Origin of the sequence: Pseudomonas sp. TWR1-1-4, from assembly GCF_049897165.1 — a bacterium.
GTDB lineage: Bacteria > Pseudomonadota > Gammaproteobacteria > Pseudomonadales > Pseudomonadaceae > Aquipseudomonas > Aquipseudomonas canadensis.
In genome coordinates this window covers 56,483-171,825 of the sequence record NZ_JAFCVS010000006.1, presented here as the reverse complement: position 1 = coordinate 171,825, position 115,343 = coordinate 56,483, and the positions used below count along the sequence as shown (strand labels likewise).

Sequence of the window (115,343 nt, the reverse complement as noted above, 5' to 3'; positions counted from 1 at the left end):
CAACCTGCTGTACCTGCCGCTGGACAAGATGATCGAAGGTGGTCGTAGCAGCACCAGCGCACCGTCCACCGGTTCCAATGCCGCTGCCAACGAAGCGAGCGCCCGTGCGGCCGCTGACTTGCTGCAACAGCAAACACGTACCAGGGAGAGTCGTTGATGAGCAATAAATCGCTGACCGCCCTGATTGTGGGCGTCGTCGTGGTCATCGCTGCCTGGAACTGCTTCTACATCGTGGCTCAGACCGAGCGTGCGGTGCTGCTGCAATTCGGTCGCGTGGTCCAGGCGGATGTCCAGCCGGGCCTGCATGTGAAAGTCCCCTACGTCAACCAGGTGCGCAAGTTCGACGCCCGCCTGATGACCCTGGATGCACCGACACAGCGCTTCCTGACCCTGGAAAAGAAAGCCGTGATGGTTGACGCCTACGCCAAGTGGCGCGTCAAGGATGCCGAGCGCTTCTACACCGCGACCTCCGGCCTCAAGCAGATTGCCGACGAGCGTTTGTCGCGCCGTCTGGAGTCGGGTCTGCGTGACCAGTTTGGTAAGCGCACCCTGCATGAGGTGGTATCCGGTGAGCGCGACGCGCTGATGGCTGACATCACGCGTTCGTTGAATACGATGGCGGAAAAAGAGCTGGGCATCGAAGTGGTTGATGTCCGGGTCAAGGCGATCGACCTGCCGAAGGAAGTGAACCGCAGCGTGTTCGAGCGTATGAGCACCGAGCGTGAGCGTGAAGCCCGTGAGCACCGCGCCAAGGGTAACGAGCTGGCAGAAGGTATCCGTGCGGATGCCGACCGTCAGCGCCGTGTACTGTTGGCCGAAGCTTATCGCGAGTCTGAAGAGGCCCGTGGTGATGGCGATGCTCAAGCTGCAGCGATCTACGCCAAGGCCTACGGCCAGGACCAGGAGTTCTACGCGTTCTACCGTAGCCTGCGCGCCTACCGTGAAAGCTTCGCGAACAAAACCGACGTCATGGTGTTGGACCCAAGCAGCGACTTCTTCCGCTATCTGGAAAAGTCCAAGTAACCGGCCTGTGATTCTGTAGGTTTCACTCCCGTCGGGCGGCTAAAACGCCTGGCGGGGTGATCCTTTCAGAAAACGGGTGTATGATGCGGCAGCCGGGAAATTCCCGGCTTTTTTGCGTCTGCATGTTTGATTCGGCAGGCGTGACAGGTTTTTCGAGGAAAGTGCCCGACGAGGCCGATTACAGGCCGTTCGTCACGTCGCTCTTGCGCGTGGTTTATGCAGGGGGCGGGTGTTTTCTGCTTCACTCAAGGCTCGGCCGAGGGCTGGCCGCCCGGATCAAAGGGGAATGGCGTAATGGCAACGGTAGACCGCTGGCTGCTGCCAGATGGCATCGAAGAAGTACTGCCACCAGAAGCTGCGCGCATTGAAGTAGCGCGCCGCCAGGTGTTGGATCTGTTCCAGAGCTGGGGTTACGAGTTTGTCGTGACCCCCCATATCGAGTACCTGGAATCGCTGCTGACAGGCGCGGGCCAGGACCTGGATCTGCGCACCTTCAAGGTCATCGACCCGCAATCGGGCCGGCAAATGGGTTTCCGTGCCGACATCACGCCGCAAGTGGCGCGCATCGATGCGCACACCCTGCGCCGAGAAGGTCCGAGCCGCCTGTGCTACGCCGGCAGTGTGCTGCATGCACAGCCGCGTGCCTTGTCGTCGTCCCGTAGCCCGATTCAACTGGGCGCTGAGTTGTACGGCGATGCCAGCCCGAGCAGCGACGTTGAAGTGATCAGCTTGATGCTGGCCATGCTGCAACTGGCCGACGTGCCGGATGTCCACATGGATCTGGGTCACGTCGGTATCTACCGTGGCCTGGCCCGTGCGGCCGGTTTGTCCGGTGAAGTGGAACAACAGCTGTTCGATGCCCTGCAACGCAAGGCCATCGATGAAGTGATTGCCCTGACGGCGGGTGTGCCTGCCGATCTGGCTGACATGCTGCGTGCACTGGTCGACCTGTGCGGCGGCCGTGAAGTGCTGGTGGCTGCCCGTGAGCGCCTGGCCAAGGCGCCGGCGCCGGTGCTGGCTGCACTGGACGACGTGCTGGCGATTGCCGAGCAGTTGTCGGCGCGCTTCCCGGAGCTGCCGCTGTACTTTGACCTGGGTGAGTTGCGCGGCTACCACTACCACACCGGTGTGGTGTTCGCTGTATTTGTACCGGGTGTTGGCCAAGCCATCGCCCAGGGTGGTCGTTATGACGATATCGGCGCCGACTTTGGTCGTGCGCGTCCGGCCACTGGTTTCTCCACCGATTTGAAAACCCTGGTGACCCTGGGGCGTGCTGAGGTCGAGCTACCGTCTGGTGGCATTTGGATGCCCGACAGTACGGACGCAGCACTCTGGCAGCAGGTTTGCCAGTTGCGCAGTGAGGGTCAGCGTGTCGTCCAGGCTTTGCCTGGGCAGCCATTGGCCGCCGCCCGTGATGCGGACTGCGACCGGCAATTGATTCTGCAGAACGGGCTTTGGCAAGTATCGCCACTGGCTTCTTGAGTTTTCCTGCCGGCCATCGCCGGCACCAAGTTTGCGCGAATGAGGACAAGTGTTATGGGTAAGAATGTCGTAGTCCTGGGCACCCAATGGGGTGATGAGGGCAAAGGCAAGATCGTTGATCTGCTGACCGAACATGCTGCCGCCGTAGTGCGCTACCAAGGTGGCCACAACGCTGGCCACACCCTGGTCATCGATGGCGAAAAAACCGTCTTGCACCTGATCCCATCGGGCGTACTGCGCGAAGGCGTGCAGTGCCTGATCGGCAACGGCGTGGTGGTTGCACCTGACGCTTTGCTGCGTGAGATCACCAAGCTGGAAGAGAAAGGCGTACCGGTGCGCGAGCGCCTGCGTATCAGCCCGTCCTGCCCGCTGATCCTGTCGTTCCACGTTGCGCTGGACCAGGCCCGTGAAAAGGCCCGTGGCGAGCTGAAGATCGGCACCACCGGTCGTGGCATCGGCCCAGCCTACGAAGACAAGGTTGCACGTCGTGGCCTGCGTGTGGGCGACCTGCTCAACATGCCGCGCTTTGAAGACAAGCTGCGTGAATTGGTGGATTACCACAACTTCATGCTGGTCGGTTACTACAAAGAGCCAGCCATCGAGTTCGAAAAGACCCTGGCCGAGTGCAAGGAATACGCTGAGCTGCTCAAGCCACTCATGCTGGACGTGACTGCCGAGCTGCACGACCTGCGTCGTGCCGGCAAAGACATCATGTTCGAAGGCGCCCAAGGCTCCCTGCTGGACATCGACCACGGCACCTATCCGTACGTGACCAGCTCCAACACCACCGCTGGCGGCGTTGCGACCGGTTCGGGCGTTGGCCCGATGTTCCTGGACTACATTCTGGGCATCACCAAGGCTTACACCACTCGCGTAGGTTCGGGTCCGTTTCCGACTGAACTGTTCGACGACGTCGGCGCTCACCTGGCCAAGCAAGGTCACGAATTCGGCGCGACCACCGGCCGTGCTCGTCGTTGCGGCTGGTTCGACGCCGTCATCCTGCGTCGCGCTATCGATGTGAACAGCATCTCGGGCATCTGCCTGACCAAGCTGGACGTACTCGACGGCCTGGAAACCATCAATATCTGCATCGGCTACAAAGATGCCGAAGGCAAGGACGTTGCTCCGACCGACGCCGACAGCTACGTAGGTCTGCAGCCAGTGTACGAAGAAGTGCCGGGCTGGACCGAATCGACCGTGGGCGCCAAGACCCTGGAAGAGCTGCCAGCTAACGCCCGTGCCTACATCAAGCGAGTTGAAGAGCTGATCGGTGCGCCGATCGACATTATTTCGACAGGTCCGGACCGCAACGAAACCATCGTTCTGCGTCACCCGTTCGCTTAATAAGCTGTTGATGTGAAAAGCAAAGGGCTCCTTCGGGAGCCCTTTGTCGTTTCTGTCGCCTGGGCGGCACGACCCTTGCTTTGGTTCTTTCTTTCGCGGTGCTATCAAATTAATGGCACCCGTGGTGGAGGGATTCCCGATGTCTGCCGTTCTCTCATTGTTACAAAGCCGTCTGTTGCGGCCGGTGTTCGTTACCCTAGGTATCGCCCTTTTGGTGCAAGTGCTGGTTGCCGTCGCCCTGACGCGAAGCACCGTCACAGCGTTGGAAGCTGATTTGGGTAATCGCCTGGGTATCGATAGCCAGAAACTGTCGGGTGAATTGGCCCAGGCCGGTAAAGAAGTCACGTCCAGCCTGGACAGCTTGTCGACGAGTACCCGTCAGCGTCTGACCGCGGGGCTTTCAACCCGCCTGCAGGAAGAGCAGAAGCAACTGCGTGCGACCCTGGAAAAGGACCTGAAAGACTCTGCCAATGACATGGCGCAACTGCTGGCCTCGGTGGCGCCCCGTGCTATGTGGGACAGCGACGTGCCGACGCTGTCGGAGTTCGCCCGGCGTGCCCAGCGCAACCCCAACGTGCTGTTCGTGGTCTACGACGACGCGGCGGGTGAGCATCTGACCCGCTACCTCAACCGTGAAAACCCGATTAACCAGGCGCTGTTGGAAAAAGGCAAGGGTGACCGCGCCCTGGATAAAGTGTTGGATGCGGCGAAAGATGACCCTTCGGTGTTTTATGTTGAAGCGTCCATCAGCCCCAACGGCGTGGAGATCGGTAAGGTGCGCATGGGGGTTTCCACGACCGCAGTGGAGGCTGATCTGGCCGCGCTGGATAAGCGCTTCGCCGCACTGATCGCCAGCGGTGACCAGTTGGTGGGCGACAGCCTCAAGGGCGCAGCGGCCGATAGCGCTGCCGCCATGGGCGCGCGCCTGCAATCCGCGCAAGCCACCGCTACACAGATGACCGCCAACACCACCAGCGCCGTCCAGGACGCTGCCGGCACCTTGCGCTGGCGCATCGGCATGGGCCTGGCGCTGGTCGGTCTGGGCGTGTTGCTGTTGATCGCCATCGTGCTCGGGCGCCGCGTGGTCAATCGCCTGAAGCTGCTGATCGCGGCCATGGACGACTTGGCGGCGGGTGAGGGTGATCTCACCAAGCGTGTGCAAATCAGCAGCAAGGATGAAATCGGCGACATGGCTTCGGCGGTCAATCGCTTTGTGGATAAGTTGCAGCCCATCGTGCGCGAGGCGGGGGATGTAGCCCAGCGTACTGGCGTGGAAATCGGCGCCATGACCTTGCGCAATGCCGGTGCTGACGCTGCGGCCGGTTTACAGCGCGATGAAGTGGCCGAGAGCTTGCGCGCACTGTCGCAGATGGCCGACGAAGCGCAGGCCGAGAGCCATGCGATGCAGGCGGCGTTGCAGCAGGTGGTGGATATTCGCCAGGCCACGGATGAGAACTCGCGGACCTCGGCTGAGGTCGGCAGTTTGATCGAGGCGCTGGCGGGCCAAGTACAAGCGGGCTCCACGGTCATCGAGCGCCTGGCCCAGCAAAGCCAGCAGATCGAGGTGGTGCTGACCGTGATTCACGGCATCGCCGAGCAGACCAATCTGTTGGCGCTCAACGCGGCCATCGAGGCGGCGCGTGCTGGTGAGACCGGTCGCGGCTTTGCGGTGGTGGCGGATGAAGTGCGTGCGCTGGCCAGCAAGACGCAAAGCTCCACGGGCGATATTCAGGCGCATATCGTGGCGCTGCAGCAAGGCGCGCGGGAGGCGGTGGAAACCATCGGCAAGGCCGGGCGCCAGGCCAGTGAAGGTTTGCTGGTGTTGCGCGACAGCGTGCGCCTGCAACAGACGGTGCAGGCCTCGGTGGAGCAAGTGCATGCGGCGATTGGCTTGGCGACGCGCGCGGCTGAGCATCAGGCCCAGGGTGCCCATGCGGTGCGTGGGCGGGTCGAGGTAATCCATGCTCAGGCCGAACGTGCCGCCCAGGCGGTGGTTGAGACCACCGCCAGTGGCAAGGTGCTGGATGGGTTGGCGGCGCAGTTGAAGGCGAGCCTGGGGCAGTTCAGGGCTTAGTGGCCTCATCGCTGACAAGCCAGCTCCTGCAGGTTATGCGCAACCCTTGTAGGAGCCGGCTTGCCGGCGATGATGTCCTAGCGACTCAGATACATCCGAGTCGTGAGCAAATACACTGGCAACCCCGACACTAGAATTAACAGCGCCGCATAAGGCGCCGCCGCCGCAAACTCTACATTCGAGGTATGCGCCCACACCGCCGTCGCCAATGTATTCAACCCTGTCGGGCTAAGCAGCAACGTCGCGGTCAATTCCTTCATCGCATCCAGGAATACCAATGCAAATGCAGCGCCGAGCGCCGGGAAAATAATCGGTAAGGTGACCCGACAAAACGCACTGAACGACGAAGCCCCCAGCGTGCGCGCAGCTTCTTCAAGCTGCGGCGCTGCCTTGTTCAGCGCGGTGCGAATCGGCGCCTGAGCCAGCGGCAGAAACAACAGCGCGTAAGCAATCAACAACAACGCTGACGTCTGGTACAGCGCCGGCACGTAGTGCAGGGCGAAATACACCAGGGTCAGCGCAATCACCAAGCCGGGCAGTGCGTGCAGCAGGTACGGCAGGCGTTCGGCCCAGATTGCCAGTTGGCCTTTGTAGCGTACCACCAGCAGACCGACCGGCACCGCCAGCACCAGGCAAAGCGCGGCGCCTCCGAGGGACAGCGCGAGCGAGGACAGCAACGCTTCACCGATCTCTGCTACTGGGAAGGCAGCAGAAGATCCCACTGCCAACCAATAACCGAGCATTCCCAGCGGAATCCCGCTGCCGATGATCGCAAGCGCCAGGCAATAAACCTGACCCAATGGCGTCCACTTCCCCAGTCGAACCTGCTCCGCATGCCGCGCCGCGCCCTGGCCGATACGCACATGCCGGCCCTTGCCGCGCACGCGCAACTCCAGCCACAGCAATGTCAGGCACATCACCAGCAGCACTGCCGAGAGCATAGCGGCATTCGCGTTGCTGAACTCAAGCTCGAACTGTTGGTAGATCGCGGTGGTAAAGGTCTGCAAACCGATGATCGACAGCGCGCCAAACTCCACCAGCATATGCAGCGCAATCAACAATGCTCCGGCCAGCAGTGAAGGCCACAGCAGCGGCAAGGTGATGCGAAAGAACACGCCCCAGCGATTCAGTCCGAGGGTGCGGGCCGACTCTTCCAGGGACGGGTCAAGATTGCGCAGGGTCGCTGCCACCGGCAGAAACACCAGCGGGTATTTCGACAGGCTCATCACCAGGATGGCCCCGCCAAGCCCTTCGAAACTGGCGCTCAGCGATACCCAGGTAAAGCTGCTGACAAACGCCGGCACCGCAAACGGCAGGCACAGGATCACGCCCCAGATACGTCGTCCCGGCAGATTGCTGCGCTCCAGCAGCCAGGCCAGGGACAGGCCGATCACGCCACACGTCAGCGTCACCCCGATCATCAGCGCCAAGGTATTGCGCAGCAACCCGAACACATATGGCCGCCACAGCAGGTGCACCGCCTCCGCCCAACCGGCTTGCCACGCCTTGAGCCCGACATAGGCCAGCGGCAGCAAGCTCAAGCCGACCAGCAACAGTACGGGCAGCAACAGCCAGATCGACGGGCGCTTGCGCCTTGGGCTGAAACCCCCGCGCAGGGCGGGGGCGGGTAGCGATGGGTTCATCAGTTCAAGCCAACATCGCGTTCCAGGTCCAGGGCTTCTTCGGCGTTGCCAAGGTCCGCAGGGGTGACTTTCGGCGGTTGCAGCTCGCTGAACGGCTTGAGACCACGGCTGGATTCCATGCCTTTACGCAGCGGGTATTCAGCCGAGGTGTTGGTGATGACGCGCTGGCCCTCTTCACTGGCCATGAACGCCAGCAGTTGCTGGGCTTCTTTCGGATGCTTGCTGGATTTCAGCGCCGCCGCCGAAGATACGGTGATCAAGCCACCGGCATCGCCATCGGTGAAGTAATGCAGTTGGGAGTCCAGGTTGGTTTTTTCTTTCTTCAGGGCGAACCAGTAGTAGTTGTTCACCAGCACGGTAGCCACTTCGCCATTTTCAACGGCTTTGAGGGCGACCATGTTGTTGCTGTAGACCTTGCCGAAGGCACGCAGGCCGGTCAGCCATTCTTCGGCGGCTTCACGCCCGTGCAGCTTGATGATCGCCACGGCCTGCTCCTGGAAGGCGCCGCTGGTAGGTACGAAGCCGACCTTGCCTTGCCATTCGGGGCCGGCAAAATCCAGCACCGATTTCGGCAGGTCTTTTTCCGCGATCAATTTCGGATTGAACGCCACGACGCGGGTGCGCGCAGTCACGCCCATCCAGTCGCCATTGGCGCCGACATAATCCTTGGGCAATACGTCGAGGGTGCTGGCGTCGATCTTGGCCAGCAGGCCTTGTTCGCCGAGTTTGTTCAATGGTGGCGATTCTTCGGTGTAGATCACGTCGGCAGGCGAGCGGTCGCCTTCTTCCACGACTTGGCTTGCGAGCTGGTTGCTGCTGCCTTTGCGCACGTTGACGTGAATACCGGTCTTGGCTTCGAAGGCCTTGGCCAGTTCATCGCCGACTTCTTTATGCTGGCCGTTGTACAGGGTCAGGGAAACCTTGTCGGCGGAGTAGGCGGTGGGCGAGAGCAGGGTCAGGCCGAGCAGAGTGATGGTCAGGCCGCGCAGAAGGGATGTCTTGAGATGGGTATCGCGGATCATCATCCGGGTTGTTCCTCACTTGTATGCAACAAATACTTACAAGGATAAACGATAAAGTTTCTCAGGTGCGGGCGAGGGGCAAATCGCTGGGAAAGATTCAGGTCAGGTTTTTCAAACCCTGGAAACGAAAAAACCCGCTTTCGCGGGTTTGATCTGAATTTGGTGCCCAGGAGAAGACTCGAACTTCCACGACCTTGCGATCACCAGCACCTGAAGCTGGCGTGTCTACCAATTTCACCACCTGGGCATTATCAGCAGCGCTTGCGCTGTTGATGGGACGAACTATACGGAGGGCTTTTTGATCTGTAAACCCCTGATTAGAAAAAATAAATCAAGTTTTCCGTTAAAAATCAAAGGCCTGAAACGAAAAAACCCGCTTTCGCGGGTTTGATCTGAATTTGGTGCCCAGGAGAAGACTCGAACTTCCACGACCTTGCGATCACCAGCACCTGAAGCTGGCGTGTCTACCAATTTCACCACCTGGGCATTATCAGACAACGTTGCCGTCGTCGATGGCGCGCACTATACGGAGGGGATTTTAAGCTGTAAAGCCCTGCCATGAAAAAAGCCTGGAAAATTTCGCCAATGGTCGTGCAAGGTGTCCGCCGGGGGCTGCAAAGGGCTTTAAAAGGCTTGTTGGCGTCTGAAATTTCCCGTTTCAATACGCGTATGCCAAACTAACCCGCATATAGACAAGGTGAAAACTCTCTAATGGCCGATTGGCAGTCCCTCGATCCCGAGGCCGCTCGTGAAGCGGAAAAATATGAAAACCCTATTCCTAGCCGCGAACTGATCCTGGCGCACCTCGCTGATCGGGGTTCGCCTGCTAGCCGCGAGCAGTTGGTTGAAGAGTTCGGTCTGACCACCGAAGACCAACTCGAAGCCCTGCGCCGCCGTTTGCGTGCCATGGAGCGTGATGCTCAACTGATCTACACCCGCCGTGGCACTTACGCGCCTGTGGATAAGCTCGACCTGATCCTGGGCCGCATTGCCGGCCATCGTGACGGTTTCGGCTTCCTGATCCCGGACGACGGCAGCGATGACCTGTTCATGAGCCCGGCGCAAATGCGCCTGGTGTTCGATGGCGATCGTGCCCTGGCGCGCGTTTCCGGCCTGGACCGTCGCGGTCGCCGTGAAGGCGTGATCGTCGAAGTGGTGTCCCGTGCCCATGAGTCCATCGTCGGCCGTTACTTCGAGGAAGGCGGCATTGGCTTTGTCGTGCCGGATAACCCGAAGGTCCAGCAGGAAGTGCTGATCACCCCGGGCCGCAATGGCGCCGCCAAGGTCGGCCAGTTCGTCGAGGTGAAGATCACTCACTGGCCAACGGCGCGCTTCCAGCCCCAGGGCGATATCGTTGAAGTGGTCGGCAACTACATGGCGCCGGGCATGGAAATCGACGTTGCGTTGCGCACCTACGATATTCCTCACGTCTGGCCTGAAGCTGTGCTCAAAGAAGCCGGCAAGCTCAAGCCTGAAGTGGAAGAGAAAGACAAAGAAAAACGCATCGACCTGCGCCATCTGCCGTTCGTCACCATTGACGGCGAAGATGCCCGCGACTTCGACGATGCGGTCTACTGCGAAGCCAAGCCGGGCAAGCTGCGCCTGTTCTCCGGTGGCTGGAAGTTGTTCGTCGCGATTGCCGACGTATCCAGCTACGTGAAGATCGGTTCGGCCCTGGATAACGAGGCCCAAGTGCGCGGCAACTCTGTGTACTTCCCGGAGCGCGTGATCCCGATGCTGCCTGAGCAGCTGTCCAACGGCCTGTGCTCCCTGAACCCGAAAGTCGACCGTTTGGCCATGGTGTGCGAGATGACCATCTCGAAAACCGGCGAAATGACCGACTACCAGTTCTACGAAGCGGTGATCCACTCCCAGGCGCGCCTGACCTACAACAAGGTCAGCACTATCCTGGAAGCGCCGAAGACCAGCGAAGCCAAGGCCCTGCGTACTGAATACGCTGGCGTGGTGCCGCACCTCAAGCAGCTTTATGCGCTATACAAGGTGTTGCTGGGCGCTCGTCACGTGCGTGGCGCTATCGATTTTGAAACCCAGGAAACCCGGATTGTCTTTGGTTCCGAGCGCAAGATCGCTGCGATCACCCCGACCACGCGTAACGATGCGCACAAACTGATCGAGGAATGCATGCTGGCGGCCAACGTGGCTACCGCGGAATTCCTGAAGAAGCATGAGATTCCTGCGCTTTATCGCGTTCACGATGGCCCGCCGCCGGAGCGTCTGGAAAAACTGCGCGCCTTCCTCGGCGAGCTCGGCCTGTCCCTGCACAAAGGCAAGGACGGCCCGACGCCGAAGGACTATCAGGCGCTGCTCGCTAGCATCAAGGACCGTCCGGATTACCACGTGATCCAGACCGTCATGCTGCGCTCATTGAGCCAGGCGGTGTACAGCGCCGACAATCAGGGCCACTTCGGTCTTAATTACGAGGCTTACACCCACTTCACCTCGCCGATCCGTCGTTACCCGGACCTGCTCACGCACCGCGCAATCCGCAGCGTGATCCACTCCAAGCAGAACACCCCGCACGTCAAGCGCGCCGGTGCCATGACCATTCCGAAAGCACGGATCTATCCGTACGACGAAGCGGCCTTGGAACAGCTGGGCGAGCAGTGCTCCATGAGCGAGCGCCGTGCCGACGAAGCCACGCGTGACGTGGTGAACTGGCTCAAGTGCGAGTTCATGAAGGATCGCGTAGGCGAGACTTTCCCTGGCGTGATCACTGCCGTGACCGGTTTTGGCCTGTTTGTCGAATTGACCGACATCTACGTCGAAGGCCTGGTGCACGTCACCGCCTTGCCGGGTGACTACTACCACTTCGACCCTGTGCACCACCGCCTGGCGGGCGAGCGCACCGGTCGCAGCTTCCGTTTGGGCGATACCGTGGAAGTGCAGGTCATGCGCGTCGATCTCGACGAGCGCAAGATCGACTTCGGCATGTCCGACAAGCCAGCCGAATCGCCGGGCAGCCGTAAAAAACGTGGCAGCGAACCTGCCGGCAAAGGCAAAGCCGCGCCTGCGAAAGCAGCGACCGCCGAGCCTGCGCCAGCCAAAACTGGCCGTCGCTCGACAACCAAGGAAAAGGCCCCTGAAGCCTACCGCCCAAGCGACGCTGCGGCGAAAAACGCCGAGCTGCGCAAGAGCCGCGAGTTGAAGCAGCAGTTGCTCAACGAAGCCAAAAGCGGTGGTAAAGCGGCGTCTGGGGGAAAGTCCCACGGGGCGGAAAAGCCGTCGAGCAAACCAAGTAAACACCGTAAAGGCCCGCCAAAAGCGGGTTCGGGCCCTGCCAAGAGCGGCGGGTCGCGCAAACCTAAGGCCAAGTCATGAGTCTGGAAAAAATCTACGGCGTCCACGCCGTAGAAGCACTGCTGCGTCACCACCCGAAACGCGTCAAGCAAGTGTGGCTGGCCGAAGGCCGCAGCGAGCCGCGCGTACAGGCGCTGGTTGAACTGGCGACCCAAAACAAGGTTGCCATCGGCCAGGCCGAGCGTCGCGAAATGGACGTGTGGGTCGAAGGCGTGCACCAGGGCGTGGTCGCGGACGTCAGCCCGAGCCAAGTTTGGGGCGAAGCGATGCTCGACGAGCTGCTCGACCGTACCGAAGGTGCGCCGTTGCTGCTGGTGCTGGACGGCGTGACCGATCCGCACAACCTCGGCGCTTGCCTGCGTTCGGCTGACGCTGCCGGCGCGCTGGCGGTGATCGTGCCTAAAGATAAGTCCGCGACCTTGACGCCGGTCGTGCGTAAAGTCGCCTGTGGCGCGGCGGAAGTGATTCCGCTGGTGGCCGTGACCAACTTGGCGCGCACCCTGGAGAAACTCCAGCAGCGTGGTCTGTGGGTGGTGGGTACGGCAGGCGAGGCCGAGGTCAGCATTTATGACCAGGACCTCACCGGCCCGACCATCCTGATCATGGGCGCCGAAGGCAAAGGTATGCGTCGCCTGACCCGCGAACATTGCGATTACCTGGTACATCTGCCGATGGCCGGTAGCGTCAGCAGCCTCAACGTGTCGGTTGCCACCGGCGTGTGCCTGTTTGAAGCCCAGCGTCAGCGTGGCGCCAAGGCCAAGACCAAGAAGTAAACCTCTCGACTGTAGGAGCCGGCTTGCCGGCGATAGCGATCTTCCGGACGCCATCGCTGGCAAGCCGGCTCCTACAATTGGTTTGTGGTGTTTGGGAGGTTGTTCAAATAATCACCAATCCACCTTGCACGCTTCCTCCCCCTTCTCTACAATTGCGCCCCTTGCCTTCCTGGCAGGCACCGATGTGCCTCCCTGCGGCAAGATCCATAAGTGTCATTCACTCCTTGTCTGACCGTTTTTGAGCGGCAGGCTACAACCCGTAAGGAGCATTCATGCGTCATTACGAAATCATCTTTTTGGTCCACCCGGATCAAAGCGAGCAAGTCGGCGGCATGGTTGAGCGTTACACCAAGCTGATCGAAGAAGACGGCGGCAAAATCCACCGTCTGGAAGATTGGGGCCGTCGTCAACTGGCCTACGCAATCAACAATGTTCACAAGGCTCACTACGTGATGCTGAACGTTGAGTGCACTGGCAAGGCCCTGGCCGAGCTGGAAGACAACTTCCGCTACAACGATGCTGTGATCCGTAACCTGGTCATCCGTCGCGAAGAAGCCGTTACCGGCCAATCCGAGATGCTCAAGGCTGAAGAAAACCGCAGTGAGCGCCGTGAGCGTCGCGACCGTCCTGAGCACGAAGGCGCTGATAGCGCTGATAGTGATGACAGCGACAACAGCGATAACGCTGACGAGTAATCCACGGACCTTTTAAGGAGCCTATCAAATGGCACGTTTCTTCCGTCGTCGTAAATTCTGCCGCTTCACCGCTGAAGACGTGAAAGAGATCGATTACAAAGATCTCAACACTCTGAAAGCCTACGTATCCGAGACCGGCAAAATCGTTCCAAGCCGTATCACCGGTACCAAAGCACGTTATCAGCGTCAGCTGGCCACCGCTATCAAGCGCGCCCGCTTCCTGGCCCTGCTGGCCTACACCGACAGCCACGGCCGCTGAGACCGGGCAGTCGACAAGTAGTAAGGGATTGAATGCATGCGCGCCTTAGCTGAGTTCATCATGCGCGGTCGTGTGCAGGCCACTCTGGTAGTGGCTGGATGTGCAGCATTGCCGTTGTTGTATTGGTTGGCTGCTGCCGCTGGATGCCTTGTGCTTCTGCGGCGCGGTTTGCAGGATGCCGTTGGCATCCTGGCCCTGGGAGTCGTAGCCGCCTTGATCTGGTGGTTGCAACTGGGCGAACCCAAAGTGCTTCTGGTGCTGCTGGGGTCGTCGAGCCTTGCGTTGGTTTTGCGCGCAAGTGAGTCCTGGGTCCGCACGCTGCTGGTCAGCGTGGCGTTGGGGTTGGTGTTTTCGGTGTTGATTGACGCGGCTTTCCGCCCGCAGATCGAGGCGCTGTCGCAAGAGATCGTCAAGATCCTGCCGATGGCCCTCGGGGAACTCTACCAACAGCTGTCGGTAGAAGAGCGAGCGCGACTGGCAACGCTGATTGCACCGGCCCTGATCGGCCTGATGGCGGTAATGATGCAGATCGTCAGTTTGCTGAGCCTGATGCTTGGGCGTTATTGGCAGGCGTTGTTGTACAACCCGGGTGGTTTTGGTCGCGAATTTCGCAGTATCAGAATCCCCGTGGGCCCGGCGATGTTGCTGCTGGCACTCATGGTGGTCGGACCGTACTTCGGTTCACAAGCCACCTTGCTGATGCTGTTTTGCAGCGTACCGCTGGTGTTTTCCGGACTGGCCCTGATTCATGGGCTGGTCGCGCAGAAGCGCCTGGCCAAGTTCTGGCTGGTGGGGATGTACGTAACGATGCTGGTGTTCATGCAACTGATCTATCCGTTACTCGTGGTTTTGGCCATTGTCGACGGCCTGATTGATTTTCGCGGTCGTCTGGCGCCGAAAGACGCCGATAACGCGAACGGTGAAGGTTAAAAGTTAGAGGATTTTCACATGCAACTGATCCTTCTGGAAAAAGTCGCCAACCTGGGCAACCTGGGCGACAAAGTGAACGTTAAGGCCGGTTACGGTCGTAACTACCTGCTGCCATACGGCAAAGCCACCGCTGCAACCGCTGCCAACCTGGCTGCGTTTGAAGAGCGTCGTGCTGAGCTGGAACAAGCAGCAGCAGACAAAAAAGCTTCGGCCGAAACTCGCGCTGCCCAACTGGCTGAGCTGGAAGTGACTATCACTGCCACCGCCGGTGACGAAGGCAAGCTGTTCGGTTCGATCGGCACGCACGACATCGCTGATGCACTGACCGCCTCCGGCGTTGAAGTGCAGAAGAGCGAAGTTCGTCTGCCGAACGGCACCATCCGTAACGTAGGTGAATTCGACGTAGCCGTGCACCTGCACGCCGAAGTTGAAGCCACCGTACGCGTTATCGTGGTAGCAGCTTAAGCAGCACCTAACTGACTGGCACCTCGCGTGTCAGCCAGTTAACATCGGGCACGATCCTGTTTACAGGTCGTGCCTTTTGTTTTTCTACACACCCCAAATTCCAAGTGGCCATGAACGATATTTCAGCTCCTGAGCAATACGATCTGCAAACCGCTGCCCTGAAGGTGCCGCCGCATTCCATCGAGGCCGAACAGGCTGTGCTCGGTGGTTTGATGCTGGACAACAACGCCTGGGAACGCGTGCTGGATCAAGTCTCGGACGGTGACTTCTATCGCCATGACCACCGCCTGATCTTCCGTGCCATCGCCAAGCTGGCCGACCAGAACTCACCGATCGACGTGGTGACCCTGGCCGAGCAGCTAGACAAGGAAGGCCAGACCTCCCAGGTCGGCGGCCTCGGCTACCTTGGTGAACTGGCGAAGAACACGCCGTCCGTCGCCAACATCAAGGCCTATGCCCAGATTGTTCGCCAGCGGGCCACGCTGCGCCAACTGATCGGTATCAGCACCGAGATCGCCGACAGCGCCTTCAACCCGGAAGGGCGTACCGCCGAAGAGATCCTCGACGAAGCCGAACGCCAGATCTTCCAGATCGCCGAGGCCCGCCCGAAAACCGGCGGCCCGGTAGGCGTCAACGAGCTGTTGACCAAGGCCATCGACCGTATCGACACGCTGTTCAACACCGACGCGGCCATCACCGGTATTTCCACCGGCTATGCCGACCTCGACGAGAAGACCAGCGGCCTGCAGCCGTCCGACTTGATCATCGTCGCCGGTCGTCCCTCCATGGGTAAGACCACCTTCGCGATGAACCTGGTCGAAAACGCCGTGTTGCGCAGCGACAAGACCGTCCTGGTGTACTCCCTGGAGATGCCCGGTGAATCGCTGATCATGCGGATGCTCTCGTCCCTAGGCCGTATCGACCAGACCAAGGTGCGTTCCGGCCAGCTGGAAGATGACGACTGGCCGCGGCTGACCTCGGCGGTCAACCTGCTCAATGACCGCAAGCTGTTCATCGACGACACTGCGGGCATCAGCCCCTCGGAGATGCGTGCACGCACCCGCCGCCTGGTGCGTGAACACGGCGATATTGCCTTGATCATGATCGACTACCTGCAGTTGATGCAGATCCCGGGTTCCAGCGGTGACAGCCGGACCAACGAGATTTCCGAGATTTCCCGGTCCTTGAAAGCCCTGGCCAAGGAATTCAACTGCCCGGTGGTGGCGCTGTCCCAGCTCAACCGTTCCCTGGAACAACGTCCCAACAAGCGCCCGGTGAACTCCGACTTGCGGGAATCGGGTGCGATCGAGCAGGACGCCGACGTGATCATGTTCGTGTACCGCGACGAGGTATACCACCCCGAGACCGAGCACAAAGGCATCGCCGAGATCATCATCGGCAAGCAGCGGAACGGGCCGATCGGTTTTATCCGCCTGGCGTTTATCGGCAAGTACACCCGCTTCGAAAACCTCGCGCCAGGCAGCTACAACTTCGACGACGACGAATAACTCGTCTGCTCAATTCCGACCATTACCGTCGGAATTGGTCAAAATTTGTGCTATATTCCGCGCCCGCGATTTTCCATCTCAACACCGGTCACCGTCATGCAAACAGCCAAGCCGTTATTTGACTATCCCAAGTACTGGGCCGAATGTTTCGGTCCCGCGCCATTCCTGCCGATGAGCAGGGAGGAGATGGATCAGCTTGGCTGGGATTCCTGCGACATCATCATCGTCACCGGTGATGCGTATGTTGACCATCCGTCGTTCGGCATGGCGATCATCGGCCGGCTGCTGGAGTCCCAGGGCTTCCGCGTCGGGATCATTGCCCAGCCGAACTGGCAGTCCAAAGACGACTTCATGAAGCTCGGCGAGCCGAACCTGTTCTTCGGCGTCGCGGCCGGCAACATGGATTCGATGATCAACCGCTACACCGCCGACAAGAAAATCCGTTCCGACGACGCCTACACCCCCGGCGGCATGGCCGGCAAACGCCCGGACCGCGCGAGCCTGGTGTACAGCCAGCGTTGCAAGGAAGCCTATAAGAACGTGCCGATCGTACTTGGCGGCATCGAAGCCTCCCTGCGCCGCATCGCCCACTACGACTACTGGCAGGACCGCGTGCGTAACTCGATCCTGATCGACGCTACCGCCGATATCCTGCTGTACGGCAACGCCGAGCGTGCGATTGTCGAAGTCGCCCAGCGCCTGTCGTGGGGCCACAAGATCGAAGACATCACTGACGTGCGCGGCACCGCGTTCATTCGCCGCGACACGCCGGTGGGCTGGTACGAAGTGGACTCCACGCGTATCGACCGTCCAGGCAAGATCGACAAGATCATCAACCCGTACGTCAACACTCAAGACACCCAGGCTTGCGCTATCGAGCAAGAGAAGGGGCCGGTGGATGACCCGGAAGAAGCCAAGGTCGTCCAGATCCTGGCCAGCCCGCGCATGACCCGCGACAAGACCGTGATCCGTCTGCCTTCGGTAGAGAAGGTCCGTGGCGACGCCGTGCTCTACGCCCACGCCAACCGCGTGTTGCACCTGGAAACCAACCCAGGCAACGCCCGTGCCCTGGTGCAGAAGCACGGTGAGGTGGACGTGTGGTTCAACCCGCCGCCCATTCCGATGACTACCGAAGAAATGGACTACGTGTTCGGCATGCCTTACGCCCGTGTCCCGCACCCGGCGTATGGCAAGGAAAAAATTCCGGCCTACGACATGATCCGTTTCTCGGTGAACATCATGCGTGGCTGCTTTGGTGGCTGCACCTTCTGCTCGATCACCGAGCACGAAGGGCGCATCATCCAGAACCGTTCCGAAGAGTCGATCATCCGCGAGATCGAAGAGATCCGCGACAAAGTGCCGGGCTTTACCGGCGTGATCTCCGACCTCGGCGGCCCGACCGCGAACATGTACCGCATCGCCTGCAAGAGCCCGGAAATCGAATCTGCGTGCCGCAAGCCATCGTGCGTATTCCCCGGTATCTGCCCGAACCTGAACACTGATCACTCGTCGTTGATCCAGCTGTATCGCAGCGCGCGTGCATTGCCGGGTGTGAAGAAGATCCTGATCGCTTCCGGCCTGCGCTATGACCTGGCCGTCGAATCGCCGGAATATGTCAAAGAGCTGGTGACCCACCACGTCGGTGGCTACCTCAAGATCGCCCCGGAACACACCGAGGAAGGTCCGCTCAACCAGATGATGAAACCGGGCATTGGCAGCTATGACAAGTTCAAGCGCATGTTCGAGAAGTACACCAAGGAAGCGGGCAAGGAGCAGTACCTGATTCCTTACTTCATTGCCGCCCACCCGGGCACCACCGATGAAGACATGATGAACCTGGCCCTGTGGCTCAAGGGCAACGGCTTCCGCGCCGACCAGGTGCAGGCGTTCTACCCGTCGCCGATGGCCACCGCCACCGCGATGTACCACTCGGGCAAGAACCCGCTGCGCAAGGTCACCTACAAGAGCGATGCAGTGACCATCGTCAAGAGCGAAGAGCAGCGCCGTCTGCACAAGGCGTTCCTGCGTTACCACGACCCGAAAGGCTGGCCAATGCTGCGTGAAGCACTGACCCGCATGGGCCGTGCCGACTTGATCGGGCCAGGCAAGGACCAACTGATCCCGCTGCACCAGCCGAGCACCGACAGCTACCAGAGCGCGCGTCGCAAGAACTCGACGCCGGCCGGCAGCCATAAGGTCGCGAAGGAAACCACCACGAAGATCCTCACCCAGCACACCGGACTGCCGCCGCGTGGCAGCGACGGCAGCAACCCGTGGGACAAGCGTGAGCAAGCCAAGGCCGCGGCCCAGGCGCGTAACAAGCAGGCCGCCAAGGAGCGCGCCGATGCGGCCAAGGGCAAGGGCGGCAAGCCTGCGCGCAAGCCGGTAGTGCCGCGTTGATCGCAGCCTGAACATGTAAAACGCCAGCCTTGTGCTGGCGTTTTGCTTTCTATTCGGTGGCGAGCCTGTTTGTTAAGGTGGCGACCATTAAATCGCCTTCGCGAGCAAGCCCGCTCCCACACTTGAATGTATTCGCAAATCAAAATGTGGGAGCGGGCTTGCTCGCGAAGGCGTCAGTTCAGTCACCACCCATTTCAAGGAAGAACACCCCATGGGCAACCCCCTGGCCGGCATCGGCATGGACTCCAACCGCTCGCAGTTCATGGCGCGCCAGCGTATTGAAAGCCAGATCAACCTGCCGCGCCTGTTCGCAGCTATCGACGCCGATCCCGGGATTGTCGGCGCAGGCGTCGTATACATCGACGCTGACTTCAACATCATTACCCTGCGCGAATTCAAGCCCATCTGCAGCATCAAGCCTAAGCGCATCATTTTGCGTGAAGCGCAGAAGTACATTGCGCCAACGCAGTTTGCTCAACATGTCGTGAGCAATCCTCGAGAGTCGCGACTGATTGGCGAAGCCGTGAATACCGGAGTCTCCTGCTTGGGGGCGGTCATCAGTTGGGCTGCGATTGCCAGTGGAACCATTCTGGTGCCTTTCAGCGCTGGCGCCAGTTCCGTCATCGTTGTAGTGGGGTATGCGGCTGCCGGCGCGAGTACGCTTCAGTGCTTTAACGGCATTGCCCGAACAGCGCTGGAAGTCGCCAAACCTGAGGTCAAGGATTCGCTCGACAGTGAAGGCTGGTACCAGAATGCGTCCATCGTGCTGGACGCCGTATCACTGGCAGGTGTGGGCGCTTCGGCCCTGACGACGGTCAAGCTGGTCAGGGCCGCCAAAGCATCGACGGGCAAGAGCCTGCGTGATGTGCTTCGCGGTTTGAATCGCCAGGAAAGAGCCAAGCTGACGAAAGAGCTGCTGAGCATCAACCATCCCAGCTTGACCGCGAAGATGATCAAATTGAGGCAGGCGTCGGGCGAACTCACCAAGCGTTTCACCCCTACGCAGCTCAAGCACAGCACCACTACCCAGATCAAAGACGTCCTCGGCGCAACCATTGGATTTGGCGGGAGTGCGTACTCCGGAAACGTCAATACCATCGCGATTGGACTCTACGAGGAGGTAAGCGAATGAACGAGTTAATGACGCTACGCGACTTTTTCAGGCAATACTTTCTGACGTTTATGGGCGGCGTATTTGCTGCGTGTTTTTCTTTGGCGTTGGCTGTGGCGCTGGCGTTTATCACCTATTTTCGTGATGCGCCCATTGCTCAAGTGGGGCTCAAGATCATGTCTGCCGGGGCGCTGCTCATTCTGTTGACGGTCCATAGCAACTTTATGATTTTGCGGGGCCGCCCCTCCTGGGCGTGGGTGATGGTCGGCATCTACGTCGCCTGTCTACTGTTTGTCGTCCCAATGCTTCAGTACCAGCCTCATAAAGTTCTCTATGGGTTGGCGCTGTTATTCCCGTTCCTTGGATTGTTGATACTTAACAGCAAGGTTCAACGAGAGATGCGTGCAAAACTGGTGGGAATCCGTCGCATTCGGCAATCTGTCAAATCAACCGTTGGGTCGAGTAGCCGCATGTGAAGGAGTCGCCGTCGATACCCGGTTTTTTCGCGCGCTATTTCCCCGTGTTCATGGGCACGATTTTCATGGCGATCTTTTCCGGCTCCGCTGCGGTTTCCACGGCGGGCGTAACCTATTTGCGCGACACTGATCCCGCGCTTAAATCCAGCTGTTCGGGCGCTGCGATCCTGATGCTGGTCGCGGTGCTGGTATTTGGCAACGTCATGATCGCGCGCGGCTATCCGTGGGCGACGAAACTGGTGGCGGGCTATCTCGGCGCTTGCCTGTTGTTCGTACTGCCAATGATTCAATACGACCTGCACACGCTGGTCTATGGCTCGGCTGTGCTCTTCCCGCTGCTTGGATTGTTGCTGCTCAACAGCAAGCGCCATCGCGAAATGCGCCAGAAGCTGCTTGAGATCCGCCACCTGCGCCAAGCCGCGATCGCCAAGCGCAAAACCGGCTGATTGGGTAGATTCCCCACCCACCCTCACATCCGCGCCACAAATATGTGCGTCACATGCACCATGGCGCCCCCGTTGGCGCCGTTTTGGTGCTGTACTGCACCGGGTCTTACGATAAAGCGCAATGACCGCCGCTCTGGCATAAGTCTTGCGCGCTTTGTTCCCATGCCCTGGCTCGCAGGAGGCCGCCGTGTCGATTCATGTCGCGTTGCACCACGTTACGCATTACCGCTACGACCGCGCTGTCGAACTCGGCCCACAGATCGTGCGGTTGCGCCCGGCAGCCCATAGCCGCACGCGGATTTTGTCCTACGCGCTGAAAGTGCTGCCTGAGCAGCATTTCATCAACTGGCAGCAGGACCCCCAGGGCAATTACCTGGCGCGGTTGGTGTTCCCGGAAAAGACTGACGAGCTGCGCATCGAAGTCGACCTGGTCGCTGAAATGGCGGTGTTCAACCCCTTCGACTTTTTCCTCGAGCCCTATGCCGAGAAAATCCCCTTCAGCTACGCCGCCGACGAGCAGCGTGAGCTGGCGCCGTACCTGGAAACCCTGCCGCTGACGCCGAAGTTCGCCGCGTACCTGGCGGGTATCGACCGCACACCCTTGCCGGCCGTGGACTTTCTGGTGGGCCTCAATCAGCGCTTGGCGGCCGATATCGGCTACCTGATCCGCATGGAGCCAGGCGTGCAAACCCCAGAGTTCACCCTGGAAAACGCCTCTGGCTCATGCCGCGACTCGGCCTGGTTGCTGGTGCAGATTCTGCGCAATCTGGGGCTGGCAGCACGTTTCGTGTCCGGTTACCTGATTCAGCTCACAGCCGACGTCAAAGCCCTCGATGGGCCCTCCGGCACCGAAGTGGACTTCACCGACCTGCACGCCTGGTGCGAAGTGTATTTGCCCGGCGCCGGCTGGATTGGCCTGGATGCCACCTCCGGGCTGTTCGCCGGTGAAGGCCATATTCCGTTGGCGTGTAGTCCCGATCCATCGTCCGCCGCACCGATCAGTGGGTTGGTGGAGCCTTGCGAGTGCGAATTCACCCACGAAATGTCGGTTGAGCGGATTTGGGAAGCCCCACGTGTCACCAAGCCTTACACCGAAGAACAATGGCTGGCGATCCAGGCCTTGGGCCGTCAGATCGATGGCGACCTGCTCAAGGACGATGTGCGCCTGACCATGGGCGGCGAGCCGACCTTCGTTTCCATCGACGATCCCGACGGCGCCGAGTGGAACACCGCCGCCTTAGGTCCGGACAAGCGCCGACTGTCTGCCGAGCTGTTCCAGCGCATGCGCAAGCACTACGCACCCAAGGGGTTGGTGCACTTCGGCCAGGGCAAGTGGTACCCCGGCGAGCAACTGCCGCGTTGGTCGCTCAACTGCTACTGGCGCCGCGACGGTGTGCCGATCTGGCACAACAGCGCGTTGATTGCCGATGAGCAGGCGGACTACGGCGCTGACGGTGCGCTGGCCGGACGTTTCCTGGCCAGCGTCGCAGAGCGCCTCAAATTACCGGCGCGCTTTGTGTTCCCGGCGTTCGAAGACAACTTCTACTACCTGTGGCGCGAGGGTGCGCTGCCGCAGAACGTCACCGCCCAAGATCCGCGGCTGAGCGACGATCTGGAGCGCGAACGCCTGCGCAAAGTGTTCAGCCAGGGCCTGGATAAAGTCATCGGCCAAGTGCTGCCGTTGGCGCGCACGGCAGCCAATGACCGCTGGCAAAGCGGGCGCTGGTATTTGCGCGACAACCACTGCCGCCTGGTGCCGGGGGATTCGCCGCTGGGTTATCGCCTGCCATTGGCCTCGCAGCCATGGGTGACGGCGGCGGAGTATCCGTTTGTGCACCCGACTGACCCGAATCAGGATCAGCCGGAGCTGCCGTCCACTAGGCAACTGCAACACCATGATGAGGCCGCGCCGAGCGAGGAGCGTGTGCCCAAGGTGGACGAGTCCGCCGACTGGCTGACTCGCACCGCTCTGTGCGCTGAGGCGCGTGAAGGGCGCCTCTATCTGTTCATGCCGCCCCTGGAGCGCGTCGAAGACTATCTGGAACTGGTGGCAGCCATTGAAGCCACCGCCGAAGAGCTGCACTGCCCGGTATTGCTGGAAGGCTACGAGCCGCCGGCCGACACGCGGCTGAGTAACTTCCGCGTCACGCCGGACCCGGGTGTGATTGAGGTCAACGTGCAGCCGTCCGCCACTTGGGACGAATTGGTGGAACGCACCGAATTTCTCTACGAAGAGGCGCGGCAAACGCGATTGACCACCGAAAAATTCATGATCGACGGGCGTCACACCGGTACCGGCGGCGGTAATCACTTTGTACTCGGTGGTGCAACGCCCAAGGACTCACCGTTTCTGCGCCGACCCGATCTGCTGCGCAGTCTGATCAGCTACTGGCACAACCATCCGTCATTGTCCTACCTGTTTTCCGGCCTGTTCATCGGCCCGACTTCCCAGGCTCCACGGGTGGACGAGGCGCGTAATGACGCGTTGTACGAACTGGAAATCGCCTTCGCACAAATGCCAGAGCCCGGTGAGGAATGCCCGCCGTGGTTGGTGGACCGCCTGCTGCGCAATCTGCTGATCGACGTGACTGGCAACACTCACCGCGCCGAATTCTGCATCGACAAACTCTACTCGCCGGACGGCGCCACTGGCCGCCTCGGCCTGCTGGAACTGCGCGCGTTTGAAATGCCGCCCCATGCGCGCATGAGCCTGACCCAGCAATTGCTGTTGCGCGCCTTGGTCGCGCGATTCTGGCGCGAACCCTACGCGCCGCCGAAGCTGGCACGTTGGGGCACAGAGCTGCACGACCGTTTCCTGCTGCCGCATTTCATCGAGCAAGACTTTGCCGACGTGATCGTCGAACTCAACAGCGCCGGCTATCCGCTGCGCGCCGAGTGGTTTGCCGCGCACCTGGAATTCCGTTTCCCCAAAGTGGGTGACTACGCCGTCAGCGGGATCGAGCTGGAGCTGCGTCAGGCTCTGGAACCCTGGCACGTCCTGGGCGAGGAGGGCGCGGTCGGCGGCACAGTGCGTTATGTGGATTCATCCCTTGAGCGCCTGCAAGTCAAATTGACCGGGCTGCCCCCGCAGCGCTACCTGCTGACCTGCAATGGCGTCCCGGTGCCGCTGCAACCGACTGGGCGAGTCGGTGAGTTCGTCGCTGGCGTGCGTTATCGCGCCTGGCAACCGGCCAACTGCCTGCAACCGACCATCCCGGTGCATGCGCCGCTGGTGTTCGATCTGCTGGACACTTGGATGCAGCGTTCGCTGGGCGGCTGCCAGTACCATGTCGCCCATCCGGGTGGGCGCAATTACGACAGCCTTCCGGTGAATGCCAATGAGGCAGAGAGCCGGCGAATGGCGCGGTTCTTCCGGTTGGGGCATAGCCCAGGGAAGCAATCAGTGCCGACGGTAGTGGTGAACGATGAATTACCCATGACCCTCGATCTACGGCGTTTCCCCAATAAAAATGACTGAACGCGATCCTCTGTGGACGCTAGCTTTTGTGGTGAGCGAGCTTGCCTCGCGCGGGGCAAGCCCGCTCACCACAAAAGCCCGCGGCTACAGGGGATTTGCAGTGTTTGTTGAGTTAATCTGAGCCCCCTTGCCTCTGCCGAGCGTTCCATGTCCGATTTGCTCGACCGTTACCCGCTGACCGCGGGCACTTATCACGAACTGCTGGATGACAGCGGCGCGGTGCGTGCCCATTGGCGGCGCTTGCTGGATCACCTGCAACGCAGCACGCCCGCGCAACTGGCCCAGCGCCAGGCGCTGTTGACCCGGCAGATCCAGGAAAACGGCGTGACCTACAACGTCTACGCCGACCCCAAGGGCGCCGACCGCCCGTGGGAGCTGGACCTACTGCCCCATGTGTTGGCCGCTGATGAATGGCAGCACCTGTCGGCGGGTATCGCGCAACGTGCACGCCTGCTCAATGCCGTACTGGCCGATCTCTATGGCCCGCAACGCCTGATCAAGGAAGGCTTGCTGCCGGCTGAGCTGGTATTTGGGCATAACAATTTCCTGTGGCCGTGCCAGGGCATCCAGCCGCCGGACGGTGCGTTCCTGCACCTCTATGCCGTGGACCTGGCACGCACGCCGGATGGTCGCTGGTGGGTCACCGCCGACCGTACCCAGGCGCCGTCCGGTGCCGGATATGCGTTGGAAAACCGCACCATCGTGTCCCGCGCCTTCCCGGATCTTTACCGTGACTTGCAGGTGCAGCACCTCACCGGGTTCTTCCGCACCTTGCAGGAAACCCTGGCCCGCCAGGCGCCCGGTGATGACCAGCCGCCGCTGATCGTGCTGCTGACGCCCGGCCGGTTCAACGAAAGTTACTTCGAGCATCTTTACCTCGCCCGCCAGCTCGGCTACCCGCTGGTGGAGGGCGGCGACCTCACCGTGCGCGACAGCACTGTGTTCCTGAAAACCCTCAGCGGCCTACGCCGGGTGCACGCGATCATGCGTCGCCTCGACGATGATTTCTGCGACCCGCTGGAGCTGCGCACTGACTCGGCCCTCGGCGTACCGGGTTTGCTGGATGCCGTGCGCCAAGGCAATGTGCTGGTGGCCAATGCCCTGGGCAGCGGCGTGCTGGAATCCCCCGGTTTGCTGGGGTTTCTGCCGAAGATCAACGAATTCCTGTTTGGTGAAAAACTGATTCTGCCGTCCATCGCCACCTGGTGGTGCGGTGAGGCGCCGGTGCTGGCCGAAGCGCTGGAGAAACTGCCGGAGTTGCTGATCAAACCCGCGTTTCCGTCGCAGAGTTTTGCGCCGGTATTCGGCCGCGACCTCAACGACGAACAACGCCAGGCCCTGGCCGAGCGCATGCGCGCGCGGCCCTACGCCTACGTCGCCCAGGAGTTGGCTCAATTGTCCCAAGCGCCGGTATGGCACACCGTGGATGACCACCTGCAACACCGCGCCATCGGCATGCGCGTATACGCCGTGGCCAGTGACGACGGTTACCGTGTGCTTCCCGGCGGCCTGACGCGCGTAGCGGCCGAAGCCGATGCCGAAGTGGTGTCGATGCAACGCGGCGGTGCCAGCAAGGACACCTGGGTACTCGGCGAGCGCGCCGCCGGTGGCGAACACTGGCGTGCCCAACGCGCGATTGGCGCCCATGACCTGGTGCGCCGCGATCCCTATCTGCCGTCCCGCGTGGTGGAAAATCTGTTCTGGTTCGGCCGTTACTGCGAACGCTGCGACGACAGCGCGCGTTGGCTGCGTATCGTGCTGGCGCGTTATGTGGATGGCGACGACCCGCTGGCCCTGCAGGCGGCTGTCGAGCTGGGCGAAAACCTGCGTCTGCTGCCGGAGGAGGGCGAATTGCCCGAACGCCTGCTGGCGGCGCTGCTCGGAGACGACTGGCCGTCGAGCCTGCGCGCCAACCTACAACGCTTGCAGTGGGCGGCGTCGCAGGTACGCGGCAAGCTGTCTCGGGAGAACTGGCAGGCCTTGGTGGAGCTGCAGCGCGAAGCCATGGAGCTGGAAAGCGAGTCACCGGATTTTGGCGAGTTGCTGGACTTCCTCAACCGCCTGGTGATGTCCCTGGCGGCGTTGTCCGGGTTTGCCCTGGACGACATGACCCGTGACGAAGGCTGGCGCTTTTTGATGATGGGCCGGCGTATCGAGCGTCTGCAATTCCTGAGCAGCAGCCTGGCGGCGTTCCTGCGCGGCGTGGCGGTGTTCGATCAGGCCGGGTTGGAGTGGTTGCTGGAATTGGGCAACAGCAGCATCACCTACCGTTCGCGTTACCTGGCGGTGCCGCAGTTGATCCCGGTGCTCGACTTGCTGCTGCTGGACGAGCAGAACCCCCACGCGGTGTTGTTCCAGCTCAAGTTGGTGAGCCGCACGCTGCGACGCCTCAACGATGATTTTGGTGTGCCTCGGGAAACCGGCCTTGGCCCATTGGTGGAGCGCCTGGCGCGCTTCGACCTGGGTTGCCTGGAGAACCCATTGTTCGGCGAATCCAGCGTACGTGCCGCGCTGGACGGCCTGGCCGACCTGCTGCAAGCAGTGGCCGATGAGAGTGGGCTAGTGTCGGACCGCCTGGCCTTGCGTCACTTTGCCCATGTGGATGATGTCAGCCAACAAACGGTGTCGGTGTGATGAGTGCGCGCTACCAGATTTTCCACGATACCCATTACCACTATGACAGCCCGGTGTCCCTGGCCCAGCAGTTGGCGCATTTATGGCCACGGCCGTGCGCCTGGCAGCGTTGCAGCTTGCAGCAACTGGATATCAGCCCGGAACCGACCTCGCGCCGCGATGAGCTGGACGTGTTTGGCAACCCGATCACGCGCCTGGCATTCGAGCGGCCTCATGATGAATTGCTGGTGAACGCCGGGCTGAGCGTGGAAGTGCTGGCGCGGCCGGCGCTGGATTTCCAGCAGTCGCCCGCCTGGGACCAGACCCGCGACAGCCTGACCTACAGCAGCCAGCCGATGTCCGGTGAATTGATCGAAGCCTGCCGCTACCGCTTCGAATCGCCCTACGTGCACTTGAAGAAAACCTTCGTCGAATTTTCCGAAAGCTGCTTTCCTCCCGGCAAACCGCTGCTGCTGGGCGTGCAGGCGCTGATGGAAAAGATCTTCAGCGAGTTTACCTTCGACGCCGAGGCCACCCAAGTCGCCACGCCGCTGGTGGAAGTGCTGGAGCGCCGTCGCGGCGTGTGCCAGGACTTCGCCCACCTGATGCTCGCCTGCCTACGCTCGCGGGGTCTCGCGGCACGCTATATCAGCGGCTACCTGCTCACCCAGCCACCGCCCGGCCAGCCACGGCTGATCGGCGCCGATGCGTCCCACGCGTGGGTCTCGGTGTATTGCCCGGTTTCGGGCTGGGTGGATTTCGATCCGACGAACAATGTGCAGCCGGCACTGGAGCACATCACCCTGGCCTGGGGCCGGGACTTTTCCGATGTGTCGCCGTTGCGAGGGGTGATTCTGGGGGGAGGGAGCCATGATCCGGAGGTGAGGGTAACGGTGATGCCGCTGGAATAACGAGCTTGTTGTAGTGAGCGGGCTTGCCCCGCGCTGGGGCGCGAAGCGGCCCTCAAGCCTGACACCACGGTCTTTCAGGTGTTCTGGTGGGCGCGTAATGGGGCTGCTTCGCAGCCCAGCGCGGGGCAAGCCCGCTCACCACAGCAAGCCCGCTCACCACAGTGCACCGGCTCAGCACAAAGGAATTTATTCAGCCGGATCTTTTGGTGTTTCGGTCTCGTCGCTCGTTTCTTCACCATCAACATCGGCGTTCAGCCCATTGGCCTCTTCTTCTGCAGCGGCTTTCTTGCGTTGCAGTTTTTCCTCTTTCTTCTGCTCCTTGGCCAAGTCTCTCTGACGTTTGGCGAAGGAGTAATTAGGTTTGGCCATGGGCGATCCTCTAGGGTCGAAGGTGAGGGTGGCGGCGCGCAGCTGCCTTGGGACGACATGGTAGCAGCTTCAGGGTGCGCTTGGCCTTCACTTACCGCAGGCGTAGGCGGCCAGAAGGCCGTTGAACAGTTGGTTGAGGTGCATGGCTCGGACTCCGATGGGTGATGAGTCGATCATAGTCAGGAGGTTGTACTTTGGCTGGTAGATTGTGTTGATAAGTCTGATAGCCTAAAGTTGTATACAATCTGTTGATTCAGATCATAAGAATTCCTGCCTGATTCAGGCACCCTTGTCGCAATACGCGTTTTTTAAACCCTGCCTTGGAGATTCACATGTTTGCCAAACTCGTTGCTGTTTCCCTGCTGACTCTGGCGAGCGGCCAGTTGCTTGCTGCAGAGTGCAAGGTCACTGTCGACTCCACCGACCAAATGTCCTTCAACACCAAAGCCATTGAAATCGACAAGAGCTGCAAGACGTTCACCGTTGAGCTGACTCACTCCGGCAACCTGCCGAAAAACGTCATGGGCCACAACTGGGTGCTGACCAGCGCCGCTGACATGCAGCCGGTTGCCACCGACGGCATGGCTGCCGGTATTGACAAGGACTACCTGAAAGAAGGCGACGCACGCATCATCGCCCACACCAAGATCATCGGTGCTGGCGAGAAAGATTCGGTGACCTTCGATGTGTCGAAGCTGAAGGCGGGCACTGACTACGCATTCTTCTGCTCGTTCCCAGGCCACATCTCGATGATGAAAGGCACTGTGACCCTGAAGTAACACCGCGTTATCGTTCATCGCCGGCAAGCCGGCTCCTACAGGGGAATGGGTTCCAATTGTAGGAGCCGGCTTGCCGGCGATAGCGGTCTACCTCACGGCGCAAACGGCATGACCCGCTTGTGCTCGGTCTTGCGGTAGGTGTCGCAGATAATCTTGAACGCTTCCTCGCGCACCGGCTCGCCGTGCAGGAACGCATCGATCTCCGCGTAGGTCACGCCATGTGACGCTTCGTCCGGCTTGCCCGGCGACAGGTCTTCCAGGTCCGCCGTAGGCACTTTTTCCACCAACGATTCCGGCGCCCCGAAGTGCCGCGCAATCGCACGCACCTGGTTCTTCACCAGGCCGCTCAACGGCGCCAAATCGCACGCGCCATCACCGAACTTGGTGAAAAAGCCCATCACCGCTTCCGCTGCATGGTCGGTGCCGATCACCAGGCCACCGGCTGCGCCGGCGATGGTGTACTGCGCCACCATGCGCATGCGCGCCTTGGTGTTGCCCAGCACGAAATCCCGGGATACCGCAGCCTTGCCCTCAAACGCTGCCACTTCATTGGCCAGCGCCTTGACCGCCGGGCCGATGTTTACGGTGTGGCGCTCGTCCGGCTTGATAAAGTCCACCGAGGCGGTGGCATCGATTTCGTCGAACTGGGTTTCGTAAGGCAGACGCACCGCGATAAAGCGGTAAGCCTGATCACCGCTGTTCTCACGCAGCTCTTTTACTGCACGTTGGGCCAAGAGGCCTGCGGTCAGGGAGTCGACGCCACCGCTGATGCCCAGCACCAGCGTCTTGAGCCCGGAATTGCGCAGGCAGTCCTGGATAAAGGTCACGCGGCGGGCAACCTCGGCCTCAAGGGCGGCTTGGTCGTTGAACGGCGCTTGGACCTTGAGCTGTTCAGCAATCTCACGCTGTACGGCTTGCATGATTCACTCCTTGCTAGAGATGGCAGGTACTTTGAAAACATGACGCAAATAGGCGACGAAATTCGGGTCGGTGCAGTGGGTCTTGCCCGCTTCATCGGAGATCTTCGCGACGGGTTGGCCATTGCAGGCGGTCATTTTAAGCACGATGCTCATTGGCTCAACACCTGGAATGTCGCAGGTCAGGTTGGTGCCGATGCCGAAGCTCACATTAATGCGACCACGCAGGGCGCGGAATATCTCCAGGGCCTTGGGCAACGACAGGCTGTCGGAGAACACCAACGTCTTGCTCATCGGCTCGATGCCGAGCTTGTGGTAGTGGGCGATGGCTTTTTCTGCCCATTGCACGGGATCGCCGGAGTCATGGCGCAGGCCGTCGAACAGCTTGGCGAAGTACAGGTCGAAGTCGCCCAGGAACGCGTCGGTGGTGATGCAGTCGGTCAGGGCGATGCCCAGCAGGCCGCGGTATTCGCGGACCCAGCAGTCGAGCGCGGCGATCTGGCTGTCGATCAGGCGCGGTCCGAGTTGCTGGTGGGCCATGATCCATTCGTGGGCCATGGTGCCCAGCGGCTTCATATCGAACTCGCGGGCCAGGTGCACGTTGCTGGTGCCGACGAAACGACCGGGGAAGTCGTGCTTGAGCACGCTGACCACTTCTTCCTGCACCCGGTACGAAAAGCGCCGACGCGTGCCGAAGTCGGCCACCTGCAGCTCCGACAGTTCATCGCTGCTGGCGTTGGCGGTCAGCCAGTCGAACTTGCGGTACAGCTGCTCCCGCGCCTGTTCGAGGATCACGGTCTGGTACCGGTAGCGGTTACGCACTTCGCTGACGATGGCCAGCATCGGCACTTCAAACAGAATCACATGCAGCCACGGCCCGCGCAGGCGGATGAACAGTTCGCCGTTCTCGATGCCAGTCTGCACGTAGCGCAGGTTGAAGCGGAACAGCCCGAGGAAGCGCAAAAAGTCCGGCTTCATGAAGCTGATGCGTTCCAGGAAACCCAACTGGTCGGGGCTCAGGCTCAGCTCGGCGAGGCGTTCGATCTGGTAGCGGATCTCCGCCAGGTAAGGGCGCAGATCTTCGCTGTTACGGCAGCGGAACTCCCATTCAACTTCCACGTTGGGGTAGTTGTGCAGCACCGCCTGCATCATGGTCAGCTTGTAGAAGTCGGTGTCGAGCAAGTTCTGCACGATGCGATCGGCAAACACACTCTCGCTCATAACGGGAATCTCCAGACGGGTCGGCGATGGGCGCCGACCTTTACGCACAATTAAGGAAGGGGGCTAGTGGCGCATAGACCTGTAGGGTTTTGCCAGTGATTTTTTGCGCTGGAGCCACCGACGCCTTCGCGAGCAAGCCCGCTCCCACCTTTGGAATGCATTTCAAGTGTGGGAGCGGGCTTGCTCGCGAAGGCGATATTTCAGGCGCTAAATCACCTGCTCCATCATCCACTTCACAAAATCGCGCACCTTGGGCACCTCCGCCGAATGCTCCGGGTACGCCAGGTAATACGCATCCTGACTGGGCATCGCATGCTGCCAGGGGATCACCAGCTTGCCGTCGGCCAGTTCCTCTTCCACCAGAAAACGCGGCAGCAGCGCCACCCCACAACCCACCTGCGCGGCACGGATGCACATATAAAAGGTGTCGAACCGCGGCCCGTGATAGCTGTGCTCGGTCTGGTAGCCCTGGCTGGCGAACCAGTCATGCCAGCCCTGGGGGCGCGAGGCGTTTTGCAGCAGCACCAGGTTGCTCAATTGCGTGGGGTCGGAGAATGGCTGCGCCGGCAGGCTCTCCGGCGCGCACACCGGTACAAGCTCTTCGCTGAACAGTTTCAGGCTCTCGGTGCCGGGGCGTGAACCCTGGCCGAAGTAGAACGCCATGTCGGCCTTGCCTTGCAGCAACTCATCCGGCTCCTGTTCATTGCACAGGTCCAAGTGGATCTGCGGGTGACGCAGTCGCCAGCCCTTCAGACGCGGCACCAGCCAGCGCGCGCCGAAGGTGTAGGGCGTGGAGACCCGCAGCACTTCGGTTTCGCCACCGTAGGAGCGCAGGTAGTGAGTCGACATCTCCACCTGCGTGAGGATCTTGCGCACCTCCACCAGGTACAAGTCACCCGCTGGGGTCATCTGCAATCGCCGGCGCACGCGGCGAAACAGCAAGTGCTGTAGCAACTCTTCCAACTGCGCCACCTGCTTGCTCACCGCGCTCTGCGTGAGGTTCAGCTCCTCGGCGGCGCGGGTGAAGCTCAGGTGGCGGGTGGCGGCTTCGAAGCACTGCAAGGCGGTGATCGAGGGCAAATGTCTTTTGTTCAGCACGGCACGCCTCTTTTTATTCTTTGCATGAATAAACGGAATGATATCTCGCCTAATCGTCGTTTGTTGGCAAGTCTTGGGCCAGCTACAAATAAGCTCTGGATCGCCGTGTCGCCAGCGGCGCGAATTTTCTGTTTGAGATTGAAGGAGTGACCCATGGTTGCCGCATTGCTTGATCGTCTCGGGGTAAACCCGGCGCTGTACCAGTCGGGCAAGCAGCCCGTGCATTCGCCGATTGATGGCAGCCGCATCGGCAGTGTGCACTGGGAAGGTGCCGCCGAGGTGGAGCAACAGGTCAGTCGCGCCGAGCATGCATTCGAGGCCTGGCGCAAAGTGCCGGCACCGCGCCGTGGCGAACTGGTGCGCCAGTTCGGTGACGTATTGCGCGAATACAAGGCCGATCTGGGCGAGCTGGTGTCCTGGGAAGCCGGCAAGATCACCCAGGAAGGCCTGGGCGAAGTGCAGGAAATGATCGACATCTGCGACTTCGCCGTGGGCCTGTCGCGCCAGTTGTACGGCTTGACCATCGCCTCCGAGCGCCCAGGCCACCATATGCGTGAAACCTGGCATCCGCTGGGCGTGGTTGGCGTGATCAGCGCGTTCAACTTCCCGGTCGCCGTGTGGGCGTGGAACACCACCCTGGCGCTGGTGTGCGGCAATGCCGTGATCTGGAAACCCTCGGAAAAGACCCCGCTCACTGCGCTGGCCTGCCAGGCATTGTTCGAGCGCGTGCTGAAGAAATTCGACGGCGCCCCGGAATACCTGAGCCAAGTGATCATCGGCGGCCGCGATGCCGGTGCTGCACTGGTGGACGACCCGCGTGTCGCCCTGATCAGTGCCACCGGCAGCACCCGCATGGGCCGCGAAGTGGCGCCGAAAGTCGCCGCACGTTTTGCCCGCAGCATCCTCGAACTGGGCGGCAACAACGCGATGATCCTCGGCCCGAGCGCCGATCTGGACATGGCCGTGCGCGCCATCCTGTTCAGCGCCGTCGGCACTGCCGGCCAACGGTGCACCACCCTGCGTCGGCTGATCGCCCATGAGTCGGTGAAAGAAGAAATCGTCACCCGCCTCAAGGCCGCCTATTCCAAAGTGCGCATCGGCCACCCGCTGGAAGGCAACCTGATCGGCCCGCTGATCGACAAGCACGGCTTCGACAACATGCAGGACGCCCTGGAGCAAGCCCTGAGCGAAGGCGGCAAGGTGTTCGGCGGTAAACGCCAACTGGAAGACACGTTTCCGAATGCCTACTACGTGTCGCCAGCGATTGTGGAAATGCCCGAGCAAAGCGACGTGGTGTGCACCGAGACCTTCGCGCCGATCCTCTATGTGATCGGCTACACCGACTTCAACGAAGCCCTGCGCCTGAACAACGCCGTGCCTCAAGGCCTGTCATCGTGCATCTTCACCACTGACGTGCGTGAAGCCGAGCAATTCATGTCGGCAGTGGGCAGCGACTGTGGCATCGCCAACGTCAACATCGGCCCGAGCGGCGCGGAAATCGGCGGCGCGTTTGGCGGCGAGAAAGAGACCGGCGGCGGGCGTGAATCGGGTTCGGACGCGTGGCGTGGGTACATGCGTCGCCAGACCAATACTGTGAACTACTCGCTGGAGTTGCCGCTGGCACAGGGCATTACCTTCGACTGATTCCTCAAGTCGAAGCGCGGTCAATGTGGGAGCTGGCTTGCCTGCGATAGCATCACCATGGGGTACCTGATACACCGAGGTGCCTGCATCGCCGGCAAGCCAGCTCCCACATTTGATTGGGTTTGCAATTCAAAATAACAGTTGTTTGTTAGGTTTCATCCCGGAGTCTGGCAATGGCACTACGCGAAACATGTTTGTGGGAGCACCTCACCCCTGGCCGGCCGGATCGTGCGGCGCTCAAGGGTGAGGTCAAGGTCGATGTGTGTGTGATCGGTGCCGGGATCACGGGCCTTTCGGCAGCCATTCATTTGCTGGAACAAGGCAAAAGCGTCGCCGTGCTGGAGGCCCATCGCACCGGCCATGGTGGTTCGGGGCGTAACGTGGGGCTGGTCAATGCCGGCATGTGGATCCCGCCGGACGAGATCGAAGCCGGTTTCGGCGAGGCGGTGGGCAGCCAACTCAACCGCATGTTGGGTGCGGCGCCGTCCCTGGTGTTCAGCCTGATCGACAAATACTCCATCGATTGCCAATTGCGCCGTGAAGGCACCTTGCACATGGCGCACAACGCCCGTGGCGAGGAGGATTTGCGCAGTCGTGAAGCGCAATGGAAACGCCGGGGCGCGCCAGTGGAGCTGCTCACCGGTCAGGCTTGCGAACAGGCCACCGGTACCAAAAAGATCGCCGCCGCCTTGTTGGACCGGCGCGCGGGCACCTTGAACCCGATGGCCTACACCAGTGGCTTGGCCAATGCTGCTGCCGGGCTTGGCGGGCAGTTGTTTGATCACTCACCGGTCACTCAGCTTGAGCGCCAAGGTTCGCACTGGTCGGTGCAGACCGCTCAGGGTTCAGTGCAGGCTGCACAGGTGGTGATCGCCTCCAACGCCTACACCGAGGGCGAATGGACCGAGTTGCGGCGCAATTTTTTCCCCGGCTATTACTATCAGGTCGCGTCGGCTCCGCTCACGGGCGACGCCGCCCAACAGATCCTGCCCGGTGGCCAGGGTTCATGGGATACGCGCCAGGTGCTGAGCAGCATTCGCCGCGATGCCGATGGCCGTCTGTTACTCGGCAGCCTGGGCAACGGCAATCAGAAACCCGCCTGGTTCCTCAAGGCGTGGGCCGATCGGGTGCAGCAGCACTACTTCCCGTACCTCAAATCGGTGCAGTGGGAGTTCACCTGGACCGGCTGTATCGCCTTCACCCCAGACCATTTGATGCGCCTGTTCGAACCAGCGCCCGGCCTCGTAGCAGTGACGGGCTATAACGGCCGCGGCGTAACCACTGGCAGTGTGGTCGGCAAGGCATTTGCCGACTACCTGTGTCACCAGAATCCCCAGGCGCTGCCGATTCCCTTCGCTCCCATGCAACCGCTGGCCGGAGTGGGCCTGCGCAGCTGTCTGTATGAAGCCGGCTTCTCGCTGTATCACGCCGGCCAATGTCTGAGGATCGTGATCTGATCAGCGAAATACCGCTCAAAAGCCTGCATTTTCTTAGCAGGCTACTAATCTGTATTGGTGCAAGTCGTAGCAATCACGCACTGTAAATGTGCAGTTCCGTTACGCCGTTTGTTACAGCGCCAGGAACTGTCGTTTATAGGCTTGGTTGCAGGTGCGACCTGTCGCGGTTGTACTTTTCGGATCCATTGGTTGCACCTACAGACGCTAGAGGGTTGCACGTCCTGGCGAATGGAGCCGAAACACCTGCAATAACAATGACACCGTGTCTTTTTGAAGAATAAAAACGTAATGGCACGCGCCTTGCTCTGGGCTTTCAGTGAAAGGTTTGAATGCAAGTTGTCGTGCCAAAAATCAAAAATATCGGAGCACCACTCATGTCCCAGACGTTTTACAAGAAAGGTTTTCTGGCCCTCGCCGTTGCAGCGGCGCTGGGTGTTTCTACGTTTGTTCAAGCTGATGTGAAGATCGGCGTCGCGGGGCCTATGACGGGCGCCAACGCCGCTTTCGGTGAGCAGTACATGAAGGGTGCCCAGGCGGCAGCCGATGTGATCAACAAGGCCGGCGGCATCAACGGCGAAAAAATCGTGCTGGTGGCCGGTGACGATGCTTGCGAACCCAAACAAGCCGTGGCCGTGGCCAACCGTCTGGCTGACCAGGACAAAGTGATCGGCGTGGTCGGGCACTTCTGTTCTTCCAACACCATCCCGGCCTCCGAGGTGTATGACGAAGCCGGCATCATCGCCATCACCCCAGGCTCCACCAACCCACAAGTGACCGAACGCGGCCTGGGCGCCATGTTCCGCATGTGCGGGCGTGACGACCAGCAAGGCATCGTCGCCGGTGACTACATCGTTGACGTGCTCAAGGGCAAGAAAGTCGCCGTCATCAACGACAAGGACACCTACGGCAAAGGCCTGGCTGACGCCACCGCTGCCCAGTTGACCAAGCGCGGCGTCAAGCCGGTGCTGGAAGAAGGCCTGACCCGTGGCGAGAAAGACTTCAGCGCCCTGGTCACCAAGATCCGCTCCACCGGTGCTGACGTCGTGTACTTCGGCGGCCTGCACCCGGAAGCCGGTCCACTGGTTCGCCAGATCCGTGAAGCCGGTTTGAAAGACGTGAAGTTCATGTCCGATGACGGCGTAGTAACCGACGAACTGGTTGCCACCGCTGGCGGTGCGCAGTACGTAGATGGCGTGTACATGACCTTCGGCGCCGACCCGCGCCTGCTGCCAGACAGCAAGGCCGTGGTGGAAGAGTTCCGCAAAAACGGCACCGAGCCGGAAGGCTACACCCTGTACGCCTACGCGTCGGTCCAGGCCCTGGCCGCCGGCTTCAACGGCGCCAAGTCCAACAAAGGCGAAGACGCCGCCAAGTGGCTCAAGGCTCACCCGGTAAAAACCGTCATGGGCGAAAAAGCCTGGGATTCGAAGGGTGACCTGAAGATCTCCGACTACGTGGTTTACCAGTGGGATAAAGACGGCAAATACCATCAGCTGGAAAAACAGAAGTAAGCATTAACGCGACCACGCAGGCACCACAGAGCCACTGTGGGAGCCGGGCTTGCCCGCGATGACGGACTGACAGTCGACACCTGTGTTGAATGTGAAACCGCTATCGCAGGCAAGCCAGCTCCCACAGGGGATCGAGGTTGCCAACTGCATCGTGTCCAGCAACGACTCTGTTTTTTCCTCCAGAAGTGCCGCACACCCACCGGTGTGCAGGTGCTCACCGCGTGAGATTGCGTTATGGATGGTATTTTCCTGCAGCAACTGGTCAACGGCCTGACCCTCGGGTCGGTCTATGGCCTGATCGCCATCGGCTACACAATGGTCTATGGCATCATTGGCATGATCAACTTCGCCCACGGCGAGGTTTATATGATTTCCGCTTACCTCGCGGCGATCAGTCTGGCACTGCTGGCTTACTTCGGCATCGAATCCTTCCCGCTGCTCATTCTCGGCACCTTGATCTTCACCGTCGTCGTCACTGGCGTATACGGCTGGGTCATCGAGCGTGTCGCCTACAAACCACTGCGCAACTCCACCCGACTGGCACCGCTGATCAGCGCCATCGGTATCTCGCTGATCCTGCAGAACTACGCGCAGATCGCCCAGGGCGCCAAGCAACAAGGCATTCCCACCCTGCTGGCCGGGGCCTGGCGTGTCGATATCGGCACAGGCTTCGTTCAGTTGACGTACACCAAGGTGTTCATCCTCGTGGCGGCGTTTGCCGGCATGGCGTTGCTCACTTACATCATCAAATACACCAAGCTCGGCCGCATGTGCCGCGCCACCCAGCAAGACCGCAAGATGGCGTCGATCCTCGGCATCAACACCGACCGGGTGATCTCCTATGTGTTCGTCATCGGCGCCGCCATGGCGGCATTGGCTGGCGTGTTGATCACCCTCAACTACGGCACCTTCGACTTCTATGCCGGCTTTATCATCGGCATCAAGGCGTTTACCGCAGCGGTACTCGGCGGCATCGGCTCCCTGCCTGGGGCGATGTTGGGCGGGATCATCCTCGGTATCTCCGAGTCGTTGTTCTCGGGGTTGATCAACTCTGATTACAAAGACGTGTTCAGTTTCTCCCTGCTGGTGGTGATTCTGATTTTCCGTCCCCAGGGCCTGCTTGGTCGCCCACTTGTGGCGAAGGTGTAAACATGTCTGCTGCCAAACCCATCGATATCAAGAAAAGTGTGGTCGATACAGTCCTCGCCGGGCTGATTTCACTGGTCGTGTTCGGTCCGATCGTCGGCGTGGTCCTCGACGGCTACAGCTTCAACCTGGAACCGGCCCGCGTGGCCCTGTTGGTGGCCATCGTGATGGTAGGCCGCTTTGCCATGAGCTTGTTCCTGCAAACCCCCAAGGGCCTGAAGATCCTGCAGGGCTTCGAGAGCACCGGCTCTGGCGTGCATGTGCTGGCGCCGGACTACAAGTCGCGGTTGCGCTGGATCATCCCGGCACTGATCGTGATCGCCATCGTGTTCCCGATCTTCGCCAACAAGTACCTGCTCACCGTGGTGATCCTCGGGCTGATCTATGTGTTGCTCGGCCTGGGCCTCAACATCGTGGTCGGCCTGGCAGGCCTGCTCGACCTGGGTTACGTGGCGTTCTACGCCATCGGCGCCTACGGCCTGGCACTGGGTTATCAATACCTGGGCCTGGGTTTCTGGACGGTGCTGCCGCTGGCGGCCATCGCCGCAGCGTTGGCGGGGTGCATACTCGGGTTCCCGGTGCTACGAATGCACGGTGACTATCTGGCAATCGTGACCCTGGGCTTTGGTGAAATCATCCGTCTGGTGCTCAACAACTGGCTGTCGTTTACCGGCGGCCCCAACGGCATGCCGGTGCCCTCGCCGACCTTCCTCGGCCTGGAGTTCGGCAAGCGCGCGAAGGATGGCGGGGTTCCCTTCCATGAGTTCTTCGGCATCGACTACAACCCCAACATCAAATTCCTGTTCATCTACATCGTGCTGTTCCTGGTGGTGCTGGCCGTGCTGTACATCAAGCATCGCCTGACCCGCATGCCGGTCGGCCGCGCCTGGGAAGCCTTGCGCGAAGATGAAATCGCCTGCCGCTCCATGGGCCTGAACCACGTGTTGGTCAAGCTTTCGGCGTTCACCATCGGTGCATCGACGGCGGGTTTGGCCGGGGTGTTCTTTGCCAGCTACCAGGGCTTCGTCAACCCATCGTCGTTCACCTTTTTCGAGTCGGCGCTGATCCTGGCCATCGTGGTCCTGGGCGGCATGGGCTCGACGGTGGGCGTGGTGATCGCGGCCTTCGTATTGACCGTCGCCCCGGAGCTGCTGCGCAGTTTCTCCGAATACCGCGTGCTGCTGTTTGGCGTGTTGATGGTAGTGATGATGATCTGGCGACCGCGCGGCCTGATCCGGATCAGCCGCACCGGTGTGACGCCACGTAAGGGGGTAGCGCCATGAGCAAGGAAGTCGTGCTCTCCGTGGAACACCTGATGATGCACTTCGGTGGCATCAAGGCCTTGAGCGACGTGAGCCTCAAGGTCGAACGCAACTCTATCTTCGCCTTGATCGGCCCCAACGGCGCCGGCAAGACCACGGTGTTCAACTGCCTCACCGGCTTCTACAAAGCCAGCGGCGGCAAGATCCAACTCAACCTTCGCGGCAAGCAGACCGACGTGATCCAGTTGCTCGGCGAGCGCTTCCAGCCCACCGACTTCGTGTCGCCCAAAAGCTTTCTCAGCCGGGTGTACTACAAGATGTTCGGCGGCACCCACCTGGTGAACCGCGCCGGCCTGGCGCGGACGTTCCAGAACATTCGCCTGTTCAAGGAAATGTCGGTGGTGGAAAACCTGCTGGTGGCCCAGCACATGTGGGTCAACCGCAACATGCTCGCGGGCATCCTCAATACCAAGGGCTACCGCAAGGCCGAAAGCGACGCGTTGGACCACGCGTTCTACTGGCTCGAAGTGGTGGACCTGGTGGACTGCGCCAACCGCTTGGCCGGTGAACTCTCCTACGGCCAGCAGCGCCGCCTGGAGATCGCCCGCGCCATGTGCACGCGGCCGCAGATCATCTGTCTGGACGAACCCGCTGCGGGCCTCAACCCCCAGGAAACCGAAGCCCTCAGCGCGATGATTCGCCTGCTGCGCGATGAACACGACCTCACGGTGGTGCTGATCGAGCACGACATGGGCATGGTAATGAGTATTTCCGACCACATCGTGGTGCTGGACCACGGCAACGTGATCGCCGAGGGTGGCCCGGATGCGATCCGCAACGACCCGAAAGTGATTGCCGCCTATCTGGGCGCTGACGAAGAGGAGTTGGTATGAGTGCACCTATCCTCGAAATGAAGGACCTGGACGTGTATTACGGCCCGATCCAGGCCCTGAAAAAAGTCTCGCTGCACATCAATGAAGGCGAAACTGTCAGCCTGATTGGCTCCAACGGCGCGGGCAAATCCACGCTGCTGATGTCGATCTTCGGCCAGCCGCGTGCCGAGTCGGGGCAGATTCTCTACAACGGTGTCGACATTACCCACAAGTCGTCGCACTACATCGCGTCCAACGGCATCGCGCAGTCGCCGGAAGGGCGGCGGGTGTTCCCCGACATGACCGTCGAGGAAAACCTGTTGATGGGCACCATCCCTATTGGCGACAAGTTTGCCCAGGAAGACATGCAGCGCATGTTCGAGCTGTTCCCACGGCTCAAGGAGCGGCGTAACCAGCGCGCCATGACCATGTCTGGCGGCGAGCAGCAAATGCTCGCCATTGCCCGCGCGCTGATGAGCCGGCCCAAGCTGTTGCTGCTGGATGAACCGAGCCTGGGCCTGGCGCCGATTGTGGTGAAGCAGATCTTCTCGACGTTGCGCGAGCTGGCCTCCACCGGGATGACCATCTTCCTGGTGGAACAGAACGCCAACCATGCGCTGCGCTTGTCGGACCGCGCGTATGTGATGGTCAACGGCGAGATTCGCCTGACCGGCACCGGCAAGGAATTGCTGGTGAACGAGGAAGTGCGCAACGCCTACCTCGGCGGTCACTGATCTAGACAACGACGCGTAAACCTTGTGGGAGGGGGCTTGCCCCCGATGGCGGTGTATCAGTCAGAACACCTGATACTGACTCACCGCCATCGGGGGCAAGCCCCCTCCCACATTTGTTTTTTGTGTTGTCTATAGGCACCTCGCCAAATTGTGGAAAACAAATTCGGCTACCTCCCAAAGCGCGACATATAGCCGCCGCAAATCGCTGTTTTGTCACAGTTTTGACTTGTCCCCATCCGCTGTGGAACCGGCTGTGGGTAACGTGGGTGTAGCTGGCTGTACGCCAATAAATACGTGGCTTGTAGCGCAATGGTCGTTTTTTGAACAGGCGGTTTTTAGCGACCGCCCCAGCACCTTGTCAACCTGTTTAAAGACACAGGTATATGACCGAAAAATGTCCATCCAGCCTGTGGATAAGTCTGTGACTAAACTCTGGAAAGACGGCCGCAGAGGCCGGAATGACTGGCCTGGAGCCATCGTTCCGATTTCCCGTTCTTCCTGGGGCCTACATACGCTCCCGCCAAGGTCAAGCAAAAAACTTTCTAAAACCGGCTGAAACCCTTGTGTATAGAGGCCTGAGGCATTTTGCACTTGCCCCCAAAGACTGTGGGCGCAGCTGTGGATAACCTGCGCGCATATAGCTGCAAGCCACGGTTTATATGGCGTTGCTCATCATGGTTAAAAAATGATCAGGCGTGCGTGAAGTTGTGTGCATAGCGGTTGCCGCCATCGCGGCGTACGGGCATTCTGCTGGCTGATTTTTTCCCCGATGCCCGCAAGGAGAACACCATGTCCGACACGCTGTTTATTACTGGCGCAACCTCAGGTTTCGGCGAAGCCTGCGCCCGTCGTTTTGCCGAAGCCGGCTGGAAACTGGTGCTCACCGGTCGTCGTGCCGACCGCCTGAATGCGCTGGTCGAAGAGCTTTCCAAGCAGACTGAAGTGCATGGCCTGGTCGTGGATGTGCGGGATCGCAAAGGCATGGAAGATGCCATCGCCAATCTGCCTCCGTCGTTCGCCAAGCTGCGCGGGCTGATCAACAACGCCGGCTTGGCCGTGGGCACCGACCCTGCGCCCAAATGCAACCTCGACGATTGGGAAACCATGGTCGACACCAACATCAAGGGCCTGCTGACCACCACCAACTTGCTGCTGCCACGCCTGATCGCTCACGGTCGTGGTGCGGGCATCATCAACCTGGGTTCCATCGCGGGTAACTACCCTTATCCGGGCAGCCACGTGTATGGCGGTTCCAAGGCATTCGTAAAGCAGTTTTCGCTGAACCTGCGTTGCGACCTGCAAGGCACAGGCGTGCGCGTGACCAACATCGAACCGGGCCTGTGCGAGAGCGAGTTCTCGTTGGTGCGCTTTGGCGGTGACCAGGCGCGGTATGACGCGACTTATGCGGGTGCCGAGCCGATCCAGCCGCAGGATATTGCCGACACGATCTTCTGGGTCATGAATACGCCGGCGCATGTGAATATCAATCGGTTGGAGCTGATGCCGGTGAGCCAGACTTGGGCTGGGTTTGCTATCGAGCGTGGCGCCAAGGGCTGACGCTCCGTCCTGCTGGTTTTTGTGGTGAGCGAGCTTGCCTCGCGCGGGGCAAGCCCGCTCACCACAGGATCAGGTTTTTACCGGTAATCATGCGTCAAATCGGCCAAAACACGACATAAGGTACACTCCACCCGATAAAACCCCTCCGCACCGTGCGGATTTGAGGTTTTGACGGGAGGAAATGTGAGTAACCGAGGTGAGCAGGCACTGCTCAAACAATCGACCATCCTGATGTTCGCCGTAGCGATCGCCGGGATTGTCACGGGTGTGATTTCTGGCGCCCAATCCATTCTGTTCGACGGCTTTTTCTCGCTGATCGCCACCGCCATCAAGGTGTTGATGCTGATCACGGCAAAGCTGATCGCCAAGAAAAGCAACGAGCGTTTCCAGTTCGGCTATTGGCACTTGGAGCCGATGGTGCTGCTGATCGAAGGCAGTTTCCTCTTGCTGATCGCCATCTATGCGTTCCTCAACGGCGTGTTCGGCATTATCAATGGCGGCCGCGAGATCGAGTTGGGGTTGGTGATCATCTACGCGGCGGTGTTTACCGTCGTCGAGTTCGCCTACTTCTTCTACGTGCGTTATCGCAATCGCCGGCTGAAATCATCGCTGATCCAGTTCGACAACATCAGTTGGCTGGTGGACGCGATGTTGTCGGTGGGCTTGCTGATCAGCTTCCTGGCGGCGCTGTTGCTCAAGTCCCAGGGCTACGGCGAGTGGGCGGTGTATGTCGACCCATTGATCCTGATCCTGCTGGCCCTGAGCATGCTGGCACCGGCGTTCAAGATCCTGCGCCCAGCGTTGCGCGAGGTGCTGGGAATCGCGCCGGACCAGTTGGACGACAAAGTGCGCGAAGTGATGGAAGCGGCGCAGGCCAAACATGGTTTCGACGACTACGTGTCGTACGTGCAAAAGCACGGGCGGGCGCGGTTTATCGAGATTCATGTGGTGTTGCCGGCGGATTACCCGGTGGATAACGTCGCGACGCTGGACCGTCTGCGCGAAGAGATATCCACAGGGCTCGGTGCGCCGGATGCGGCGCGTTGGCTGACGATCAGCTTTACCGGAGATCGCAAGTGGATTGCGTGAGGTCAGTGAGACCGAGTTGACGCCTTCGCGAGCAAGCCCGCTCCCACATTTCGACCGTGTTTCAAGGATGTACTCGGTCAAACTGTGGGAGCGGGCTTGCTCGCGAAGAGGCCCTGGCATTCACCCAAGATGCTGGATCAGACCCTGGTAGCAAGTCGCCAAATGATAAGGGGTAGTCGAAGGCATATCCCACCGACTCACCACACCTTGGGCATCCAGGCATTCATTCCAGCCTTTTGCATGCAGAAAATGTTGTTGCAGCGCCAGCAATTGGCGGTGCAGCACCGCTTCGCTGTTGGGTCGCAAGGTCAGTGCCCGCAGGTATTCGGCCTGTGCCCAGATGCGTTGGGTGCCGTCGCGCACCGTACCGTCCAGCGCCAGCATGCCGCTGACTGCACCGCTGAGGTTATCCACACCCTTGAGTTCTGCGTAGGCGAAAGCCCGGGTCAGCGACGCATGCAGCGGCGTACCGCGCAGCACATCCGAAGACTCCAGCAAAAAGAACCATTCGAACTGGTGCCCCGGCTCGAACCAGTTATCCACAGCGTCCAGCGGTTTTTCCATCATCACGCCGTGCTGGCGGTCGATGAAACGCTGCTGCATGGCCGTCGCCAGCGCCAGCAAGGCGGCTTGCACGCTGGCGTCTTCACGCACCGCGAGGGTGGCAAGGAAACCTTCGGCCAGGTGCATCAGCGGGTTTTGCAGCGGGCCTGACTTGAGCGATGACCAGTTGCGTTCCAGCACGGCTTCGTACAGGCCGTCGCCTGTGGAAAATCGCTCGGCGACCACTTCCAGGGCGGCATTGAGGACCGACTCCACCAATGGCTCGCGCACCTTGGCCCAGTAATGGGCGCAGGCAAAGATGATGAAGGCGTGGGTGTAGAGGTCTTTGCGCTTGTCCAGCGGCTGGCCGGATGGGTCGATGCTGTAGAACCAGCCGCCGTGTTCGGCGTCGTGGAAGTGCCGTTGCAGTGACCGGAACAGTGCCGCTGCGCGCTCTTGCGCGAAGGCTGCGTCGGGCTCGCCGATCAGGCTGGCAAACAGGTACAACTGCCGGGCGCAGGCCATGGCGCGGTAGCGTTGCGGGGGCAGCGGGTGATGGTCGGCGTCCAGCGCTTCATAGGGCAATGCCAGGTCGGCATTCCAGCCCGGGCCTTGCCAGAGCGGCACGATCAGGCTGTGGAAGTGCGTAAGCACGGTGTTCAAGGAGGGTTGGGAAGCGCTGGGCATTGGCTGGCGTCGTCACGGCAGGGGTGTAGGCGCGCATGGTATCAGGCTTGGGTTCTGTGGTGTCTGTGCTACTGCTATCGCCGGCAAGCCGGCTCCTACACAGGATGACCTCGCGATCATAGGTAGGAGCCGGCTTGCCGGCGATGAGGCCCTTACAAACGCCGCGAATATCAGCCCGCGAGCAACCAGACCCCAGTCGCCGCCGACGCCGCGCCCGCAATCCGCACCAACGGCGCCGCCGCAGCCGGCAGGAAGCGCACCACCGCGTAACCGGCCGCGTGCAGCACGGCAGTCGCACCGACAAACCCCGCGGCATACGCCCACGGGCTGGACATGTCCGGCAGCTCCAGACCATGCGCCACACCATGGAACAGCGCGAACAATGCCGTGGCCCCCACCGCCATGAACAACGGCGGACGCACCGCCAGCGCCACCGCCAGGCCCAGGGCCAACACCGACGCGGCAATCCCGCTTTCCAGCGCCGGCAACGCCAGGCCTTCAAAACCCAACACGCCGCCAATCAACATGGTGCCGACAAAGGTGCACGGCAGGGCCCAACGTGCGGCGCCTTTTTGTTGGGCGGCCCACAAACCGACGGCGACCATGGCCAGCAAGTGGTCGATGCCGCCCAGGGGATGGCTGATGCCGGCCACCAGGCCGTTGTCGCCATGGCCCGGGTGAGCGAAAGCCAGGGCTGGGGCCAGCAGCAGGGCGGCGGCGGTAAAGAGTTTCTTGAGGCTCATGGACAGGTTCCTTATGGGTTGATCAGGCGGCGGTCAGCAGGCCTTGGCGTTCGATGAAGGCGACGATTTCATCCAGGCCGACACCGGTTTTCTGGTTGCTGAACACAAAGGGTTTGCCGTTGCGCATGCGGGTGGTGTCGCTGTTCATCAGCTCCAGCGACGCGCCGACCAAAGGTGCCAGGTCGATCTTGTTGATCACCAGCAGGTCGGACTTGCAGATGCCAGGCCCGCCCTTGCGCGGCAGCTTGTCGCCGGCGGACACGTCGATCACGTAGATAGTCAGGTCCGACAACTCCGGGCTGAAGGTGGCCGAGAGGTTGTCGCCCCCGGACTCCACCAGAATCAGGTCCAGGCCGGGGAAGCGGCGGTTGAGCTGGTCAACGGCTTCAAGGTTGATCGAGGCGTCTTCGCGGATCGCGGTGTGCGGGCAGCCGCCGGTTTCCACGCCGATGATGCGTTCCGGCGCGAGGGCCTGGTTGCGCACCAGGAAGTCGGCGTCTTCGCGGGTGTAGATGTCGTTGGTGACCACCGCGAGGTTGTAGCGATCACGCAGCGCGAGGCACAGGGCCAGGGTCAGGGCCGTCTTGCCGGAGCCTACCGGGCCGCCGATGCCGACACGCAAAGGTTGTGTGTTCATATGTGCTTTTCTCCTAGGAACGGAATAGGCGGCTGTATTGGCGCTCGTGGGCCATGCAGGCCAGGGACAGACCAAAAGCGGCGCTGCCGAAATGGTGGGGTTCGATGCGGCTGGCGTCCTGCTGGGCTTGTTGCAGCAACGGCAGCAGTTCACTGGTCAGGCGTTGGGCGGCTTGTTGGCCCAGGGGCAGGGTTTTCATCAGCACGGCCAATTGGTTTTCCAGCCAGCTCCACAGCCAGGCGGCGAGGGCGTCGGCGGGGCTGATGTTCCATGCGCGTGCGGCGAGGGCCCAGCCCAGGGCGAGATGGGGCTCACTGCACTGCTCAAGAAATTCGCGGGCGCCGCCGTCCAGTTCCGGCAAACCATTGAGCAACTGTTGCAGCGAGTAGCCCATCTGTCGGCTCTCTTGATACAGCTCGCGGGTCTCACGGCTAGCGCGATGTTCTTCGCACAGCTGGGCCAGGCGCGGCCAATCGGCCTCACAGGCTGCTTGGCAATGGGCGAGTAACACCGGCGCTTCGAAGCGCGCCAGGTTGAGCAGCAACTGATCGCTGATCCAGCGTCGCGCACTGGCTGCGTCGTTGACGCGACCGTTCTCCACCGCCATTTCCAAGCCCTGGGAATAGCTGTAGCCACCAATCGGCAACTGCGGACTGGCCAGACGCAACAGCGCCCAGGCTGGGTTCACAGGCGCACGCCGAACTGGTGCAGCTTGGGCGGGTAGTTGAAATCTTCATCGCCATGGCGCGAGTGATGATGCCCGCCGCCGTAGGCGCCATGTTCCGGCTGGAACGGCGCTTCGATGGTCTGTGTCTGCGCGCCCAGCTGTTCGAGCATGGCCTTGAGCACATAGTCATCGAGCAGGCGCAGCCAGCCATCGCCCACCTGCAACGCCACGTGCCGATTACCTAGGTGATACGCCGCGCGCGTCAGTTCAAATGCGCTGCTGCAGGTGACATGCAGCAGTTGTTCAGGCCGGGCACACACGCGTACGACTCGTCCGTCTTCCGCCTGTAGGAATTCGCCGTCGTGCAGCGGTGGCTGACCGCGCTCCAGGAAAAGGCCGACATCTTCACCGTCGGCACTGAAACAGCGCAGGCGGCTTTTGCTGCGTGCTTCGAAATTCAGTAGCAACTCGGCGGCCCAGAGGGCTTGGGGGGCGATTCGGCGGTGGATCACCAGCATCAGGAAGCTTCCAGCTATGAGCGATGCAAGTGCTAGAGCAAGGGGCTTGCCAACCCGGCTGCAGAGTAGGAATTCCCTGTCAGCAGGGACGGTAACGCCACTAAATAGGGCGTAGGAAGATTTTTGGTGTGAGCAAAAATGGTGCGCTGGCTGGGCTGATGCACTCGCTATGGGCGTTTTCGGATTTTTCCTACGTAGTTCGAGGATTCGCCGTTCAAGTAGTTACCTGCTGTGTCTTTAGTCTGTGCGCCGTGTTCAACCCACTGCGACGTTTATCATGTTTAGATCATTGTGTTGTTTAGTCATTGTCAGCCTGTCTTTTGCCATTTCATCAGCGTCAGCCTCTCTGCAGCCGCGTCCCACGTTCAGCGCTTCAGTCCAAGAAGCCGCCATTGACGATGTGGTTGACCGTGCCCATGAACTGCTCGGCACGCCGTACAAGTGGGGTGGCTCTTCGGTGCAGCAAGGCTTCGATTGCAGCAGCTTCCTGGTTTACCTGTTCAAGACCGAAGCCAATATCCAGATACCACGCACCACGGCCGCCATGCACCGCTCCACGGCTCCGACCATCAAGCGCAACGCACTCAAGCCCGGCGATGCGGTGTTTTTCAAGGCAAACGGGCGCGGCCAAGTCAGCCATGTGGGGCTTTATATAGGCCAAGGCAAATTCATTCATTCGCCACGTACGGGCAAGAACATCCGCATCGATTCATTAAGCAACAGCTACTGGAACAAGCACTACACCACGGCTAAACGTTTTCACACGGCAGGCTGATGGCTTTATTCGGTGCTGCCCAGCCCTTGCCAGTGCTTCAGGCCGATAAAGATAAAGCGCAATTGCTGGGTGATTTTCGCCTGCGGCGTGAGGTGATCAGGCAGGGCCTGGGCCGGCGGATCGATGATGTCGGGGAGGGTGGCGAACACACTTTTGACGATCAGGTCGGCCATCACATGCAGGCCTTCGGCATCCAGGTGCTGCAGTTTTGGCATGAACGTCAGGTCGGCCGCCAGGTCACGGGTGATGTCTTCACGCAATGCACCGATCGCCTGGCGCACCGCCAGGCAGCCGCCGTATTGCTCGCGGGCCAGGAACAGGAATTGCGAACGGTTGGCCGAGACCACATCGAGAAAGATCCGCACGGAGGCATCGATAATGCCGCCCATCACGAATTCGTTATGGCGCACCAGGCGGATGGTGGCGCGGAAGGTCTGGCCGACTTCACTCACCAACACCAGCCCCAACTGGTCCATGTCGGCAAAATGCCGATAGAAACCGGTGGGCACGATACCGGCGGTCTTCGCCACTTCACGCAGGCTCAGGCTGCCAAACCCACGGCCACACTCCATCAAATGGCGGGCTGCGTCCATCAGGGCGAGGCGGGTCTGTTGCTTCTGTTCGGCGCGGGGCAGCATTGGCGGGCGGGCTTTGTTGGCAAGTACAGCGACGCACTCTAGCAAAACAGGTCTGTTGGCGTCGAACTTGGCGGGGGGCGGGCGTGACGTGATCTACAGGAAAGCAAAAGCCCGATCGACAGATCGGGCTTTTTTCTCGGCCACCACGGGGTTAGCTCTGTGCTTGATGCAGTTCTTGCAGACGGTCAGCACCGCCTTCAGCAACGCCTTCGGTGTAGGCGCGTTTGTTGGCTTGTTCAGCACCGCCTTCGACCAGACCTTTCTGTTCCAGACGATCACGGCCACCTTCGGCAACAGCGTTGCGTTCCAGCAGGCGATCAGCACCACCTTCAACCAGGCCTTTTTCTTCCAGGCGGTTGCGGCCGTTTTCGGTTAGGCCTTCGGTGTAAGCGCGTTTGTTGGCTTGTTCCGAACCATTTTCAGCTACAGCGCCTTTGGCGTAGTCACGGTTCTCTTCTTCTTGCGAACCGCTGCGAGCGACGGTCTGGCTGAAAGGAACGGCGTCAGCTTTGACTTGTGGAGTGGCTTGTTCGGCGGCTGGCAGGGCAAAGGCACTGGAAGCCAGGATGGATAACAGGGCGGTAGCGAGTAATTGGCGTTTCATGATGGGTTGCTCCTTGGGAGGGCGATAAAGTGGGTACAGGACTAATGCTACTCTCGATAAGTCGATATAAAAGTTCATAAACACAATGGTAATAATCAACAGAATTGATTGTTCTAGGCGGAGGCTCTAGAACGGGCCTCTCAAGCACGCGGTTTTGCACTGGTGTGGGTATTTTCGACACGCGCGCGGGTAACAATGGTGCGCCGTGGCAGGGGAAATCTGTCGAAGTGGTCAGAAATTGAGGTTTTTCCGGGCAAATCGAGGATCGGGTTAAACCCCAAGGCGGTTTGCCAGTCGTAGTCCTATAAGCTGTCCTTAAAGGCTGTCACCCAGCCAGTCGTATTCAGGAGTCCTGTGCAATGACGCGCACTCGTAAAATCGTCGCTTGGAGCTGCGCCAGCTTCGTTGTTTTAATCGCCGTGGTGGTGTTGGTCCTGGTGTTCTTTGACTGGAATCGCATCAAGCCGCCCCTCAATGCCAAGGTCTCCGAAGAATTGCATCGACCGTTTGCCATCAACGGCAACCTGGCGGTGGTGTGGGCGCGTGAGCCCGATGAAGGCGGCTGGCGCGCCTGGGTGCCGTGGCCGCATGTGATTGCCGAAGACCTGACCCTGGGCAACCCGGACTGGTCGAAAAACCCGCAAATGGTCACCCTCAAGAAGGTGGAACTGCGCATTTCGCCCCTGGCGTTGCTGGTGCAGCGCGTGGTGATCCCGCGTATCGACCTCACCGAACCGAGCGCGCAGTTGCAGCGCCTGGCCGATGGCCGCGCCAACTGGACCTTTAAGTTCGATCCCAAGGACCCGAACGCCGAGCCTTCCAACTGGGTGGTGGACATCGGTGCCATCGGCTTCGACAAAGGCCACGTGACCCTCGACGACCAAACCCTCAAGACCCAACTGGATGTGATCATCGACCCGCTGGGCAAACCCATCCCGTTCGGCGAAATCGTCGGCGACGCCGATGCCAAGAAGGCCCTGGAGAAAGGCTCCGCACCGCAGGATTATGCGTTCGGCCTCAAGGTCAAAGGCCAGTATCACGGCCAGAAACTCGACGGCAGCGGCAAGATCGGTGGCCTGCTGGCCCTGCAGGACGCGGCCAAGCCGTTCCCGCTGCAAGCCCAGGTCAAGATTGCCGATACCAGCATCGCCCTGGCCGGCACCCTGACCGACCCGCTGAACCTGGGCGCGCTCGATCTGCGCCTGAAACTCGCCGGTTCCAGCCTGGGCAATCTCTACCCCCTGACTGGCGTGACCCTGCCGGATTCGCCGGCCTACTCCACCGATGGTCATCTGATCGCCAAGCTGCACGAAGCCAATGGCGCGTCCTTCCGCTATGACAACTTCAACGGCAAGATCGGCAACAGCGACATCCACGGCAACCTGGCCTACGTCGCCAGCCAGCCACGGCCCAAGCTCAGCGGCGCGCTGGTCTCCAACCAGCTGCTGATGACCGACCTCGCACCGCTGATCGGCGCCGACTCCAACGCCAAACAAAAAGCCCGTGGCGGCGACAGCAAACAGCCGGCGACCAAAGTGTTGCCGGTGGAAGAATTCCGCACCGAGCGTTGGCGCGTCATGGATGCCGACGTGGAATTCACCGGCAAGCGCATCGTGCACAGTGCCGATCTGCCGTTTACCGACCTCTACACCCACCTGGTTCTGAATGACGGCGAACTGAGCCTCGAACCCCTGCGTTTCGGCGTGGCCGGCGGTAAGCTGGATGCGCAGATCCGCCTCAACGGCCGCATCACGCCAATGGAAGGCCGCGCCAAACTTACCGCGCGCAACTTCAAGCTCAAGCAGCTTTTCCCGACCTTCGAACCGATGAAAACCAGCTTTGGTGAACTCAATGGCGACGCGGATATTGCCGGTCGCGGCAACTCCGTGGCGGCCCTGTTGGGCAGCTCCAACGGTGACCTGAAGATGCTGATCAACGACGGTGCCATCAGCCGCAGCCTGATGGAAATCGCCGGGCTCAATGTGGGCAACTACGTGGTAGGCCGACTGTTTGGTGACAAGGAAGTGAAGATCAACTGCGCGGCGGCGGACTTTGGCATCAAGACAGGCTTGGCGACCACTCGGTTGTTTGTGTTCGACACCGAGAACGCCATCATCTACATCGACGGCACGGCGAACATGGCCACAGAGCAGTTGGACCTTACCATTACCCCGGAATCGAAAGGCTTCCGCCTGTTCTCCCTGCGTTCACCGCTGTACGTCAATGGACCTTTTATCAAGCCGAACGCGGGTGTGAAAGCCATCCCGCTGGCGCTGCGAGGGGCTGGCATGGTGGCGCTGGGTGTGATCGCCGGGCCGGCGGCCGGCTTGCTGGCATTGGTTGCGCCCAGTGGCGGTGAGCCGAATGAATGTGCGCCGTTACTGCAGCAAATGAAGGAAGGCAAGGCGCCGAAAACCGTAAAAGGTTGATCGGCCACAAAAACGTAGGAGCCGGCTTGCCGGCGATGGGGCCCTTGAACGCTGTCGAGATCGTGAGGCTACCATCGCCGGCAAGCCGGCTCCTACAGAGTATTGCGGGGTTACAGGCTTTCTAGGATGTCAGCCATATCGTCCGCATGCTCTTCTTCCTGGGCCAGGATTTCTTCGAAGAGGCGACGCGTGGTTGGGTCTTTATCGCCAATGTACTGGATGATTTCGCGGTAGCTGTCCACGGCAATCCGCTCGGCGACCAGGTCTTCGTAGACCATTTCCTTCAAGTTATTGCCTGCCACGTACTGTGCGTGGGAATTCTTCGACAGCAGGTCCGGGTTGAACTCCGGCTCACCGCCCAACTGCACGATGCGCTCTGCGAGCTTGTCGGCGTGTTCGGCTTCCTGGGTAGCGTGCTCGAGAAATTCCTGCGCGGCGACTGCAGCCTTAATGCCGCTGGCCATGAAGTAGTGGCGCTTGTAGCGCAGCACGCAGACCAGCTCGGTGGCCAGCGATGCGTTGAGCAGGCGGATGATTTCTTCGCGGTCGGCGTCATAACCTTCGGTCACTGCACCGTTTTCGACGTTCTGGCGGGCGCGGCTGCGCAGGGTCGCAACGTCAGTCAAGTTTGCTTCGGTCATCTCAATCTCCTGGTACTAATCCGGTTTTGCGCCACGCTCTGCCGGCGTGATCGCTCCAAGTTGTGAGTCCTGCGTCACGCAAAAAGTTTTATCGGATTTATGTCATCACTGCGTCGCGGGACTGGGCTAGCCTCTGGTGAGTCTTTCCTGATCAAGGACGTTCGGCCCATGCCGCAGTCGTTAGCCACGCGTTATCCCCTGGTGCTGGTCCCTGGCATGCTCGGGTTCGTGCGCCTGGGGTGGTTTCCTTATTGGTACGGTATCGTCCCCGCGCTGCGGGCGGGCGGGGCGCAGGTGTTTCCCGTGCAGGTGGCGCCGCTGGATTCCAGCGAAGTGCGCGGCGAGCAATTGCTGGTGCAGATCGAGCGCATCCGCCGTGAAACGGGGGCCGACAAGGTCAACTTGATCGGCCACAGCCAGGGCTCGCTCACCGCCCGGTATGCGGCGGCCAAGCGCCCGGAATGGGTGGCGTCGGTGACGTCCGTGGCCGGGCCCAACCACGGCTCGGAGTTGGCGGACCACATTCACCTCAATTACCCGGTGGATGGCGTGAAGGGGCGGATCATGAGCGCGCTGTTTCACGGAGTCGCCTGGCTGATGGGCGTGCTGGAAACCGGCTATCGCGGGCCACGCTTCAAGGCGGATCTGCAGGCATCCCACCACTCGCTGACCAGTGCGGGCGTGGCGCTGTTCAATCAGCATTATCCACAGGGGCTGCCGCAGACATGGGGTGGGCAGGGGCCCGAAGAGGTCAATGGCGTGCGTTATTACTCATGGTCCGGCACCTTGCAGCCGGGCATTACCGACCGTGGTCGTAACCTGTTCGACGGTACGAACCGTAGTTGCCGCCTGTTCGCCCGCAGCTTCGTGCGCGAAAAGGGCCAGTGTGACGGCATGGTCGGGCGCTACAGTTCACACTTGGGGTTGGTGATCGGCGATGACTACGCCCTGGACCACTTCGATATCGTCAACCAGTCCCTGGGGCTGGTGGGCAAGGGCGCCGAGCCGATCCGACTGTTTGTCGAGCATGCCCGGCGCTTGAAGGAGGCCGGGGTTTAACGCACCGGCGTGGTCCAACGCTCCGACAGAATTACCCCGCCCAAGGTCAGCAGGCCGCCCACCAGGTGGTATAGCGCCAACTCTTCCTTCAACACCACCGCCGCAATCAGCGCGGTGATCAATGGCAGCAGGTTGAAAAACAGCGTGGTGCGGCTCGGGCCCAAGGTCTTCACCGAATGCATCCACGCCAGCGGCGCGACCATCGAGGCTAACAGGCACGCATACAGCACCAGTGGAATGTTCGCCCAACCCAAGCCAGCCTTCGCCGAAAACAGAAACAGCGGGAACAGCACCACCACCGCCACCAGCACCTGCAGATACAGCAACACCAGCGGCGGCAGGCGCAGCTGCCATTTTTTCAGCAGAGTGCTGTAGACCGCGTAGGCCAGGGTCGCGACCAGCATCATGCCGTCCCCCAGGTTGACCCCGTGCTGCAGCAGTGCGTCGAGGCTGCCGGCGGAAACCACCACCACCACGCCAGCGAATGACAGCACGGCACCGGTCATCGCGCCGTAGGTGAGGCGTTGGCCGAGGCTGATGATCGCCGCCGTCAGTGCCATCAACGGCATCAACGACAGGATGATGCCCATGTTGGTCGCGGTGGTGAGCGACGCGGCGTAATACGCCAGGCTTTGGTAAACCGCCATGCCCAACACGCCGAGGATGAACACCTTGCCCAGGTTCGGACGGATCAGCGCCCAGTTGGCGATCACCGGCTTGATCATGAACGGCGTGAACAGCAGCGCCGCCAGCAACCAGCGGTAAAAGCCAATTTCCGCCGGGAACAGTGCGCCCACAGCCAGCTTGTTGACGACGGTGTTGCCGGCCCAGATAAAAATGGCCAGCAAGGGATAAGCGTATTGCATCGAAAGTAACCAAGTGTGTTGATGAGGCAGGATTATCCATTGTCTGGATCGAAGCCTATACTGCGATCCAGACAAACCACCTCTGTATCCAGACAATATGGCCAAGCACAACGTACGTCTTGCGGATTTCCCCCGGTTGCCGAGCCCGGTGTACTTCCGTTATTCGGATTTCGCGCCTGACACCGAGTGCACGCCGCACCGGCATTTCTGGGGCTCGCTGGATTACTCGGCCAGCGGTGTGATGCGCATGGAAGTGGCCGGCAACCGCTTCATGTCGCCGCCGCAATACGCGGTGTGGGTGCCACCTCACACCGAACACAGCTCCTACAATGCCGAGGCGATCGTCTATCACTCGGTGGGGCTGGCGCCGGAACTTTGTGAGCAACTGCCCCAGCAGCCTTGCACCCTGGCCATCAGCGACATTCTCAAGGCCATCCTCAGCGATTTTGCCCAGCGTGACGTGAACATGCCGCAGACCGAGTCCGACATCCGCCTGGCCCAGGTGCTGGTGGACCAGCTCAAGCAGGCGCCGATCCACGAATGCTTCCTGCCATACGCCCGCCACCCTGGCTTGCTCGGCGTACTCGAAGGCATGCAGGCCGATCCTGCCGACAACCGGCCCCTGGCGCACTGGGCCGAACAAGTCCACGTGAGCGAACGCACCCTGGCGCGCCTGTTTGTGCGGGAGCTGGGCATGAGCTTCGGCGAATGGCGCCAGCGTCTGCGCTACCTGGCGGCCATCGAAGCCCTCGACAGCCCACGCAGCGTGCAACATGTGGCGTTTGACCTGGGCTACAGCACCGCCTCGGCCTTTATCGCCATGTTCCAGCGCCAGGCGGGCTGTACGCCGGAGCAGTATCGACGGACGCATATCCGTACCCGGTGAAGTTGTAACAGGCTTTGACTACACTGCTGGGTAGTCCGTGCCCTTCGGTGCGGTAACAGGGAGAAAACTCCATGAAGATGCTGCGAATTCCGCTGTTGATGATGGGCCTGCTGCTGTGTTCCCAAGGCTTTGCTGCCACCGCTCAGCAAAATAAAATGACCACCTGTAACGCCGAAGCCACCACCAAGACGCTTAAAGGTGATGACCGCAAGGCCTTCATGAAGACCTGTCTGTCTGCTCCAGCAGCCAATGACGCCAAGACGCTTACGCCACAGCAGCAGAAGATGAAGGACTGCAATGCGGACGCCAAGACCAAAGCCTTGACCGGCGACGCGCGCAAAACCTTTATGAGCACTTGCCTGAAGAAATAATAGCCCCAGGCCATAGAAGGCTGCGACACTCGCACACAGCCCTGCTGTAGGAGCGAGCTTGCTCGCGAAAAACCTGAACGATAACGCGTGCCTTCAGACTAAAACGCGGTGTCCTTGCGTTTTTCGCGAGCAAGCTCGCTCCTACATCAACATCCTTTAACGCCGTTCGTTTTGAGGCTGTATGCCAACGTTTTCTCAGCGTCATGTGATATTGCTGGCCAGCTACATCATCATTTTTGGCGGACTGCTGCTGGTACTGCCGCTCAAGTTGCTGCCCAGCCTGCTGGCTGGCCTGCTGGTGTTCGAGCTGGTCAACATGCTGACCCCCCAACTGCAACGGCTGATCGAAGGACGGCGTGCGCGCTGGCTGGCGGTCGCCTTGCTCGGCACCCTGATCGTCAGCGTGCTGACCCTGATCTTCGCCGGCGCCATCAGCTTCCTGCTCCACGAAGCGGAAAATCCCGGGGCCTCTCTCGATAAATTCATGGGTGTGGTTGATCGCGCGCGCGGCCAGTTGCCGCCGTTCCTCGACGCTTACCTGCCTGCCAGTGCCGCCGAGTTCCGCGTGGCCATCGGCGACTGGCTAAGCAAGCACCTGAGCGAGTTGCAGTTGGTCGGCAAAGACGCCGCCCACATGTTTGTCACCCTGCTGATCGGCATGGTGCTTGGCGCCATCATCGCTCTGCAACGCGTCCCCGACCTGACCAAACGCAAACCCTTGGCCGCCGCGCTGTTCGACCGCCTGCACCTGCTGGTCCAGGCCTTTCGCAATATCGTATTCGCCCAGATCAAGATCGCCGCGCTCAACACCGCCTTCACTGCCGTGTTCCTCGCCGTGGTGCTGCCGTTGTGCGGGATTCACCTGCCGTTGACCAAAACCCTGATCGTCCTCACGTTCCTGCTCGGCCTGCTGCCGGTCATTGGTAACCTGATGTCCAACACCCTGATCACCATCGTCGCGCTGTCGCTGTCGATCTGGGTGGCAGTGGCGGCGTTGGGGTATCTGATCGTGATCCACAAAATCGAATATTTCCTCAATGCGCGGATCGTGGGCGGGCAGATCAGTGCCAAGTCGTGGGAGTTGCTGCTGGCGATGTTGGTGTTTGAGGCCGCGTTCGGCCTGCCGGGTGTGGTGGCGGGGCCGATTTATTATGCGTATTTGAAGAGTGAGCTGAAGCTCGGTGGGATGGTTTGACGCAGTAACCTGTAGGAGCGAGCTTGCTCGCGAAGAACGCCAACGATAACGCAGCGCTCTCAGGTTTTTCGCGAGCAAGCTCGCTCCTACAGTCGATCTTTTTAGCAGCCGTAGCGCTTGCTGGCTTCGATGGCCAACCCGCTGCCGATGCTGCCAAAGATATTGCCTTCCACATGCCGCGCATTCGGCAGCATCGCCGAAATGCTGTGGCGCAGCGCCGGAATCCCGCTGGAGCCGCCGGTAAAAAACACCGTGTCCACTTGTGCCACGCTCACCGATGCGTCGTTGAGCAGTTGCGTCACGCTCCCGCGCACACGCTCCAGCAAGCTGTCGATGGACGACTCGAACAGCGCCCGGCTCAGGTCTACGCTCAGGCCTGCTTCGATGCGGTCCAGCGCCACATGGCGGCTGTCTTCGTGGGTCAGTTGGATCTTGGTTTCTTCCACTTCCATCGCCAACCAATGCCCGGCGCGCTGTTCGATCAGCTTGAACAGGCGGTCGATGCCACCGGTGTCTTCGATGTCGTAGCGCATGCTGCCCAACGCCAACTGGGATTTTTGCGAGTACACCGAGTTGATGGTGTGCCAGGTGGCGAGGTTCATGTGATGGCTGGTGGGCATGTAGGCGCCGCTTTTCATGCGGCTGCCGTAGCCGAACAGCGGCATCATGCCTTGCAGGCTGAGCTGTTTATCGAAGTCAGTACCGCCGATGTGCACGCCGCCGGTGGCGAGGATGTCGCTCTGGCGGTTGTCGTTGTGGCGACGGTCCGGTGACAGGCGCACCAAGGAGAAGTCGGAGGTACCGCCGCCGATATCGACAATCAGTACCAACTCTTCTTTCTGGATGGTGGACTCGTAGTCGAACGCGGCGGCAATCGGCTCGTACTGGAACGAGATGTCCTTGAAGCCAATCTTGCGTGCCACGTCGACCAGGGTGTTCTCGGCCTCCTGGTCAGCCATTGGGTCGTCGTCGACGAAAAACACCGGACGACCCAGCACCACTTCTTCAAACTCACGGCCGGCATTGGCTTCGGCGCGGCTCTTGAGCTGGCCGATAAACAGCGCCAGCAGGTCGGTGAATGGCATCGCCGTGCCGAGCACGCTGGTGTCGTGCTTGATCAGCTTGGAGCCCAACAGGCTCTTGAGCGAGCGCATCAGTCGGCCTTCGTAGTTTTCCAGGTACTCATGCAGCGCCAGGCGGCCGTACACCGGGCGGCGTTCCTCGAAGTTGAAGAACACCACCGACGGCAGGGTGATCTTGTCGTCCTCCAGCGCGATAAGCGTCTCCTCGCCGGGGCGGATCCAGCCGACGGTGGAGTTGGACGTGCCAAAGTCGATGCCGCAGGCACGGGCTGGGGATGAGTTTTCCATGACAATCAGGTTCCGGTTGAAAAACGGCCGCGCAGTGTATGCCAGTCGACGCCGGATGCGTAGGCCGACCATCTGTTAAATCGTGCTTGAAACCTGGGGATTTGCCCCCACATCTGCTGCATACGGCAAGTGCCGATAACACTTTGACGCACCCCCAGGCCACATCACTCAACAGGTGCAATGCAGCGCACGCTGTGCCCCGGGCTGTGCGATCTCGATTAAGGATGGTGAACCGCCGATGGATTTCAAAGACTACTACAAGATATTGGGCGTAGAGCCGACGGCCGACGACAAGGAAATCAAGGCGGCCTATCGCAAGCTTGCGCGCAAATATCATCCGGATGTGAGCAAGGAAAAAGACGCCGAAGCCAAGTTCAAGGACGCGTCCGAAGCCTATGAGGCGCTCAAGAGCGCTGACAAACGCGCCGAATACGACGAACTGCGCAAATACGGCCAGCATGGCCAACCTTTCCAGGGACCACCGGGCTGGCAGAGCCGTGGCGGCTTTGGCGGCGGTGGCGGTGAGGATTTCTCGGACTTCTTCAGTTCGATCTTCGGCTCCCGTGGCGATGCGTTTGGTGGCGGCCAGCGCCGTCCGGCTGGGCGCAAGGGTCAGGACGTGGAGATGCAAATGACAGTGTCCCTTGAAGAGACACTGTCCACCGAGTCCAAGCAGATCAGCTTCCAGGTGCCGCAATACGATGCCTCGGGCCGGCATGTGAGCAACACTACCAAGAGCCTGAACGTGAAGATCCCCGCCGGCGTGGCCGACGGTGAGCGCATCCGCCTCAAGGCGCAGGGCGCACCGGGGATTGGCGGCGGGGCCAATGGTGATCTGTACCTGATCATCAAGTTTGCACCGCACGCTAAGTTCGAGGTGGAAGGTCAGGACTTGGTAATCACAGTGCCCCTGGCACCGTGGGAGTTGGCGTTGGGCACGGAAGTGGCTGTGCCGACGCTGACCGGCAAGATCAACCTCAAGGTGCCTGCTGGCAGCCAGAACGGCCAGCGCATGCGCGCCAAGGGCCATGGCTTGCTGAACAAGAGCGGGGAGCGCGGCTTCCTGTTTATTCAGCTCAAGGTGGTGATGCCCAAAGAGGTCGACGAAGAGGCCAAGGCGTTGTGGCAGGCGTTGGCGAAAAACGCTGACTTCGATCCGAGGCAAACCTGGAATAGCTGATCGTAAGCCCTGACGCTGTCCAGTGGAGGGGCGAGGCAGGGGTCCATGCCGTGCTCGCGAAAAACGCAAGAGCCCCCCATGCACTCAGGCTGCCTGCACAATATCTATGCAGTCCGACCGTGTCGGATCGTTCTATAGGCTGGTGTCTTTGTCACCCGTCAAGGACGATCCGCCATGTCAAACCCTACTGCAACTGCCACCCCCGTTGGTGTGTTCAACGCCAGCGCTCGCGGTGCTCACTACGACTTCCTGAAAGACCGTGTGCCGTCTTGGTTCAACCAGGCGCACTTCGTTCGTTTCTGCATACATAGTTAACGCAGTCGACGTTCCTGATAAAAGCAATAAAAGACTATTCTTTTTTGCACTTATTTAAATGGTTAATTCTGTTCTCGGGTCAAGAGCTGCCCGGCGGGCATTAATTTATTTTTTATCGGTAATGCCTAAAACGGTTATTGAATTCAACTGCATATGGAATGTGTGAAATGACTGGAAATTCAGTAGTAAATGTCGCTGGTGATAATCCCGAGAGCAACGACAAGGGTATTCATTTTGACTTGATTAAAAATATCATCCCAGGCTGCCTCATTGGCGCTTCACCCGTGCGGCGTAAAGTGCTTAAAGACACCAATCCTGACCTTCCAGACTGGTATGAAAAATGTTCCACTGAGGAACAGAAGCAATTAAAACAGTTACTGGAGGCTGACTGTCATGCGCAAAATGAATGGGAAAAGTTTCTCGGGGACGTGCAGAACATCACCGCCTACGCTAAACCAAAATTAACCGCAGCCTTGGCCGAAGCAGGCGTCAAGCTGGATGTCGACACTACCTGGCTGCGCCTGTATTACCCAGTGGAGTATAAGTTTTTCGGCCTTCCGACAGGCGTTCAAACGGGCGACTTTCGTAGCAGGACTTTTTCCTTGTTACAGGCGGCTCTGCATAATTTCGAAGCCTTTGAAGCTGAGGCGGGTTACTTCGACGGCGAGTCGTTGTTTATCACTGAGCCCGATGCGCGGGGGCATTTCGATGTCATCCGACCAGCGCCGATGAAGGTTGAGACGTTCGTTACCATTTGTCGCAAGCTGGACATCGGTGGGCAATATGAGAAACATATAAAAGATAAGCTCTATGGCCCCGGCGGAAGATTTGAGCTGGGTCGTGTGCCCTTTATCAATAATAAAAAAGCAGCCCTGAAGGCCGCCGCGTTTGCCGCCTTGCTGAAAAAGGATATTGAGCGCAAACATTATGATTTATTGGTCGAGTTGATCAGCGATAAGTTCGAGGTCAAAGATAACGACATACGTCGATTGATCAGTTATAGCCCAATGCGATTGATGGGATATGACATTGCCGAGTGCGCGCTGTTTTTCCCCACGCACGAGAATCGCTACGACGGCGGCTATGTCATTGTTTATATTCCGGACGATCCCGAACATCCGGTCAAACATTACGCGTCATTGGCCGAGTTTGAAGAGGAACTTACCCATAAACTGCTGTACCGGCCGCAGGGGAGCAGGATCGACAGTGGCCGGGATGTGCTCACCGACTACCAGCGGTTTTTCAGCCGCTTCGTGTCGGAAAAGGACCGCGGCCGGTTTTTTCTTCGATTCACCGAGAAAGTCAAAGACTTCCCGTCCGGTGCCTATTGGACAGACGGGGTGCGAACCTATCTGAAGTACCTTGAGCCGGCCTCCAGATTGGTCGGTCCTTTGGTTGACCGGCACTGGCGGCGCGATCCCCTGGAAAACATCGACCTGCACCTGAAGATCTCGCTCGACATGCAGTGGCTGGGTATGTCCGGCATCTGGTTTGAAATGTACCTGCAGCACCGCCGACGTATCCTCGAGAACGCCCAGGTGCTGGCTGTGTCTACGGCTGCCGAGGACAACCTCACTCGCGAGCGCCGACTCTCCAATTATCTGAACGTCGGCCTGTTCATCGTGGGTATTGCCGCGTTCTTTGTGCCGCCCGCAGGCGCCGCGATGTTATTGATCACCGCAAACCAATTGTTGTTCGAGACGATTGAAGGTGTTCGTGAGTTGAGCCGGGGTGACAGGGAGGCAGGCTGGGCGCATATCACTGATGTCGTGGAGAACCTGGCAACCATGTTGGCGTTGGCGCCAGTATTCCATTTCGCGGTTTCACCTTTTATCGAAGAGCTCAAAGCCGTCGTGCTCCCCAGTGGCAAGACACGTTTGTGGAAGCCGGACCTCAAGCCCTATCAGTTGGACATGACGTTGCCGGAAAGCTCCCGACCCAACGCACAGGGTCTTCATCGCTTTGATGGGCGAGATGTTCTGCCGCTGGACGGCAGTCACTACGCCGTGCAGGAAGACGTGGCCACGGGCAGGTATCGGATGCAGCACCCCACACGCCTCAATGCCTATGCTCCCGAGCTGAATACCAACGGCTCCGGTGCCTGGAATCATGAATTGGAACAGCCGCGAACCTGGGAGGGCCCCCAGTTGATGAGGCGCCTTGGGCATTCAGTCAGTGAGTTCAGCGATACCGAACTGGAGCAGATTCGCCATGTCAGCGACACCTCTGAAGACGTGTTGCGCAGAATGCATGTCGAGAACGAGCCGCCAGGGCCACTGCTGGCCGATACGATCAGTCGCTTCGACGCGTACAAACAGGTCGAAACGTTCATCGCCGCCATGAAGGATGATTCCTCGACCTTATCTACTCAGGACCACTCGATCAGTCAGTTGCATGTCATGACGCGTTACTGCAAGTGGCCAGAACAGGTCTCGATGCGAGTGATCGACGCACAGGCCAAGACACTCTGGAGATATCTCAGCTCACACAGTCCACAGAGCGAAATACGTACCGTGCAGATCCATGATTTGCAGTTGCGCAACGGGGAACTGCTGCCGACGCTTCTGGAAGCCCTGGATGAGAGCGAAACCAATACGCTACTGGAGCAAGCGCCTGGAACTCCGCGCGGCCTCCTCGACGCACGTGTTGCAACACTGCGCGCGACCGTTGCCAAGGTTGCCGAACGCCGTAAAGCTCAGCTACTCAATGATTTTTACAGGGCCGATACCGACGTCAGCGACCCTCGAGCCAATTTGATTTGGGCACGCTTTCGCGGTGTGTCCATGAAAGTGATCAAAGCGCTTCTGCAAGAGGCCAGCAGTGCTGAACGGCAACAAATGGCCAAATGGGACTTCGCCGACACGCTGCAGACCAAGCCCATACCGCTCAAATTGGCGGAGGCCTTGCGCATCGCCCAGCGTGAAGTGCGTCTGGCGCGTGCCTACGAGGGGCTTTATCTGGACGCGTTGATCAACCCGGATACAGAGAAGCTCGTGCTTAATTCGCTGAAGAAACTCTCTGGCTGGCCAGCTGATTTGCGTATTGAAGTTCGACAGGGTTCGTTTGATGGACAACTACGGGCCAGTGCCGGCGCTATAGAGGCTAAGAGTACCAAGGTGCTTGTCCAAAAAAACGACGGCTTGTATGAGGCGCGTGACGGGAATGATCTTGAATTGCATGGGCCCGACGATTTCTTCGCTGCCCTTCAACATGCTCTGCCCGATGACCATCGCACTGCATTGGGCTTGCCTGACGTGAACCAGGGGCCAGCCCTGGAAACGTTGATCAAGCAGCACCTGCTTTCACGGGAAGAGCTGCGCTCGGTATTGAAGATGCAGCCGATCAGACCCTGGTTCAAGGCGCCCACACGCTGGAGCAATGGGCGTCTGGGTTATCCGTTAAGTGGTCGTGGGACTGGCGAGCCCCGGCTGTTAAGAGACAGGCACAGGGTCTTGAGACTGTTTCCTGATTATACCGATGCACAAATTGACAAGTTTCTGGGGCAGATAGGCACTCAACGTGAGAAGTATCTGGTCAATTTTGAGGCAGAGCTGGAAGTTCTGCGCAACGAGTTGCAGCAATGGAAGTCAACACCGAGTACTCGCGTACTGCCGGATGGCAGGATCGTCGCTGTCGAGCCGTATGAAAAGGCCGTAGTCGCAGAAAAGCTTCAGCGCTGCTGGCAGAAGCGCGCAGGTACGATGAAGTACGGGCCAAACGGTAGGGCATTGGGGTATGAGCTCGATCTTCACGGCCGCACCGCCGGGGAGCTGCCTGCGATGAAAGGCTACTTCTCCCACGTGCGCTTTGTGAACCTGAGTAACATGGGACTCACGGAGGTGCCCACGGAGTTCCTGGACTCGTTTCCGTCTATTGTGCAGTTGCAGTTGCAGTCCAACGGGCTGGTTGAGTTGCCGACAATGATCACTGATAAATCCTCGCTGATTTATCTGAATGTTTCCAATAACAACATCACCCTGACAGAGCAATCAGCCGACGCTTTGGCGAAGATGACTCACTGGAAATATCTCGAACTGAGCCACAATCCACTTGGGCTTCTCCCTGACTTTAGTCAGATGCCGGACCTGACCCACGTCCGACTACAAGCCTGCGGTCTCACCGAATGGCCTGTCGGGCTGCGTGATCAAGCGGAGCTAGTCATGCTTGACTTACGTGATAACCAGCTCACCTCGTTTCCTGAATGGGCGGTGAATCCATCAGCGGAGCATGCGCCTGACATCAACCGTGTGTTGGAAGTCACTGAACTCAATGGCAATCCCCTTTCTGATCAAGGCATGCAGCAGTATGCCGACATACTGACGCGTATCTTTCTGGATGACGATCAGGCCGGCTTGATGCCAGTTCCTCCGGATGGCCCGGCTGAACGTGGCGCAGACGGCGGCACTTTAGCGCCATCGACGCAGAGAGTTGAGCATTGGTTGAAAGGCTTTTCGACGGCTGAGCAGGCCGCGAGAAAAGTACAGTGGGCGCTACTCGACGCTGAGGCTCTGGAGCGAGAAGCGGCAGGAGGAGAGGGGGGCAGCATAGTCAGTGAGAGCGAAGAATTTTTCCGGTTGTTGGAAAAGTTGAAAGAAACGGCCGAATACAAAAAGTCATATTCCGATCTCAACGCGCGGGTGTGGGCGGTGCTGCATGCGGCAGAACAAAATGAAGCACTGCGTCGCGAGTTGTTCGAGGCTGCGGGCGAACCACAGACGTGCAGTGATCGGGCCGCGCTGGTGTTTAGCGAGCTGGAAATCAAGGTGCAGATTCATAAAGCGTTGGCGCAGGTCGGTGAGGCTGACGCGGGCGTTGAATTGCTCAAATTGGCCAAAGGTCTGTTCCGCCTGGATGAGGTCGAGGCATTTGCGCTCAACGATATCAAAGAGCGCGTTCAGCTGATTCTCAGCACCGACGTGTCGACGCGTGAAAAGGGCAATCAGCTGTTGTTGATGGATCAAATCGAAGTACGACTGTCTTATCGGGTGAGTCTGCGCGACAGACTCCAATTGCCCGGGCAGCCCAAGCAAGCTGAATACACCGGTCACCAATACGTGTCGCGAGCAAAGCTGCGCGCTGCCGAGGACCATGTGAATAGCCTGCGGGATTCGAAGCAGGAGATTGAGTCGATTGCGCGTCGAGACTTCTGGGGCGAGTACCTGAAGGATAAATATCGTTCCAGGTTCGAGTTGGCTGACGAGCCTATCTACAGTCGTATGGCGCAGCTTGAGCTAGCCAGCGGCACGATGAGCAGTGGTGAATACAACCGCCAGTTCACGGCGTTGGCTGAGGAAAAACAGCTGACTGAGCGCAAGCTCATCGATCTGCTGACTCCTCAGGAAATACTCAACCTGGAAGAGTGAGCCTTGGTAGATGAATAGCCCCCCGGATGGTGTAAGAACAACAGTCGGGGGGCGCATGGCCGAGTGATCAAAAGGATGAATCCAAGCTCCGATGCCCTGTGTGCCGGGCGCTAAAAATACTTTGCCGCCGTGCCTATATATGTGGGAACTAAGTGCGCGGTAATTACTTGTTTTTCAGCAGGCAAAATTCAATGTAACTTCAACTGGATTGTGTTGTTTTCAGCCATTTTTTAATCTTTTTTTTTGTTTGGGGCTCACTGACACTGGCAAGTGAATTTACTGCATAGGATATGCAAGATGAGCCAGCTAACGAGTAGTTCCACCGTTGATGTATTGTACTCAGCTGTCGCGGGGCAGCCGAACGTCTACCGTGATTATCTGCTGAGCAAGTTGCCGACGCCGATAAAAGACGCTCCGCCCTCGGTATTGATATCGATCATCAACACGCAACCGAGTTTTCCTGAGTGGTACATCAATGCGCGGCGCATGAATCAAGAATATCTTGACGACTTGATTGATAGACGCTGGCGACTCCAGGGCCCGCTGCAAACAACGCTGGAAAACTTGCAGCAGGACATCAATGCCTTTGCCGAGCCGTTGCTCGTTGCCGCACTGAAAGACGAATTACAACTGGAACTGGACGTCAATACGACCGTGATTCGGTTATACATCCCGGCCCCTCTGTTTCCCGGCATCGATAACAATGCCAGCCGGATGCGGCAATCTTCATTACTGGAAGCGGCACTGCACAACTTTGAGCAGCCGGAAACGTTGGCAGGTGCGTTTCGCGATGGTTCCGGCATCTTCACCCTCGACAGCACCAACGCGTTGCAGCGCCATGAGTTGACCGTAGAAAAATTTGCGACCTTGTGCCGCAAGCTCGATCTAGGGGCGCAATATCAAACGCATATAAAGGCCTTGTTGATGCCCGAGCAGGCAGCCGCTATGTCGGCCGTCGCCAAACAAGAAATGGATATTGAAAAAGCCGCCTTCAAAGAATCGTCTTTCATTGCCTATTTGAAGAACGACGTTTCTTCAGGGAGTTGGGCAAAACTGTTGCAGATCCACCAAGGTAATCAGGGCGTGCTATTGGGTAATCGCCCTTTGCATTGCCATCGGCTCTCGCTGATGGGTTTTAACGTCTCGGGAGTTGTATTGTTCAGCGCCGTTGCGGACCCTTCCGAAGTCAAACGGCTTTATGACAGCTTGGTGCCGCAGCACCAGCGAACGCTGATGGAGTGGTCGCGACGCCTGACCCTGTTGCCAGGACAGGAATTTGACCAATTCAAGTTGTTGAAGGCGTTCTTCGCCAATGGGCCCAAGGGCTTGGTCGAAGCCATGATGAAACGCAATGATCTTTACGAGCAGAGCCGTCTGGACGGCACATTGCTGGTTTATGTACCCGATGATCCTGATCACCCCATCAAAGAGTATGACTCCCTCGCGGACTTCATGAAGGTATTGCTGGGCCAACTGCGTTCGCCGAGTTACCAGGAGTTTTTTAGTCGATTTATTGCGCACAAAGACAAGGGCCGGTTCTTTGCCCGCGTGCGTGAGCGCCTCACGACCTATACCTGGACTGCCCGTGGCCCATTGGACATGGGCCCCTGGTGGCGCGAAACCGCCGTCGAAAACCCCAACGCCGAACCTATCACCAACGTCATCCCCGGCGATTTGTGGCCGCGAATGGGTCGCTGGCGCAGGGAAAAGGCGATAGCGGACGCACGGCAGATCGCGGTGCTGACTGACGATGAAGACGCTGCCACGCGCTGGAACCGGCTGACCACCTACCTGAATATCGGTTGGAATGTGTTCAATTTCGGCGCCATGCTCGTGCCTGGCCTGGCCGGACCGCTGCTGGCAGTCATGGTGGGGCAAATGCTCCTCGAAACCATGGAGGGTATAGAGGAGTGGAGCAAGGGCGACAAGGAAGAAGCGGCGGCCCATCTGGTCGGGGTGATGATCAATGCGGCGCAGTTGGCGCTGATGATGGCGGGGCATGTCCTGCCGGGTGGTACCGCCACGCCGGTCAGGCCATCCTCGCTCATCGACAACCTGAAACCGGTTCAACTGCCCGATGGCAGCATGCGCCTGTGGAACAAGAACCTGGCCCCCTACGCCCATGACATTGCCTTGGCCACCGATGCGAAGCCCAATGAGCAGGGCCTGTTTCGGCACAGCAACAAAGACATCCTCAAACATGACGGCCAGCATTTCGAGGTTCGCGATGATCCGCGCACAGGCCAGTCATGCATGCCGCATCCGAGTCGACCGAAAGCGTATCAGCCCAAACTCGAACACAACGGTGCCGGCGGCTGGAAGACTGAACTTGAGCGTCCGCTCGAGTGGGACAAGCCTACTCTCATGCGCCGACTTGGACCCATGGCGGAAGGTCTTTCCGATGCGACGCTGGAGCAAGTTCGTGTGGCTAGCGGTGTAGGCGAGGACGAGTTGCGCAGGCTGCATGTGGTCAACCAGCCACCGCCTGCCGTGTTGCTCGACACCCTGGGACGCTTCAAAGCGTGGGCCGAGGTAGGCAACTTGCCGGAGCAGATCAAACTCGATCAGGTGCCGCAGGCCTTTATTGAGCAGATGCCACACTTGCTGCTGGAGCTGCCGGGATGGCCCGAGCACATCGGCATCGAGCTATTTGAAGGCGCCGAACATTGGGGCACCTCGATAAAGTTTGGTGACGTCGACGCATCGCCAGCGAACACTTTGAAGATTACCCGCGCCGAAATACGCGCAGGAAAACTGCCTGAGTTTGCGGTGAAGTTTATGAGCGAAGCCGACATTCGGGCCATGTTTGGACAGGGCATTTCCCGAGAGCAACCCCTGCGCATCAATGCCTTGAAAAACAAGTTGGCCGAGCAGGCGAAGCTGCAAAGCGACTCCTTGTTTAATGTGCTCAACCGTGCGGGACGGCAAACCGGCTCGCCGCAGGCAGTGGTGTTGCAGGATGCATTCAGCGGGCTTTCCACGGCCGCTGCCGAGGCGTTGTTGGCTGACGTCGCGGCTGAGGATTTGCCGAAGATTACCGACTCTGCACACATCCCGCTGGCGTTGCAGGAACGGGCGCGAGTTGCCGCGCTGACGTCTCGAGTTGCACGCGCCTATGAAGGGTTGTTTTTCGATGTGGCCTACGGTGCAGACACCGAGCGACTGGCGTTGCATTCTCTACAGGCGTTACCCGAGTGGCCGGAAAATGTACGGATTGAAATCCGTGGATCTTCGTTTGACGGACCTTTGAACAACAGCCTCGGCCCGGTTGATGCTGACATTTGCCGGGTGCTCGTCAGCGAAAATGGAAAGTACGAAGCCCGTGACGCCAACGACTTGCACCTCTATGGGCCCGACGATCTCTATGGCTCCATATTGCATGCCCTCCCCGACGCCGAGCGAGATGCGTTGGGCTATCAGATCAACCAGGGGGCCACGCTCAAACAGGCCGTTCTACAAGACCCCTTGCCACGAGACAGGTTCACTGCCTTGCTGGCGGATAATCCGGTGCGCAAGCCGCACTATGACCCGCTGACTATGCGCGTGCGAGGCGGCATGCGCGGAGTTTCTCAGGGGCTGGGTCAAGTCACCGGGCAACTGACGCCCCAAGTGCGAGTGCGCGTCGTGCGCCCCGGATGGTCAGAGGCTGAAGCCGAGGCCTATCTGCAGGCAGGCGGAAGTGATGCCGATATCGAGCAAAGGGCGAGCGCGCTGGAAGCGGAGTTCAATAGGCTCAACGCGAACTTTCAACGCTGGTTAAGCTCGCCGACCGAAGCGTTCCGCTACTCGCCAGCCGGGGTTGCGGAATGGCAGTCGCGCAATGCGCTATACAAGGCTGTGCGGGAGTGCTGGCAGCACAGCGGTCTGCGCGACGTGGATTCGTTCGGCAACCTGCAGGGCTCGGTGCTGGATTTACACAATGTTCCGCTAGGACGGCACCTGAACACCATGCCTACTCTGGAAGGCAATTTCGATCACGTCACCCGGCTGGATTTGAGCAGCACCGAATTGTCCAATATACACATTTCGTTCCTCGATCATTTCCCTCGTTTGCGCTCGCTGAGCGCCAACGACAATTTGCTCACGCGCATTCCGAATGCACTCGGGCGCATGCGTGCCTTGACCGACTTGAACCTGCGCGGTAACCAGATTGTGATGGACGCGCGAGGCATCGCCGACCTGGCAGTGCTCACACGGCTCAATACACTGGACCTGGTGGGTAACCCATTGAGAACCCCTCCAGATGTAAGCAGGATGAGCCTGTTGCATACGCTTCTGTTGGCGGACACACGCATTCGAAGCTGGCCGAGTGGCCTGTTCGCGCAACCGCGGTTGCGGCATTTTTACCTGGATCTGCAGCAAAACCTGCTCACCGATATTCCTGCAGTACCCCGTGGTTCGGTCCAGGCGGAAATACTGGCGCGAACCGTGGTGAGCCGTGATCCGGAATTTCTTTCAGCAGACAATTTGCAGACGTTGCGCGATTACATCGAGTCCGTCGGCCTTGACCCCGATCGCCCTTATCCGCCGCGTGGCGTGCGCGATAGCCTCTACTGGGAAGAGGGCATGTCTCGATCCGAGTGGGTCATCCGGCAGAAGGTCTGGAACAGCGTCGAGGACGAGACCGGATCGGTTCAGTTTTTCAACGAGATCCGCAAACTGACCCAATCGTCCCATTACGTCAATGACACGCTTTACCGGGTCGACCTGACTGCCAAGGTGTGGCGAATGCTCGACGCCATGGCCGAGAACACGGAGTTGCGCTTGAAGTTGTTCACCATGGCTGAACCCGGCACTTCGTGTGTCGATGCCGGTGCGCAGTTGTTCAACGCCATGGGCATGGAGGTGCTGATTCATGAGGCGTATGAGTTGGGCAATCCCGGCCTGGTGGAAACCGAGCTGGCCACGCTGGCACGGGGTAAGGGGCGGCTGGACGAATTGACCAGGATCGCCCACAAGACGGTCGCCGAGCGCCTGGAGCAGGGTGAGGAGTTCACGCGAGTCGGTGCTGACGGCGAGGTCCAGGGAACCATCGACGAAGTTGAGGTGCATATGGCGTTCATGACCGATCTGGCAGAACGGCTGGACTTGCCCTGGCAGTTTCGCAAGATGCAATTCAGAAGGATTGCCGGGGTTGATAAGGCAATGATCGATGCTGCCTATCAACGCGTGATGGACCTTGAGGCTGGGGATTTACTGGATGACGTGCTCCTCGATCAACCGTTCTGGACATCCTACGTTGAAGGCTCCAATCGCAGCACGTTCAAAGGTTTCAGGCGCCGGCTGGACCTCACTACCGAGTTCTATATGGCGCTGGAGGAGCGCGCGCGAGGCACCGAGCTTTCCCTCGAGCAAAAGGAACAGTTGAAGATTGAAATCAGGGTGCTGGGTTCTGAATTGAGAAAACCGGAGAGTGCGTATGCCCCGGGTACCGTCATGACCGATGACGAGTATGTTGCCGAGGTGAAAGTGATTGAGGATGAGATGAAAGCAACGCTCAAGACGATCACTGGCCAGGCGATTGATCGGGCGAAATTGCGACGGGTGGAAATCCCTTTCACCGTTGAACCCGTCAGTTGATGGCGGTTGAGCGCAGGCACCGGGTATACCCGGTGCCTGCGCGCCAATAGAAGCATCAGAACAGGAAGTAACGTTGAGCCATCGGCAACACCTCGGCTGGCTCGCACCACAGTAAAACGCCGTCAGCCTTGACCTGATAGGTCTGTGGATCGACTTCGATATCCGGCAGGTAATCGTTGTGGATCAAGTCGGTTTTCTGCACGTTACGACACCCCTTGACCACAGCGATCTGCTTTTTCAAACCCAGGGCCTCGGGCAATCCGGCGTCCTGGGCGGCCTGGCTGATAAAGGTCAGGCTGGTGGCGTGCAGCGAGCTGCCGAAGCTGGCGAACATCGGGCGATAGTGCACCGGTTGCGGCGTCGGGATCGAGGCGTTGGCGTCGCCCATCAGGCTTGAGGCAATCGCGCCGCCCTTGAGGATCAGGGTCGGTTTGATGCCGAAAAACGCCGGGCGCCAGAGCACCAGGTCGGCCCATTTGCCGACTTCGATGGAGCCGACAATATGGCTGACCCCGTGGGTGATCGCCGGGTTGATGGTGTACTTGGCGATGTAGCGTTTGGCGCGGAAGTTGTCGTTGCCCGGGCCGTCACCCTTCAGCGGGCCGCGCTGCTTTTTCATCTTGTCGGCGGTCTGCCAGGTGCGCGTGATCACCTCGCCGACGCGGCCCATGGCCTGGCTGTCGGAGCTGATCATCGAGAACGCGCCGAGGTCGTGCAGGATGTCTTCGGCGGCGATGGTCTCGCGGCGGATGCGGCTTTCGGCGAAGGCCACGTCTTCGGCAATGCTCGGATCGAGGTGATGGCAGACCATCAGCATGTCGAGGTGTTCGTCGATGGTGTTGCGGGTGAACGGCCGCGTCGGGTTGGTCGAACTTGGCAGCACGTTGGCAAAACCGCAGGCCTTGATGATGTCCGGCGCGTGGCCGCCACCAGCCCCTTCGGTGTGATAGGTGTGGATGGTGCGGCCCTTGAGCGCGGCGAGGGTGGTTTCGACGAAGCCCGATTCGTTGAGGGTGTCGCTGTGGATCGCCACCTGTACGTCGTATTCATCGGCGACGCTCAGGCAGTTGTCGATACTCGCCGGGGTGGTGCCCCAATCTTCATGCAGCTTCAAACCGATGGCGCCAGCCTTGACCTGCTCTATCAACGGCTCCGGCAGACTGGCGTTGCCTTTGCCGGTGAAGCCGATGTTCATCGGGAACGAATCGCTGGCCTGGAGCATGCGTGCCAGGTGCCACGGGCCGGAGGTACAGGTGGTGGCGTTGGTGCCGGTCGCAGGTCCCGTACCGCCGCCGATCATGGTGGTGACGCCGCTGGTCAGCGCCTCTTCGATTTGCTGCGGGCAGATGAAGTGCACGTGGCTGTCGATGCCACCGGCGGTGAGGATCATGCCTTCGCCCGCGATCACTTCGGTGCTGGCGCCGATGGCCATGGTCACACCGGGCTGGATGTCCGGGTTGCCCGCTTTGCCGATGGCGTGGATGCGGCCGTTCTTCAGACCGACGTCGGCTTTGACGATGCCCCAGTGGTCGATGATCAGCGCATTGGTGATCAGCGTGTCGACCACGTCATGGGCGAGCAACTGGCTTTGGCCCTGGCCATCACGGATGACTTTACCGCCGCCGAATTTGACTTCTTCGCCGTAGACCGTGAAGTCCTGTTCGACCTCGACAAACAGTTCGGTGTCGGCCAGGCGGACCTTGTCACCGACGGTGGGGCCGTACATGTCGGCGTAGGCTTGGCGGCTGATTTTCATGTGGTTGCCCTGATAAATATGTGTTGAATGTGAATCCGCTTTCGCGAGCAAGCCCGCTCCCACAATTTGAAATGCATACTAAGTGTGGGAGCGGGCTTGCTCGCGAAGAGGGCCTAAAGATCACCCATAACTCGACCTGCAAACCCAAATACCCGTCTCCCACCGCTCAAGTCGACCAACTCGATTTCACGACTCTGCCCCGGCTCAAACCGCACCGCCGTGCCCGCCGGAATATTCAGGCGCATGCCACGGCTTGCAGCGCGATCAAACGTCAGCGCGTCATTGGTCTCGAAAAAATGGTAATGCGAGCCCACCTGGATCGGCCGGTCGCCGCTGTTGGCCACGCTGAGGATGACAGTACGGCGGCCGACGTTCAGTTCGATGTCGCCAGGCTGGATCTGATATTCACCAGGAATCATGCAGGTTGCCCCAGGGTCTTGAAGTAGATGGCGGTCGGGCTGTAGCGCCCGTCCGGGCTTTGGCAGTAGTCAGGCAATTCGCCGATCTTGGTGTAGCGCAGCGACTGGTAGAAGGCTTCGGCGGGTGAGCCGGCTTCGGTGTCCAGGTACAACAGGCCGCGCTTGTGCTGGCGGGCGGCGAGTTCCAGGGTGTTCATCAATTGCTGGCCGAGGCCATGGCGTCGTGCGCTGCTGTGCACCAGCAGCTTCTGCACTTCGGCGCGGTTGAGGCCGTTGGCTTTTTGGCACAGTGCTAACTGCACACTGGCGATCACTTGTTCATCACGCACCACCACCCATAGCAGCAGGCTGGCGTCTTCGATGCTGGCCTGTACGCCGCGCAGATACTCGCGGGCCTGGGCCTCGTCGAAGTCGGCCATGAAACCAACAGAGGCGCCATGCTTGACCGCGTCCAGCAACAGCTCGATCAAGCCCAGACGGTAATGGGCAAAACTTTCCGCATTGACTCGACGCAGTTGCGCGGCGTTCATCGACGTCACTCCTTGGGCGGTTCGGCGCCCGGGTTCAAGGTCAGTTGCATAAAGGTCAGGTCCAGCCAGCGGCCAAACTTGATGCCCACTTGGGGCATTTGCCCGGTGGTGATGAAGCCTTGGCGTTCATGCAAGCGGATCGAGGCCTGGTTGCCACTTTCGATGGCCGCGACCATGACGTGTTTGCCACAGCCACGTGCGCGTTCGATCAGGGCTTCCATCAGGCGTGGGCCCACGCCTTTGCCGCGCTGGTCGCTGCGCACGTACACCGAGTGCTCCACGCTGTAGCGGAAGCCTTCGAACGGGCGCCAATCGCCAAACGAGGCGTAGCCGGTGACTTCACCGTTTTCCACCGAGACGAGTATCGGATAGCCCTGGGCATGCCGCGCACTGAACCAGGCCTGGCGGTTGCCCAGGTCCACCGGTTGTTCGTTCCAGATCGCCGTGGTGTTCAGCACCGCGTCGTTGTAGATATCGCGGATCGCCGGCAAATCGTTTTGGGTTGCGTCACGAATCATTATCAGACCTCACGCAATCGGTTGGTGCACGGTGACCAGCTTGGTGCCGTCGGGGAAGGTGGCTTCCACCTGGATATCCGGGATCATTTCCGGGATTCCTTCCATCACTTGTTCGCGGCTGAGCAGGGTGGTGCCGAAGTGCATCAGGTCGGCCACGGTGCGGCCATCGCGAGCGCCTTCCATCAAGGCGGCGGAGATGTAGGCGATGGTTTCCGGGTAGTTGAGCTTCACCCCGCGTGCGAGGCGGCGTTCGGCCACAAGGCCTGCGGTGAAGATCAGCAGTTTGTCTTTTTCCCGTGGGGTCAGGTCCATGGTTCAAGTGCTCCAGATTCGGGGGGGGACGGCTTCACGGCCCAGTACTGCGGGGCGTAACAGGCGCCATAAATCGATCAGCCAAGCGCGAGCATGCAGCGCCTCGCTGGCCAGGCAGCGGGCGACCAGCATGCCCGGCAATTGGGTCAGGTCGCCGCGCACCGCGTGGGGCAGGGCGCGGCAGGTTTCGAGTAATTCAGTGTCGATATCGCCCGTCAGCAGCAACGTGGCAAACACCGGTTGCCCGTCCAGGCCGATGGGCGAATCGAGCAAACCATCGGCGCCCACAATGCGCTGGCGCTCATGCCAGAGCAACTGGCCGTCGCGGCGGATATCCAGGTGCGATTGAAAATGGCCCAGGTCGAAGCGCTCGCCGCTGGCGGGGCGACCTAGAGCGACCACGTCCCAGTAGAACAACCGCGCATCACCCTGCAGATCGATACGCGTAGTGAGTTCGGCCTGGGCCGCGCTGAACACGATGGTTTCCTGGGGCAGCCATTCCAGCGTGGCGCCGGCTTCTACTGTCAGGTCGAGCTGTTGAAAAGCCGGCCCGCTGGCGCGATACCACTTGGCGGCGCCGGGGCTGGTCAGTTGCGCCCAGGCACCGGCGCCGACGTGGGCGCTGATGTCCAGGCGATCACCGCCGGCAATGCCTCCGGGCGGGTGCACGATGATGTGCTGGCACACCTCGGGGCCTTCGGCGTACAGGTGTTTTTGCACGCGCAATGGGCCGAGGTGGCGACGCATCACCGGCCGCGTGGTGTCGCCGAAGCGCGCATAGCCGAGTTCCAGCTCGGCGTGCCAGCTGGGGGTGAACAGGGTAGGAGTAACGGGCAGGTTCATGGCAGAGTGTTTATCGTTAGGAGGCTACAGATTAGATGGTTACCAAGCCGCGCACACCTTCGCTTTCCATATTTTCACCACGGCCCTGCTGCACGATTTCACCACGGGACATCACCAGGTATTGGTCGGCCAGCTCGGCGGCAAAGTCGTAAAACTGCTCTACCAGCAGGATCGCCATGTCGCCACGCTCCGCCAGCTTCTTGATCACTGCACCGATCTCCTTGATCACCGACGGCTGGATGCCTTCGGTGGGTTCATCGAGGATCAGCAGTCGCGGTCGACTGGCCAGCGCGCGGCCGATCGCAAGCTGTTGCTGCTGCCCGCCGGACAGGTCACCGCCACGCCGGTGCTTCATCTGCAGCAACACCGGGAACAGCTCGTAGATGAACTCGGGCACTTCCTTGGCTTGCGAACCGGGGAAGCGCGAGAGCCCCATCAGCAGGTTTTCTTCCACCGTCAGCCGCCCGAAAATCTCCCGGCCCTGTGGCACGTAGGCAATGCCGGCATGCACACGCTGGTGCGGCTTGAACCCGGTGATGGTTTTGCCTTCCCAATTCACTGCGCCTTCTTTGGCTGGAAGCAAACCCATCAGGCATTTGAGCAAGGTAGTCTTGCCCACGCCGTTACGTCCGAGCAGGCAGGTGACTTCGCCGATCTTCACGTCAAACGACAGCCCGCGCAGGATGTGGCTACCGCCGTAGTACTGGTGCAACTTGTCGACTTGCAGCATGTTCAGCTCTCCTCAGCGACCGAGATAGACTTCGATCACCCGCTCATTTTCCTGCACCTGTTCCAGCGACCCTTCGGCCAGCACGCTGCCCTGGTGCAACACGGTGACGTGGTCGGCAATCGCGCCGACAAACCCCATGTCGTGTTCCACCACCATCAGCGAGTGCTTGCCCGCCAGGCGCTTGAACAGCTCGGCGGTGAATTCGGTTTCGGCGTCGGTCATGCCCGCCACTGGTTCATCCAGCAGCAACAATTGCGGGTCCTGCATCAGCAGCATGCCGATTTCCAGGAACTGCTTCTGACCGTGGGACAGCAACCCGGCCTGACGCTCTGCTGAGGCTGTCAGGCGGATGGTGTCGAGCACTTCGTCGATACGGTCTTTCTGCTCGCCACTCAAGCGTGCGCGCAGGCTGGCCCACACGGACTTGTCGGTCTTCTGCGCCAGCTCCAGGTTCTCGAACACGCTCAGGGCTTCGAACACCGTGGGTTTCTGGAACTTGCGGCCGATGCCGGCCTGGGCGATCTGCACTTCGCTCAGGCGGGTCAGGTCCAGGTTTTCACCAAACCAGGCGGTGCCGTGGCTGGGCCGGGTCTTGCCGGTAATCACGTCCATCAGCGTGGTCTTGCCCGCGCCGTTGGGGCCGATGATGCAGCGCAGTTCACCGACGCCGATATAGAGGTTGAGGTTGTTGAGCGCCTTGAAGCCATCAAAGCTGACGCTGATATCTTCCAGGGTCAGGATGGTGCCATGGCGCGTGTTCAGGCCCTTGCCGGCCACTTGGCCGAGGCCGATGGCATCGCGTCCGGCGCCTGCATCGAAAATAGGTTCAAGCATGACGTTCCTCATTTCTTCAGCAGGCCGATGACGCCCTTGGGCAGGTACAGGGTGACGATGATGAACAGCGCGCCGAGAAAGAACAGCCAGTATTCCGGAAAGGCCACGGTGAACCAGCTCTTCATGCCATTGACCACGCCAGCGCCGAGCAGCGGGCCGATCAAGGTCCCGCGCCCGCCAAGAGCAACCCACACGGCGGCTTCGATGGAGTTGGTCGGTGACATTTCGCTGGGGTTGATGATGCCCACCTGCGGCACGTACAACGCACCTGCCAAACCACATAGCACCGCGCTCAGTACCCACACGAACAGCTTGAAGCCGCGCGGATCGTAGCCGCAGAACATCAGGCGGTTTTCCGCATCACGCAGGGCGGTCAGCACTCGGCCGAACTTGCTGCGCGCCAGGCGCCAGCCGATGAACAGGCTCGCCATCAACAACAGCACCGTGGCCACAAACAACACCGCCCGTGTGCCTGGCTCGGTAATGCCGAACCCGAGGATGCTGCGGAAATTGGTGAAGCCGTTATTGCCGCCAAAGCCGGTCTCGTTGCGAAAGAACAGCAGCATCCCGGCAAAGGTCAGGGCCTGGGTCATGATCGAGAAATACACGCCCTTGATACGCGAGCGGAAGGCAAAGAAGCCGAACACCAGCGCCAGCAAGCCTGGCGCCAACACCACCAGGCACAGCGCCCAGAGGAAGTGCTGGGTGCCGACCCAATACCAGGGCAATTCGGTCCACGACAGGAAGGTCATGAACGCCGGCAACTCATCGCCGGAGGCCTGGCGCATCAGGTACATGCCCATCGCGTAGCCACCGAGGGCGAAGAACAGGCCGTGGCCGAGGGACAACATCCCGGCGTAGCCCCACACCAGATCCAGCGCCAGGGCGACGATGGCGTAGCAGAGGATCTTGCCCACCAGGGTCAGGGTGTAGGCCGACACATGCAACGGGTTTTCCGGTGACAGCAGTGAACATAATGGCAACGCCAGCAGCAGCGCGAGAATCACCACGCCCACCGCAATCGTCACCTTAGGGCCAGCCTTTTGCGTGGCCGTCAGCATCAATGGTTGGTTCATCAGTCGATCACCCGTCCTTTCAGTGCGAAGAGTCCCTGCGGGCGTTTCTGGATAAACAGAATGATCAGCGCGAGGATCAGGATCTTGCCGAGTACGGCGCCGATCTGCGGTTCCAGGATCTTGTTGGCGATGCCTAGGCCAAAGGCGGCCATGACGCTACCGGCCAACTGGCCTACACCGCCAAGTACGACCACTAGGAAGGAATCGATGATGTAGCTCTGGCCCAGGTCCGGGCCGACGTTGCCGATCTGGCTCAGCGCCACGCCGCCCAACCCGGCGATACCTGAGCCCAGGCCAAACGCGAGCATGTCCACACGCCCGGTGGGCACGCCGCAGCAGGCCGCCATGTTGCGGTTCTGGGTGACGGCACGCACGTTGAGGCCCAAGCGGGTCTTGTTCAGCAGCAGCCAGGTCAGCACCACCACACACAGCGCGAAGGCGATGATCACGATGCGGTTGTACGGCAGCACCAGGTTGGGCAGCACTTGAATGCCACCGGACAACCACTCCGGGTTGGACACTTCGACGTTCTGCGCACCGAACAGCAATCGGACAAGCTGGATCAGCATCAGGCTGATGCCCCAGGTGGCGAGCAACGTTTCCAGTGGCCGACCGTAGAGGTGGCGAATCACCGTGCGCTCAAGGGCCATACCGATGGCGGCGGTGACAAAAAACGCCACGGGCAAGGCGATCAGCGGGTAGAACTCGATGGCTTGCGGCACGTAACGCTGCATCAGCAGTTGCACCACATACGTGGAGTAGGCGCCGAGCATCAGCATCTCGCCGTGGGCCATGTTGATCACGCCGAGAAGGCCGAAGGTGATTGCCAAACCCAGGGCTGCCAGCAGCAAAATCGAACCAAGGGACATACCGCTGAAGGCTTGCCCGAGGATTTCGCCGAGCATCAGCTTGCGTTTGACTTGGGCCAGGCTGGTTTCGGCGGCGGTGTGCACGGCTGCATCGGTCTCGACGCCGGGGGCGAGCAGCGCCTCAAGACGCGTGCGCGCCAGTGGATCACCGGTGCTGCCCAACAGGCGTACGGCGGCAAGACGAACGACGGGGTCGGGGTCGACCAGTTGCAGGTTGGCCAGGGCCAGACTGAGGGCGGTGTGCACGTCCTCGTTGGTCTCGGCGGCGACCTGCTGATCGAGGAATTTCAGTTGCGCCGGTTGTGCGCTTTTTTGCAGGGTCACCGCTGCGGCCAGGCGCACCTTGGGGTCGGCGGCGAGCAGTTGCTGGCTGGCTTGGACGTTGTCGATCAGGCTGCGCAGGCGGTTGTTCAGGCGCACGGTTTTGGTTTCACCGTTGAGCGTGAGTTGGCCTTGTTCAAGGGCGTCCACCAGCTCGATGCGTGCCGGGTCGGGCTGGGTGGCCCAGTCCTGGAGCAGCTTCGCTTGTTGGCTGGGGTTGGCAGCCAGGAAGTCTTCGGCATCGCTGGCGTGTGCCGCCAAGGGCAGCAACAGCAGGGCCATAAGGATGAAGCGGTAAAAGGCAGTGGGCATAACAAAATGTCCTGATCATTCACGGACGGTGTGGGAGCTGGCTTGCCAGCGATGGCGATTTCAAGGACGCCATCGCCGACAAGCCGGCTCCTACAGAGATTTAGTTGCTCTTGACGGCATAGTCCGGCTTCTTGTCATTGCCGGGGATGTACGGGCTCCACGGCTGCGCCCGGATCGGCTCCTGGGTCTGCCAGACCACCGAGAACTGCCCATCGGACTGGATCTCACCAATCATCACCGGCTTGTGCAGGTGGTGGTTGGTCTTGTCCATGGTCAGGGTGAAGCCCGAAGGCGCGGCGAACGTCTGCCCGGCCAGCGCTTCACGCACTTTGTCGACGTCGGTGGACTTGGCTTTTTCCGCCGCCTGCGCCCACATGTGGATGCCGACATAGGTGGCTTCCATCGGATCGTTGGTCACAGCTTTGTCGGCGCCTGGCAGGTTGTGTTTCTTCGCGTAGGCTTTCCAGTCGGCAACGAACTTCTTGTTCACCGGGTTCTCCACCGACTGGAAGTAGTTCCAGGCGGCGAGGTTGCCCACCAGCGGCTTGGTGTCGATGCCGCGCAGTTCTTCTTCACCTACGGAGAACGCCACCACCGGTACGTCGGTGGCTTTCAGGCCTTGGTTGGCCAGTTCTTTGTAGAACGGCACGTTGGAATCGCCGTTCACGGTGGAGATCACCGCGGTCTTGCCGCCGGCCGAGAACTTCTTGATGTTGGCGACGATGGTCTGGTAATCGGCGTGGCCGAACGGGGTGTAGACCTCTTCGATATCTTTATCCGCTACGCCTTTGGCATGCAGGAACGAACGCAGGATCTTGTTGGTGGTGCGCGGGTACACGTAGTCGGTGCCCAGGAGGAAGAAGCGCTTGGCGCTGCCGCCTTCTTCGCTCATCAGGTATTCCACGGCCGGGATCGCCTGCTGGTTCGGCGCCGCACCGGTATAGAACACGTTTGGCGACATCTCTTCGCCTTCGTATTGCACCGGGTAGAACAGCAGGCCGTTGAGTTCTTCGAACACTGGCAACACGGATTTACGCGACACCGAGGTCCAGCAACCGAACACCACCGCGACTTTGTCCTGGGTCAGCAATTGCCGGCCCTTTTCCGCGAACAGCGGCCAGTTCGACGCCGGGTCGACCACCACCGGCTCAAGCATCTTGCCGTTCACACCGCCTTTGGCGTTGATCTCGTCGATGGTCATCAGCGCCATGTCTTTGAGCGAGGTTTCGGAGATCGCCATGGTGCCGGACAACGAGTGCAGGATGCCGACCTTGATGGTCTCGGCGGCCTGGATCGTCCAGGTCATGCCCATGGCGGCAATGGACGCCGAAAGAGTGAAAGCCTTGATCAAGCTGCGACGCTTCATGGTGCGATCTCCGTGAACTCAAAATTGTTATGAGGGGGACAAAGTCGAGGAGGTGATTGCAAGCGCTGTGCCTAGTCGGGAAAGGGCATGAAATAGTCGCTTTGCCGCGTGTTGCGCCCGGGTTGCGCACCATCAAATGGCAGGGCGGGGTGCCAGGTGCATCGCGATGCGCTACAACGGGGCGCAGTCAGCGCTTGGGCATCAGTCCGATGAAAAACACCCCGCCAATCGCCGCCGTGGCCACGCCGATGGGCAGGTGTTCAGGGGCGATCAGCGTGCGCGTAGCCACGTCCAGCCATACCAGGCACAGCCCGGACGCAAGGCTACAGAAGGCCTCTGTGTCGGGCATCTCGCCGGTTTCATGCTGAACCCGAGGCAGATTCACGTTGCGCAAAAAAGCGCGACAGCACCAGGCGATCCAGTGCCCACACTGCAATCAAGGACGCGCCAACAAGAGGAAAAATGATCGCCAGGGCGAGCATGATCACCATCGCGGTTTTCCACTTTGGCAGGTCATGACGCAGCGGCGGAACGCCCAGGCCGCCTTGAGGCCGACGCTTCCACCAGATGACCACGCCGCTGACGGCGCTGAGCAGGATCATCAGGCAGATCAACAGCACGATCAGTTGATTGACCCAACCGAACATCTTGCCTTCGTGCAGCATCACGCCGGTCTCGGTGGCTCGCGCGACCAGGTTGTAATGTTCCCAACGCACATCGGCCAGCACCTTGCCGGTGTATTGGTCCACGTGCAGGGTGGCGTCATTGCGTGGGTCGTTGGCGAACACTGCGACGGTGAATACGCCTTCGGCGGTGGTGGGGAAGGTGATGCTGTAGCCGGGCTCGACGTGGCGTGCGTTGGCCAAGTCGACCACTTGTTGCAAGCGCAAGGTGGGCGCCGCCGGAGCTGAATGCATAGCGCCGTGGTTCATGTGTTCGGCATGGTCGCCTGACACCGGCATCGGCGTGTTTTCGATGGCCCAGGGCACGGTCTGTTGGCTGGCCGTATTGAGCACGCGCGCCTGTTGGTCCGACTGCGGCACGTTGTTCCACATCGCCGCCGGGAAGGTGTTCCACAGGTCGGCATATTGCTTGCCCCAGAAGCCGGTCCAGGTCATGCCGCTCAGCAGCATCACCAGCAACAAGGACGCGCCCCAGAAACCGGTGACCGCATGCATATCGCGCCAAAGCACCCGGCCACGACTGTTGAAACGCGGCCACAGCACACCCGCCGAGGACTTGCCGCGTGGCCACCACAGGTACAGGCCCGACACCACCAGCATCACGCCCCAACCGGCGGCGAGTTCCACCAGGCGATCGCCGACGGTGCCTATCATCAGCTCGCCGTGCAGGGCGCGGGCGATGGCTTGCAGGTTGTATTTCGAGTCCTGCTCACCGAGGACCGTGCCGCGATAGGGGTCGACGAACACGGTTACTTCGCGGCCTCTGTCGTGCATCACGAATTGCGCGCTGCTGGTGCTGTCGGCAGGGGGCAGGTATTTGCTGATCGCGGCGTTGGGGTAGGCGGTTTTGGCGCGTTGCAGTTGCTCGTCGGCGCTCAGGGCGTGCTCGGCGGTTTGGACCTTGAGCAGGTCGCCGTACATCAGTGGGTCGAGTTGGGGTTTGAACAGGTAGATGATGCCGGTCAGGGCCAGTAGCACCATGAACGGGGCGACGAAGAGGCCGGCGTAGAAGTGCCAGCGCCAGGCCAGGTTGTAGAAGGAAATCTTTTGAGTGCTCATCAGGGGCTCCGCAAGGCTTTGAATTTTTTGTGTCAGGTAGGCCGTCATCGGGGGCAAGTCGCACCGCCCCCCGATGCTTTTTAGAAGCTCATATCCACCTTGGTCCACAGGGTGCGACCAGGCTCCTTGATGGCCTGCGGGTCACTGGCCGGGTAGCCGAACCCGGCATTGCCGGCCAGGTTCAAGTGCTCGGCGTAGGCCTTGCCGAACAGGTTGTCGACGCCGGTACTGACCTTGAAGTGCTTGTTGATGCGATACGCCGCGTTCAGCGAGAACACGCCAAAGCCGCCGCTCTTGTCGAAGTCCTTGCCGACCACGTTGCCCTTGTTCTGGTCGATGCGGTTTTGTGCGGCGACCACACGCCACAGCGCGCCTGCGCTCCAGTCATCCTCGCTGTAGGTCAGGCCCAGGCGTGCGTCCAGCGGGGGCATTTGCGGCAGGGCTTTGCCGTCGCTGCTGTTCTTGCCCCAGGCGTAGGCGAGGGTGGCGTCGGCTTTCCAGTTGCTCGCCAGTTTGTACGCTGCGCCCAGTTCGCCGCCCATGATGCGGGCGTCGACGTTGCGGGCCTGGGAGGTGGTGCCCATCATTCCGGGTCGGTAGTCGAACAGGATGAAGTCCTGCACCCGACCGATGTAACCCGAAGCCCAGGCTTCCATGTCTTCGGCTTTGTACTGCGCGCCGAAATCGAGCTGGGTGGTTTTCTCTGGCTTCACGCCGTCGAAGGCATTTACCGAGCCGGCGGCGCCGGTGTTGGGCGAAAACAGCTCCCAGTAGTCGGGGAAACGCTCCGAGTGGCCCAGGCCTGCATAGAGGGTGGTGGGGCTGTCGGCCAGGTCGTGTTCATAGCGCACGAAGCCCGAGGGCAAGGTGTCCGCGCGGGTGTTGTCAGCCGTCGGATTGGGGCGCTTCATCATGCCGGAACCGGTGCTCTGCCGGAAATCCTTGGCCGAGGCGCGGTCCAGGCGCGCGCCAGTGATCAGCCGTTCGCGGTCGGCGGCGTACCAGGTCAGTTCGCCAAACACACCATAGTTGTGGAAGTTGGCGTCCTTGACCCGTGGCAGGTCCTTGTAGGTATCGATGCCCATGCTGCTGCGCTGGCGGTGTTCGTTGGTCTGCGCATCCAGGCCGCTGATCAACTGCACATCGGCCCAGCGCCAGGTGGCCTTGATGCGCGCGCCGAGGGTGCGCCGGTCGACGTTGGATGCCATCGGCCCGGCCATCATGCCGGTGCCCGAGGGCGTGCGCAGGCTGTAGTTGTCCATCACATGGTCGGCGTAGTTGTAGTAGACCTGGGCTTCGACCTTGTCGAGGACTTCGCCAATGTTGGATTTTTCGAAACGCAGCCCCAGGCTTTCGCGCAGGAACTGCGAACCATCCATGCCGCGCCCGGCGTAGCGTGCTTCGCCATCGCCACGGCCGGCAGTGAGTTCCAGCAGGGTGTCGGCGTCGGGGGTGAAACCGACGGCCACGTCGCCGTTCCATTTGTCGTAGCGCGAGGCGACGGTGTCGTTGTTGCCGTCCTTATAGTCATCAGCGTGGGCCTGGTTGCCGATCACCCGCACATAGCCCAGCGGACCCCCGGCGGCGGCATCAATCACTTTGTCGAAACGCCCGTTGGAACCGGCCAGCACGCTAGCGTTGAGCCGCGTACCCAGCTCTCCGAATTGCTCAGGCTCACGCTCGAACAGCACCGTGCCGGCCGACGCGCCAGGACCCCAGAGCACGGTCTGCGGGCCTTTGATTACGGTGAGTTTGTCGTAGGTTTCCGGTGAGATGTACGAGGTGGGCGCATCCATGCGGCCCGGGCAGGCGCCAAGCATCATGCTGCCATTGGTGAGGATATTCAGGCGCGAGCCGAACATGCCGCGCAGTACCAGGTCGCCATTGGTGCCGCCATTGCGCACCAGGGCGAAGCCGGGGATGGTCTTGAGATAATCGCCGCCATCGCTGGCGGGTACCGGTTGGCGCGGGTCTTTCGGGTTGGTGATCACGGTCAGTGGTGAGCTGGGGGCGATTGCGGTAATGACGGTGGGGCTCAATTCATTTTCGTCGGCGTGAGCCATCGGAGCCAGCAGTGCGCCGCACAGAGCGGCGAGCACGGGAGTACATCCCAAACGGGTGTCAGCAGAAAACCTGGACATGACAAATTCCATCAATCAATCGTAAACAACACGGCCAGCAGCCTGCGGCTGTCTGTCTAAAGTCGGCCGGGGTGAAGTAACGCTGTGAAGTGCTTACGAAGCGATGGGCGGCGCGCGGCTGCGGGCGCCGGGGAAAATGCTTTGCCGGGCATGGCCCAGGCGCGTGGCGGGGGTGAGGGCGTTGGCGGGCGGCGGACTGCTCTGGGTGAAGGTTGAAACGCCGCCGGGCAAGGCGGGGCAGCTGTAGAGCAGGTCGCAATAGCCGCACTTGGACCAGAGGGCGTGGTGTTCGTCAGGGGTTTTCTTGTGATGGGAGTCGCCGTGGTCCATCGGCATGTCCATCGACATACCGGCGTGATGGTCCATCGGCATCGCTTGGGAAATCAGCGGACCGATAAAGATCATCAGCATGGCGAACAGGCTGATCCAACCGCCGCGCCTTACGCGGGCGTGTGGGGAGAGCCTGGCGCGAGGGGCGCCCATTACGTGTCAGTCTATTGCGGATGCTTGTGTGCGTGGCCGGCCATCGGCGGTACTTTCTGTACCGACACTTGCACCGCGACCTTGCCGGCTTTTTCGAAGGTCAGGGTCAGCGGGAATTGCTTGCCGTCGGCCAACAGGCCGCGGTCTTTGAGGCCGAGCAGCATCACGTGGTAGGCCATGGGCGCGAAGGTCAGGTCACCCTTGGCCGGTACGGCGACGCTGGGCACTTGCTGCATCTTCATCAGGTCGCCCTGCATGACGTGTTCATGCAGCTCGGCCTTTTCCGCCACTGGCGTTTCGACGCTGAGCAGGCGGTCCGGGGATTCGCCGGTGTTATGAATCACAAAATAGGCAGCGACAGTCGGCGCATTCGGCGGCAACTCCTGGGACCAGGGTTCGCTGACCACTAGGTCACCGGACTTGTAGTCCTCGGCATTGGCAGCACTGAACACCGGCAGCAGCAACGCAGCCAGAAGCAGGGAAGATTTGAGCATGGCAGTTCTCCAGAACGGTTCTAAACGCAGTTCACTTGCGAAGAAAATCAGACCGTTGGAGAGGCGCGGGGGTTGAGGCTTGGCCATTGCTGGCGCGGGGTCGGGCTTTGCAGCCGGGGCGACGGCAAGCTCTGGGAGGTACTGAATTGGGTGAGATACAACTGCGGCACATGCCCCGGCAACGCCACCAACGGCGCCGAGCCCGAGCAACACCAGCAATGCTGCATGGTGGAATGATCGTCCTGCTGCGGCGCCGGAATCTCCAGCTTGCCCAGGCCGATGGTCTTGAGCGTAGCGCCATTGGAGGAGCAGAAACTGCCCCACAGCAACTGCTGCACCGGGTCCTGGGACTGTTGCATCGCGCTGGCCATCGGCATGGCAAAGGCGTTGAACAGCACTGCGAGGCAGGCGATCCAGGCGATTGCAAAGCGTTGACGGGCCATGGCGGACAATCCGTAGGGTTAAACGATCAGGGGGGTATTTAGCCTGATCGTAGGAGATAAGTAAAAACAGGGCATGTGGTTTGGTGTCGCAGTGCTATCAGATAGCGGTGGCGTGGAGCTTGAGGCCCGACGCTTTCATGACTTTCATGATAGTCGCGAATTCGGGATTGCCAGTGGCGGAGAGGGCCTTGTATAGGCTTTCGCGGCCGAGGCCAGCGTCGCGGGCGATTTGGGTCATGCCTTGGGCGCGGGCGATGTTGTTGAGGGCTGAACGAATCAGCAAGCCGTCGCCGGAGTCCTCTTCGAAAGAGGCTTCAAGGTACTCTGCCATGTCCTTGGGAGTCTTGAGGTAGTCCGTGACGTCGAAATCTGTAAATTCAGTCATGGGTTATTCCTTTTTTCAAAGTCTTCTGCAATTTTCTTTGCGTGTTGGATGTCACGCTTCTGGGTTGATTTGTCGCCTCCTATCAACAGTAGGTAAACCACATCGCCCTTGCGCGTGAAGTAAATTCGGTATCCGGGCCCCTAGTGGATGCGCATTTCTGATACGCCGTTTCCTACTGACTCACAGTCTCCAAAATTCCCATATGTTGCGTTGTCTAACCGTGTTATCACACGTGCACGAGCAGCATTACAGCGCAATGAAAATTGACGCGAAACTGCGAGGGGGGAGGTTAGGGCGGGGGCTTTTGGCTGAGCCAGCCAGCAGGTTCGGAATTGTTTTTAGGGGGATTCGGCTTTTATGAGAAGGCCAAATGGTTGGCCATTTAGCGGGTTATTTGAAACAAGAGAAATTGTTCTGCGTTGTGCAGTTGATTGAGCTGGCGAAGGTGCTGGCTGATCGCGTACACGGCACGTCCTCACTGTAGGCGCCGGCTTGCCGGCGATGAGGTCCCTGAGACTTGCGGTGAGCGTGCGGGCCTCATCGCTGGCAAGCCAGCGCTTACAAGGATTGCAGTGTTTGCAGGAGGTCTTGCACGTTGGTGAACTCTCGGTCGACGGTAGCCAGAGCGGGGCGTTTCAATACAAGCACCGGCACGCCTCGCTCTCTTGCCACTTCCAGCTTTGGTTCTGTGGCGGTGCTACCGCTGTTCTTGCTGATCAACACATCAATCCCACGGCGCCTGAACAACGCACGCTCATCCTCAATCAAAAACGGCCCCCGCGCCCCGATCACTTCACACCGCTCATTCCCCGGATACACATCCAGTGCACGTAACGTCCAGAACTGCTCCGGCGGGATCTCATCAAGATGCTGCAACGGCTCGCGCCCCAACGTGAACAGCGGACGCTTGAAGGGTTTAAGCGCTTCAATCAACGCGGCCCAATCACTGACCTCGCGCCAATCATCCCCCGCCTGCGGCTGCCACGCCGGGCGGCGCAACGCCCAACACGGCACACTGCTCAACCGAGCAGCCTCGGCCGCATTGCGGCTGATCTGCGCCGCGTACGGATGGGTCGCGTCGAGAATCAGGCTAATTCCCTCATCCCGAACAAACTGCGCCAAGCCCTCGGGCCCGCCGTAACCGCCCACCCGCACTTGGCATATCAGGTCAGTCGGCACTCGGCCCACACCGGCCAAACTGTAGATATGTTCCGGGCCCAACGTACGGGCAATGGCCAGCGCTTCAGTCACGCCGCCCAACAACAGGATGCGTTTCATAGCGGCTTGACCACTTCCAGCAACGTGATCGGCAGCGCCTGTCGCCACGTATCGAATTCGCCCAGCGGCTGGGCCTGGGCGACATGGATACGCGTCAGTTCGCCGCCATAACGCGCACGCCAGTCCATCAAGGTCATTTCGCTTTGCAGGGTCACAGCATTGGCGACCAGCCGCCCGCCCGGCCGCAGGTGTTGCCAGCAGGTCTCGAGCACGCCGTCGCGGGTGACGCCGCCGCCGATGAAGATGGCGTCCGGTGCCTCCAGGCCGCTTAAAGCCTCGGGCGCTTTGCCGCGAACCAGTTGCAGGCCCGGCACGCCCAGGGCGTCGCGGTTGTGTTCGATCAGGCCTTGGCGACCTTCATCCGCTTCAATCGCCACTGCACGGCAACTCGGATGAGCGCGCATCCATTCAATACCAATGGAGCCACTGCCCGCGCCCACGTCCCACAGCAGTTCGCCGGGCATCGGCGCGAGGCGGGCGAGGGTCATGGCGCGTACATCGCGTTTGGTCAGTTGGCCGTCATGTTTGAAGGCTGAGTCCGGCAGGCCGGCCAGACGTGACAGGCGCACAGCCTGAGGGTCAGACACGCAGTCGATGGCAACCAGATTCAAATCGGCGATTGGCGCGTGCTGCCAATCAACAGCCAGCCCGTCGATGCGCCGCTCATCCGTGCCACCCAAATGTTCAAACACGCTCAAGCGGCTCGGCCCAAACCCGCACGAAGCCAACAAAGCGGCAATCAACGCCGGACTGCGACCGTCATTGCTCAACACCAACAAGCGCACGCCACTGGCCAGATGCGCATTCAGCGCCGCCAGCGGCCGGGCGACCACGGACAGCGTCACCACTTCCTGCAACGGCCAGCCCAACCGCGCTGCCGCCAACGACACCGACGACGGTGCGGGCAAGATCAGCAACTCTTTATCGGCCACCTGCCGTGTCAGACTCGCGCCCACGCCATAGAACATCGGGTCCCCACTGGCCAACACACACACCGGCTCGCCGCGCCGCGCCAGCAGCGGTTCCAGGGAAAACGGGCTCGGCCATAACTCCCGCTCGCCGCGAATACACACCGGCAACAGGTCCAACTGGCGCTGAGCACCTATAATCCGCGTGGCGCGCAACAGGGCATGCCGGGCATTCCTGCCCAGCCCCTTGAAGCCGTCTTCACCGATGCCTACAACCGTCAGCCAGGGCGACATAACAATTCCTTGAACGACATCCGACGGGCAGGCTTTTCATGCCGCCGGACAAAGCAGGCATAATACCGCGCCTTTACCCATCAACCGGTAGCCCCGTGAACCCAACGCCCGCTGTGAATACCTTGCGCCCCTCGGCTTGTCCGGGGTTGCTGCGTATTGTCCAGGCGTTGGATGGCGGCATTTGCCGGATCAAATTGGCCGGAGGCTCGATCCGCGCCGACCAGGCCCACGCGGTGGCGGATGCCGCCCAGGCCTATGCCGGTGGGGTGATCGAGGCGACCAACCGCGCCAATCTGCAGATTCGCGGGATCGGCACTGAAGAACGCGCGCTGATTGCGATGCTGCTGGCAGCCGACCTCGGCCCCAGCAATGCCGCCGGCGACGACGTGCGCAACCTGATGCTCAGCCCGAGCGCCGGGATCGATCCGCAGATGCTCTTCGATACGCGCCCGCTGGCCGAACAGATCCTGAATACCCTGCAAAGCCACCCGCGTTTTCATGAGCTGTCGGCCAAGTTCGCCGTACAGTTGGATGGCGGTGAGGCGTTGGCGATGCTCGAACATCACCATGACTTGTGGCTGTCGGCGTTCGTACGTGGTGGCGAGACGCTTCTCGCATTCGGCCTGGCGGGCTGTCCTGGGCTGGATGCGCCGCTGGCCGCCGTGCCATTGGACCAGGGCCATGCACTGGTGGTGGCCGTGCTGGAAGCATTTCTGGACATCGCCACTCCCGAGCAGACCCGCATGCGGCATTTGTCTGTGGATAACTTGCTGAGTCATCTCACGCTATCGCTGCTACCAGCCGATGGCTTCAAACGACCTCCCAGCGGCGCTTTGCTGCACCTGGGCACTTATCCACAGCATCAAAATAACAAGCTTTACGTCGCCGCCATCGCACCCTTGGGTCGCCTGGATGCGACGATGCTCAAGGGCGCCGCACAACTGGCCAGCGAATACGGCGACGGCACGCTGCGCTTCACCCCCTGGCAGGGCGTATTGCTGCCCAACGTCGAAAAAACGCACGCCGTTACCGAGCACTTGGCGCAGCTCGGCTTTCTTTGTTCCATCGACCAGCCCCTGGCGCGCATGACCGCCTGCACCGGCTCCAGCGGGTGCGGCAAGGCCCTGGCCGACACCAAGGCCGATGCCGTGCAACTCGCTGCGCTGGACACCGGGCACAACGTGCATCTGTCCGGCTGCCCACGCTCCTGCGCCGCCGCACATACCGCGCCGGTGACCTTGCTGGCGGTGAGCCCCGGCCATTACGACCTCTATTTTCGCGAGGCAGCCCACCCCGATTTCGGCCGGCTGCACGCACGCAACCTTTCTATTGAAGCGACGGGCGCCTTGCTGCGCGCCCGCCCACGGAGCAACACCGATGATTGATTACATCCGCGACGGTCAGGAGATCTATCGCAACTCCTTCGCCATTATTCGCGCGGAAGCCAAGTTGGACCGCATCCCGGCTGATTTGGAGAAACTCGCGGTGCGGGTCATTCATGCCTGCGGCATGGTCGACGCCATCGACGGCCTGCAGTTCTCCGAGGGCGCGGGCAAGGCCGGGCGCGATGCGCTCGCCGCTGGCGCGCCGATCCTGTGCGATGCGCGGATGGTTTCCGAAGGTGTGACCCGCGCGCGTTTGCCGGCCAATAACCCAGTGATCTGCACCCTGCGCGACGACAGCGTGCCGGAGCTGGCGCGCGAACTGGGCAACACCCGTTCCGCTGCCGCCCTTGAACTGTGGCGTCCGCACCTGGAAGGCAGCGTGGTGGTGATCGGCAATGCGCCGACCGCGTTGTTCTATCTGCTGGAAATGCTGGATGCGGGCGCGCCGAAACCGGCGTTGATCCTCGGTTTCCCGGTCGGTTTTGTCGGCGCCGCCGAGTCCAAGGCAATGCTTGCCGCCGACAGTCGTGGTGTGCCGTTCGTGATCATGCAGGGCCGACTGGGCGGTAGTGCCATGGCCGCCGCTGCGGTAAACGCCCTGGCCACGGAGGTCGAATAATGCAGGCACGCGGACGTTTGATCGGCCTGGGTGTGGGCCCCGGTGACCCGGAACTGATCACCCTCAAGGCCCTGCGCCTGCTGCGTGAGTCGCCCGTGGTGGCGTACTTCGTGGCCAAGGGCAAGAAGGGCAACGCCTTTGGCATCATCGAAGATCACCTGGTGCCGCAACAGACGCTGATGCCGCTGGTGTACCCGGTGACCACCGAAGTGTTGCCGGCGCCGATGTCCTACGAACAGGTGATCAGCGATTTCTACGACGCCGCCAGCGTTGACGTCGCCGCACATCTGGATGCCGGCCGTGACGTGGCGGTGATCTGCGAAGGTGACCCATTCTTCTATGGCTCTTACATGTACTTGCACGACCGCCTCGCCGAGCGCTATGACGCGCAGGTGATTCCAGGCGTGTGTTCGATGCTCGGCGGTGCCTCGGTGCTGGGTGCGCCGTTGGTGTATCGCAATCAGAGCCTGTCAGTTCTTTCGGGTGTATTGCCCCATGAAGACCTCAAGCGCCGCCTGGCGGATGCCGATGCGGCCGTGATCATGAAGCTGGGTCGCAACTTCCCGAAAGTGCGTCAGGTGCTGGAAGACCTTGGCCTGGCCGGGCGCGCGCTGTACGTGGAGCGCGCCACCATGGCGAACCAGAAGATCGTGCCGCTGGATCAGGTCGACCCGTCGTCGTCGCCGTACTTCTCGCTGATCATCGTGCCCGGTGAACGGTGGCAAGGTTGATGAGCCCGGCGATTGTCATTCTGGGCCAGGGCAGCCTGGCCACTGCGCGCAAGATCCAGCAGGTCTACCCCGGTGCGTTGATCCATGGCCTGGCCGGACGGGTCGACGGCGCGGACCAGACCTACAGTGAATTCGGCGCGACCCTGCGTCTGCTCTATCAGCAAGGCACGCCGCTGATTGCGCTGTGCGCGGCGGGTATCGTCATTCGTACCCTGGCGCCGCTGCTGTTGGAAAAAGGCGAAGAACCCGCCGTGCTGGCCGTGGCCGAAGACGGCAGCGCGGTGGTGCCGTTGCTCGGCGGCCTTGGCGGTGTGAACGTGATGGCGCGCGAAATCGCCGCTGCGTTGAACGTAGCCGCTGCGATCACTACCAGTGGCGAGCTGCGTTTTGGCACCTGCCTGCTCAACCCGCCTGCGGGTTATGAACTGGCCGACCTGGAGCTGGGCAAGCGTTTCGTCTCCGACCTGCTGGCCGGCGAAAGCGTGCGCATCGAAGGCGCCGCGCCGTGGCTGGACCAGGCCAACCTGCCCCAGGACCAACAGGCACGCCTGGCGATTCATGTGGGCAGTACCGAGCGCACGCCTGCCGCCAATGAATTGCTGATCTACCCGAAGAACATCAGCGTGACCTGCAAGCCAGGTGCGCAGTTGGCTGAGCGTGTGCGCACTGAGTTGCATGAGGCGGGCATCGCCGTGCAATCCCTGGCATGCCTGTTGGCCAGTGATACACAGATGGCCGAAGCGTCGTTGCATGAGGCAGCGTTGAAGCTGGATGTACCGCTACGGTTTGCCAGCGTCACCCAGGACGTCGATATTGTCATCAACGTTGCCGAGCAACCCCTGGACCTGTCGCAAGTCGGCCGTGTGCGTGGCCGCTTGGCCGTGATCGGCCTGGGCCCCGGCGCCGCTGAGTTGATGGTGCCAGCGGTCAAGGCTGAACTGGCGCGCTGCACCGATGTGCTGGGTTACGAAACCTACGTGCGCATGGCCGGGCCCTTTCGTGACGACCAGGTGCAGCATTGCACCGACAACCGCGAAGAAATGCAGCGTGCCCGCCACGCCTTCGAACTGGCGGCCCAAGGTCGCTCGGTGGTTGTTGTGTCGTCCGGCGACCCCGGCGTGTTCGCCATGGCCGCTGCGGTAATCGAAGCCCTGCACGAATCCAGCGATCCAGCCTGGCATCAGGTCGACCTGGAAATCCTGCCGGGCGTTTCGGCCTCGCTCGCCACCGCCGCCCAGGCGGGCGCGCCGTTGGGCCATGACTTCTGCGTGATGTCGCTGTCGGACAACCTCAAACCCTGGTCGATCATCGAAAAGCGCTTGGATTTGGCCTCCCAGGCCGACTTGGCGCTGGCGTTCTACAACCCGATCTCGCGCTCGCGGCCGTGGCAGTTGGGGCGTGCCCTGGAAATCGTCGCGCTGCATCGCACGCCTGATACGCCGGTGGTGCTAGGCCGGGATATTGGTCGGCCGGGTCAGACCCTGCGCGTCACTACGCTGGGGCAACTGACGCCGGAGCAGGTGGACATGCGCACCATGGTGCTGATCGGCTCCACCACCACCGTCACCTTCCCGCGTGCCGGTGGCGGTGAATGGGTGTACACGCCGCGTTGGTACGGCGAGAAACCTGCTTCCTGAAAATGGCCCCTCGGGTGTCTGAAAACTCCGAATGACCCAGGGATTTTCCTGGCGTTGTCCGGGGTTTTTCTTTTTTCTGCGATGAAATCCGCAAGCCCGCCAGACACCGCCCCCGTTATTGCTGGGTTGCACGGTTTGACGGGGTGCGCCAAGGGATGTTTATCGTCTGGAAAACCCTGCAGCCAGTGGACTAGGGTGGACATAAGCCCCGAGTTGGGGTGCTTGTGGAGAACCAAGATGGAGCGACATCACAGAAGGATCAACAATAAAAAAAGGCGCAAGTTGATTGCCGCCTACAAACTACCGGGGGCGCCCGGAAAACGTGCGGCTTTACCGCTGGACACCGAGGACGACTTCAACGCGGCCGTGGTCAACAACAGCGTAATTTCGTTTGCTGAAGGCCTATCGAGTCTGAATCGGGAATACGTGCGTAAAAGTTATCTGCTGGCCAGCAGCTACGTCAGCGATGTATTGAAAGTGCACCGCGGTACCGAGGATTGGTACGACGAATTCATCAAAGTGATGGTCAGCCTGGGGTGGCTGCCGGTGCGCAGCCGTTTCGAGCGGGTTTCAAGTGCGGGCAAGGGCCTGACTGTGCAGTTGGCGGCGCTGAACATTATTGCCGCCGTGTTGGCGTCGAGTACGTTGTCCGGGCCGCTGCTGACAGCGTTGCCGAAACTGGCGGCCGATGCATTGGAGGCGTTGAAGCAGACGCCTGCGTCTTTCGAGCTGTTCAAACGCAACAGCTCTGTGCACCAGGGCGCTGACTTCGGCCTGGCATCCTGTGTGCAAACAGACGGCGAACTGATGATGGTGCTGGTGACCTACAGCAGCCATGGCGTGAGCAAACAGGTGGGTCTGCCTTTCCTGGAATGGGACAGCTCCTCGTTCGAGGCCTTCAGCGGGCAGACATGCCTGGTGCTGAATACCTCGGTGGTCAACGAAAAAACGATCCAACTGATGCGCGAGAGTGCGGGTGACAAGGTGCAGTTGGCGATCGCCAAATACCGGATCTAGGGCACCAGGTAACCGCGTACACCGGTGAAGATGATTTGCGCGGCCAGGGCGCACACGAACAGTCCCATCAACCGGCTGACAATCTGCAGGCCTTGGTCGCCTAAAATGCGTTCGATCCGGTTGGACAGGTACAGCACCACGCCCACCGTAAGGCTGGCCAGGGCAATGCTGAGGATGGCGGTGAGCTTGTCGTCCCAGTGTGGCTGGCTCACGCCCATCACCAACAGTGCGCCGATGGTGCCGGGGCCGACGGTAAGGGGGATGGTCAGCGGCACGATGGTCACGTCTTGCTTCACGTTGTCGGTCTGCACCGCCGACTTGCCCTGGGCCATGCCCAGGGCGGAAATGAACAGCACGCTGCCGGCGCCGATGCGGAAGGCGTCGACTGTGATGCCAAACACGCTGAAAATTACGCGGCCGAACAGGTAGAGCAGCACGCTCGATACCAGGGTCGCCAACGCCACCTTCCACGCCAGGCGGCGCCGTTCTTTGCTCGAGTAGCCACGGGTGAGGCTGATAAAGCAGGACAGCACGAAGAACGGGCTGTAGAGCACCAGCATTTTCAGGTAGACGCTGAATAACACGTGGAGCATGTGAGTGGCTCGCGGGCGGAAAAAGTGTGGGCAGTCTATCAGGCGAAACAAATCAAATGTGGGAGCTGGCTTTTGTGGTGAGCGGGCTTGCCCCGCGCTGGGCTGCGAAGCGGCCCCAATAAGTACGCCGCGTTGTGTCAGGCAGTCCGCGGCGTAGGGTTTTAGGGCTGCTTCGCAGCCCAGCGCGGGGCAAGCCCGCTCACCACAGCAAGCCCGGTCCCACATGGGGATTGTGTTTCAGGTCAGGAGGGCGCGTGTTCGGGTCGTTGCTGACGCTGTGCCACCCAGAACTCCACCAGCTCACGCAACTGCGACAACTCCACCGGCTTGGCCATGTGCCCGTCCATCCCGGCCTGGCGTGCACGCTCTTTATGTTCCGACAGAATGTGCGCCGTCAGCGCCACCACCGGTGTGCGAATACGCTGGTGGCTGACTTCCCACGCGCGCAGTTGTTGGGTCGCCGAAAAACCATCGAGGATCGGCATTTCACAGTCCATCAGCACCAGGTCATAACGTTGGGCCTTCATCGCCTCCAGCGCCTCTTCGCCATTGCTGGCGGTGTCGGGGTTGAGGTTGAGCTTGCCGAGCATGCCACGGATCACCTTGGTGGAGATGCTGTTGTCTTCGGCCACCAGGATGCGGAAATCCGTCGGCACGGTGATGGCGGCCGGGGCATTGAGGACCGGGCGGGGTGGAACGTTGCCTTTGCTGCGCTGGGTCAGTTCGTCGGCCAGGGTGGTCTTGAGCGTGTAGCCCGCCACGGGTTTGGCGAGGATGCGCTTGATCCCGCAATTGCGCGCGATGATCTTGCTCGGCGCGTTGCTGATACCGGTGAGCATGATCAACAGGATGTCGTGGTTCAGGCTTGGGTCTTCCTTGATCTTCGCCGCCAGTTGCATGCCGGTCATGCCGGGCATGTTCTGGTCAAGCAGCACCACGTCGAAGTAATCGCGCAGGTGTGCCTTGGTGCGCAGCAATGCCAGGGCTTCCTTGCCCGATGGCACCGCGCTGACGTTGAGGCCCCAGGCCGAGCATTGCTGCACCAATACTTTGCGGCAGGTGTCGTTGTCGTCCACCACCAGCACCCGCGCGCCCTTGAGTGGGCCATCGAGGTCGGAGGTCGGGTGCTCCAGGCGTTCCGGGTCCAGCGGCAGGGTCAGCCACAAGGTGCTGCCCTGATGGCTGCCGCTCTTGATACCGAACTCGCCATTCATCAGCAGGATCAATTGGCGCGCGATGACCAGGCCCAGATGGCCGTTCAGGCGGGTGGCCGAGAAGAAATTCTTGCTGTGCAGTTCGCTGTGCAGCAGGGCGTCACGTTCGGCGGCTTCCATCGGCAGGCCGCTGTCCTGCACGGCAATGCGCAGACGCGGCTTGGTGCTGCGATCATCCAGCGCGACGACGATCAGCACTTCGCCTTCGTCGGTCTTCTGCAGGGCGTTTTCCAGCAGGCTCAACATGGCCTGGCGCAGGCGCGTCGGGTCGCCGCTGATCACACGGGGCACTTGGGGCTGGATAAAGCTGATCAGTTCGACGTTTTGCTGCTCGGCCTTGGCGCGGAAGATACTCAGGCAGTCTTCGATCAGCGCGTTGAGGTCGAACTGCACGTCATCCAATTCGATCTGGCCGGATTCCAGCTTGGAAATATCGAGGATTTCGTTGATCAGCGTGAGCAGTTCATTGCCAGCACTGTGGATGGTCTGCACGTAGTCGCGCTGTTTTACCGACAGCGGCGTGCCCAGCAGCAATTCGGTCATGCCCAGCACGCCGTTCATAGGCGTGCGGATTTCGTGGCTGATCTTGGCCAGGAACTCGGCCTTGGCGGCGATCTCGGCGTTGCTTGCCGCCAGGTCACGGCTGAGGCTGAAGCGCGCTTCGACAATCGCCCGCTGGCGTTCGCCCAGCGCCAGGCTCATCAACAGACCGCTGAGACAGATAAACGCCAGCAGCGTCACGATCAGGCCCTGGGGCGAGACCATCGTCAGGCCCAACAGCGCCGGCAGGATGATCAGCGTGCCGATGTTGAACACCACCATCGCCGCCACGAACAGGCGTGCCGGGCGGTAGCCTTTCTGCCAGTGATAGGCCGAGACAAACAGCATGCTCAAGCCAGCCAATGCCACCAGGGCATAGGTGATGATGTTCAGCGGCAGGGTGTTGACGAACAACAGCAGCAGGCCGCACAGCACGATAAACAGGATGTCGGCCATCAACAGCTTGTTCAGCGGGTGTGGGCCCAGCGGCATGAAGAACCGGTAGGCAAACATCAGCCCGCACGGCGCGGTCAGCAGCAGGGCCAGGTAGGCGCCCGGCGTCTGGATCGCGTGCCAGTTTGGCAGCCAGGGGCCGATCAGGTTGAGCAGCAGTGCGAGGCTGAGCATCAGCAGGATCTCGCAAGCCGCCAGCCACAGGCTGCTGCGCGAGCGGTGGTAGGCGAAACGGGTGATGTTATGCAGGATCAGCATCAGCAGACAGCCGAACAACAGGCCGTAGATCAGTGTCTGGGTCTGGTCGGCGGCGGCGAGCACGGCCGGTTCCAGGGTGATATAGGGGCGCAGTTCATGTTCCGAGACCAGGCGCAGGTAGACCTCTAAAGGTTTCTGGCTTTGGGGCATGGGCAGCATGAAGTCACTGCTGGGTAACGGGCGCTCGGCCTGGGGCTGGCGTGTGCCGGTACTTTGTTGCTCCACCAGGGTGTCGCCGTCGAGTACATAGAGGCTCAGGTGGGATAAATCCGGGGCAAAGACCCGAAGTACTTGTTCGTGCTTGCCGGGTTGCAGCTTGAAACGCACCCACAACGCACCGTCCGGTTCGGCGGCGGTAAGGCGGTCCAGTTCGATGGGGCTGAATTGATTGGTGTAGCGCGAGGAACGGATGTCGCTCAGTTGCAGGTCGGCCTGTTCATCAAGCAATACTGCCCAGCCACTGCCTTGCGCGGCGGCCTGGGCCGGGAACAAGCAGAGCAGTGTCAGCAGACTGACAGTGAAACCTATGGCGATCCTGAGCCAGCGCACGGCGAAATCCCTTCGTAGGTTGATGCACGGTTAACTATGCGCGGGTCGGCCGGCATACGGCAAGGGCCAGAGGCCCTTGCCTAGCCGAACGGATAGCAGCTTACTGGCTCTCGCCACGCTCCCGCGCAATGGCGCGATAGCCAATGTCCTTGCGGTAGAAGCAGCCATTCCAGTCGATTTTTGCAGCCAGCTTGTAAGCCTGTTGCTGCGCGGCGTCGACGCTGGCGCCCATGGCGGTAGCGCACAACACACGGCCACCGGCGGTCACGACCTGGCCATCCTTGAGCGCAGTGCCCGCATGGAACACTTTGCCTTCCAGCGTAGCAGCCGCGTCGAGACCTTCAATCACGTCGCCCTTGGCGTAGTCAGCAGGGTAGCCACCGGCCGCCAGCACAATACCGACACTCGGACGTGGATCCCACTGGGCTTCCACCTTGTCCAGGGCCTGGGCCAGGGCTGCTTCCACCAGCAGAACCAGGCTCGATTGCAGGCGCAGCATCACCGGTTGGGTTTCCGGGTCGCCGAAGCGGCAGTTGAACTCGATGACTTTCGGGTTACCGGCTTTGTCGATCATCAGGCCGGCATACAGGAAACCGGTGTACACATTGCCTTCGTCGGCCATGCCGCGCACGGTCGGCCAGATCACCAGGTCCATGACGCGCTGGTGCACGTCGGCGGTGACCACCGGGGCAGGGGAGTAGGCACCCATGCCACCGGTGTTCGGGCCGGTGTCACCGTCGCCGACGCGTTTGTGGTCCTGGCTGGTGGCCATTGGCAAGACGTTCTTGCCGTCGACCATCACGATGAAGCTGGCTTCTTCGCCGTCGAGGAATTCCTCGATCACCACGCGTGAACCAGCGTCACCAAAAGCGTTGCCAGCGAGCATGTCGCGCACCGCGTCTTCGGCTTCCTGCAGGGTCATGGCGACGATCACGCCTTTGCCGGCGGCCAGGCCATCGGCTTTGATCACAATCGGCGCACCTTTTTCACGCAGGTAAGCCAAGGCCGGCTCGATCTCGGTGAAGTTCTGGTAGTCGGCGGTCGGGATCTTGTGGCGCGCCAGGAAGTCCTTGGTGAATGCCTTGGAACCTTCCAGCTGGGCCGCGCCAGCGGTTGGGCCGAAGCAATCCAGGCCACGGCTGCGGAACAGGTCCACCACGCCGGCAACCAATGGCACTTCCGGACCGACGATGGTCAGGGATACATTCTTTTCAGCAAAGTCTGCCAACTGCTCAAGGGCCAGCACGTCGATAGCGACGTTCTCGCACTTGGCTTCAGTGGCGGTACCGGCGTTGCCGGGGGCCACGAACACTTTCTGGACGCGCGGGTCCTGGGCAACTTTCCAGGCCAGGGCGTGTTCACGGCCACCGCTGCCAATGATCAAAACATTCATTTCAAAAACCTCGGATGACGCTGAATTCTTGGGAACACCACATTCTGTAGAAGCCGGCTTGCCGGCGATGACGGCCTCTGAATCACTACAAGCTTCAAGGGCCTCATCGCCGGCAAGCCGGCTCCTACAGTCGTGCTTTTAGTGGCGGAAGTGGCGCATACCGGTGAAGACCATAGCGATGCCAGCTTCATCAGCGGCAGCGATGACTTCAGCATCTCGCATCGAGCCACCCGGTTGGATCACGGCGGTAACACCGGCTTTCGCGGCGTTGTCCAGGCCGTCACGGAATGGGAAGAACGCATCGGAAGCCATTACCGAACCCACGACTTGCAAGCCAGCGTGTTCAGCCTTGATCGCGGCGATACGCGCCGAGTTCACGCGGCTCATCTGGCCGGCGCCGACACCAATGGTCTGGCGGTTCTTGGCGTAGACGATGGCGTTGGATTTAACGTACTTGGCCACTTTCCAGGCGAAGATCAGGTCGTTGATCTCTTGCTCGGTCGGCGCGCGTTTGGTCACGACTTTCAGGTCTTGGCTGCCGATCATGCCGATGTCGCGGCTCTGTACCAGCAAGCCGCCGTTGACGCGCTTGTAGTCCCAGGCAGCCGCACGCTCAGCCGACCACTCACCGCAGGCCAGCAGGCGTACGTTGGCTTTGGCCGCCACGATAGCGCGGGCTTCTTCGCTGACGCTTGGGGCGATGATCACTTCAACGAACTGACGCTCGACGATCGCCTTGGCGGTCTCGGCATCCAGTTCACGGTTGAAGGCGATGATGCCGCCAAACGCGGATTCGGTGTCGGTGGCGTAGGCCAGTTCGTACGCCTGGCGGATACCGCCTTCAGCGTCCGGGCTGACCGCCACGCCGCACGGGTTGGCGTGCTTGACGATCACGCAGGCCGGCTTGACGAAGCTCTTCACACATTCCAGCGCGGCGTCAGTGTCGGCCACGTTGTTGTAGGACAGCTCTTTGCCTTGCAGCTGGGTCGCGGTGGCGATACCCACTTCGGCAGGCTTGGCTTCTACGTAGAACGCCGCGCTCTGGTGCGGGTTCTCGCCGTAGCGCATTTCCTGGGCCTTGATGAACTGGCTGTTGAAGGTGCGCGGGAACTGGCTGCGGCCTTCGGTGGACAGTGTTTCAGCAGCCTGGTTAACAGTGCCCATGTAGTTGGCGATCATGCCGTCGTAGGCGGCGGTGTGTTCGAAGGCCTTGAGCATCAGGTCGAAGCGCTGGGCGTAGGTCAGGCCACCGGCCTTCAGGCTTTCCAGCACGTTGGCGTAATCGCTGGCGTTGACCACGATGGCCACGTCTTTGTGGTTCTTGGCCGCCGAGCGCACCATGGTCGGGCCGCCGATATCGATGTTTTCGATGGCGGTCGGCAAGTCGCAGCCTGGCTTGTTGATGGTGGCTTCGAACGGGTAGAGGTTAACGGCCACCAGGTCGATCGGCTTGATGCCGTGTTCGGCCATGATCGCGTCGTCGGTGCCGCGACGGCCGAGGATGCCGCCGTGGATTTTCGGGTGCAGGGTCTTGACCCGACCGTCCATCATTTCTGCGAAACCGGTGTAGTCCGCCACTTCTACTGCGGCCACGCCGTTGTCCTGCAGCAGTTTGAAGGTCCCGCCCGTGGAGAGGATTTCCACGCCCAGGGCTTCCAGCTCCCGGGCAAATTCGAGGATCCCGGTCTTGTCGGAGACACTGATCAAGGCGCGGCGGATCGGCAGGCGGGTAGTCTGGTCGGTCATTTCAATTTCCATCAAAAGCAAAGGAAGTCAGCAAAAAAGGCGACCGTTTTTACGCGGGCGCCTTTCTGGTTTGATTGAATGCTTACAGCAAATCGTATTGCTTGAGCTTTTTGCGCAAGGTGCCACGGTTGAGGCCCAGCAGCTCACTGGCTTTGGTCTGGTTGCCCTTGACGTAGTTCATCACGCTTTCGAGCAAGGGCGCCTCGACTTCGGAGAGCACCAGGTTGTACACGTCCGTGACGGAAGCGCCCTCAAGGTGGGCGAAATAATTGTGCAGCGCCTTCTCGACACTCCCGCGAAGGGTCTGGCCTTCTTCGCTCGGCGTGTTGAGGTGCTGTTTCAAATTGACGTTGTCGCTCACGGGTGTTGTTCCACTCACTAAAGTCTCGGTCATCATCGTCATGCGGCCACCCCCTCTCCGTCCCCTGTCCCCAGGCTCTTGTAACGCTCGCTGAAGAACTCACGAACGTTGGCGCACTGTGCTTCCGTATCATCCAAACGATTGAAGTGGGCGCGAAACTCCCTGGCGCCCGGCAGGGTTGCGAGATACCAGCCGACATGCTTGCGAGCAATGCGTACTCCCATCACGTCCCCATAGAAGGCGTGCAGGGCGGCCAGATGCTCTAGCAGAATACGTTCCACCTCGATCAGCTCCGGTGCCGGCAACACTTCGCCAGTACGCAGAAAATGCTCGATCTCACGAAAAATCCACGGCCGCCCCTGGGCAGCCCGGCCAATCAACAAGCCATCGGCACCAGTCGCGTGCAGCACACGCCGGGCTTTCTCGGCGGAGTCGATATCGCCATTGGCAAACACCGGCATCGACACCGCCTGCTTGATCGCAGCGATGGTGTCGTACTCGGCTTCACCGGTGTAAAGGTCGGCGCGGGTTCGGCCATGCACCGCCAGCGCTGTAATGCCTGCCTGTTCAGCGATCTTCGCCACTGTCAGGCCGTTCTTGTTGTCCCGGTCCCAGCCGGTACGGATCTTCAGGGTGACCGGCACATCCACTGCGGCGACAACGGCCTGCAGGATCTCGGCAACCAATTGCTCATCTTTCAACAGTGCGGAACCGGCGGCCTTGTTGCAGACCTTCTTGGCCGGGCAGCCCATGTTGATGTCGATGATCTGCGCCCCCAACTCCACGTTGGCCCGGGCCGCATCCGCCAGCATCTGTGCATCGCCACCAGCGATCTGTACCGAGCGGGGCTCGGGATCACCTTCGTGGATCATGCGCATCCGCGATTTGCGGGTGTTCCACAAGCTCATGTCGCTGGTGACCATTTCCGAGACTACTAGACCCGCGCCCAATCGCTTGCACAGCTGACGAAAGGGCTGGTCGGTAACCCCCGCCATCGGGGCGAGGATCAAGCCGTTCTGCAATGTATATGGGCCGATGCGTACCGCCGACATAGGACTTCCCTGTTGTGGGGCCGGATCATTAGAGTTCGAAAAAGGGTTGGCATGATACCCGCTCTCGATGACTGGATAAAGGCTGAATTGGATAAAATCTGAACAGTTATTTCTTTATCGCCACCGGTTTGGTCGCGCCCGGGAAAGTCAATAACCTGCCGTCAAATCTCAACCCATGCACCGATTCACTCTGGCGAGTGAAAGCTCAGGCTGTAGTTCACGGCTTTATTGCCCGGATCGAGGATATCCAGCGAGATATGGATCGGGGTCTGCGATGGCATTTCGCTTACTCCGGCCAACTCACCGCTGAGGTATTCGGCGGGTTTGAAGCGACGACTGGCAATCAGGCTGCCGTTCAAATCGGCAAACCGCAGCTCCAGCAGTGGGAAGGGCTGGGAGAAGGTCGCACGGTTGTAGATGATCGCGTCCACCACCAGTGCTCCTGCGAAATCCGGATGGCTGCGCACCACCAGGTTGCTGCTCTTGATGTGGGCGATATCGACCCGTGATGGCACCGTGCAGCCCAGTGTGGGGCACAGTTGCTGGAACCACGGGCGATAGGCGTCCTGGCGGGCCAGTTCGTCGAATTGGTAGGCGATGTACTGGCCTGCGAGACCGGCGGCGGCGATCAGTACCAGCAATAGCCAGATCAGACGACGGCCCAGGCTGGCCGGACGCTTTTGCGCGTAAAGGTGCAGCGGGTCGTCTTCGAGATCCAGCAGTTGGTCGTCTTGCACGCTCGTTTCGGCGCGCGGGCGCTTGCGACGGGCTTTGGGGCGTTCTTCGGGTTCTACGTCATCGGCCGATTGGGTCAGTGGCGTGAACGGCGGTTCGATGTCGTCATCGTCTGGCGTTGAGTGCAGCGGCGGCTCATCGTCGATATCGTCGGTGTGGAACGACATGGACGGTTCTGTGCGCTGCCTCGTCGCAGGTTCGGGTGCGTCTTCAGTGACGTCGATGCGCTCTTCAGGCGGCTCGCTGAACAAGCTCGCTGCCCATTTTTCCTCTTCGGCCTTGACCGTGTCACGGCTGGCGCTGAAGGATTCTTCCTTTTGGCGGCGGTCGATACCGGACTGGCGACGATCTGCACCGATCGGCAACGTGTGCTGAATCTCGCGGCGTTCCAGCTTGGCCAGTTCTTCGTCCAGGTCCAGATTGTCCAGGTCCAGCTCTTCGGCAGTCCACTGCTTCTGGCTGATGGCCCGCGCTGGTTCATGCGTCAGCTCAACCGGCACGTCTGGCTCAGGTGCGGACGCCTGGTCGCGCTGCTCCAGCAACTGACGAGCGGCATTGAACACTTGCAGGCACGAACCACAGCGCACCACGCCGCGGGCCACGCTCAATTGAGCGTGGTTGACACGAAAGCGTGCTTGGCAATGCGGGCACTGGGTGACGAAACTGTCGGTCATGCGGCCATCCGATTCAGGCAAGCGCTCATTCTAGCGCCGACGACCGCTGATGCGTACCCAGCCATCGCGGTTGGCGATCGGATCCAGCTCGAAATCCTTCGCGTAGGCAGCGGCGACGTCTTCGCCCTGCTCGGCCAGGATGCCCGACAACGCCAGGCGCCCGCCCGGCTTGACCAGGCTCGACAGCTGCGGCGCCAGCGAAACCAGTGGCCCGGCGAGGATGTTCGCGACCAACACGTCGGCCTGCACTTGGGGCAGTTGCTCCGGCAGGTAAAGCGGGAATTTGCTTTCAGGGATGTTGTTGCGCCCGGCGTTATCGCGGGAGGCTTCCAGCGCTTGGACGTCGATGTCGGTGCCGACGGCTTCTTTGGCGCCCAAGAGCAATGCGGCAATCGCCAGGATCCCAGAGCCGCAACCGAAGTCCAGCACATGGCTGTCGGTCAGGTCCTGGCCGTCCAGCCATTCCAGGCACAGCGCGGTGGTGGGGTGGGTGCCGGTGCCAAACGCGAGGCCCGGGTCCAGCAGCAGGTTGACGGCGTCTGGTTCAGGCGCGGCGTGCCAGCTTGGCACGATCCACAGGCGCTGGCCGAAACGCATCGGCTGGAAGTTGTCCATCCAGCTGCGTTCCCAGTCCTGGTCTTCGATGACCTCGCTGTGATGCTCTGGCAGCGGGCCGCCGGTGAGCAATTCCATGTGGGCCAGCACGGCGGCGGCATCGGTGCCGTCCTCGAACAGGGCCAACAAATGGGTGTGGGACCACAGCGGGGTGGTGTTGAGTTCGGGTTCGAAGATTGGTTGGTCTTCGGCGTCCATGAAGGTCACCGACACGGCGCCGACTTCGAGAAACGCGTCTTCGTAGGTTTCGGCTTGTTCTGGGCTGATGGCGAGACGGACTTGCAGCCAAGGCATGGCGGGCACCTTTGAAAAAATGAGTGTGCAGCGGGGTAGGGCTGCGAAAGCGCGCAAGTTTACGCGAGCGGCGGGAGGGGTGTACACATAACAAATGTGGGAGCGGGCTTGCTCGCGAATGCGGTGAGTCAGTGAAGAGTATTTTAGCTGATGCACCGCATTCGCGAGCAAGCCCGCTCCCACAGGGTGATGTATCCATCCAGCAAAACCCAGGGCCCAGAAACAACAAAGCCGCCCGAAGGCGGCCTTGTTGGGTGGAGCACTTACTGGTTAGCCAGCTTGTGTTCCAGGTAGTGAATGTTCACACCACCTTCGCAGAAGCCTTCATCACGGACCAGGTCCCGATGCAGCGGGATGTTGGTCTTGATGCCGTCGACCACGATTTCGTCCAGGGCGTTGCGCATACGGGCCATGGCCTCGTCGCGGGTGGCGCCCCAGGTGATCAGCTTGCCGATCAGCGAGTCGTAGTTGGACGGAACCTTGTAGCCGCTGTACAGGTGCGAATCCACACGTACGCCGTTGCCGCCGGGCGCATGGAAATGCTTGACCAGGCCAGGGCTTGGGATAAAGGTTTTCGGGTCTTCGGCGTTGATGCGGCACTCCAGGGAGTGGCCGTGCATCTTCACGTCGTCCTGGGTGAAGGACAGCGGGTTGCCGGCGGCGATGCTGAGCATCTCCTTGACGATGTCGATGCCGGTGACCATCTCCGACACCGGGTGCTCTACCTGCACACGAGTGTTCATCTCGATGAAGTAGAAACGACCGTTCTCGTACAGGAACTCGAAAGTGCCCGCGCCACGGTAGTTGATGTCGATGCACGCCTTGACGCAACGAGCCAGTACTTCCTGGCGCGCTTTTTCGTCCAGGCCCGGTGCCGGCGCTTCTTCCAGGACCTTCTGGTGGCGACGTTGCAGCGAGCAATCGCGGTCGCCCAGGTGGATGGCGTGGCCTTGGCCGTCGGACAGTACTTGCACTTCCACGTGACGTGGGTTGGTCAGGTACTTCTCCAGGTAGACCATCGGGTTGCCGAACCAGGCGCCCGCTTCGGAGCGAGTCTGCTTGGCAGCTTCGATCAGGTCTTCTTCCTTGTGCACCACGCGCATGCCGCGACCACCACCGCCACCGGCGGCCTTGATGATCACGGGGTAGCCGACTTCGCGACCAATGCGCAGAGCGGTTTCCTCGTCTTCCGGCAGCGGGCCGTCGGAACCTGGAACGGTTGGCACGCCAGCCGCGATCATGGCGTCCTTGGCCGACACCTTGTCACCCATCAGGCGAATGGTTTCGGCTTTCGGGCCGATGAAGGCAAACCCGGATTTTTCCACCTGTTCGGCGAAATCGGCGTTTTCCGCGAGGAAGCCGTAGCCAGGGTGGATGCCATCAGCGCCGGTCACTTCCGCGGCCGCGATGATGTTCGAGACTTTCAGGTACGAGTTCGTGGCCAGTGGCGGGCCGATGCAGATGCTTTCGTCCGCCAGTTTCACGTGCATCAATTCGGTATCGGCCGTCGAGTAAACAGCGACGGTCTTGATGCCCTCTTCCTTACAGGCGCGCAGGATACGCAGCGCGATCTCGCCGCGGTTGGCGATCAGGACTTTTTGCAGTTTCTTCGCAGGTTTCAACATCGAAGGCGCTCCGCGGTTCAAACGATGGTGAACAGCGGCTGGTCGTACTCAACCGGCTGACCGTTTTCTACCAGGATGGATTCGATGACGCCGGCTTTTTCAGCGGTGATGTGGTTCATCATCTTCATCGCTTCAACGATGCAGATGGTGTCGCCCACTTTCACGGTTGCGCCGACTTCAACGAAGGCTGGCGAGGTCGGTGCCGGGGTGCGGTAGAACGTACCGACCATTGGCGACTTGACCACGAAACCGTTCAGCGCTGGAGCCGCTGGAGCGGCAGGTGCAGCGGCGGCAGCCGGAGCGGCGGCTGGAGCAGCAGCCGGCGCCGGTGCTTGCATCTGTGGCGCGTAGAACTGCTGGGCCGGGGTCTTGCTGTGGCGGCTGATCCGTACGGACTCTTCGCCTTCCTTGATTTCCAGCTCGTCGATACCGGATTCTTCCAGCAGTTCGATCAGTTTCTTAACTTTACGGATATCCATGAATCATCAACTCCCAAGGGTCGGTCAGGGGCGCTTGGCCGGTTGTTCAAGTTGTTCCAGGGCGGCCTCCAGGGCCAGTCGGTAACCGCTGGCGCCAAGGCCGCAGATCACACCTACCGCTACGTCGGAGAAGTAGGAGTGATGGCGGAAAGCTTCGCGTTTGTGCACGTTCGACAAATGCACTTCGATGAATGGGATGCTCACCGCCAGCAACGCGTCACGTAATGCAACGCTTGTATGTGTAAAAGCGGCGGGATTGATCAGGATAAAGTCCACGCCTTCGCCGCGCGCGGCATGGATGCGATCAATCAATTCGTACTCGGCATTGCTTTGCAGGTAGAGCAGATGGTGGCCGGCTTCACGGGCCCTGCGCTCCAGGTCGAGGTTGATCTGGTCCAGGGTGACTGCCCCGTAGACGCCCGGTTCACGGGTGCCGAGCAGGTTCAGGTTGGGTCCGTGAAGAACCAGTAAGGTCGCCATCGGCTGTTCCTTGTTATTGATGTGGGTACGGCAGAACCCGGCGACTATGCCGCAAAGCCTTTGTGACTGTCCAGTTCTATGCAGTAGGCAGCACGATTAGCGAGGATAGCGCGAAATTTGTGACTGTGAGGCCGGATTCGGTCAGTGTAGGAGCGAGCTTGCTCGCGAAAAACGTCAACGATAACGCGGGGCGTCTGGATTAAAGCGGTGCCTGCGCGTTCTTCGCGAGCAAGCTCGCTCCTACAGTGGGTGTTCAGACGCGAAAGGCCTGCACAGCAGTATTGAGCTGCCCACCTAGCACCAACAGATGCTCACCTTGGCTGCGGCCCTGGCCGATTCGCAGCAAGTTATCTTCACCCAACTGGTGAATCCGCTCGCTGTTGTCGCGAATCTCACTGACGGCGCCACTCTGCTGTGCCGTCACATCGGCGATGCGCACGGCGGTGTCGGAAATGGTCTGGATAGCCCCGACGATTTCATCCAGCGCGCCGTCCGCTGCCTGGGCTTGCTGGGCGGTCGCTTCGGCGTGTTCGACCTGGGCGCGCATGCCTTGCACCGATTGATGGGCGGCGCTTTGCAGACCGGCGATCAAGGTCTGGATTTCTGCGGTGGCGCCGGCGGTGCGCTGGGCCAGGGAGCGGACTTCGTCGGCGACCACGGCAAAGCCACGGCCGGCCTCACCGGCGCGGGCAGCCTCGATGGCGGCGTTAAGGGCGAGCAGGTTGGTCTGGTCGGCAATTGAGCGGATCACCGTCAGCACGCCGCCGATGGTGGCGGATTCTTCCGCGAGTTTTTCGATCATCTGCGCATTCTGCTGCACTTCGCCGACCAGGGCATGCAGCCCGGTCAGGCTCAGGCCGATCACACGTTGGCCTTGCTCCACCGCCTGACCGGCACTGCGACTGGCGCCTGCCGCCTGGCTGGCATCGCCTGCGACTTGCTGGATGGTCGCTTCCAGTTCACCCAGCGAATCACGGATCTGCGCGGTATCCCCGGCCTGGCGTTCGGCGCCGTCGTGCAGGCCGCTGCTCAGTTCGGCCAGCGCACGGCTACTGCCGGCGACTTCCTCGGCATTGCCGCGAATCGTACCCACCAAATCCACCAGATAGGCGCGCAGGCGGTTCAAGGAGGCTTCAATGTCGTGCAGCTCGCGGTTGGTCTTACCCAGGGCAATCGGCTGGCTGAAATCGCCCTCGGCCCAGGTCGACAAGGCGGGTGCCAGATTGGTCAGCACCCGCGCCAGGCGGCGTTGCAGGGTGTCGATCAGCAGCGCGATCAGCAGGATCAGGCCGATCATTACCCCTTGCATCAGGCGCACTTCGCTCTGGATCTTGCCGTGCTGCGCGCGCACTACGGGCTCCAGGCCGGCGATGGCTTGTTGCACGGTGTCGATCTTCTGGTGGGTCTTGGCGGCCAGGTCGGTGCGTTGCTGGATCTGTTCGCGGGTGCGCTTGAGTTCGGCGGGGTAGCGGGTCAGCAGGCTGTTGAGTTCACGTTTGAGGTCGACGCCAGTGTCCTGGGCTTCGGTTTTTTCGGTGTTCTCCAGGCCCATCAGTGCGGAAAAGTCGTTGGCGCTGGATTCGGCGCTGGCCTTCACGCCCAGCAATGGCAGTTGTTCCAGCGCATCGGCTTGGCTGCGGATGTTGCTGACTTCGCGCTCCACATCATCGGCCAGTTCCGCGCGCCCGCTGCTCACCAGTTTGTCGCGGGCCAGGGACAGTTTGCCCAGGTGCTGCGACGCAGCCAGCAAAGGCGGCAGATAGCGGGCGGCGTCAGGAGTAGTCACCCCGGTGGCGTACTGACTCAATTGCTCCAGGTTCGCACCTAATTCGCGCTCGGCCTGCAGCAACAAGGCTTGCGGGTCGCCGGCCAGCTTGCCGGCCGCCAGCAGGTCAGTCTTGCTGAACGCATCCAGGTCAACCAGGCTCGGGCGCAGGTTTTGCGCGAGGTCCGCCGGCAACTCATCCAGATGCTGCAACAGGTTTTCCAAGCTCTGGCTGGCACTGCTCAAGCGCAGGGCGTCGCCGCTGGCGAGGTAGTCGTCGATATTACGCGCCGCTTGGTTCTGGAAGGCCTGGGACAGGCCCAGGTAGCGTTCCATCAGCAAATAAGGCCGTTCCAGCGCGCGCTGCGACCACCACAGGGTCGCGCCCAGCGCCAGGCACACGGCCACCAGAAGAAGGGTATTGAGATTGGTCAGCAGCTTCAGGCGCATGCGTGGTTTCAACCGACAGCAAAAGATAAGTGCCTGAAGTTATTGCGTTTTCATTACAAGGTTATGACCGAATCAGTCGATTCTGGTGAAAAGGTGGCACTTTGCTTTGATGTGCGCGCAGCCTGCACGCGGTTACGTCCGGCATCCTTGGCGCGGTACAGCGCCTCGTCGGCCTGGGCCGCCATCATCAGGCTGTCGGAACCGTCGCACAGCTCGACCAACCCGGCGCTGAAGGTACACCACAAATCCTGGGGCTGGGCGGGGTAGTGGATTTCGGCAAAGCGCCCACGGATTTCATCCAGCACTTTGCACGCCGATTCCAGGTCGGTATCCGGCATTACGATGGCGAATTCTTCACCGCCGTAGCGCCCGATATAGTCGGTCTTGCGCAAGCGTTGCTTGAGAAACAGCGCCAGGCTCTTGATCACACGGTCGCCCATGGGGTGGCCGTGGCTGTCGTTGACCCGCTTGAAGTGGTCGATATCCAGCATCGCAAAACTCAGCGGCTTGTTCTCGCGGCGCGCACGAAAGCTGCAGTCTTCGAGCAATTGCAGGATGTGAGTGTGGTTGTACAGGCCGGTCAGGCTGTCGCGCACCATCCGCGCCTTGAGGTTGCGCGCACGCGCCGCGCGATTGCGCACGGTGGTGATCAGGTGGCGCGGCTTGATCGGCTTGGTGAGGAAGTCGTCGCCGCCTTCGCTCATGGCGTCCAGTTGCTTGTCCAGGTCATCCTCGGCCGACAGGTAGATGATCGGCACGCTCACATAACGGTCGTTATGGCGGATGACCTTGGCCAGTTCGGTACCGGTACAGGCTGGCATATACATGTCGAGGATGATCAGGTCGGGCTGGAAATCCGCCAGCTCGGCCATGGCCTGGATCGGCTCGATTAGCGTGCGGGTGACGATGCCGGCGCTGTTGAGCAGGCGCTCGGTGTGCAGCGCCTGGGCCCGCGAGTCGTCGATGATCAGTACTTTATACGGTTCGTATTGGGCGACGCAGGTCAGTACCTCGATCTTCTCCAACAGGCTCGACGCTTCCAGCGTGCCGGTGAGGAACTCCTGGCCCCCAGCGCGCACGGCGGCCAGGCGGGTGGGGGTATCGGTTTCGTGCAGGCTGAAAAACAGCAGCGGCAGCTTTTGCTCCAGGCCTTCCTGGGCTTCGGCGGCGAGCTTGAGGCCCAGGCCGGCGCCGCAGAAATCCACGTCCATCACAATCGCCGAGGGCAGGCGCTCGGCCATCGACGCGCGAAACGCCGCCACGCTGTCGAGGGATTGGGCGCTCATGCCAAAGAATTCCAGCTGCTTGGCCAGGCGCTCGGCGCGGTCGTGATCGGCCAGCATCACGTAGATCGGCTTGCGCATGGGCGGCAGGAAAGTTTGTTCGAGCTGGTCGCCCTGGCGCAGGCCGGTACGGGACAGGCGCTGCATCAAGCGATTGAGTTCGGTGATCAAGTGGCTGCTCAGGCGGCCACGGTTTTCGTCCACCGCCTTGAGGGATTCACCGATGTGTCGCGCCAACTGGCCGTGTTCCGGCTGTTCAAAACGTTCGGCAAAACGCAGCAGGCGCAAATTGGCCTCGCTGAGTTCGGAGAGGTCGGCGCCGGACCATTCGCTGCGTTGCAGGCGCTGCCAGATCTCAAGAATTTGACGTGCCTGATGAATTACCCGCTGGGCAAAATGCTGCTTGAGGCGCTCACGGCTGGGGTCTTCTGGCTCGGTCATATCCTGACTACTAGTTAGGGTGCATGCTGAGGTCGACTGATGGCTCTATGCTAGCACCTCTTTCCGATAGGATGAGTGTCATACGTCAATAAACTGCGTGCCCGTCGCATTCAGTTGCTGACTGGATGGTCGCGCAGCGTAAAAAGCGTGCATCCTTTATAGTCGAACGTGCCCTGTGCGCCAGTTTGGCGAAAAGCCCCGCACGGGTTGGCACGATGGGGTAGGGTTGTGGTCGGAGTGTTTGAACGCACGCCATCAATTCAAGTGCATGAACTCAAGTGATTGAAAGGATATCGCCATGCTGGACTGGAAAAACCGTGCAGGCAGCGCCAAAGGCCCCGCGCCTGAGCCCAAGTCGGCCAACCGCGGCTATTTTCGTACCGTGCTGATGAGCCGCGCCGTGCTCAGCGTGCTCGGCCTGTACCTGTTGGTCACCGGCGCCCTGGGCTGGTACTGGAGCGAAGAGCCGGCGCTGTTTCCGGTGCAGCAGAATGCGCAGTTGGCCGCCGAGAAAGAAGGCAAGCAGATGGTGGTGGGCTACACCACGGTCGAAACCCTCAAGACCGTGGTCGGCACCTTGCTGAACAAACCCGGTGGCTACATTTCCAACGATCGCTTCCCGCCAGGCCTGTGGATGGACAACATGCCGAGCTGGGAATACGGCGTACTGGTGCAGGTGCGCGACCTGACCCGCGCCCTGCGTAAAGACTTCGCCCGCTCGCAGTCGCAGTCAGCCGAAGACGCGGATTTGGCCAAGGCCGAGCCACGCTTCAACTTCGACAACAAGAGCTGGGTGCTGCCGTCCAGTGAGTCGGAATATCAGGAAGGCATCAATTCCCTGAGCCGCTACGAAGCACGCCTGTCCGATCCGAACCAGCGCGGCGCGCTGTTCTATGCACGTGCCGACAACCTGAACAACTGGCTGGGTGACGTCGCCACTCGCCTTGGCTCGCTGTCGCAGCGCCTGTCGGCCAGCGTCGGCCGGGTGAAATTGAACACCGCACTGAAAACCGAAGCCTTGGCGCCGGGTGAAGTGCCGCAGGTCGATGAAGAAGTGGTGGAAACCCCATGGATGCAGATCGACAACGTGTTCTACGAAGCCCGTGGCCAGGCTTGGGCGCTGTCGCACCTGCTGCGCGCCATCGAAGTCGACTTTGCCGACGTGCTGGCCAAGAAAAACGCCACCGTCAGCGTGCGCCAGATCATTCGTGAGCTGGAAGCCTCGCAAGAGCCGGTTTGGAGTCCTATGATTCTCAACGGCAGTGGCTTCGGCGTGTTGGCGAACCACTCGCTGGTGATGGCCAACTATATTTCCCGGGCAAACGCTGCAGTGATCGACTTGCGTCAGCTACTCAACCAGGGTTGATGATGGACGCTACTCAAAAGGAGGCCTTACACCGCGCGGCTTCCGATGCTGAACTGATCTGCTGGGTCGACGAGCGGGACACCCTGCTCGGCACCCTCGTCAGGTCCGACCTGCGTCAGCGCGGCCTGATTGGCCGTTGCACTTTTATCTTCCTGTTCAACTCCCGTGGCGAGCTGTGTGTGCATCGGCGCACGCTGAGCAAAGCCATGTATCCAGGGTTCTGGGACACGGCGGCGGGTGGAATGGTAGCGGCGGGTGAATCCTATTCAATATCGGCCGCCCGCGAGCTGGAGGAAGAACTGGGCGTCAGCGGAGTGGAGTTGGTCGAGCACGACCATTTCTATTTCGAGGATGGCGACAGCCGGCTCTGGTGTAAATCCTACTCTGCCGTCTGGGATGGGCCACTGCGCCTGCAGCCGGAAGAGGTCATGGAAGCGCGCTTTTTACCTATCGAAACCGTCCTGCAGGAGGCCGAACAAAAGCCTTACTGCCCGGACGCCCAGGAAGGCTTGCGCCGCTATCTGGCCTCACGTCGCTAAAGTTGCATAAATTGGCGCCATTTGGCTCTTAGCAAGTCGGCTTTTTGTGGTTACACTGCGCGACTTTTCACCCGAACCGCCTTGGCGGTTCGGTAGCGCTGCCCCTGCCTGAGTGGGGCTTCGCGGTCGGTTCACCTCTTTGCGGGTGCCGATCAGTCTTCATCCTCCCAAGAGGATTGCCGGTGGCCAAAAAAGCCGCATCCTTCGCCGCCCTTGGTGGCCTGGTATTTTCCACCGACGCAGGTCGACACTGCCCGGACTGTCGTCAGCCCGTGGATTCGTGTACCTGCAAACAGACCCTGATCCCTGAAGGCGACGGTATTGCCCGCGTACGACGCGAGAGCAAGGGCCGTGGCGGCAAGACGGTGACCACCATCACCGGCGTGCCGCTGGCCGAAGACGCGCTGAAGGAACTAGCCACTGCGCTGAAAAAGCGCTGCGGCACTGGTGGCGCGTTGAAAGACGGTGTCATCGAGATCCAGGGCGATCACGTCGAGCTACTGTTGGCCGAGCTGATCAAGCTCGGGTACAAGGCCAAGAAGTCCGGCGGCTGAGAGCCTCTTCCCGACCTGTGTCTAAACTCTGTCCTGCGCGTGGGGTCCTACCTTGCACGCAGGCAAATCGTCATTTTCATTCTTTAGACTGCGCCAGCCTCAACCAGGGGCGGCGCTTTCGCCTTCATTTATAGGGGACTTCGATGTCCGTACGACGCACACGCAAAGACGATGGCAGCCAATGGACAGTTGCGGACAGCCGCAGTGTTTACGGGATTCGCCATTGGGGGGCCGGGTATTTCGCGATCAATGATGCCGGTCGCGTTGAAGTCCGTCCGAACGGCCCGAACAGCACGCCGGTCGACCTTTACGAACAAGTCGACGAGCTGCGCAAGAGCGGCCTGTCGTTGCCGCTGCTGGTGCGCTTCCCTGACATCCTGCAAGACCGTGTACGCCAGCTGACCGGTGCTTTCGACGCCAACATCGAGCGCCTGGAATACCAGAGCAAGTACACCGCGCTGTACCCGATCAAGGTGAACCAGCAGGAAGCGGTGATCGAGAACATCATCGCCACCCAGAACGTGTCGATCGGCCTGGAAGCCGGCTCCAAGCCTGAGCTGCTCGCCGTATTGGCGCTGGCGCCGAAGGGCGGCACCATCGTCTGCAATGGTTACAAGGACCGTGAGTTCATCCGCCTCGCGCTGATGGGCCAGAAACTCGGCCACAACGTGTTCATCGTGATCGAGAAAGAATCCGAAGTTGAACTGGTGATCGAAGAGGCTGCCAGTCTCAAGGTCAAGCCACAGGTCGGCCTGCGCGTACGTTTGTCGTCGCTGGCATCGAGCAAGTGGGCAGACACCGGCGGCGAGAAATCCAAGTTCGGCCTGTCGGCGGCGCAACTGCTGTCCGTGGTCGAGCGCTTCCGCGCGGCCGGTCTGGACCAGGGTATCCGCCTGCTGCACTTCCACATGGGCTCGCAAATCGCCAACCTGGCGGACTACCAGCACGGGTTCAAGGAAGCCATCCGTTACTACGGCGAACTGCGCAACCTCGGCCTGCCGGTGGATCACATCGACGTTGGCGGTGGCCTGGGCGTGGACTACGACGGTACGCACTCGCGTAACGCCAGCTCGATCAACTACGACATGGACGACTATGCAGGCGTGGTCGTGGGCATGCTCAAGGAATTCTGCGACGCGCAGAGCCTGCCGCACCCGAACATCTTCTCCGAAAGCGGCCGTTCCCTGACCGCCCACCACGCCATGCTGGTGGTGCAGGTGACCGACGTCGAGAAACACAACGACGAAATCCCGACCATCGAAAACAAGGAAAGCCTGCCGGAAACCGTGCAATGGCTGGTGGACCTGCTCGGCCCGACCGACATCGAGATGGTCACCGAAACCTACTGGCGCGCCACTCACTATATGAGCGACGTGGCCACCCAGTACGCCGACGGCAAACTGACCCTCGCCGAGAAAGCCCTCGCCGAACAGTGCTACTTCGCCGTGTGCCGCCGCCTGCACAACTCGCTCAAGGCCCGCCAGCGCTCGCACCGCCAGGTGCTGGACGAGCTCAACGACAAGCTGGCCGACAAGTACATCTGCAACTTCTCGGTGTTCCAGAGCCTGCCGGACACCTGGGCCATCGGCCAGGTACTGCCAATCCTGCCGCTGCACCGCCTCGACGAAGAGCCGCTGCGCCGTGCCGTACTGCAAGACCTGACCTGCGACTCCGACGGCAAGATCAAGCAGTACGTCGACGAGCAGTCGATCGAGACCAGCCTGCCGGTGCACGCTTTGAACGAAGG

At 60.5% G+C, this 115,343-nt stretch carries 96 protein-coding genes, 2 tRNA genes and 2 pseudogenes (2 of these 100 running past the window's edge); 48 read left to right on the top strand and 52 right to left on the bottom strand.

The features are described 5' to 3' along the window. From hflK to ACP7C6_RS20050, 5 genes are all read left to right on the top strand, one after another. Positions 1-157, top strand: partial view of an FtsH protease activity modulator HflK gene (gene hflK / locus ACP7C6_RS20070; RefSeq protein ID WP_028615515.1) — the 3' portion only. Its footprint begins 1,019 nt before the window's first position; 157 of the gene's 1,176 nt are visible here — the last part of the coding sequence; the start codon falls outside the window, past its left edge; it ends in the stop codon at positions 155-157. Beyond that, complete coding sequence (gene hflC, locus ACP7C6_RS20065; RefSeq protein WP_010213607.1) at positions 157-1,023, top strand: protease modulator HflC; 867 nt, start codon at positions 157-159, stop codon at positions 1,021-1,023. Before hflK ends, hflC begins: the two co-directional genes overlap by 1 nt. 294 nt (positions 1,024-1,317) lie before the next feature. Further along, entirely contained in the window at positions 1,318-2,505 is a 1,188-nt protein-coding gene (locus ACP7C6_RS20060; RefSeq protein WP_028615516.1) for an ATP phosphoribosyltransferase regulatory subunit, read from the top strand. 54 nt (positions 2,506-2,559) lie between these two features. Continuing rightward, positions 2,560-3,849, top strand: a complete 1,290-nt coding sequence (locus tag ACP7C6_RS20055) for an adenylosuccinate synthase (protein ID WP_003217505.1) — start codon at positions 2,560-2,562, stop codon at positions 3,847-3,849. A 139-nt stretch (positions 3,850-3,988) separates the two neighbouring features. Beyond that, the gene (locus ACP7C6_RS20050) at positions 3,989-5,923 is read left to right on the top strand and encodes a methyl-accepting chemotaxis protein (protein ID WP_028615518.1); all 1,935 of its coding nucleotides are present in this window, start codon (positions 3,989-3,991) and stop codon (positions 5,921-5,923) included. A 77-nt stretch (positions 5,924-6,000) separates the two neighbouring features. Here the strand turns inward: ACP7C6_RS20050 and ACP7C6_RS20045 are convergent, their stop codons facing one another. From ACP7C6_RS20045 to ACP7C6_RS20030, 4 genes are all read right to left on the bottom strand, one after another. Continuing rightward, entirely contained in the window at positions 6,001-7,566 is a 1,566-nt protein-coding gene (locus ACP7C6_RS20045) for an ABC transporter permease (RefSeq protein ID WP_353631893.1), read from the bottom strand. Continuing rightward, entirely contained in the window at positions 7,566-8,591 is a 1,026-nt protein-coding gene (locus ACP7C6_RS20040; protein WP_016976911.1) for an extracellular solute-binding protein, read from the bottom strand. Before ACP7C6_RS20040 ends, ACP7C6_RS20045 begins: the two co-directional genes overlap by 1 nt. 157 nt (positions 8,592-8,748) lie before the next feature. Next, positions 8,749-8,835: transfer RNA gene (locus ACP7C6_RS20035), tRNA-Leu, on the bottom strand. A 152-nt stretch (positions 8,836-8,987) separates the two neighbouring features. Continuing rightward, positions 8,988-9,074, bottom strand: a tRNA-Leu gene (locus tag ACP7C6_RS20030). Positions 9,075-9,299: 225 nt separating this feature from the next. On the opposite strand from ACP7C6_RS20030, the gene rnr reads away from it, so the two are divergent. The 14 genes from rnr to ACP7C6_RS19960 all read left to right on the top strand — a co-directional run bounded on the left by rnr (position 9,300) and on the right by ACP7C6_RS19960 (position 27,971). Next, positions 9,300-11,927 (top strand): ribonuclease R, encoded by a 2,628-nt coding sequence (rnr, locus tag ACP7C6_RS20025; RefSeq protein WP_122814978.1) that lies wholly within the window; start codon positions 9,300-9,302, stop codon positions 11,925-11,927. After that, positions 11,924-12,679 carry a 23S rRNA (guanosine(2251)-2'-O)-methyltransferase RlmB gene (rlmB, locus tag ACP7C6_RS20020; RefSeq protein WP_005784248.1) on the top strand — a complete coding sequence of 252 codons (756 nt, stop codon included), beginning with the start codon at positions 11,924-11,926 and terminating at the stop codon, positions 12,677-12,679. The genes rnr and rlmB overlap by 4 nt, the downstream gene beginning before the upstream one ends. 272 nt (positions 12,680-12,951) lie before the next feature. Beyond that, on the top strand, positions 12,952-13,374 hold the full coding sequence (gene rpsF / locus ACP7C6_RS20015) for a 30S ribosomal protein S6 (RefSeq protein ID WP_003236224.1): 423 nt from the start codon (positions 12,952-12,954) through the stop codon (positions 13,372-13,374). A gap of 28 nt (positions 13,375-13,402) precedes the next feature. Next, a complete protein-coding gene (gene rpsR, locus ACP7C6_RS20010; RefSeq protein ID WP_002551829.1) occupies positions 13,403-13,633 on the top strand; it encodes a 30S ribosomal protein S18 in 231 nt (76 codons plus the stop codon). A 36-nt stretch (positions 13,634-13,669) separates the two neighbouring features. Next, on the top strand, positions 13,670-14,563 hold the full coding sequence (locus ACP7C6_RS20005) for a hypothetical protein (protein ID WP_028615521.1): 894 nt from the start codon (positions 13,670-13,672) through the stop codon (positions 14,561-14,563). 18 nt (positions 14,564-14,581) lie between these two features. Next, a complete protein-coding gene (gene rplI, locus ACP7C6_RS20000; protein ID WP_016976915.1) occupies positions 14,582-15,028 on the top strand; it encodes a 50S ribosomal protein L9 in 447 nt (148 codons plus the stop codon). Between the two features lie 110 nt (positions 15,029-15,138). Next, positions 15,139-16,536 carry a replicative DNA helicase gene (dnaB, locus tag ACP7C6_RS19995; protein WP_016976916.1) on the top strand — a complete coding sequence of 466 codons (1,398 nt, stop codon included), beginning with the start codon at positions 15,139-15,141 and terminating at the stop codon, positions 16,534-16,536. A 96-nt stretch (positions 16,537-16,632) separates the two neighbouring features. Next, complete coding sequence (locus tag ACP7C6_RS19990) at positions 16,633-18,936, top strand: YgiQ family radical SAM protein (RefSeq protein WP_028615522.1); 2,304 nt, start codon at positions 16,633-16,635, stop codon at positions 18,934-18,936. A gap of 211 nt (positions 18,937-19,147) precedes the next feature. After that, complete coding sequence (locus ACP7C6_RS19985; RefSeq protein ID WP_426109150.1) at positions 19,148-20,068, top strand: NAD synthetase; 921 nt, start codon at positions 19,148-19,150, stop codon at positions 20,066-20,068. Then, entirely contained in the window at positions 20,065-20,523 is a 459-nt protein-coding gene (locus ACP7C6_RS19980) for a hypothetical protein (RefSeq protein ID WP_426109149.1), read from the top strand. The genes ACP7C6_RS19985 and ACP7C6_RS19980 overlap by 4 nt, the downstream gene beginning before the upstream one ends. Before the next feature lie 50 nt (positions 20,524-20,573). Beyond that, positions 20,574-20,969, top strand: a complete 396-nt coding sequence (locus tag ACP7C6_RS19975) for a hypothetical protein (protein WP_426109233.1) — start codon at positions 20,574-20,576, stop codon at positions 20,967-20,969. 187 nt (positions 20,970-21,156) lie between these two features. Further along, positions 21,157-24,447 carry a DUF2126 domain-containing protein gene (locus ACP7C6_RS19970; RefSeq protein ID WP_028615526.1) on the top strand — a complete coding sequence of 1,097 codons (3,291 nt, stop codon included), beginning with the start codon at positions 21,157-21,159 and terminating at the stop codon, positions 24,445-24,447. Positions 24,448-24,594: 147 nt separating this feature from the next. Continuing rightward, positions 24,595-27,081: a circularly permuted type 2 ATP-grasp protein gene (locus tag ACP7C6_RS19965; RefSeq protein ID WP_028615527.1), complete on the top strand. Its 2,487-nt coding sequence runs from the start codon at positions 24,595-24,597 to the stop codon at positions 27,079-27,081. Then, positions 27,081-27,971: a transglutaminase family protein gene (locus ACP7C6_RS19960; protein ID WP_028615528.1), complete on the top strand. Its 891-nt coding sequence runs from the start codon at positions 27,081-27,083 to the stop codon at positions 27,969-27,971. The genes ACP7C6_RS19965 and ACP7C6_RS19960 overlap by 1 nt, the downstream gene beginning before the upstream one ends. 186 nt (positions 27,972-28,157) lie before the next feature. Here the strand turns inward: ACP7C6_RS19960 and ACP7C6_RS19955 are convergent, their stop codons facing one another. Beyond that, entirely contained in the window at positions 28,158-28,340 is a 183-nt protein-coding gene (locus ACP7C6_RS19955) for a hypothetical protein (RefSeq protein ID WP_016976924.1), read from the bottom strand. A 332-nt stretch (positions 28,341-28,672) separates the two neighbouring features. Here ACP7C6_RS19955 and azu point away from each other — a divergent pair, with 332 nt between their 5' ends. Next, complete coding sequence (azu, locus tag ACP7C6_RS19950) at positions 28,673-29,119, top strand: azurin (protein ID WP_028615529.1); 447 nt, start codon at positions 28,673-28,675, stop codon at positions 29,117-29,119. 92 nt (positions 29,120-29,211) lie between these two features. Here the strand turns inward: azu and nadE are convergent, their stop codons facing one another. The 3 genes from nadE to ACP7C6_RS19935 all read right to left on the bottom strand — a co-directional run bounded on the left by nadE (position 29,212) and on the right by ACP7C6_RS19935 (position 32,355). Next, positions 29,212-30,039 (bottom strand): ammonia-dependent NAD(+) synthetase, encoded by an 828-nt coding sequence (nadE, locus tag ACP7C6_RS19945; protein WP_426109148.1) that lies wholly within the window; start codon positions 30,037-30,039, stop codon positions 29,212-29,214. Between the two features lie 3 nt (positions 30,040-30,042). Next, positions 30,043-31,257, bottom strand: coding sequence for a nicotinate phosphoribosyltransferase (gene pncB / locus ACP7C6_RS19940; protein WP_012721934.1), 1,215 nt, complete (start codon positions 31,255-31,257; stop codon positions 30,043-30,045). A 207-nt stretch (positions 31,258-31,464) separates the two neighbouring features. Continuing rightward, the gene (locus ACP7C6_RS19935; protein WP_016976928.1) at positions 31,465-32,355 is read right to left on the bottom strand and encodes a LysR family transcriptional regulator; all 891 of its coding nucleotides are present in this window, start codon (positions 32,353-32,355) and stop codon (positions 31,465-31,467) included. A 153-nt stretch (positions 32,356-32,508) separates the two neighbouring features. Between ACP7C6_RS19935 and ACP7C6_RS19930 the strand changes: the two genes are divergently transcribed. The 9 genes from ACP7C6_RS19930 (at position 32,509) to ACP7C6_RS19890 (ending at position 43,627) form a co-directional block, all read left to right on the top strand. Continuing rightward, positions 32,509-33,999 (top strand): L-piperidine-6-carboxylate dehydrogenase, encoded by a 1,491-nt coding sequence (locus tag ACP7C6_RS19930; protein WP_016976929.1) that lies wholly within the window; start codon positions 32,509-32,511, stop codon positions 33,997-33,999. 173 nt (positions 34,000-34,172) lie between these two features. Beyond that, positions 34,173-35,456 carry an L-pipecolate oxidase gene (locus ACP7C6_RS19925; protein ID WP_353631889.1) on the top strand — a complete coding sequence of 428 codons (1,284 nt, stop codon included), beginning with the start codon at positions 34,173-34,175 and terminating at the stop codon, positions 35,454-35,456. A 374-nt stretch (positions 35,457-35,830) separates the two neighbouring features. Continuing rightward, on the top strand, positions 35,831-36,967 hold the full coding sequence (locus ACP7C6_RS19920; protein ID WP_010213577.1) for a branched-chain amino acid ABC transporter substrate-binding protein: 1,137 nt from the start codon (positions 35,831-35,833) through the stop codon (positions 36,965-36,967). A 234-nt stretch (positions 36,968-37,201) separates the two neighbouring features. After that, positions 37,202-38,116 carry an ABC transporter permease subunit gene (locus ACP7C6_RS19915; RefSeq protein WP_003188099.1) on the top strand — a complete coding sequence of 305 codons (915 nt, stop codon included), beginning with the start codon at positions 37,202-37,204 and terminating at the stop codon, positions 38,114-38,116. A gap of 2 nt (positions 38,117-38,118) precedes the next feature. Continuing rightward, positions 38,119-39,396, top strand: coding sequence for a high-affinity branched-chain amino acid ABC transporter permease LivM (livM, locus tag ACP7C6_RS19910; RefSeq protein ID WP_016976932.1), 1,278 nt, complete (start codon positions 38,119-38,121; stop codon positions 39,394-39,396). After that, a complete protein-coding gene (locus ACP7C6_RS19905) occupies positions 39,393-40,268 on the top strand; it encodes an ABC transporter ATP-binding protein (protein WP_028615532.1) in 876 nt (291 codons plus the stop codon). The genes livM and ACP7C6_RS19905 overlap by 4 nt, the downstream gene beginning before the upstream one ends. Next, positions 40,265-40,981 carry an ABC transporter ATP-binding protein gene (locus tag ACP7C6_RS19900; RefSeq protein WP_010213569.1) on the top strand — a complete coding sequence of 239 codons (717 nt, stop codon included), beginning with the start codon at positions 40,265-40,267 and terminating at the stop codon, positions 40,979-40,981. Before ACP7C6_RS19905 ends, ACP7C6_RS19900 begins: the two co-directional genes overlap by 4 nt. 789 nt (positions 40,982-41,770) lie before the next feature. Further along, positions 41,771-42,538: an SDR family oxidoreductase gene (locus ACP7C6_RS19895; protein WP_028615533.1), complete on the top strand. Its 768-nt coding sequence runs from the start codon at positions 41,771-41,773 to the stop codon at positions 42,536-42,538. A 183-nt stretch (positions 42,539-42,721) separates the two neighbouring features. Then, positions 42,722-43,627, top strand: a complete 906-nt coding sequence (locus ACP7C6_RS19890; protein WP_305383457.1) for a cation diffusion facilitator family transporter — start codon at positions 42,722-42,724, stop codon at positions 43,625-43,627. A gap of 120 nt (positions 43,628-43,747) precedes the next feature. On the opposite strand, the gene ACP7C6_RS19885 is transcribed toward ACP7C6_RS19890, so the two are convergent. The 5 genes from ACP7C6_RS19885 to ureE all read right to left on the bottom strand — a co-directional run bounded on the left by ACP7C6_RS19885 (position 43,748) and on the right by ureE (position 47,422). Further along, positions 43,748-44,857 (bottom strand): AGE family epimerase/isomerase, encoded by a 1,110-nt coding sequence (locus tag ACP7C6_RS19885; RefSeq protein WP_323988855.1) that lies wholly within the window; start codon positions 44,855-44,857, stop codon positions 43,748-43,750. Positions 44,858-45,027: 170 nt separating this feature from the next. Further along, positions 45,028-45,600, bottom strand: a complete 573-nt coding sequence (locus ACP7C6_RS19880; protein ID WP_028615536.1) for a HupE/UreJ family protein — start codon at positions 45,598-45,600, stop codon at positions 45,028-45,030. A gap of 22 nt (positions 45,601-45,622) precedes the next feature. Continuing rightward, on the bottom strand, positions 45,623-46,237 hold the full coding sequence (gene ureG / locus ACP7C6_RS19875; protein ID WP_028615537.1) for an urease accessory protein UreG: 615 nt from the start codon (positions 46,235-46,237) through the stop codon (positions 45,623-45,625). 13 nt (positions 46,238-46,250) lie between these two features. Further along, positions 46,251-46,925, bottom strand: a complete 675-nt coding sequence (locus tag ACP7C6_RS19870) for an urease accessory protein UreF (RefSeq protein ID WP_028615538.1) — start codon at positions 46,923-46,925, stop codon at positions 46,251-46,253. Next, positions 46,922-47,422, bottom strand: coding sequence for an urease accessory protein UreE (gene ureE / locus ACP7C6_RS19865; protein WP_016976942.1), 501 nt, complete (start codon positions 47,420-47,422; stop codon positions 46,922-46,924). The genes ACP7C6_RS19870 and ureE overlap by 4 nt, the downstream gene beginning before the upstream one ends. Before the next feature lie 277 nt (positions 47,423-47,699). Between ureE and ACP7C6_RS19860 the strand changes: the two genes are divergently transcribed. Then, on the top strand, positions 47,700-48,197 hold the full coding sequence (locus tag ACP7C6_RS19860) for a C40 family peptidase (protein ID WP_028615539.1): 498 nt from the start codon (positions 47,700-47,702) through the stop codon (positions 48,195-48,197). A gap of 5 nt (positions 48,198-48,202) precedes the next feature. Here the strand turns inward: ACP7C6_RS19860 and ACP7C6_RS19855 are convergent, their stop codons facing one another. Then, positions 48,203-48,835: a TetR family transcriptional regulator gene (locus ACP7C6_RS19855; RefSeq protein WP_025857330.1), complete on the bottom strand. Its 633-nt coding sequence runs from the start codon at positions 48,833-48,835 to the stop codon at positions 48,203-48,205. 151 nt (positions 48,836-48,986) lie between these two features. After that, positions 48,987-49,439, bottom strand: a complete 453-nt coding sequence (locus tag ACP7C6_RS19850) for a hypothetical protein (protein ID WP_068935285.1) — start codon at positions 49,437-49,439, stop codon at positions 48,987-48,989. A 359-nt stretch (positions 49,440-49,798) separates the two neighbouring features. On the opposite strand from ACP7C6_RS19850, the gene ACP7C6_RS19845 reads away from it, so the two are divergent. Further along, positions 49,799-51,868 (top strand): AsmA family protein, encoded by a 2,070-nt coding sequence (locus ACP7C6_RS19845; protein ID WP_426109146.1) that lies wholly within the window; start codon positions 49,799-49,801, stop codon positions 51,866-51,868. A gap of 110 nt (positions 51,869-51,978) precedes the next feature. On the opposite strand, the gene ACP7C6_RS19840 is transcribed toward ACP7C6_RS19845, so the two are convergent. Beyond that, entirely contained in the window at positions 51,979-52,509 is a 531-nt protein-coding gene (locus ACP7C6_RS19840) for a ferritin-like domain-containing protein (RefSeq protein WP_028615542.1), read from the bottom strand. 168 nt (positions 52,510-52,677) lie between these two features. On the opposite strand from ACP7C6_RS19840, the gene ACP7C6_RS19835 reads away from it, so the two are divergent. Next, positions 52,678-53,568 (top strand): esterase/lipase family protein, encoded by an 891-nt coding sequence (locus tag ACP7C6_RS19835; protein WP_068935290.1) that lies wholly within the window; start codon positions 52,678-52,680, stop codon positions 53,566-53,568. Here ACP7C6_RS19835 and ACP7C6_RS19830 read toward each other — a convergent pair. Then, positions 53,565-54,434 carry a DMT family transporter gene (locus tag ACP7C6_RS19830; RefSeq protein ID WP_028615544.1) on the bottom strand — a complete coding sequence of 290 codons (870 nt, stop codon included), beginning with the start codon at positions 54,432-54,434 and terminating at the stop codon, positions 53,565-53,567. The two genes, ACP7C6_RS19835 and ACP7C6_RS19830, sit on opposite strands and share 4 nt — an antisense overlap. A 97-nt stretch (positions 54,435-54,531) precedes the next feature. On the opposite strand from ACP7C6_RS19830, the gene ACP7C6_RS19825 reads away from it, so the two are divergent. From ACP7C6_RS19825 to ACP7C6_RS19815, 3 genes are all read left to right on the top strand, one after another. Then, positions 54,532-55,320 (top strand): AraC family transcriptional regulator, encoded by a 789-nt coding sequence (locus ACP7C6_RS19825; RefSeq protein ID WP_028615545.1) that lies wholly within the window; start codon positions 54,532-54,534, stop codon positions 55,318-55,320. Positions 55,321-55,391: 71 nt separating this feature from the next. Beyond that, positions 55,392-55,691 (top strand): PsiF family protein, encoded by a 300-nt coding sequence (locus ACP7C6_RS19820; protein ID WP_016976953.1) that lies wholly within the window; start codon positions 55,392-55,394, stop codon positions 55,689-55,691. 181 nt (positions 55,692-55,872) lie between these two features. Further along, entirely contained in the window at positions 55,873-56,886 is a 1,014-nt protein-coding gene (locus ACP7C6_RS19815) for an AI-2E family transporter (RefSeq protein ID WP_016976954.1), read from the top strand. 101 nt (positions 56,887-56,987) lie between these two features. Here ACP7C6_RS19815 and ACP7C6_RS19810 read toward each other — a convergent pair whose 3' ends face one another. Continuing rightward, positions 56,988-58,256, bottom strand: coding sequence for an Hsp70 family protein (locus ACP7C6_RS19810; protein WP_028615546.1), 1,269 nt, complete (start codon positions 58,254-58,256; stop codon positions 56,988-56,990). Between the two features lie 238 nt (positions 58,257-58,494). On the opposite strand from ACP7C6_RS19810, the gene ACP7C6_RS19805 reads away from it, so the two are divergent. The 4 genes from ACP7C6_RS19805 (at position 58,495) to ACP7C6_RS19790 (ending at position 70,694) form a co-directional block, all read left to right on the top strand. Continuing rightward, positions 58,495-59,436, top strand: a complete 942-nt coding sequence (locus tag ACP7C6_RS19805) for a DnaJ C-terminal domain-containing protein (RefSeq protein ID WP_068935292.1) — start codon at positions 58,495-58,497, stop codon at positions 59,434-59,436. A gap of 174 nt (positions 59,437-59,610) precedes the next feature. Beyond that, positions 59,611-59,751 (top strand): hypothetical protein, encoded by a 141-nt coding sequence (locus tag ACP7C6_RS19800; RefSeq protein ID WP_164671641.1) that lies wholly within the window; start codon positions 59,611-59,613, stop codon positions 59,749-59,751. Positions 59,752-59,918: 167 nt separating this feature from the next. Next, a complete protein-coding gene (locus ACP7C6_RS19795) occupies positions 59,919-65,114 on the top strand; it encodes an NEL-type E3 ubiquitin ligase domain-containing protein (protein ID WP_426109145.1) in 5,196 nt (1,731 codons plus the stop codon). A gap of 297 nt (positions 65,115-65,411) precedes the next feature. Next, entirely contained in the window at positions 65,412-70,694 is a 5,283-nt protein-coding gene (locus tag ACP7C6_RS19790; protein WP_426109144.1) for a dermonecrotic toxin domain-containing protein, read from the top strand. 55 nt (positions 70,695-70,749) lie between these two features. Here the strand turns inward: ACP7C6_RS19790 and ureC are convergent, their stop codons facing one another. From ureC to cbiE, 21 genes and pseudogenes are all read right to left on the bottom strand, one after another. Continuing rightward, positions 70,750-72,450: an urease subunit alpha gene (gene ureC, locus ACP7C6_RS19785; RefSeq protein ID WP_122685868.1), complete on the bottom strand. Its 1,701-nt coding sequence runs from the start codon at positions 72,448-72,450 to the stop codon at positions 70,750-70,752. 113 nt (positions 72,451-72,563) lie between these two features. Then, positions 72,564-72,869: an urease subunit beta gene (locus tag ACP7C6_RS19780; protein WP_028615551.1), complete on the bottom strand. Its 306-nt coding sequence runs from the start codon at positions 72,867-72,869 to the stop codon at positions 72,564-72,566. Next, entirely contained in the window at positions 72,866-73,399 is a 534-nt protein-coding gene (locus ACP7C6_RS19775) for a GNAT family N-acetyltransferase (RefSeq protein ID WP_068935298.1), read from the bottom strand. Before ACP7C6_RS19775 ends, ACP7C6_RS19780 begins: the two co-directional genes overlap by 4 nt. 5 nt (positions 73,400-73,404) lie before the next feature. Beyond that, positions 73,405-73,917 carry a GNAT family N-acetyltransferase gene (locus ACP7C6_RS19770; protein ID WP_028615553.1) on the bottom strand — a complete coding sequence of 171 codons (513 nt, stop codon included), beginning with the start codon at positions 73,915-73,917 and terminating at the stop codon, positions 73,405-73,407. A gap of 9 nt (positions 73,918-73,926) precedes the next feature. Then, positions 73,927-74,229, bottom strand: coding sequence for an urease subunit gamma (locus ACP7C6_RS19765; RefSeq protein WP_010213535.1), 303 nt, complete (start codon positions 74,227-74,229; stop codon positions 73,927-73,929). Positions 74,230-74,232: 3 nt separating this feature from the next. Beyond that, on the bottom strand, positions 74,233-75,072 hold the full coding sequence (locus ACP7C6_RS19760) for an urease accessory protein UreD (RefSeq protein WP_426109143.1): 840 nt from the start codon (positions 75,070-75,072) through the stop codon (positions 74,233-74,235). Between the two features lie 31 nt (positions 75,073-75,103). Further along, entirely contained in the window at positions 75,104-75,802 is a 699-nt protein-coding gene (gene urtE, locus ACP7C6_RS19755) for an urea ABC transporter ATP-binding subunit UrtE (protein ID WP_028615555.1), read from the bottom strand. A 12-nt stretch (positions 75,803-75,814) separates the two neighbouring features. Next, the gene (gene urtD / locus ACP7C6_RS19750) at positions 75,815-76,648 is read right to left on the bottom strand and encodes an urea ABC transporter ATP-binding protein UrtD (protein WP_163002065.1); all 834 of its coding nucleotides are present in this window, start codon (positions 76,646-76,648) and stop codon (positions 75,815-75,817) included. Continuing rightward, a complete protein-coding gene (urtC, locus tag ACP7C6_RS19745) occupies positions 76,645-77,712 on the bottom strand; it encodes an urea ABC transporter permease subunit UrtC (RefSeq protein ID WP_028615557.1) in 1,068 nt (355 codons plus the stop codon). Before urtC ends, urtD begins: the two co-directional genes overlap by 4 nt. Then, positions 77,712-79,214 (bottom strand): urea ABC transporter permease subunit UrtB, encoded by a 1,503-nt coding sequence (urtB, locus tag ACP7C6_RS19740; protein ID WP_028615558.1) that lies wholly within the window; start codon positions 79,212-79,214, stop codon positions 77,712-77,714. Before urtB ends, urtC begins: the two co-directional genes overlap by 1 nt. Positions 79,215-79,314: 100 nt before the next feature. Next, on the bottom strand, positions 79,315-80,580 hold the full coding sequence (urtA, locus tag ACP7C6_RS19735; RefSeq protein ID WP_028615559.1) for an urea ABC transporter substrate-binding protein: 1,266 nt from the start codon (positions 80,578-80,580) through the stop codon (positions 79,315-79,317). Between the two features lie 187 nt (positions 80,581-80,767). Beyond that, positions 80,768-80,908, bottom strand: a pseudogene (locus tag ACP7C6_RS19730) (iron chelate uptake ABC transporter family permease subunit); the annotation flags it as partial. Between the two features lie 31 nt (positions 80,909-80,939). Beyond that, on the bottom strand, positions 80,940-82,322 hold the full coding sequence (locus ACP7C6_RS19725) for a PepSY-associated TM helix domain-containing protein (protein ID WP_028615560.1): 1,383 nt from the start codon (positions 82,320-82,322) through the stop codon (positions 80,940-80,942). An 80-nt stretch (positions 82,323-82,402) separates the two neighbouring features. Further along, positions 82,403-84,463, bottom strand: coding sequence for a TonB-dependent copper receptor (locus ACP7C6_RS19720; protein WP_426109142.1), 2,061 nt, complete (start codon positions 84,461-84,463; stop codon positions 82,403-82,405). Between the two features lie 93 nt (positions 84,464-84,556). Continuing rightward, positions 84,557-84,946: a DUF2946 domain-containing protein gene (locus tag ACP7C6_RS19715; protein ID WP_028615562.1), complete on the bottom strand. Its 390-nt coding sequence runs from the start codon at positions 84,944-84,946 to the stop codon at positions 84,557-84,559. Positions 84,947-84,957: 11 nt separating this feature from the next. Beyond that, a complete protein-coding gene (locus ACP7C6_RS19710; RefSeq protein ID WP_028615563.1) occupies positions 84,958-85,440 on the bottom strand; it encodes a copper chaperone PCu(A)C in 483 nt (160 codons plus the stop codon). A gap of 47 nt (positions 85,441-85,487) precedes the next feature. Beyond that, entirely contained in the window at positions 85,488-85,883 is a 396-nt protein-coding gene (locus ACP7C6_RS19705) for a DUF2946 domain-containing protein (protein ID WP_028615564.1), read from the bottom strand. 97 nt (positions 85,884-85,980) lie between these two features. Next, on the bottom strand, positions 85,981-86,268 hold the full coding sequence (locus ACP7C6_RS19700; protein ID WP_426109141.1) for an addiction module antidote protein: 288 nt from the start codon (positions 86,266-86,268) through the stop codon (positions 85,981-85,983). Continuing rightward, a pseudogene (locus tag ACP7C6_RS19695) lies at positions 86,265-86,525 on the bottom strand (type II toxin-antitoxin system RelE/ParE family toxin). Before ACP7C6_RS19695 ends, ACP7C6_RS19700 begins: the two are co-directional and overlap by 4 nt. Positions 86,526-86,826: 301 nt before the next feature. After that, positions 86,827-87,546, bottom strand: a complete 720-nt coding sequence (locus ACP7C6_RS19690) for a cobalt-precorrin-6A reductase (RefSeq protein ID WP_126569607.1) — start codon at positions 87,544-87,546, stop codon at positions 86,827-86,829. Then, entirely contained in the window at positions 87,543-88,748 is a 1,206-nt protein-coding gene (gene cbiE / locus ACP7C6_RS19685; RefSeq protein ID WP_426109140.1) for a precorrin-6y C5,15-methyltransferase (decarboxylating) subunit CbiE, read from the bottom strand. Before cbiE ends, ACP7C6_RS19690 begins: the two co-directional genes overlap by 4 nt. Before the next feature lie 38 nt (positions 88,749-88,786). Here cbiE and cobG point away from each other — a divergent pair, with 38 nt between their 5' ends. From cobG to ACP7C6_RS19660, 5 genes are all read left to right on the top strand, one after another. Further along, positions 88,787-90,133, top strand: coding sequence for a precorrin-3B synthase (gene cobG / locus ACP7C6_RS19680; protein ID WP_426109139.1), 1,347 nt, complete (start codon positions 88,787-88,789; stop codon positions 90,131-90,133). Further along, positions 90,126-90,752: a precorrin-8X methylmutase gene (locus ACP7C6_RS19675; RefSeq protein ID WP_016976987.1), complete on the top strand. Its 627-nt coding sequence runs from the start codon at positions 90,126-90,128 to the stop codon at positions 90,750-90,752. The genes cobG and ACP7C6_RS19675 overlap by 8 nt, the downstream gene beginning before the upstream one ends. Then, on the top strand, positions 90,752-91,483 hold the full coding sequence (locus ACP7C6_RS19670) for a precorrin-2 C(20)-methyltransferase (protein WP_068935318.1): 732 nt from the start codon (positions 90,752-90,754) through the stop codon (positions 91,481-91,483). Before ACP7C6_RS19675 ends, ACP7C6_RS19670 begins: the two co-directional genes overlap by 1 nt. Then, positions 91,483-93,120 (top strand): precorrin-3B C(17)-methyltransferase, encoded by a 1,638-nt coding sequence (cobJ, locus tag ACP7C6_RS19665; protein WP_426109138.1) that lies wholly within the window; start codon positions 91,483-91,485, stop codon positions 93,118-93,120. The genes ACP7C6_RS19670 and cobJ overlap by 1 nt, the downstream gene beginning before the upstream one ends. Before the next feature lie 237 nt (positions 93,121-93,357). Then, entirely contained in the window at positions 93,358-94,137 is a 780-nt protein-coding gene (locus ACP7C6_RS19660; RefSeq protein ID WP_068935323.1) for a hypothetical protein, read from the top strand. On the opposite strand, the gene ACP7C6_RS19655 is transcribed toward ACP7C6_RS19660, so the two are convergent. The 13 genes from ACP7C6_RS19655 to ACP7C6_RS19595 all read right to left on the bottom strand — a co-directional run bounded on the left by ACP7C6_RS19655 (position 94,134) and on the right by ACP7C6_RS19595 (position 111,137). Next, positions 94,134-94,730: a MarC family protein gene (locus ACP7C6_RS19655; protein ID WP_426109137.1), complete on the bottom strand. Its 597-nt coding sequence runs from the start codon at positions 94,728-94,730 to the stop codon at positions 94,134-94,136. The two genes, ACP7C6_RS19660 and ACP7C6_RS19655, sit on opposite strands and share 4 nt — an antisense overlap. A 242-nt stretch (positions 94,731-94,972) precedes the next feature. After that, on the bottom strand, positions 94,973-97,744 hold the full coding sequence (locus ACP7C6_RS19650; protein ID WP_028615573.1) for a hybrid sensor histidine kinase/response regulator: 2,772 nt from the start codon (positions 97,742-97,744) through the stop codon (positions 94,973-94,975). 100 nt (positions 97,745-97,844) lie between these two features. Next, positions 97,845-99,137: a phosphoribosylamine--glycine ligase gene (purD, locus tag ACP7C6_RS19645; protein ID WP_028615574.1), complete on the bottom strand. Its 1,293-nt coding sequence runs from the start codon at positions 99,135-99,137 to the stop codon at positions 97,845-97,847. Between the two features lie 138 nt (positions 99,138-99,275). Continuing rightward, complete coding sequence (purH, locus tag ACP7C6_RS19640; protein WP_122554725.1) at positions 99,276-100,883, bottom strand: bifunctional phosphoribosylaminoimidazolecarboxamide formyltransferase/IMP cyclohydrolase; 1,608 nt, start codon at positions 100,881-100,883, stop codon at positions 99,276-99,278. 82 nt (positions 100,884-100,965) lie between these two features. After that, the gene (gene fis / locus ACP7C6_RS19635; RefSeq protein ID WP_002555375.1) at positions 100,966-101,286 is read right to left on the bottom strand and encodes a DNA-binding transcriptional regulator Fis; all 321 of its coding nucleotides are present in this window, start codon (positions 101,284-101,286) and stop codon (positions 100,966-100,968) included. Next, positions 101,283-102,296, bottom strand: a complete 1,014-nt coding sequence (gene dusB / locus ACP7C6_RS19630) for a tRNA dihydrouridine synthase DusB (RefSeq protein WP_016976994.1) — start codon at positions 102,294-102,296, stop codon at positions 101,283-101,285. The genes fis and dusB overlap by 4 nt, the downstream gene beginning before the upstream one ends. Positions 102,297-102,481: 185 nt before the next feature. Then, complete coding sequence (locus ACP7C6_RS19625) at positions 102,482-103,705, bottom strand: DUF3426 domain-containing protein (RefSeq protein WP_122685876.1); 1,224 nt, start codon at positions 103,703-103,705, stop codon at positions 102,482-102,484. Between the two features lie 30 nt (positions 103,706-103,735). Beyond that, positions 103,736-104,614: a 50S ribosomal protein L11 methyltransferase gene (gene prmA, locus ACP7C6_RS19620; RefSeq protein ID WP_122685878.1), complete on the bottom strand. Its 879-nt coding sequence runs from the start codon at positions 104,612-104,614 to the stop codon at positions 103,736-103,738. A 263-nt stretch (positions 104,615-104,877) separates the two neighbouring features. Further along, a complete protein-coding gene (accC, locus tag ACP7C6_RS19615; RefSeq protein WP_010213490.1) occupies positions 104,878-106,239 on the bottom strand; it encodes an acetyl-CoA carboxylase biotin carboxylase subunit in 1,362 nt (453 codons plus the stop codon). Between the two features lie 17 nt (positions 106,240-106,256). After that, the gene (accB, locus tag ACP7C6_RS19610) at positions 106,257-106,718 is read right to left on the bottom strand and encodes an acetyl-CoA carboxylase biotin carboxyl carrier protein (protein ID WP_017136744.1); all 462 of its coding nucleotides are present in this window, start codon (positions 106,716-106,718) and stop codon (positions 106,257-106,259) included. A 24-nt stretch (positions 106,719-106,742) separates the two neighbouring features. Continuing rightward, entirely contained in the window at positions 106,743-107,198 is a 456-nt protein-coding gene (gene aroQ, locus ACP7C6_RS19605; RefSeq protein ID WP_010213488.1) for a type II 3-dehydroquinate dehydratase, read from the bottom strand. Between the two features lie 253 nt (positions 107,199-107,451). Further along, positions 107,452-108,000, bottom strand: coding sequence for a methyl-accepting chemotaxis protein (locus tag ACP7C6_RS19600; RefSeq protein ID WP_405045891.1), 549 nt, complete (start codon positions 107,998-108,000; stop codon positions 107,452-107,454). Positions 108,001-109,466: 1,466 nt separating this feature from the next. After that, positions 109,467-111,137 carry a response regulator gene (locus ACP7C6_RS19595; protein WP_028615579.1) on the bottom strand — a complete coding sequence of 557 codons (1,671 nt, stop codon included), beginning with the start codon at positions 111,135-111,137 and terminating at the stop codon, positions 109,467-109,469. 388 nt (positions 111,138-111,525) lie between these two features. Here ACP7C6_RS19595 and ACP7C6_RS19590 point away from each other — a divergent pair, with 388 nt between their 5' ends. The 4 genes from ACP7C6_RS19590 to speA all read left to right on the top strand — a co-directional run. Next, positions 111,526-112,503: a DUF2333 family protein gene (locus ACP7C6_RS19590; protein WP_370468598.1), complete on the top strand. Its 978-nt coding sequence runs from the start codon at positions 111,526-111,528 to the stop codon at positions 112,501-112,503. 2 nt (positions 112,504-112,505) lie between these two features. Further along, entirely contained in the window at positions 112,506-113,042 is a 537-nt protein-coding gene (locus tag ACP7C6_RS19585) for an NUDIX hydrolase (protein ID WP_426109136.1), read from the top strand. Positions 113,043-113,224: 182 nt separating this feature from the next. Further along, positions 113,225-113,596, top strand: a complete 372-nt coding sequence (locus ACP7C6_RS19580; protein WP_025857628.1) for a translation initiation factor Sui1 — start codon at positions 113,225-113,227, stop codon at positions 113,594-113,596. Between the two features lie 143 nt (positions 113,597-113,739). Further along, a protein-coding gene (gene speA / locus ACP7C6_RS19575; protein WP_065925556.1) for an arginine decarboxylase crosses the window boundary here: on the top strand, positions 113,740-115,343 show its 5' portion. The gene runs 310 nt beyond the window's last position; 1,604 of the gene's 1,914 nt are visible here — the first part of the coding sequence; the start codon lies at positions 113,740-113,742; its stop codon lies beyond the right edge, outside the window.

What these genes read in the sequence shown, in the direction of transcription:
- hflC (WP_010213607.1), top strand. Translation starts at nt 157, where the DNA reads ATGAGCAATAAATCGCTGACCGCCCTGATTGTGGGCGTCGTCGTGGTC.
- ACP7C6_RS20060 (WP_028615516.1), top strand. Translation starts at nt 1,318, where the DNA reads ATGGCAACGGTAGACCGCTGGCTGCTGCCAGATGGCATCGAAGAAGTA.
- ACP7C6_RS20055 (WP_003217505.1), top strand. Translation starts at nt 2,560, where the DNA reads ATGGGTAAGAATGTCGTAGTCCTGGGCACCCAATGGGGTGATGAGGGC.
- ACP7C6_RS20050 (WP_028615518.1), top strand. Translation starts at nt 3,989, where the DNA reads ATGTCTGCCGTTCTCTCATTGTTACAAAGCCGTCTGTTGCGGCCGGTG.
- ACP7C6_RS20045 (WP_353631893.1), bottom strand. Translation starts at nt 7,566, where the DNA reads ATGAACCCATCGCTACCCGCCCCCGCCCTGCGCGGGGGTTTCAGCCCA.
- ACP7C6_RS20040 (WP_016976911.1), bottom strand. Translation starts at nt 8,591, where the DNA reads ATGATGATCCGCGATACCCATCTCAAGACATCCCTTCTGCGCGGCCTG.
- rnr (WP_122814978.1), top strand. Translation starts at nt 9,300, where the DNA reads ATGGCCGATTGGCAGTCCCTCGATCCCGAGGCCGCTCGTGAAGCGGAA.
- rlmB (WP_005784248.1), top strand. Translation starts at nt 11,924, where the DNA reads ATGAGTCTGGAAAAAATCTACGGCGTCCACGCCGTAGAAGCACTGCTG.
- rpsF (WP_003236224.1), top strand. Translation starts at nt 12,952, where the DNA reads ATGCGTCATTACGAAATCATCTTTTTGGTCCACCCGGATCAAAGCGAG.
- rpsR (WP_002551829.1), top strand. Translation starts at nt 13,403, where the DNA reads ATGGCACGTTTCTTCCGTCGTCGTAAATTCTGCCGCTTCACCGCTGAA.
- ACP7C6_RS20005 (WP_028615521.1), top strand. Translation starts at nt 13,670, where the DNA reads ATGCGCGCCTTAGCTGAGTTCATCATGCGCGGTCGTGTGCAGGCCACT.
- rplI (WP_016976915.1), top strand. Translation starts at nt 14,582, where the DNA reads ATGCAACTGATCCTTCTGGAAAAAGTCGCCAACCTGGGCAACCTGGGC.
- dnaB (WP_016976916.1), top strand. Translation starts at nt 15,139, where the DNA reads ATGAACGATATTTCAGCTCCTGAGCAATACGATCTGCAAACCGCTGCC.
- ACP7C6_RS19990 (WP_028615522.1), top strand. Translation starts at nt 16,633, where the DNA reads ATGCAAACAGCCAAGCCGTTATTTGACTATCCCAAGTACTGGGCCGAA.
- ACP7C6_RS19985 (WP_426109150.1), top strand. Translation starts at nt 19,148, where the DNA reads ATGGGCAACCCCCTGGCCGGCATCGGCATGGACTCCAACCGCTCGCAG.
- ACP7C6_RS19980 (WP_426109149.1), top strand. Translation starts at nt 20,065, where the DNA reads ATGAACGAGTTAATGACGCTACGCGACTTTTTCAGGCAATACTTTCTG.
- ACP7C6_RS19975 (WP_426109233.1), top strand. Translation starts at nt 20,574, where the DNA reads ATGGGCACGATTTTCATGGCGATCTTTTCCGGCTCCGCTGCGGTTTCC.
- ACP7C6_RS19965 (WP_028615527.1), top strand. Translation starts at nt 24,595, where the DNA reads ATGTCCGATTTGCTCGACCGTTACCCGCTGACCGCGGGCACTTATCAC.
- ACP7C6_RS19960 (WP_028615528.1), top strand. Translation starts at nt 27,081, where the DNA reads ATGAGTGCGCGCTACCAGATTTTCCACGATACCCATTACCACTATGAC.
- ACP7C6_RS19955 (WP_016976924.1), bottom strand. Translation starts at nt 28,340, where the DNA reads ATGGCCAAACCTAATTACTCCTTCGCCAAACGTCAGAGAGACTTGGCC.
- azu (WP_028615529.1), top strand. Translation starts at nt 28,673, where the DNA reads ATGTTTGCCAAACTCGTTGCTGTTTCCCTGCTGACTCTGGCGAGCGGC.
- nadE (WP_426109148.1), bottom strand. Translation starts at nt 30,039, where the DNA reads ATGCAAGCCGTACAGCGTGAGATTGCTGAACAGCTCAAGGTCCAAGCG.
- pncB (WP_012721934.1), bottom strand. Translation starts at nt 31,257, where the DNA reads ATGAGCGAGAGTGTGTTTGCCGATCGCATCGTGCAGAACTTGCTCGAC.
- ACP7C6_RS19930 (WP_016976929.1), top strand. Translation starts at nt 32,509, where the DNA reads ATGGTTGCCGCATTGCTTGATCGTCTCGGGGTAAACCCGGCGCTGTAC.
- ACP7C6_RS19925 (WP_353631889.1), top strand. Translation starts at nt 34,173, where the DNA reads ATGGCACTACGCGAAACATGTTTGTGGGAGCACCTCACCCCTGGCCGG.
- ACP7C6_RS19920 (WP_010213577.1), top strand. Translation starts at nt 35,831, where the DNA reads ATGTCCCAGACGTTTTACAAGAAAGGTTTTCTGGCCCTCGCCGTTGCA.
- ACP7C6_RS19915 (WP_003188099.1), top strand. Translation starts at nt 37,202, where the DNA reads ATGGATGGTATTTTCCTGCAGCAACTGGTCAACGGCCTGACCCTCGGG.
- livM (WP_016976932.1), top strand. Translation starts at nt 38,119, where the DNA reads ATGTCTGCTGCCAAACCCATCGATATCAAGAAAAGTGTGGTCGATACA.
- ACP7C6_RS19905 (WP_028615532.1), top strand. Translation starts at nt 39,393, where the DNA reads ATGAGCAAGGAAGTCGTGCTCTCCGTGGAACACCTGATGATGCACTTC.
- ACP7C6_RS19900 (WP_010213569.1), top strand. Translation starts at nt 40,265, where the DNA reads ATGAGTGCACCTATCCTCGAAATGAAGGACCTGGACGTGTATTACGGC.
- ACP7C6_RS19895 (WP_028615533.1), top strand. Translation starts at nt 41,771, where the DNA reads ATGTCCGACACGCTGTTTATTACTGGCGCAACCTCAGGTTTCGGCGAA.
- ACP7C6_RS19885 (WP_323988855.1), bottom strand. Translation starts at nt 44,857, where the DNA reads ATGCCCAGCGCTTCCCAACCCTCCTTGAACACCGTGCTTACGCACTTC.
- ACP7C6_RS19880 (WP_028615536.1), bottom strand. Translation starts at nt 45,600, where the DNA reads ATGAGCCTCAAGAAACTCTTTACCGCCGCCGCCCTGCTGCTGGCCCCA.
- ureG (WP_028615537.1), bottom strand. Translation starts at nt 46,237, where the DNA reads ATGAACACACAACCTTTGCGTGTCGGCATCGGCGGCCCGGTAGGCTCC.
- ureE (WP_016976942.1), bottom strand. Translation starts at nt 47,422, where the DNA reads ATGCTGGTGATCCACCGCCGAATCGCCCCCCAAGCCCTCTGGGCCGCC.
- ACP7C6_RS19860 (WP_028615539.1), top strand. Translation starts at nt 47,700, where the DNA reads ATGTTTAGATCATTGTGTTGTTTAGTCATTGTCAGCCTGTCTTTTGCC.
- ACP7C6_RS19855 (WP_025857330.1), bottom strand. Translation starts at nt 48,835, where the DNA reads ATGCTGCCCCGCGCCGAACAGAAGCAACAGACCCGCCTCGCCCTGATG.
- ACP7C6_RS19850 (WP_068935285.1), bottom strand. Translation starts at nt 49,439, where the DNA reads ATGAAACGCCAATTACTCGCTACCGCCCTGTTATCCATCCTGGCTTCC.
- ACP7C6_RS19845 (WP_426109146.1), top strand. Translation starts at nt 49,799, where the DNA reads ATGACGCGCACTCGTAAAATCGTCGCTTGGAGCTGCGCCAGCTTCGTT.
- ACP7C6_RS19840 (WP_028615542.1), bottom strand. Translation starts at nt 52,509, where the DNA reads ATGACCGAAGCAAACTTGACTGACGTTGCGACCCTGCGCAGCCGCGCC.
- ACP7C6_RS19835 (WP_068935290.1), top strand. Translation starts at nt 52,678, where the DNA reads ATGCCGCAGTCGTTAGCCACGCGTTATCCCCTGGTGCTGGTCCCTGGC.
- ACP7C6_RS19830 (WP_028615544.1), bottom strand. Translation starts at nt 54,434, where the DNA reads ATGCAATACGCTTATCCCTTGCTGGCCATTTTTATCTGGGCCGGCAAC.
- ACP7C6_RS19825 (WP_028615545.1), top strand. Translation starts at nt 54,532, where the DNA reads ATGGCCAAGCACAACGTACGTCTTGCGGATTTCCCCCGGTTGCCGAGC.
- ACP7C6_RS19820 (WP_016976953.1), top strand. Translation starts at nt 55,392, where the DNA reads ATGAAGATGCTGCGAATTCCGCTGTTGATGATGGGCCTGCTGCTGTGT.
- ACP7C6_RS19815 (WP_016976954.1), top strand. Translation starts at nt 55,873, where the DNA reads ATGCCAACGTTTTCTCAGCGTCATGTGATATTGCTGGCCAGCTACATC.
- ACP7C6_RS19810 (WP_028615546.1), bottom strand. Translation starts at nt 58,256, where the DNA reads ATGGAAAACTCATCCCCAGCCCGTGCCTGCGGCATCGACTTTGGCACG.
- ACP7C6_RS19805 (WP_068935292.1), top strand. Translation starts at nt 58,495, where the DNA reads ATGGATTTCAAAGACTACTACAAGATATTGGGCGTAGAGCCGACGGCC.
- ACP7C6_RS19800 (WP_164671641.1), top strand. Translation starts at nt 59,611, where the DNA reads ATGTCAAACCCTACTGCAACTGCCACCCCCGTTGGTGTGTTCAACGCC.
- ACP7C6_RS19795 (WP_426109145.1), top strand. Translation starts at nt 59,919, where the DNA reads ATGACTGGAAATTCAGTAGTAAATGTCGCTGGTGATAATCCCGAGAGC.
- ACP7C6_RS19790 (WP_426109144.1), top strand. Translation starts at nt 65,412, where the DNA reads ATGAGCCAGCTAACGAGTAGTTCCACCGTTGATGTATTGTACTCAGCT.
- ureC (WP_122685868.1), bottom strand. Translation starts at nt 72,450, where the DNA reads ATGAAAATCAGCCGCCAAGCCTACGCCGACATGTACGGCCCCACCGTC.
- ACP7C6_RS19780 (WP_028615551.1), bottom strand. Translation starts at nt 72,869, where the DNA reads ATGATTCCTGGTGAATATCAGATCCAGCCTGGCGACATCGAACTGAAC.
- ACP7C6_RS19775 (WP_068935298.1), bottom strand. Translation starts at nt 73,399, where the DNA reads ATGAACGCCGCGCAACTGCGTCGAGTCAATGCGGAAAGTTTTGCCCAT.
- ACP7C6_RS19770 (WP_028615553.1), bottom strand. Translation starts at nt 73,917, where the DNA reads ATGATTCGTGACGCAACCCAAAACGATTTGCCGGCGATCCGCGATATC.
- ACP7C6_RS19765 (WP_010213535.1), bottom strand. Translation starts at nt 74,229, where the DNA reads ATGGACCTGACCCCACGGGAAAAAGACAAACTGCTGATCTTCACCGCA.
- ACP7C6_RS19760 (WP_426109143.1), bottom strand. Translation starts at nt 75,072, where the DNA reads ATGAACCTGCCCGTTACTCCTACCCTGTTCACCCCCAGCTGGCACGCC.
- urtE (WP_028615555.1), bottom strand. Translation starts at nt 75,802, where the DNA reads ATGCTGCAAGTCGACAAGTTGCACCAGTACTACGGCGGTAGCCACATC.
- urtD (WP_163002065.1), bottom strand. Translation starts at nt 76,648, where the DNA reads ATGAGGAACGTCATGCTTGAACCTATTTTCGATGCAGGCGCCGGACGC.
- urtC (WP_028615557.1), bottom strand. Translation starts at nt 77,712, where the DNA reads ATGAACCAACCATTGATGCTGACGGCCACGCAAAAGGCTGGCCCTAAG.
- urtB (WP_028615558.1), bottom strand. Translation starts at nt 79,214, where the DNA reads ATGCCCACTGCCTTTTACCGCTTCATCCTTATGGCCCTGCTGTTGCTG.
- urtA (WP_028615559.1), bottom strand. Translation starts at nt 80,580, where the DNA reads ATGAAGCGTCGCAGCTTGATCAAGGCTTTCACTCTTTCGGCGTCCATT.
- ACP7C6_RS19725 (WP_028615560.1), bottom strand. Translation starts at nt 82,322, where the DNA reads ATGAGCACTCAAAAGATTTCCTTCTACAACCTGGCCTGGCGCTGGCAC.
- ACP7C6_RS19720 (WP_426109142.1), bottom strand. Translation starts at nt 84,463, where the DNA reads ATGTCCAGGTTTTCTGCTGACACCCGTTTGGGATGTACTCCCGTGCTC.
- ACP7C6_RS19715 (WP_028615562.1), bottom strand. Translation starts at nt 84,946, where the DNA reads ATGGGCGCCCCTCGCGCCAGGCTCTCCCCACACGCCCGCGTAAGGCGC.
- ACP7C6_RS19710 (WP_028615563.1), bottom strand. Translation starts at nt 85,440, where the DNA reads ATGCTCAAATCTTCCCTGCTTCTGGCTGCGTTGCTGCTGCCGGTGTTC.
- ACP7C6_RS19705 (WP_028615564.1), bottom strand. Translation starts at nt 85,883, where the DNA reads ATGGCCCGTCAACGCTTTGCAATCGCCTGGATCGCCTGCCTCGCAGTG.
- ACP7C6_RS19700 (WP_426109141.1), bottom strand. Translation starts at nt 86,268, where the DNA reads ATGACTGAATTTACAGATTTCGACGTCACGGACTACCTCAAGACTCCC.
- ACP7C6_RS19690 (WP_126569607.1), bottom strand. Translation starts at nt 87,546, where the DNA reads ATGAAACGCATCCTGTTGTTGGGCGGCGTGACTGAAGCGCTGGCCATT.
- cbiE (WP_426109140.1), bottom strand. Translation starts at nt 88,748, where the DNA reads ATGTCGCCCTGGCTGACGGTTGTAGGCATCGGTGAAGACGGCTTCAAG.
- cobG (WP_426109139.1), top strand. Translation starts at nt 88,787, where the DNA reads ATGCCGCCGGACAAAGCAGGCATAATACCGCGCCTTTACCCATCAACC.
- ACP7C6_RS19675 (WP_016976987.1), top strand. Translation starts at nt 90,126, where the DNA reads ATGATTGATTACATCCGCGACGGTCAGGAGATCTATCGCAACTCCTTC.
- ACP7C6_RS19670 (WP_068935318.1), top strand. Translation starts at nt 90,752, where the DNA reads ATGCAGGCACGCGGACGTTTGATCGGCCTGGGTGTGGGCCCCGGTGAC.
- cobJ (WP_426109138.1), top strand. Translation starts at nt 91,483, where the DNA reads ATGAGCCCGGCGATTGTCATTCTGGGCCAGGGCAGCCTGGCCACTGCG.
- ACP7C6_RS19660 (WP_068935323.1), top strand. Translation starts at nt 93,358, where the DNA reads ATGGAGCGACATCACAGAAGGATCAACAATAAAAAAAGGCGCAAGTTG.
- ACP7C6_RS19655 (WP_426109137.1), bottom strand. Translation starts at nt 94,730, where the DNA reads ATGCTCCACGTGTTATTCAGCGTCTACCTGAAAATGCTGGTGCTCTAC.
- purD (WP_028615574.1), bottom strand. Translation starts at nt 99,137, where the DNA reads ATGAATGTTTTGATCATTGGCAGCGGTGGCCGTGAACACGCCCTGGCC.
- purH (WP_122554725.1), bottom strand. Translation starts at nt 100,883, where the DNA reads ATGACCGACCAGACTACCCGCCTGCCGATCCGCCGCGCCTTGATCAGT.
- fis (WP_002555375.1), bottom strand. Translation starts at nt 101,286, where the DNA reads ATGACGATGATGACCGAGACTTTAGTGAGTGGAACAACACCCGTGAGC.
- dusB (WP_016976994.1), bottom strand. Translation starts at nt 102,296, where the DNA reads ATGTCGGCGGTACGCATCGGCCCATATACATTGCAGAACGGCTTGATC.
- ACP7C6_RS19625 (WP_122685876.1), bottom strand. Translation starts at nt 103,705, where the DNA reads ATGACCGACAGTTTCGTCACCCAGTGCCCGCATTGCCAAGCACGCTTT.
- prmA (WP_122685878.1), bottom strand. Translation starts at nt 104,614, where the DNA reads ATGCCTTGGCTGCAAGTCCGTCTCGCCATCAGCCCAGAACAAGCCGAA.
- accC (WP_010213490.1), bottom strand. Translation starts at nt 106,239, where the DNA reads ATGTTGAAACCTGCGAAGAAACTGCAAAAAGTCCTGATCGCCAACCGC.
- accB (WP_017136744.1), bottom strand. Translation starts at nt 106,718, where the DNA reads ATGGATATCCGTAAAGTTAAGAAACTGATCGAACTGCTGGAAGAATCC.
- aroQ (WP_010213488.1), bottom strand. Translation starts at nt 107,198, where the DNA reads ATGGCGACCTTACTGGTTCTTCACGGACCCAACCTGAACCTGCTCGGC.
- ACP7C6_RS19600 (WP_405045891.1), bottom strand. Translation starts at nt 108,000, where the DNA reads ATGATCGAAAAACTCGCGGAAGAATCCGCCACCATCGGCGGCGTGCTG.
- ACP7C6_RS19595 (WP_028615579.1), bottom strand. Translation starts at nt 111,137, where the DNA reads ATGACCGAGCCAGAAGACCCCAGCCGTGAGCGCCTCAAGCAGCATTTT.
- ACP7C6_RS19590 (WP_370468598.1), top strand. Translation starts at nt 111,526, where the DNA reads ATGAGCCGCGCCGTGCTCAGCGTGCTCGGCCTGTACCTGTTGGTCACC.
- ACP7C6_RS19585 (WP_426109136.1), top strand. Translation starts at nt 112,506, where the DNA reads ATGGACGCTACTCAAAAGGAGGCCTTACACCGCGCGGCTTCCGATGCT.